The sequence below is a fragment of the Corynebacterium sp. USCH3 genome (genome assembly GCF_037619475.1).
GTDB lineage: Bacteria > Actinomycetota > Actinomycetes > Mycobacteriales > Mycobacteriaceae > Corynebacterium.
On the sequence record NZ_JAQPZT010000003.1, the window covers coordinates 341,532 to 456,874 of the forward strand.

At 66.5% G+C, this 115,343-nt stretch carries 104 protein-coding genes and 1 tRNA gene (2 of these 105 cut by a window edge); 59 read left to right on the top strand and 46 right to left on the bottom strand.

Features of this window, described 5'->3' with window-relative positions; genetic code table 11:
* From PQI66_RS07785 to secA, 7 genes are all read left to right on the top strand, one after another.
* A protein-coding gene (locus PQI66_RS07785) for a dTMP kinase (protein WP_339997257.1) crosses the window boundary here: on the top strand, nt 1-264 show its end. The gene continues 411 nt to the left of window position 1, outside the view; the window shows 264 of its 675 coding nt (coding positions 412-675); the start codon falls outside the window, past its left edge; it ends in the stop codon at nt 262-264.
* Between the two features lie 59 nt (nt 265-323).
* Entirely contained in the window at nt 324-998 is a 675-nt protein-coding gene (mtrA, locus tag PQI66_RS07790) for an MtrAB system response regulator MtrA (protein WP_339997259.1), read from the top strand.
* Nucleotides 999-1,014: 16 nt separating this feature from the next.
* Nucleotides 1,015-3,318: an MtrAB system histidine kinase MtrB gene (mtrB, locus tag PQI66_RS07795; protein WP_339997261.1), complete on the top strand. Its 2,304-nt coding sequence runs from the start codon at nt 1,015-1,017 to the stop codon at nt 3,316-3,318.
* Complete coding sequence (lpqB, locus tag PQI66_RS07800) at nt 3,305-5,062, top strand: MtrAB system accessory lipoprotein LpqB (RefSeq protein WP_339997263.1); 1,758 nt, start codon at nt 3,305-3,307, stop codon at nt 5,060-5,062. The genes mtrB and lpqB overlap by 14 nt, the downstream gene beginning before the upstream one ends.
* 52 nt (nt 5,063-5,114) lie before the next feature.
* Nucleotides 5,115-5,822 carry a ComF family protein gene (locus PQI66_RS07805; RefSeq protein WP_339997264.1) on the top strand — a complete coding sequence of 236 codons (708 nt, stop codon included), beginning with the start codon at nt 5,115-5,117 and terminating at the stop codon, nt 5,820-5,822.
* A 207-nt stretch (nt 5,823-6,029) separates the two neighbouring features.
* Nucleotides 6,030-6,701: a ribosome hibernation-promoting factor, HPF/YfiA family gene (hpf, locus tag PQI66_RS07810; RefSeq protein WP_339997266.1), complete on the top strand. Its 672-nt coding sequence runs from the start codon at nt 6,030-6,032 to the stop codon at nt 6,699-6,701.
* A gap of 231 nt (nt 6,702-6,932) precedes the next feature.
* Nucleotides 6,933-9,569: a preprotein translocase subunit SecA gene (gene secA, locus PQI66_RS07815; protein ID WP_339997267.1), complete on the top strand. Its 2,637-nt coding sequence runs from the start codon at nt 6,933-6,935 to the stop codon at nt 9,567-9,569.
* Nucleotide 9,570: 1 nt separating this feature from the next.
* Here the strand turns inward: secA and PQI66_RS07820 are convergent, their stop codons facing one another.
* Entirely contained in the window at nt 9,571-10,095 is a 525-nt protein-coding gene (locus PQI66_RS07820) for an Rv3235 family protein (protein WP_339997268.1), read from the bottom strand.
* 40 nt (nt 10,096-10,135) lie between these two features.
* On the opposite strand from PQI66_RS07820, the gene PQI66_RS07825 reads away from it, so the two are divergent.
* Both PQI66_RS07825 and PQI66_RS07830 read left to right on the top strand, forming a co-directional pair.
* Nucleotides 10,136-10,546, top strand: a complete 411-nt coding sequence (locus PQI66_RS07825; RefSeq protein WP_339997270.1) for an HAD family hydrolase — start codon at nt 10,136-10,138, stop codon at nt 10,544-10,546.
* Between the two features lies 1 nt (nt 10,547).
* A complete protein-coding gene (locus PQI66_RS07830; protein ID WP_339997271.1) occupies nt 10,548-11,054 on the top strand; it encodes a DUF6912 family protein in 507 nt (168 codons plus the stop codon).
* A 60-nt stretch (nt 11,055-11,114) separates the two neighbouring features.
* Here the strand turns inward: PQI66_RS07830 and katG are convergent, their stop codons facing one another.
* The 4 genes from katG to aroA form a co-directional block, all read right to left on the bottom strand.
* Nucleotides 11,115-13,394 carry a catalase/peroxidase HPI gene (gene katG / locus PQI66_RS07835; RefSeq protein ID WP_339997272.1) on the bottom strand — a complete coding sequence of 760 codons (2,280 nt, stop codon included), beginning with the start codon at nt 13,392-13,394 and terminating at the stop codon, nt 11,115-11,117.
* Nucleotides 13,387-13,875, bottom strand: coding sequence for a Fur family transcriptional regulator (locus tag PQI66_RS07840; RefSeq protein WP_339997273.1), 489 nt, complete (start codon nt 13,873-13,875; stop codon nt 13,387-13,389). The genes katG and PQI66_RS07840 overlap by 8 nt, the downstream gene beginning before the upstream one ends.
* Before the next feature lie 120 nt (nt 13,876-13,995).
* Entirely contained in the window at nt 13,996-15,018 is a 1,023-nt protein-coding gene (gene rsgA / locus PQI66_RS07845; RefSeq protein ID WP_339997275.1) for a ribosome small subunit-dependent GTPase A, read from the bottom strand.
* An 8-nt stretch (nt 15,019-15,026) separates the two neighbouring features.
* The gene (aroA, locus tag PQI66_RS07850; protein ID WP_339997276.1) at nt 15,027-16,310 is read right to left on the bottom strand and encodes a 3-phosphoshikimate 1-carboxyvinyltransferase; all 1,284 of its coding nucleotides are present in this window, start codon (nt 16,308-16,310) and stop codon (nt 15,027-15,029) included.
* A 59-nt stretch (nt 16,311-16,369) separates the two neighbouring features.
* On the opposite strand from aroA, the gene PQI66_RS07855 reads away from it, so the two are divergent.
* The 3 genes from PQI66_RS07855 to rsrA all read left to right on the top strand — a co-directional run bounded on the left by PQI66_RS07855 (nt 16,370) and on the right by rsrA (nt 18,131).
* Nucleotides 16,370-17,107: an SOS response-associated peptidase gene (locus tag PQI66_RS07855; protein WP_339997278.1), complete on the top strand. Its 738-nt coding sequence runs from the start codon at nt 16,370-16,372 to the stop codon at nt 17,105-17,107.
* 64 nt (nt 17,108-17,171) lie between these two features.
* Nucleotides 17,172-17,786 carry a sigma-70 family RNA polymerase sigma factor gene (locus PQI66_RS07860; RefSeq protein ID WP_339997280.1) on the top strand — a complete coding sequence of 205 codons (615 nt, stop codon included), beginning with the start codon at nt 17,172-17,174 and terminating at the stop codon, nt 17,784-17,786.
* A 15-nt stretch (nt 17,787-17,801) separates the two neighbouring features.
* The gene (gene rsrA, locus PQI66_RS07865; protein ID WP_339997281.1) at nt 17,802-18,131 is read left to right on the top strand and encodes a mycothiol system anti-sigma-R factor; all 330 of its coding nucleotides are present in this window, start codon (nt 17,802-17,804) and stop codon (nt 18,129-18,131) included.
* Between the two features lie 101 nt (nt 18,132-18,232).
* On the opposite strand, the gene PQI66_RS15430 is transcribed toward rsrA, so the two are convergent.
* Both PQI66_RS15430 and PQI66_RS07870 read right to left on the bottom strand, forming a co-directional pair.
* Nucleotides 18,233-18,307, bottom strand: coding sequence for a 50S ribosomal protein bL37 (locus tag PQI66_RS15430; protein ID WP_369803638.1), 75 nt, complete (start codon nt 18,305-18,307; stop codon nt 18,233-18,235).
* A 126-nt stretch (nt 18,308-18,433) separates the two neighbouring features.
* Nucleotides 18,434-18,697, bottom strand: a complete 264-nt coding sequence (locus tag PQI66_RS07870) for a WhiB family transcriptional regulator (protein WP_038546744.1) — start codon at nt 18,695-18,697, stop codon at nt 18,434-18,436.
* 440 nt (nt 18,698-19,137) lie between these two features.
* Between PQI66_RS07870 and PQI66_RS07875 the strand changes: the two genes are divergently transcribed.
* Nucleotides 19,138-19,587, top strand: a complete 450-nt coding sequence (locus PQI66_RS07875) for a hypothetical protein (protein ID WP_339997284.1) — start codon at nt 19,138-19,140, stop codon at nt 19,585-19,587.
* Here the strand turns inward: PQI66_RS07875 and PQI66_RS07880 are convergent.
* Both PQI66_RS07880 and PQI66_RS07885 read right to left on the bottom strand, forming a co-directional pair.
* Nucleotides 19,575-20,897, bottom strand: coding sequence for an Rv3212 family protein (locus PQI66_RS07880; RefSeq protein ID WP_339997286.1), 1,323 nt, complete (start codon nt 20,895-20,897; stop codon nt 19,575-19,577). The genes PQI66_RS07875 and PQI66_RS07880 overlap by 13 nt on opposite strands.
* Nucleotides 20,894-22,186: a DEAD/DEAH box helicase gene (locus PQI66_RS07885; protein ID WP_445228017.1), complete on the bottom strand. Its 1,293-nt coding sequence runs from the start codon at nt 22,184-22,186 to the stop codon at nt 20,894-20,896. The genes PQI66_RS07880 and PQI66_RS07885 overlap by 4 nt, the downstream gene beginning before the upstream one ends.
* Nucleotides 22,187-22,278: 92 nt before the next feature.
* Between PQI66_RS07885 and PQI66_RS07890 the strand changes: the two genes are divergently transcribed.
* The 7 genes from PQI66_RS07890 (at nt 22,279) to PQI66_RS07920 (ending at nt 34,993) form a co-directional block, all read left to right on the top strand.
* The gene (locus PQI66_RS07890; protein WP_339997287.1) at nt 22,279-22,512 is read left to right on the top strand and encodes a DUF3107 domain-containing protein; all 234 of its coding nucleotides are present in this window, start codon (nt 22,279-22,281) and stop codon (nt 22,510-22,512) included.
* Between the two features lie 88 nt (nt 22,513-22,600).
* The gene (locus PQI66_RS07895; protein WP_339997288.1) at nt 22,601-23,668 is read left to right on the top strand and encodes a DUF3152 domain-containing protein; all 1,068 of its coding nucleotides are present in this window, start codon (nt 22,601-22,603) and stop codon (nt 23,666-23,668) included.
* 73 nt (nt 23,669-23,741) lie between these two features.
* Nucleotides 23,742-24,752 (top strand): TIGR02569 family protein, encoded by a 1,011-nt coding sequence (locus PQI66_RS07900; RefSeq protein ID WP_339997289.1) that lies wholly within the window; start codon nt 23,742-23,744, stop codon nt 24,750-24,752.
* Nucleotides 24,749-28,090 carry an ATP-dependent helicase gene (locus PQI66_RS07905; RefSeq protein WP_339997290.1) on the top strand — a complete coding sequence of 1,114 codons (3,342 nt, stop codon included), beginning with the start codon at nt 24,749-24,751 and terminating at the stop codon, nt 28,088-28,090. Before PQI66_RS07900 ends, PQI66_RS07905 begins: the two co-directional genes overlap by 4 nt.
* Nucleotides 28,091-31,696, top strand: coding sequence for a UvrD-helicase domain-containing protein (locus PQI66_RS07910; RefSeq protein WP_339997292.1), 3,606 nt, complete (start codon nt 28,091-28,093; stop codon nt 31,694-31,696).
* A gap of 2 nt (nt 31,697-31,698) precedes the next feature.
* Nucleotides 31,699-32,772: a potassium channel family protein gene (locus PQI66_RS07915; protein ID WP_339997293.1), complete on the top strand. Its 1,074-nt coding sequence runs from the start codon at nt 31,699-31,701 to the stop codon at nt 32,770-32,772.
* Nucleotides 32,773-32,824: 52 nt separating this feature from the next.
* Complete coding sequence (locus PQI66_RS07920) at nt 32,825-34,993, top strand: ATP-dependent DNA helicase UvrD2 (protein WP_339997294.1); 2,169 nt, start codon at nt 32,825-32,827, stop codon at nt 34,991-34,993.
* A 31-nt stretch (nt 34,994-35,024) separates the two neighbouring features.
* On the opposite strand, the gene PQI66_RS07925 is transcribed toward PQI66_RS07920, so the two are convergent.
* A complete protein-coding gene (locus PQI66_RS07925; protein ID WP_339997296.1) occupies nt 35,025-35,903 on the bottom strand; it encodes a TOMM precursor leader peptide-binding protein in 879 nt (292 codons plus the stop codon).
* Between the two features lie 101 nt (nt 35,904-36,004).
* Here PQI66_RS07925 and PQI66_RS07930 point away from each other — a divergent pair, with 101 nt between their 5' ends.
* Nucleotides 36,005-36,589 carry a M48 metallopeptidase family protein gene (locus PQI66_RS07930; protein ID WP_339997297.1) on the top strand — a complete coding sequence of 195 codons (585 nt, stop codon included), beginning with the start codon at nt 36,005-36,007 and terminating at the stop codon, nt 36,587-36,589.
* Here the strand turns inward: PQI66_RS07930 and PQI66_RS07935 are convergent, their stop codons facing one another.
* Nucleotides 36,590-38,071 carry a zinc-dependent metalloprotease gene (locus PQI66_RS07935; RefSeq protein WP_339997298.1) on the bottom strand — a complete coding sequence of 494 codons (1,482 nt, stop codon included), beginning with the start codon at nt 38,069-38,071 and terminating at the stop codon, nt 36,590-36,592.
* Nucleotides 38,072-38,289: 218 nt separating this feature from the next.
* Here PQI66_RS07935 and PQI66_RS07940 point away from each other — a divergent pair, with 218 nt between their 5' ends.
* On the top strand, nt 38,290-39,366 hold the full coding sequence (locus tag PQI66_RS07940; protein WP_339997685.1) for a YlbL family protein: 1,077 nt from the start codon (nt 38,290-38,292) through the stop codon (nt 39,364-39,366).
* A 13-nt stretch (nt 39,367-39,379) separates the two neighbouring features.
* Here the strand turns inward: PQI66_RS07940 and PQI66_RS07945 are convergent, their stop codons facing one another.
* Nucleotides 39,380-39,922: a PPA1309 family protein gene (locus PQI66_RS07945; protein WP_339997299.1), complete on the bottom strand. Its 543-nt coding sequence runs from the start codon at nt 39,920-39,922 to the stop codon at nt 39,380-39,382.
* Nucleotides 39,923-40,083: 161 nt separating this feature from the next.
* Here PQI66_RS07945 and PQI66_RS07950 point away from each other — a divergent pair, with 161 nt between their 5' ends.
* From PQI66_RS07950 to PQI66_RS07980, 7 genes are all read left to right on the top strand, one after another.
* Nucleotides 40,084-43,161 carry a UPF0182 family protein gene (locus PQI66_RS07950; RefSeq protein WP_339997301.1) on the top strand — a complete coding sequence of 1,026 codons (3,078 nt, stop codon included), beginning with the start codon at nt 40,084-40,086 and terminating at the stop codon, nt 43,159-43,161.
* Between the two features lie 167 nt (nt 43,162-43,328).
* Nucleotides 43,329-43,402, top strand: a tRNA-Met gene (locus PQI66_RS07955).
* 570 nt (nt 43,403-43,972) lie between these two features.
* Nucleotides 43,973-45,706, top strand: coding sequence for a type I restriction-modification system subunit M (locus PQI66_RS07960; protein ID WP_339997302.1), 1,734 nt, complete (start codon nt 43,973-43,975; stop codon nt 45,704-45,706).
* Complete coding sequence (locus tag PQI66_RS07965; RefSeq protein ID WP_339997303.1) at nt 45,703-46,896, top strand: restriction endonuclease subunit S; 1,194 nt, start codon at nt 45,703-45,705, stop codon at nt 46,894-46,896. The genes PQI66_RS07960 and PQI66_RS07965 overlap by 4 nt, the downstream gene beginning before the upstream one ends.
* Nucleotides 46,893-50,054, top strand: coding sequence for a type I restriction endonuclease subunit R (locus tag PQI66_RS07970; protein WP_339997304.1), 3,162 nt, complete (start codon nt 46,893-46,895; stop codon nt 50,052-50,054). The genes PQI66_RS07965 and PQI66_RS07970 overlap by 4 nt, the downstream gene beginning before the upstream one ends.
* A 293-nt stretch (nt 50,055-50,347) precedes the next feature.
* A complete protein-coding gene (locus tag PQI66_RS07975) occupies nt 50,348-51,211 on the top strand; it encodes a YwqG family protein (protein ID WP_339997306.1) in 864 nt (287 codons plus the stop codon).
* 143 nt (nt 51,212-51,354) lie between these two features.
* Nucleotides 51,355-52,038: a DUF6308 family protein gene (locus tag PQI66_RS07980; protein WP_339997308.1), complete on the top strand. Its 684-nt coding sequence runs from the start codon at nt 51,355-51,357 to the stop codon at nt 52,036-52,038.
* A 94-nt stretch (nt 52,039-52,132) separates the two neighbouring features.
* Here PQI66_RS07980 and PQI66_RS07985 read toward each other — a convergent pair whose 3' ends face one another.
* The 5 genes from PQI66_RS07985 to PQI66_RS08005 form a co-directional block, all read right to left on the bottom strand.
* Nucleotides 52,133-53,842 (bottom strand): hypothetical protein, encoded by a 1,710-nt coding sequence (locus tag PQI66_RS07985; RefSeq protein ID WP_339997309.1) that lies wholly within the window; start codon nt 53,840-53,842, stop codon nt 52,133-52,135.
* Between the two features lie 150 nt (nt 53,843-53,992).
* Nucleotides 53,993-55,402, bottom strand: coding sequence for an alpha/beta hydrolase (locus PQI66_RS07990; protein ID WP_339997311.1), 1,410 nt, complete (start codon nt 55,400-55,402; stop codon nt 53,993-53,995).
* A gap of 223 nt (nt 55,403-55,625) precedes the next feature.
* Nucleotides 55,626-56,081 carry a hypothetical protein gene (locus PQI66_RS07995; protein ID WP_339997312.1) on the bottom strand — a complete coding sequence of 152 codons (456 nt, stop codon included), beginning with the start codon at nt 56,079-56,081 and terminating at the stop codon, nt 55,626-55,628.
* Nucleotides 56,082-56,146: 65 nt separating this feature from the next.
* The gene (locus PQI66_RS08000; RefSeq protein ID WP_339997313.1) at nt 56,147-57,055 is read right to left on the bottom strand and encodes a hypothetical protein; all 909 of its coding nucleotides are present in this window, start codon (nt 57,053-57,055) and stop codon (nt 56,147-56,149) included.
* Between the two features lie 90 nt (nt 57,056-57,145).
* On the bottom strand, nt 57,146-57,766 hold the full coding sequence (locus PQI66_RS08005) for an SOS response-associated peptidase family protein (protein WP_339997314.1): 621 nt from the start codon (nt 57,764-57,766) through the stop codon (nt 57,146-57,148).
* Nucleotides 57,767-58,002: 236 nt separating this feature from the next.
* Here PQI66_RS08005 and PQI66_RS08010 point away from each other — a divergent pair, with 236 nt between their 5' ends.
* The gene (locus PQI66_RS08010; RefSeq protein WP_339997315.1) at nt 58,003-58,557 is read left to right on the top strand and encodes an antirestriction protein ArdA; all 555 of its coding nucleotides are present in this window, start codon (nt 58,003-58,005) and stop codon (nt 58,555-58,557) included.
* Between the two features lie 246 nt (nt 58,558-58,803).
* Here the strand turns inward: PQI66_RS08010 and PQI66_RS08015 are convergent, their stop codons facing one another.
* A complete protein-coding gene (locus PQI66_RS08015; RefSeq protein WP_339997317.1) occupies nt 58,804-59,055 on the bottom strand; it encodes a helix-turn-helix transcriptional regulator in 252 nt (83 codons plus the stop codon).
* A gap of 225 nt (nt 59,056-59,280) precedes the next feature.
* Between PQI66_RS08015 and PQI66_RS08020 the strand changes: the two genes are divergently transcribed.
* Genes PQI66_RS08020 through PQI66_RS08030 form a run of 3 tightly spaced genes read left to right on the top strand, consistent with a single transcriptional unit; the run spans nt 59,281 to nt 62,675 of the window.
* A complete protein-coding gene (locus PQI66_RS08020; RefSeq protein ID WP_339997319.1) occupies nt 59,281-60,465 on the top strand; it encodes a hypothetical protein in 1,185 nt (394 codons plus the stop codon).
* 57 nt (nt 60,466-60,522) lie between these two features.
* On the top strand, nt 60,523-61,629 hold the full coding sequence (locus PQI66_RS08025) for a hypothetical protein (protein ID WP_339997320.1): 1,107 nt from the start codon (nt 60,523-60,525) through the stop codon (nt 61,627-61,629).
* Between the two features lie 41 nt (nt 61,630-61,670).
* Nucleotides 61,671-62,675 (top strand): hypothetical protein, encoded by a 1,005-nt coding sequence (locus tag PQI66_RS08030; protein ID WP_339997322.1) that lies wholly within the window; start codon nt 61,671-61,673, stop codon nt 62,673-62,675.
* Between the two features lie 64 nt (nt 62,676-62,739).
* Here the strand turns inward: PQI66_RS08030 and PQI66_RS08035 are convergent, their stop codons facing one another.
* From PQI66_RS08035 to PQI66_RS08070, 8 genes are all read right to left on the bottom strand, one after another.
* Nucleotides 62,740-64,401: a relaxase/mobilization nuclease domain-containing protein gene (locus PQI66_RS08035; protein WP_339997324.1), complete on the bottom strand. Its 1,662-nt coding sequence runs from the start codon at nt 64,399-64,401 to the stop codon at nt 62,740-62,742.
* Nucleotides 64,398-65,129 carry a hypothetical protein gene (locus PQI66_RS08040; RefSeq protein ID WP_339997325.1) on the bottom strand — a complete coding sequence of 244 codons (732 nt, stop codon included), beginning with the start codon at nt 65,127-65,129 and terminating at the stop codon, nt 64,398-64,400. The genes PQI66_RS08035 and PQI66_RS08040 overlap by 4 nt, the downstream gene beginning before the upstream one ends.
* Nucleotides 65,130-65,410: 281 nt before the next feature.
* Nucleotides 65,411-65,782 (bottom strand): hypothetical protein, encoded by a 372-nt coding sequence (locus PQI66_RS08045; RefSeq protein WP_339997327.1) that lies wholly within the window; start codon nt 65,780-65,782, stop codon nt 65,411-65,413.
* 2 nt (nt 65,783-65,784) lie between these two features.
* Nucleotides 65,785-66,054 carry a hypothetical protein gene (locus PQI66_RS08050; protein WP_339997329.1) on the bottom strand — a complete coding sequence of 90 codons (270 nt, stop codon included), beginning with the start codon at nt 66,052-66,054 and terminating at the stop codon, nt 65,785-65,787.
* A gap of 55 nt (nt 66,055-66,109) precedes the next feature.
* Nucleotides 66,110-66,376, bottom strand: coding sequence for a hypothetical protein (locus PQI66_RS08055; RefSeq protein ID WP_339997330.1), 267 nt, complete (start codon nt 66,374-66,376; stop codon nt 66,110-66,112).
* Between the two features lie 162 nt (nt 66,377-66,538).
* Nucleotides 66,539-67,063 (bottom strand): hypothetical protein, encoded by a 525-nt coding sequence (locus PQI66_RS08060; RefSeq protein WP_339997332.1) that lies wholly within the window; start codon nt 67,061-67,063, stop codon nt 66,539-66,541.
* Complete coding sequence (locus tag PQI66_RS08065; protein WP_339997334.1) at nt 67,050-67,805, bottom strand: hypothetical protein; 756 nt, start codon at nt 67,803-67,805, stop codon at nt 67,050-67,052. Before PQI66_RS08065 ends, PQI66_RS08060 begins: the two co-directional genes overlap by 14 nt.
* Nucleotides 67,798-68,106: a hypothetical protein gene (locus PQI66_RS08070; RefSeq protein WP_339997336.1), complete on the bottom strand. Its 309-nt coding sequence runs from the start codon at nt 68,104-68,106 to the stop codon at nt 67,798-67,800. Before PQI66_RS08070 ends, PQI66_RS08065 begins: the two co-directional genes overlap by 8 nt.
* A gap of 165 nt (nt 68,107-68,271) precedes the next feature.
* Between PQI66_RS08070 and PQI66_RS08075 the strand changes: the two genes are divergently transcribed.
* Together PQI66_RS08075 and PQI66_RS08080 are read left to right on the top strand one after the other, a co-directional pair.
* A complete protein-coding gene (locus PQI66_RS08075; protein WP_339997337.1) occupies nt 68,272-68,529 on the top strand; it encodes a hypothetical protein in 258 nt (85 codons plus the stop codon).
* Entirely contained in the window at nt 68,526-69,839 is a 1,314-nt protein-coding gene (locus PQI66_RS08080; RefSeq protein ID WP_339997339.1) for a type IV secretory system conjugative DNA transfer family protein, read from the top strand. The genes PQI66_RS08075 and PQI66_RS08080 overlap by 4 nt, the downstream gene beginning before the upstream one ends.
* Before the next feature lie 56 nt (nt 69,840-69,895).
* Here the strand turns inward: PQI66_RS08080 and PQI66_RS08085 are convergent, their stop codons facing one another.
* From PQI66_RS08085 to PQI66_RS08095, 3 genes are all read right to left on the bottom strand, one after another.
* Nucleotides 69,896-70,222, bottom strand: a complete 327-nt coding sequence (locus tag PQI66_RS08085) for a hypothetical protein (RefSeq protein ID WP_339997341.1) — start codon at nt 70,220-70,222, stop codon at nt 69,896-69,898.
* Nucleotides 70,223-71,023: 801 nt separating this feature from the next.
* Nucleotides 71,024-73,138, bottom strand: a complete 2,115-nt coding sequence (locus PQI66_RS08090; RefSeq protein ID WP_339997343.1) for a VapE domain-containing protein — start codon at nt 73,136-73,138, stop codon at nt 71,024-71,026.
* Between the two features lie 11 nt (nt 73,139-73,149).
* Nucleotides 73,150-73,383, bottom strand: coding sequence for a helix-turn-helix transcriptional regulator (locus PQI66_RS08095; protein ID WP_339997344.1), 234 nt, complete (start codon nt 73,381-73,383; stop codon nt 73,150-73,152).
* Nucleotides 73,384-73,652: 269 nt separating this feature from the next.
* On the opposite strand from PQI66_RS08095, the gene PQI66_RS08100 reads away from it, so the two are divergent.
* Nucleotides 73,653-74,936 (top strand): tyrosine-type recombinase/integrase, encoded by a 1,284-nt coding sequence (locus tag PQI66_RS08100; RefSeq protein ID WP_339997347.1) that lies wholly within the window; start codon nt 73,653-73,655, stop codon nt 74,934-74,936.
* A gap of 248 nt (nt 74,937-75,184) precedes the next feature.
* On the opposite strand, the gene PQI66_RS08105 is transcribed toward PQI66_RS08100, so the two are convergent.
* Nucleotides 75,185-75,964 (bottom strand): TSUP family transporter, encoded by a 780-nt coding sequence (locus PQI66_RS08105; protein WP_339997348.1) that lies wholly within the window; start codon nt 75,962-75,964, stop codon nt 75,185-75,187.
* A gap of 232 nt (nt 75,965-76,196) precedes the next feature.
* On the opposite strand from PQI66_RS08105, the gene PQI66_RS08110 reads away from it, so the two are divergent.
* A complete protein-coding gene (locus PQI66_RS08110) occupies nt 76,197-77,450 on the top strand; it encodes an acid phosphatase (protein ID WP_445228018.1) in 1,254 nt (417 codons plus the stop codon).
* A 95-nt stretch (nt 77,451-77,545) separates the two neighbouring features.
* On the opposite strand, the gene PQI66_RS08115 is transcribed toward PQI66_RS08110, so the two are convergent.
* From PQI66_RS08115 to PQI66_RS08125, 3 genes are read right to left on the bottom strand one after another with little or no spacing between them, the layout of a single operon-like run.
* Entirely contained in the window at nt 77,546-79,720 is a 2,175-nt protein-coding gene (locus PQI66_RS08115; protein ID WP_339997350.1) for a PTS fructose transporter subunit IIABC, read from the bottom strand.
* 2 nt (nt 79,721-79,722) lie between these two features.
* A complete protein-coding gene (locus tag PQI66_RS08120; RefSeq protein ID WP_339997351.1) occupies nt 79,723-80,712 on the bottom strand; it encodes a 1-phosphofructokinase family hexose kinase in 990 nt (329 codons plus the stop codon).
* Nucleotides 80,709-81,488 carry a DeoR/GlpR family DNA-binding transcription regulator gene (locus PQI66_RS08125; RefSeq protein ID WP_339997352.1) on the bottom strand — a complete coding sequence of 260 codons (780 nt, stop codon included), beginning with the start codon at nt 81,486-81,488 and terminating at the stop codon, nt 80,709-80,711. The genes PQI66_RS08120 and PQI66_RS08125 overlap by 4 nt, the downstream gene beginning before the upstream one ends.
* Nucleotides 81,489-81,787: 299 nt before the next feature.
* On the opposite strand from PQI66_RS08125, the gene PQI66_RS08130 reads away from it, so the two are divergent.
* Nucleotides 81,788-82,594: a S1 family peptidase gene (locus PQI66_RS08130; RefSeq protein WP_339997353.1), complete on the top strand. Its 807-nt coding sequence runs from the start codon at nt 81,788-81,790 to the stop codon at nt 82,592-82,594.
* A gap of 28 nt (nt 82,595-82,622) precedes the next feature.
* Here the strand turns inward: PQI66_RS08130 and PQI66_RS08135 are convergent, their stop codons facing one another.
* A complete protein-coding gene (locus PQI66_RS08135) occupies nt 82,623-82,916 on the bottom strand; it encodes a chorismate mutase (RefSeq protein ID WP_339997355.1) in 294 nt (97 codons plus the stop codon).
* A 68-nt stretch (nt 82,917-82,984) separates the two neighbouring features.
* Between PQI66_RS08135 and PQI66_RS08140 the strand changes: the two genes are divergently transcribed.
* Nucleotides 82,985-85,729, top strand: coding sequence for a UvrD-helicase domain-containing protein (locus PQI66_RS08140; protein ID WP_445228013.1), 2,745 nt, complete (start codon nt 82,985-82,987; stop codon nt 85,727-85,729).
* 103 nt (nt 85,730-85,832) lie between these two features.
* Here PQI66_RS08140 and PQI66_RS08145 read toward each other — a convergent pair whose 3' ends face one another.
* Nucleotides 85,833-86,585 carry a M23 family metallopeptidase gene (locus PQI66_RS08145; protein WP_339997357.1) on the bottom strand — a complete coding sequence of 251 codons (753 nt, stop codon included), beginning with the start codon at nt 86,583-86,585 and terminating at the stop codon, nt 85,833-85,835.
* A gap of 440 nt (nt 86,586-87,025) precedes the next feature.
* Between PQI66_RS08145 and PQI66_RS08150 the strand changes: the two genes are divergently transcribed.
* The 5 genes from PQI66_RS08150 to PQI66_RS08170 all read left to right on the top strand — a co-directional run bounded on the left by PQI66_RS08150 (nt 87,026) and on the right by PQI66_RS08170 (nt 92,610).
* Nucleotides 87,026-88,633 (top strand): cell division protein PerM, encoded by a 1,608-nt coding sequence (locus tag PQI66_RS08150; protein ID WP_339997358.1) that lies wholly within the window; start codon nt 87,026-87,028, stop codon nt 88,631-88,633.
* 65 nt (nt 88,634-88,698) lie between these two features.
* A complete protein-coding gene (gene purN, locus PQI66_RS08155) occupies nt 88,699-89,352 on the top strand; it encodes a phosphoribosylglycinamide formyltransferase (RefSeq protein ID WP_339997688.1) in 654 nt (217 codons plus the stop codon).
* Nucleotides 89,345-90,931 (top strand): bifunctional phosphoribosylaminoimidazolecarboxamide formyltransferase/IMP cyclohydrolase, encoded by a 1,587-nt coding sequence (gene purH, locus PQI66_RS08160; RefSeq protein ID WP_339997359.1) that lies wholly within the window; start codon nt 89,345-89,347, stop codon nt 90,929-90,931. Before purN ends, purH begins: the two co-directional genes overlap by 8 nt.
* A 42-nt stretch (nt 90,932-90,973) precedes the next feature.
* The gene (locus PQI66_RS08165; protein WP_339997360.1) at nt 90,974-91,960 is read left to right on the top strand and encodes a sigma-70 family RNA polymerase sigma factor; all 987 of its coding nucleotides are present in this window, start codon (nt 90,974-90,976) and stop codon (nt 91,958-91,960) included.
* 74 nt (nt 91,961-92,034) lie between these two features.
* Entirely contained in the window at nt 92,035-92,610 is a 576-nt protein-coding gene (locus PQI66_RS08170; RefSeq protein ID WP_339997361.1) for a dihydrofolate reductase family protein, read from the top strand.
* A gap of 121 nt (nt 92,611-92,731) precedes the next feature.
* On the opposite strand, the gene PQI66_RS08175 is transcribed toward PQI66_RS08170, so the two are convergent.
* On the bottom strand, nt 92,732-94,210 hold the full coding sequence (locus PQI66_RS08175) for a phytoene desaturase family protein (RefSeq protein WP_339997362.1): 1,479 nt from the start codon (nt 94,208-94,210) through the stop codon (nt 92,732-92,734).
* A 148-nt stretch (nt 94,211-94,358) separates the two neighbouring features.
* Between PQI66_RS08175 and PQI66_RS08180 the strand changes: the two genes are divergently transcribed.
* Nucleotides 94,359-95,570: an acetyl-CoA C-acetyltransferase gene (locus PQI66_RS08180; RefSeq protein WP_339997363.1), complete on the top strand. Its 1,212-nt coding sequence runs from the start codon at nt 94,359-94,361 to the stop codon at nt 95,568-95,570.
* A 31-nt stretch (nt 95,571-95,601) separates the two neighbouring features.
* Here PQI66_RS08180 and PQI66_RS08185 read toward each other — a convergent pair whose 3' ends face one another.
* Nucleotides 95,602-96,210 (bottom strand): TetR/AcrR family transcriptional regulator, encoded by a 609-nt coding sequence (locus tag PQI66_RS08185; RefSeq protein ID WP_339997364.1) that lies wholly within the window; start codon nt 96,208-96,210, stop codon nt 95,602-95,604.
* Nucleotides 96,211-96,471: 261 nt separating this feature from the next.
* Between PQI66_RS08185 and PQI66_RS08190 the strand changes: the two genes are divergently transcribed.
* From PQI66_RS08190 to PQI66_RS08215, 6 genes are read left to right on the top strand one after another with little or no spacing between them, the layout of a single operon-like run.
* On the top strand, nt 96,472-98,085 hold the full coding sequence (locus PQI66_RS08190) for a carboxyl transferase domain-containing protein (RefSeq protein WP_339997689.1): 1,614 nt from the start codon (nt 96,472-96,474) through the stop codon (nt 98,083-98,085).
* A 13-nt stretch (nt 98,086-98,098) separates the two neighbouring features.
* Nucleotides 98,099-100,183 (top strand): acetyl/propionyl/methylcrotonyl-CoA carboxylase subunit alpha, encoded by a 2,085-nt coding sequence (locus PQI66_RS08195; protein ID WP_339997366.1) that lies wholly within the window; start codon nt 98,099-98,101, stop codon nt 100,181-100,183.
* A 13-nt stretch (nt 100,184-100,196) separates the two neighbouring features.
* Nucleotides 100,197-101,387, top strand: a complete 1,191-nt coding sequence (locus PQI66_RS08200) for an acyl-CoA dehydrogenase family protein (protein WP_339997367.1) — start codon at nt 100,197-100,199, stop codon at nt 101,385-101,387.
* A 2-nt stretch (nt 101,388-101,389) separates the two neighbouring features.
* A complete protein-coding gene (locus PQI66_RS08205) occupies nt 101,390-101,905 on the top strand; it encodes a MaoC family dehydratase (protein WP_339997369.1) in 516 nt (171 codons plus the stop codon).
* The gene (locus PQI66_RS08210; RefSeq protein WP_339997370.1) at nt 101,902-102,858 is read left to right on the top strand and encodes an HpcH/HpaI aldolase/citrate lyase family protein; all 957 of its coding nucleotides are present in this window, start codon (nt 101,902-101,904) and stop codon (nt 102,856-102,858) included. The genes PQI66_RS08205 and PQI66_RS08210 overlap by 4 nt, the downstream gene beginning before the upstream one ends.
* 6 nt (nt 102,859-102,864) lie before the next feature.
* A complete protein-coding gene (locus tag PQI66_RS08215; protein WP_339997372.1) occupies nt 102,865-104,589 on the top strand; it encodes an AMP-binding protein in 1,725 nt (574 codons plus the stop codon).
* 188 nt (nt 104,590-104,777) lie between these two features.
* On the opposite strand, the gene PQI66_RS08220 is transcribed toward PQI66_RS08215, so the two are convergent.
* From PQI66_RS08220 to rpmB, 7 genes are all read right to left on the bottom strand, one after another.
* Nucleotides 104,778-105,623, bottom strand: coding sequence for a TIGR03084 family metal-binding protein (locus PQI66_RS08220; RefSeq protein WP_339997373.1), 846 nt, complete (start codon nt 105,621-105,623; stop codon nt 104,778-104,780).
* Nucleotides 105,624-105,657: 34 nt separating this feature from the next.
* Complete coding sequence (locus PQI66_RS08225) at nt 105,658-106,626, bottom strand: AEC family transporter (RefSeq protein WP_339997375.1); 969 nt, start codon at nt 106,624-106,626, stop codon at nt 105,658-105,660.
* 82 nt (nt 106,627-106,708) lie between these two features.
* A complete protein-coding gene (locus PQI66_RS08230) occupies nt 106,709-107,383 on the bottom strand; it encodes an RDD family protein (protein WP_339997376.1) in 675 nt (224 codons plus the stop codon).
* Nucleotides 107,384-107,527: 144 nt separating this feature from the next.
* Entirely contained in the window at nt 107,528-107,776 is a 249-nt protein-coding gene (rpsR, locus tag PQI66_RS08235; protein WP_038546820.1) for a 30S ribosomal protein S18, read from the bottom strand.
* Between the two features lie 14 nt (nt 107,777-107,790).
* Nucleotides 107,791-108,096, bottom strand: coding sequence for a 30S ribosomal protein S14 (gene rpsN / locus PQI66_RS08240; protein WP_339997378.1), 306 nt, complete (start codon nt 108,094-108,096; stop codon nt 107,791-107,793).
* 3 nt (nt 108,097-108,099) lie between these two features.
* Complete coding sequence (gene rpmG, locus PQI66_RS08245; protein WP_010187624.1) at nt 108,100-108,264, bottom strand: 50S ribosomal protein L33; 165 nt, start codon at nt 108,262-108,264, stop codon at nt 108,100-108,102.
* Nucleotides 108,264-108,500 (bottom strand): 50S ribosomal protein L28, encoded by a 237-nt coding sequence (gene rpmB / locus PQI66_RS08250; RefSeq protein WP_244803793.1) that lies wholly within the window; start codon nt 108,498-108,500, stop codon nt 108,264-108,266. The genes rpmG and rpmB overlap by 1 nt, the downstream gene beginning before the upstream one ends.
* A 437-nt stretch (nt 108,501-108,937) precedes the next feature.
* Between rpmB and PQI66_RS08255 the strand changes: the two genes are divergently transcribed.
* From PQI66_RS08255 to PQI66_RS08280, 6 genes are all read left to right on the top strand, one after another.
* Entirely contained in the window at nt 108,938-109,213 is a 276-nt protein-coding gene (locus PQI66_RS08255; protein ID WP_038546832.1) for a type B 50S ribosomal protein L31, read from the top strand.
* Nucleotides 109,214-109,218: 5 nt separating this feature from the next.
* Nucleotides 109,219-109,386, top strand: a complete 168-nt coding sequence (rpmF, locus tag PQI66_RS08260) for a 50S ribosomal protein L32 (protein WP_339997383.1) — start codon at nt 109,219-109,221, stop codon at nt 109,384-109,386.
* A 168-nt stretch (nt 109,387-109,554) separates the two neighbouring features.
* Entirely contained in the window at nt 109,555-110,250 is a 696-nt protein-coding gene (locus tag PQI66_RS08265; RefSeq protein ID WP_339997384.1) for a response regulator transcription factor, read from the top strand.
* Between the two features lie 177 nt (nt 110,251-110,427).
* On the top strand, nt 110,428-111,777 hold the full coding sequence (locus PQI66_RS08270) for a S1C family serine protease (RefSeq protein ID WP_339997385.1): 1,350 nt from the start codon (nt 110,428-110,430) through the stop codon (nt 111,775-111,777).
* 154 nt (nt 111,778-111,931) lie between these two features.
* A complete protein-coding gene (locus tag PQI66_RS08275; RefSeq protein ID WP_339997387.1) occupies nt 111,932-112,603 on the top strand; it encodes a MogA/MoaB family molybdenum cofactor biosynthesis protein in 672 nt (223 codons plus the stop codon).
* Between the two features lie 46 nt (nt 112,604-112,649).
* The gene (locus tag PQI66_RS08280; RefSeq protein ID WP_339997389.1) at nt 112,650-112,799 is read left to right on the top strand and encodes a hypothetical protein; all 150 of its coding nucleotides are present in this window, start codon (nt 112,650-112,652) and stop codon (nt 112,797-112,799) included.
* 11 nt (nt 112,800-112,810) lie between these two features.
* Here PQI66_RS08280 and mscL read toward each other — a convergent pair whose 3' ends face one another.
* A complete protein-coding gene (mscL, locus tag PQI66_RS08285) occupies nt 112,811-113,287 on the bottom strand; it encodes a large conductance mechanosensitive channel protein MscL (protein WP_339997391.1) in 477 nt (158 codons plus the stop codon).
* Between the two features lie 46 nt (nt 113,288-113,333).
* Entirely contained in the window at nt 113,334-114,002 is a 669-nt protein-coding gene (locus tag PQI66_RS08290; RefSeq protein WP_339997393.1) for a 5-formyltetrahydrofolate cyclo-ligase, read from the bottom strand.
* A 124-nt stretch (nt 114,003-114,126) separates the two neighbouring features.
* On the opposite strand from PQI66_RS08290, the gene PQI66_RS08295 reads away from it, so the two are divergent.
* Nucleotides 114,127-115,086: a UTP--glucose-1-phosphate uridylyltransferase gene (locus PQI66_RS08295; protein WP_445228019.1), complete on the top strand. Its 960-nt coding sequence runs from the start codon at nt 114,127-114,129 to the stop codon at nt 115,084-115,086.
* A 118-nt stretch (nt 115,087-115,204) separates the two neighbouring features.
* Nucleotides 115,205-115,343: the 5' end (the start) of a molybdotransferase-like divisome protein Glp gene (gene glp, locus PQI66_RS08300; protein ID WP_339997396.1), read on the top strand. It continues 1,112 nt past the right edge of the window; 139 of the gene's 1,251 nt are visible here — the first part of the coding sequence; its start codon is at nt 115,205-115,207; the stop codon falls past the right edge of the window.

A 115,343-nucleotide genomic window follows, 5' to 3' on the forward strand; every position in this document is an offset into this window, starting at 1 on the left:
GACATCCAGATCCTCGTCGACGTCCCGGACGACGTCGCCTCCGGGCGGGTCGCGGACCGGGCGGGGCAGGACGTCTCCCGCACCGCCGACGCCTACGAGCGTGACGGCGGGCTGCAGGCCCGGACGCTGGAGGCCTACCGCTCACTGGCGTCGGCACAGTGGCGGTCGCCCTGGTGGACCCTGGACAACTCCGGGGACCCGACCGGGCTGCAGGACGCGGTCAGTGATCTGGTGGACGCGGTGATCACGGAGAACCACGGTTAGCCGCCCTTCCCGGGGTGGCCTCACCACGTGCCGGAATGGTTTGTGACAGACTGATCTGCATGGCAGAGAAAGTTCTCGTCGTCGACGACGACCCCGCAATCTCGGAGATGCTGACCATCGTCCTGCAGGGCGAAGGTTTCGACACGGTCGTCGTGGGGGACGGGCCGCAGGCCGTGGAGGCCGCCGAGCGCGAGCACCCCGACCTGATCCTGCTGGACCTCATGCTCCCGGGGATGAGCGGTATCGACGTGTGCCGGGCGGTACGGGAGTTCTCCACCGTCCCGATCGTGATGCTCACCGCGAAGACCGACACGGTGGACGTCGTGCTGGGCCTGGAGACCGGGGCGGACGACTACGTCCCCAAGCCGTTCAAGCCCAAGGAACTGGTGGCCCGGGTGCGCGCCCGGCTGCGCCGGACGCCGGAGGACGTTCCGGACTCGGTGACGGTCGCCGACCTCACCATCGACTTCGGTGGACACCAGGTCACCCGTAAGGGCACGCCGATTTCTCTGACCCCCATCGAATTCGAGCTGTTGACCACCCTCGCCTCCCGCCCCCGTCAGGTGTTCTCCCGCGAGGAACTGCTCGAGCGGGTGTGGGGCTACCGCAAGTCCGGCGACACCCGTCTGGTCAACGTGCACATCCAGCGGCTGCGTTCGAAGGTCGAGAAGGACCCGGACAACCCCACGATCATCCAGACCGTCCGCGGGGTCGGTTACAAGACCGGGGAGTAGGACGGGAAAGCGACCCATGGCATCGACGTCAGGGGAGGAACACCACGACGACCTTCGCGGCGAGTCGGGCTCCGGCACCGGCAAGCGCCACGCCGGTCGTCTCGGTCGACCGGTGCTGCCGGTGGTCAGGGACTTCCGTGACGGCAGGGACGGCAGGGACGGTGACGGCCGACGGGGGCGCAACCGTGGCAGTCGCCCGACCGACGGGCGGAGTACGGCGGAGGTGGCACCGGCCCAGGGGCCGGAGGCGTCCCCGGACGAGGGGGCGCGTACCGACCCCCGCCGGGCACCGCGCGGGGACCTCGGGGACCTGGGTTTCCTCGACGCCCTGAAGATCTTCCTGCGTCGGCCCGTGCGGTTCGTGCGGAAGTTCTCCGAGAAGCTCGCCCAGCGGTGGCGGACCTCGATCCAGCTCCGGGTGATCGGCAGTGTCTTCGCGTCGTCACTGCTGGTGATCATGGCGTTGGGTTTCGTGCTGACCAGCTTCGTCGGCCAGCAGCTGCTCGACGCCAAGTACAACGCCGCCACCGACGAGATCGACCGTGCCCGCGGCATCGTCGAGGAGCAGATCCGCAACACCGATTCCGCGACCTCGCCGCAGATGCGGATCAACAACGCCCGTGCGGCGTTGAGTGACCGGACCGCCGAATCCGAACAGGGGTCGACGGGAACGGTGTACGAGCCGGTGATCATCGCCTCCGACCTCACCGGCGGCGACATCTCGAGTCCCGGGAACCAACCCGTCCCGGACTCGTTGCGTGACTTCGTGCGGCAGGGACAGGTGTCGGTGCAGTACACCACCGTTGATTCCCCCGGTGGCGCCTACAAGGCGTTGATCATCGGGTCGCCGGTGGAATCAGACATCCAGGGACTTGAGCTCTACCTGGTCATGCCGCTGGACAACGAGGAGTCCACCATGGCCCTCATGCGTGGTCTGCTGCTGGCCGGCGCCGTGGTGCTGATGGTGCTGCTCGTCGTCATCGCCTGGGTGTTCTCCCAGCAGCTGACGGTGCCGGTGCGTACCGCCTCGCGCATCGCCGAGCGTTTCGCCGCGGGGCACATGCGGGAGCGTATGGCGGTGGACGGGCAGGACGAGGTCGCACGTCTGGCGATCAGCTTCAACGAGATGGCGGAGAACCTCTCCTACCAGATCCGGCAGCTGGAGGAGTTCGGGTCACTGCAGCAGCAGTTCACCTCCGACGTCTCCCATGAGCTGCGGACCCCGCTGACGACGGTGCGTATGGCGGCGGACCTCATCCACGCCCATTCCGAGGACCTTGACCCGGTCACCCGTCGCGCCTCGGAACTGATGAACGCCGAACTCGACCGGTTCGAGATGCTGCTGGGAGATCTCCTCGAGATCTCCCGGCACGACGCCGGTGTGGCAAACCTGTCCCGTGAGCTGATCGACGTGCGTGGCGTCGTGAAGTCGACGATGGGACAGCTGCGGGCGCTGGCCGAGGAGGTCGGCTGCGAGATCCAGCTGGATCTGCCGGATGAGCCGGTGATGGAGGAGGTCGACTCGCGACGGGTGGAGCGCATCCTGCGGAACCTGCTGGCCAACGCCATCGACCACAGTGAGAGCCGACCGGTGCGGGTCACCATGCGACGTGGTGCGGAGTCGCTGGCGGTCACTGTGGTGGATCACGGCATGGGCCTGAAACCGGGGGAGGCCGACCTGGTGTTCAACCGGTTCTGGCGGTCGGACCCCTCGCGTGAGCGCAGGACCGGCGGTACCGGTCTCGGCCTGGCGATCGCGAAGGAGGACGCGCAGCTGCACGGCGGGCGTCTGGAGGCGACCGGTGAGCCAGGGTACGGGGCATGCTTCCGGCTCACCTTGCCGAGGAAGCCCGGTCAGGAGGTCCGGACGTCGCCGCTGCCACTCGAGGTGGACCGGGCGCCGGCGGAATCCGTTGCGGAGCTCGCCCCCGGACCTGCCCGGGACGGAGCGGCTGACGGGGCGACGGACGAGATCCCGGACAGCGCGCCGGACAGTGTGCCAGACAGCGCGTCGGAGTCGGACGGGTTGTCGGTCGCCGGTTCATCGGCGACGGCAGCCGCCGACACCGTCTACGGCTCGGAGAGCGTCGACGGCGGCGAGGCCGGGGATTCCGCCGACAGCGTTGTCGACCGTTTCGACTCCGTCGATGTGTCGGCGGGGTCGGTGGGGTCGTTCGGGGTCGACCTCAGCGCCTTCGAGGGGTTGACTGAGGAGGAACTGCGGACCGCACTGCAGGAGGCGGAGGACATGGATTCAGCCGGTGACATGGAAGACGCCGACGGTACCGACGGCGAGGAGGGTGACGATGCCAGGAGTTGACGGAGTGCGGCAGGTCGCGGCCCTGTTCACGGCGGCGGTGATGGTCGGTGGGTTGGCCGCCTGCACCACGTTGCCGGGGGAGTCGACCCCCGAGGCGGTCTCGTCCTATGTTTCGGCGCCGGACGCCGGTAATCTGCCGACCCCTTCGGAAGGTCAGCCGCCGGATCTGCTCCTCCGCGACTTCTACCTGGCGTCGACGCACCAGGCGAACAACCGTCAGGCCGCCAAGGAGTTTCTCACGGCCACGGCGGCCGACGAGTGGCAGGACAGTGTGTCGACGTTGATTCTCGACCGCCTCGACCTGAACGCCACCGGGGGCGCCTCCGGCGACGAGGTGACCTACGTCGTTCGTGGCACCGTCGTCGGACGGCTCGGTACCGGCGGCGTCTACCAGCCGGAGAGCAGCCCCTACGAGGAGGAGGTCACCCTCGAGAGGGGAGAGAACGGCTGGAGGATCACCGACCTGCCTGACGGGGTGATCCTGGACCGCAGCGACTTCGTGGGCGCCTACCAGGCGCACGACCTGTATTTCCTCGACCCGACGAAGCGCTTCCTCGTGCCGGACCGCCGGTGGATCTACAACCGCCAGGACAACATCGGTTTCTCCCTGGTGTCGCTGCTGGCCGGTGGGCCGCGCAACCAGCTCCGGGACGCCGTGGACACCGAGTTCCCGTCCGGTAACGGTATTCAGGCCGCCGTGGAGGAGGACGGGACGTTCACCGTGGACGTCACCGGCATCGCCGATCTTCCGGTCGACGACCGTGAGGTGCTGGCGGCGCAGCTCGTGTGGACACTCGCGGCGTCCGACGTCCGGGGCCCGTACCGGATCCTGGCCGACGGTACCTCGGTCACCGACGACGGGCGGGAGGACTGGACGTTGGCGGACGTCTCGGACTTCGACCCGCAGCAGACGTCGTCGGCGCCGCTGCGGGCCCTGCGTGACGGCGCCCTGGTCGAGGTCGACGGTGACTCCGGCGTGACGTTGCCGGGGTGGACGGCGTCCGGACAGCTCGAGTCCGCGGCGTCGGCCGGCGACTCCGGGGCGGAAGAGGGGAGGGTCGCCGCGGTTTCCGGACGTGGGGACGGGGAACGGTCGTTGCTCGTCGGCGACATCGGGGGCGACCCCGCGACCGTGCTCAGTGCGCGGTCGCTGTCCCGGCCCTCGTGGAGCGGCGACGCGCAGAACCTGTACGTTGTCGCGGACGGTCGTCGGATCCACCGTCTGCGGCCCACGGGGGCGGGGATCCAGATGGACGAGTCGACCGTGGACGCCTCCGCGTTGGACAGCCTCGACATCAACGACCCCAGGATCAGTGTGTTCACCGTGTCGAGGGACGGTGCGCGGGCGGCGATGCTGATCAACGGCCGACTGTTCGTCAGCGTGCTGCAGCGCGGCGGCGACGCTTCAGGCGCCATGACGCTCGGCACACCCATGGAGGTCGGCCAGCGCGTCGGTGACACCGCCCTGTCCGTCGACTGGCGCGAGGACGGCACACTGCTGGTGGGCACGAGGGCCAACGATGCCCCGGTATGGGCCGTGACCGTCGACGGTTCGGAGGCGACGCAGTTGTCCAGCCGCAATATCACCGCGCCGGTCGTGGCGGTCGGCTCGTCCGGATCGCTGCAGTACATCCTGGATTCGAGGGCGATGCTGCAGCTGGACGAGGAGGACACCGAGGCGCGGTTCTGGCGTGAAGTCCCGGCGCTGCAGGGGGCCCGGGCCGTGCCGATCCTGTCGAAGTGACTGGACCGGCGGACGGGGCGGACGGGGCGGACGAGGGGGAGGGGACAGGAGCGTGGGCGGTGTACAGGTGGGGGAGCTCGCGGGGCTGGTGTGGCGTGACGACTGTGTGGCGTGCGCGCGGGTCGAGGTGGCCCGGGCCGTCGACGGGCTCGCGTTGTGCCGGCAGTGCGCCCGGGACCTGCGGCAGGTGCCGTCCCGGGTGGCGGGCACGGCGGCTCCGCCGGTGTTCGCGGCGGGGGCGTACGGGGGTGCCCACCGCGGGGTCGTCCTGGCGGCGAAGGACCAGCGGCGTCCCGATGCCGTCAGGGTCGCCGGCGCTGTGGTGGCGGGGACGGTGCGTCATCTGGTGGGCGTTGGTCTGTTGACCGACCCGAGGTTGGCGCCGCTGGTCCTGCTGCCTGCGCCGACGACCGGGCGGGCGGCGAAGAACCGGGGTGGGTGCATCGTGCGCCGTACCGCCGGTGTCGCCGGACGGCAGCTCGGGGCAGGGGCTCACGTGGTGGCGGCGGCGACGTTGGCACCGGGGACCCGTGACTCGGTCGGGCTGGGACGGAGGGAACGGGCGTCCAACATCGCCGCGAACCTGCGTGTCGATGCCGCGGAACTGCGGACCGCCGTCCGGATCCTGCGGACACCGGGAGCGACCGCCTGCATCGTCGACGATGTCAGCACCACGGGGGCGACGCTGAACGGGTTCGCGGCGGCCCTGGCGGCTCGCGGGGTGGCGGTCCGTGCCGGGGTGGTGATTGCGCGGGCCTGATCACGTGCGAACCTGTCTGTGCCACTCTGACCAGCTCGGACGGTGAGGCCGCGTCGGTTGGGGGTAGGTGGCAGGGGCAGGCGCCGGTGGCCCCGCCCCGTGCCGGGGCAACGTCGGTACTATCGGGAGGGAAGATGTCGCCAGTAGGTAGTCGGTGGACAATCCCGTTCACCGGTGACAGGCGGCGCGGAGACCGGGAGGATGAGTATGACCGTCCAGAACCAGCAGGACATCACGGCAGAGGGTGCTGCTCCGGAGGCACAGGTGGAGATCACCGGCCGTAACGTGGAGATTCCCGAGCATTTCGCCGAGCGGGTGAACGCGAAACTCGCCAAGGTCGAACGGCTCGATCCGACGCTCACCTACTTCCACGTGGAACTCCAGCACGAGCGCAACCCGCGTCGTGCGGACGAGTCCGACCGCATCCAGATCACCGCCACCGGCAAGGGCCACATCGCCCGGGCCGAAGCGAAGGAGGACTCCTTCTACGCGGCCCTGGAGGCGGCCATCGCCAAGATGGAACGGTCCCTGCGCAAGGTCAAGGCACGCCGTAAGATCTCCCGCTCGGGCCACCGTGCGCCGGTCTCCGTGGGCGAGGCCACGGCCGATCTGGTCCAGGAGGCGGAGGAACAGGCGGCGTCGGAACCCGGTCCGTTCGATGTGGACCCCTACGCCGAGCAGTTCCAGCCCGGTCGGGTCGTCCGTGAAAAGGAGCACCCGGCCACCCCGATCAGTGTGGATGACGCGCTGAGTGAAATGGAGCTGGTGGGGCATGACTTCTACCTCTTCGTCAACGAGGCGACCGGGCGGCCGTCGGTGGTGTACCGCCGTCGTGCCTACGACTACGGTCTGATCGCCCTCACCGGTGAGGCGGAGTAGGCGGGCCGTCACCTGAACCGACCGACGCCCCGGGGACCTCGCGTCCCCGGGGCGTCGGCTGTGCCGGGGTGGTCACAGGTACCGTGGGATTCTGCTGCTGTGCAAGCCACCGTGGCGGAGGTAGACTGAATGACTGATCTCGTTCGGTTGCCGTCGCAGCCGGTGAGAGCGTGAGCAAGAACGTCAGCAAGAACCCCACAGGTGCAACACAAGGTAAGGGACGAGCAGCACGTGCTAGGACTTTCGAAGATTCTCCGACTCGGCGAAGGCCGCGCCGTCAAGCGACTGTCCGCGGTGGCCGACCAGGTCATCGCCAAGGAGGACGAGTACGCCGCCCTCTCGGACGAGGAACTGCAGGGCAAGACCGCTGAATTCCGGGCGAGGCTGGAGAAGGGCGACGAACTCGACGACATCCTCCTCGACGCCTTCGCCACCGCTCGCGAGGCGTCGTGGCGTGTCCTGGGACAGAAGCACTACAAGGTGCAGATCATGGGCGGGGCGGCTCTGCACTGGGGGTACGTCGCCGAGATGAAGACCGGTGAGGGCAAGACCCTGACCTGTGTGCTCCCCGCCTACCTCAACGGACTCTCCGGCAAGGGCGTGCACGTCGTCACGGTCAACGACTACCTCGCGCGTCGTGACTCGGAGTGGATGGGTCGTGTCCACCGCTTCCTCGGGCTGGAGACCGACGTGATCTTGGCCGGCAAGCGCCCGGCGGAGCGCCGCAAGGCCTACGCCGCCGACGTCACCTACGGCACGAACAACGAGTTCGGTTTCGACTACCTGCGCGACAACATGGCGCATTCCCTCGACGACCTCGTACAGCGTCGGGACACCAGCCACAACTACGCCATCGTCGACGAGGTCGACTCGATCCTCATCGACGAGGCCCGGACCCCGCTGATCATCTCCGGTCCGGTGTCCGGGTCGTCCCAGTGGTTCACGGCCTTCGCACGCATCGTGCCGAAGATGACCCTGGACATCCACTACGAGGTCGACCCCAAGAAGAAGACCGTGGGGGTCAAGGAGGAGGGCGTCGAGTTCGTCGAGGATCAGCTCGGCATCGACAACCTCTACTCCCCGGAGCATTCCCAGCTGGTCAGCTACCTGAACAACGCCATCAAGGCCAAGGAGCTGTTCACCAAGGACAAGGACTACATCGTCCGTAAGGGCGAGGTCGTCATCGTCGACGAGTTCACCGGCCGCATCCTCGACGGACGCCGGTACAACGAGGGCATGCACCAGGCCATCGAGGCGAAGGAGGGTGTGGAGATCAAGAACGAGAACCAGACCCTCGCCACGGTGACACTGCAGAACTACTTCCGCCTGTACGACAAGCTCGCCGGTATGACCGGTACGGCCGAGACGGAGGCCGCGGAGCTGAAGTCGATCTACAAGCTCGACGTCGCAGCGATCCCCACAAACAAGCCCAACCAACGCCACGACAACATCGACCTGGTGTACAAGACCCAGGAGGCGAAGTTCGAGGCCGTCGCCGACGACATCGCCGAGCGGGTGGAGAAGGGCCAGCCCGTGCTGGTGGGCACCACCTCGGTGGAGCGTTCCGAGTACCTGTCGAAGCTGCTGCAGGCCCGTCACATCCGGCACAACGTCCTCAACGCCAAGCAGCACGAGAAGGAGGCCGAGTTCGTCGCCCAGGCGGGCCGGCTCAAGGCCGTCACCGTGGCGACGAACATGGCGGGTCGCGGTACCGACATCGTGCTCGGTGGCAACCCGGACATCATCTGTGACCTCACGCTGCGTGAACGTGGCCTCGACCCGGTCGAGGACCCGGAGGCGTACCAGGAGGCCTGGGACGAGGAGATCGTCAAGGCCCGTGAGAAGTCGAAGCAGGAGGCGGAGAAGGTCTGCGAGGTCGGCGGGCTCTACGTCCTGGCCACCGAGCGTCACGAGTCCCGTCGTATCGACAACCAGTTGCGCGGCCGTTCCGCCCGTCAGGGTGACCCGGGCGAGACGCGGTTCTACCTGTCGATGAGGGACGACCTGATGACCCGGTTCGTCGGACAGACGATGGAGAACCTCATGACCCGGCTCAACGTGCCGGACGACATGCCCATCGACTCGAAGATGGTCACCAACGCCATCAAGGGTGCGCAGTCCCAGGTGGAGAACTCCAACTTCGAGATGCGCAAGAACGTCCTGAAGTACGACGAGGTCCTCAACGAGCAGCGCAAGGTCATCTACCGCGAACGCCGTCAGATCCTCGAGGGCGAGGACATCGCCGCCAACGTGCGCACCATGATGGACGACACCATCGCCGCCTACGTCGACGGGGCGACCGCCGAGGGCTACGTGGAGGACTGGGACCTCGGCGAGCTGTGGTCCGCACTGGACGCGCTCTACGGGCCGTCGGTGACCTCCACCGAGCTGATCGACGGCACCGACTACGGTTCCGCCGGGGAGCTGACCGCCTCGCAGCTGCTGCGGGCACTGCAGGAGGACGCCCACAGGCTCTACGACGAGCTGGAGGAGTCCGTCACCTCCGTCGGTGGTGAGGAGCAGATGCGCGGCATGGAACGCGGCGTGGTGCTCAACGTCGTCGACCAGAAGTGGCGCGAGCACCTCTACGAGATGGACTACCTCAAGGAAGGCATCGGCCTGCGTGCGATGGCGCAGCGCGATCCGCTGGTCGAGTACCAGCGTGAGGGCGGCGACATGTTCGGCCGGATGAACGACGGCATCAAGGAGGAGACGATCCGTCAGCTCTTCCTCGTGCGCAAGCAGCTCAAGGCGAAGGAGCCGGAGCAGGCGGAGGGCCCGTTGACCGTGGACGACCCGGCGGACACCCGCACCTCGCAGGAGCAGGAGCAGCAGAAGTCGGTGCCGAAGACCATCATCGGCGGCTAGGTCAGATCAGGTTCATGGTCTCCACCCGCCAACGTCCGTCGTAGCGGGAGAGGTGACCGGCCACGGCACGGACCCTGGTGCCGTGCGCGACACTGGCGGTGAAGGTGAGCCGCTCCGGGTGGGTGGGCGGCAGGTGGACGCTCAACACACGTGACACCGTGCGCGTCGACGGGGTACCGGGGAGGGGACGGGTGTCACGGAGCCTGCCGCGAAGGTCCTCCGACACCCGGGGTGAGAACGGTCCTTTGCGTAGGACGGACACCGGTCGTCGACCGTCGAGGACCTCCAGCCAGACGCCGACGAGCATGGCGACCCGGGAGCGGACGGCCGCCGCGTCGGGCACACCGTCGGGCGTATGCCCCGGTTCGGCTGGTGACGCCGTCGCCGGCGCGCCGGTACCCGACCTGACCGGTCTCTCCACCGGCCCCGGACGGCGGAGATAGACCAGTCCCGGCACGGCGTGGTAGCGCGTCCGCGCAGGTGCGGCGTTTGTCTTGTCGTCGGTGTTCCCCGGTACAGCCCCCATGCTCGACGATGATAGTGCCCAGCGTGGCACAATGTGGGGTATGCGAGCATTGATTGTGGACTACTGTGGCGTCCTCGACGGAGCGGAGGAGGACCGTCGCCGTTGGCGCAAGGTCCTCACCGCGGCGAAGGACGCGGGCTATGGAACGGCGATCCTCTCCAATGACCCGGGCGGCCCCGGCGCGGACCCGATCCGCACCTGGCAGGAGGCCGGGTACGTCGACACGGTGGTGCTGTCCGGTGAGGTCGGGGTGGACAAGCCGGACCCGGAGATCTTCATGATCACCGCTGACCGGCTCGAGGTCGACGTCAGCGACTGCATCCTGGTGGATGACTCGATCCTCAACGTCAAGGGCGCTGTCGAGTCCGGTCTGATCGGTGTGTACTACCAGCAGTTCGACCGCGCGATCGTGGAGATCTCGGGGCTGCTCGGGCTGGAAGGGACGTACTAGGATGCGTGTCTTCGTGCCCGCGACCTTCGACATGCTCGGCACCCTCGCGAGGGACGGGCAGATGCCGGTGCGTTCCGGGATCGGTTTCGCCCTGACACCCGCGCTGCGGGAGTATTACACGGCCGGGGACGACGAGGAGATGTCCTACGCGGCCTTCCTGGAGGCTGCCCGGGCGTCGCTGCGCCTGCTGGGCGTCGGGGACGAGGAACGGTTCCCGCACCGTCGTGTCGTCGTGTCCGTCGACGTGGAGGACAGTGCCGTCACCCCGGAGCCGGAGAAGGGCGAGTCCGTCGTACGGCTGGCCCCGCCGGTCGTCACGGCCGAGGATCTGGCGGCGATCCACGTGGACGACGAAGGCAACGAGCCGGCGACCGCGGCGGCGATCGAGGCGGTCGACGCCGCCGATCTCGGCGACGACGACGCCGAGATCACCCTCGGCGACTGCGAGGACAATTTGATGAGCTGGTACGACTCCCGCGAACTCGGGGTGCTCGTCGACCTGCTGTAGGGAACAGGCCCGCCCCCGCCGGAACCACCGGCGGGGGCGGGCCTGAGGTGTCCCCGTGGGTCAGCGGTGCAGGTCGAAGCGGTCCGCCTCGGTGACCTTCGTCCAGGCGGCGATGAAGTCGGCGATGAACTTCTCTTCCGCGTCGTCGCTGGCGTAGACCTCGGCCTGGGCGCGCAGCTCGGAGTTCGAGGCGAAGACGAGGTCGGCCCGGGTGCCCGTCCACTTCTGCTCCCCGGTCTCCGCGTCGGTGCAGCGGAAGACGGTGGCGTCCGCGTCAGTGGCGACCCAGTCGTTGCCGAGCTCCAGCAGGTTGACGAAGAAGTCGGTGGTCAGCACACCGGGGCGCTCGGTGAGCACACCGTGCTCGGATCCGCCGTAGGTGGCGCCGAGGGCACGCAGCCCGCCGACCAGTACCGTCATCTGGGGTGAGGTCAGTCCCAGCAGGTCGGCCTTGTCGATGAGCAGGTGCTCGGCGGGCACGGACAGGTCGGCGCTCTGGTAGTTGCGGAACCCGTCGGCCTGCGGCTCGAGGTACCCGAAGTTCTCCACGTCGGTCTGCTCCTGCGTGGCGTCGACGCGGCCCGGGGTGAAGGGCACTGAGGCGGCGGTACCGGCGTCGGCGGCGGCCTTCTCGACCGCGGCATTGCCGGCCAGGACGATCAGGTCGGAGAGAGACAGGTGCCGGGGGGCGTTGTTCTCGTTGAAGTCGCTGCGGATGGACTCGAGGGCGGTGAGCACCTCGGCGAGCTGGGCGGGCTCGTTGGCTTCCCAGCTGCGCTGCGGTTCGAGTCGGATCCGGGCGCCGTTGACGCCACCGCGGAAGTCGGTGCCCCGGTAGGTGGACGCCGCCGCCCAGGTGGTCTTCACCAGCTGGGAGACGCTGAGCCCGGAGTCCAGGACGGACTTCTTGAGGGCGTCGACGTCCGCGGCGGTGACGGTCTCCCCCTCGGCCTCGGGCAGGGGGTCCTGCCAGATGAGGTCCTCGGAGGGGACCTCCGGGCCGAGGTAGCGGGACTTCGGCCCCATGTCGCGGTGGGTCAGCTTGAACCAGGCGCGGGCGAAGGCGTCGTTGAGGGCGTTCTGGTCGTCCTTGAAACGACGCGAGATCTTCTCGTAGGCGGGGTCGACACGCAGTGAGATGTCGGTGGTCAGCATGCGCGGCTCACGACGTCCCGAGGAGTGAGCCATCGGGACCATGTCCTCGCCGCCTCCGTCGGTCGGGCGCCAGTGGAAGTGCCCGCCCTCTCCCTTGGTGAGCTCCCACTCGTAGGCGAAGAGGATGTGGAAGAACTCGTTGTCCCACCGGGTCGGGTGGTAGGTCCAGGTGACCTCGAGACCGGACGTGATCTGGTCGTCTCCCTTGCCGGTGCCGTGGTTGTTCTTCCAGCCGAGTCCCTGCCGCTCCAGCGGAGCCTCCTCGGGGTCGGCTCCGACGTTGTCCTCGTTGTCCGGTGCCGCGCCGTGGGTCTTGCCGAAGGTGTGGCCACCGGCGATGAGGGCGACGGTCTCCTCGTCGTCCATCCCCATGCGCCCGAAGGTCTCACGGATGTCGTGGGCCGCGGCGGCCGGGTCGGGGTTGCCCTCCGGGCCCTCCGGGTTGACGTAGATCAGGCCCATGGTCGTGGCGCCGAAGGGCTTCTGCAGGTCACGGGAGGTGTCGTTGGTCCCGCTGTACCGTGCGTCGGTGCCGAGCCAGTCGGTCTCAGAACCCCAGTAGACGTCCTCCGGCTCCCAGACGTCCTCACGGCCACCGCTGTAGCCGAAGGTCTCGAAGCCCATGGACTCCAGGGCGACGTTGCCGGCGAGGATCATCAGGTCGCCCCAGGAGAGGTTCTGACCGTACTTCTTCTTCACCGGCCAGAGGACCCGTCGCGCCTTGTCGAGGCCGACGTTGTCCGGCCAGCTGTTCAAGGGTGCGAAGCGCTGCTGGCCTGCGCCGCCGCCACCGCGGCCGTCGTGCGAGCGGTAGGTGCCCGCGGAGTGCCAGGCCATCCGGATGATGAGGGGACCGTAGTGCCCGAAGTCTGCCGGCCACCAGGACTGTGAGGTGGTGAGGACGTCCTCGATGTCCTTCTTGACCTGGGGGAGGTCAAGCTCGTTGAACGCCGCAGCGTAGTCGAAGCCGGCGGCGGTGGGCCGGATCTCCTGGGGGTTGTGTGCCAGCAGGCGGACGTTCAGGCGCTTCGGCCACCAGCGCTGATTGGCGCTGCCCTCGGTCGGGAGAGGGAGGCGTGAGCCTTGGGCCTCGTTGCGCTCGGCCTGGGCTTCCTGGGGTGCGTGGCCGCCTTGCGGGGTGGTGCCTCCGTGGGCGACGGGGCAGCCGGACATGGGGTCAGTCATCGTTCTTCTCCTGAGTGTGGATCGGGGAATCTGGGTTCGCTGCAGGGGTGTCAGCCGCACAGTCCTGGCAGACAGCGCGGAACATGACCTCGGCGGACAGGACGGTGTGCATGCCGTGCCCGTCGGCCGGGGTCAGGCAGGGTGCGTGTCCGACGACGCATTCGACGTCCTCGAGTCGGCCACACACCACGCACTGTATGTGGTGGTGGTTGTCCTCCCTGTTGGTCTCGAAGCGGGCGGCGCCGGATCCCGGGAGGTCGATGCGGCGAAGAAGGCCGCGCGCGCTCAGATCGTTGACGACGTTGTGGACGGACTGCATGGAGACCGTGGGAAGCTCCGCGGCGATACCGGCGTGGACCTGTGCCGCCGTACTGTGCGGATGGTCGTGCAGGTACTGCAGGGACGCGACCCTGCCGGGGGTCGCGCGGAGGCCCAGCTGTCTCACCTGCTCGGGCCACGGTGTCGTCGGTTCTGTGCGCATGACGTCACCGTACCGCCATTTTTTAACCTTCACAACTTTGAATTAATATAAATAGACTGGTATTCGTTCCGTTGCTGGACGCGGTCCGCCGAGGACCGGTCATGACCGCACCGACGTCGGCTACATCTCCCACTCGTTGTTGCTGCGCAGTGCCGCCAGGAGGGTGCGCACCGCGGTCACGCGGCGGGCACTCGCCCCGGTCAGGGTGTCGAGTGCACACTCGGGGTCGGCAGGGGGGCCGGCGTGGGTGCAGCCCCGGGGACAGTCCTCGATGACGCTCCCCAGATCCTCGAAGACACCGATCACCGTGTCGGGGTCGACGTGCGCCAGGCCGAAGCTGCGGATGCCCGGGGTGTCCACGATCCAGCCGGCGTCGGCGTCCCCCGGCAGTCGCAGCGCCACCGACTGGGTCGAGGTGTGACGCCCCTTGCCGACACCCGACACCACCCCGGTCTCCCGGCCCGCGCCGGGCACGAGTCTGTTGACCAGGGTGGACTTCCCGACACCGGAGTGACCGATCAGCGCGGTGAGGTGACCGTCGACGACGTCGGTCACCGGGGTGAGCGGATCGTCCACGCCGCCGAAGATCACCTCGACGTCGAGCGCCTCGAACTCCGCGGCGAAGGCGGTCGGGTCAGCCAGGTCCGACTTGGTCAGGCACAGCACCGGACGCAGACCGCCGACGAAGGCGGCGATGAGTGCGCGCTCGACGAACCCTGACCGGGGAGGCGGGTCGGCCACGGCGGTGACGATGAGCAGCTGGTCCGCGTTGGCGACGACGATACGTTCATAGGGGTCGGTGTCGTCGGCGGTACGCCGCAGTACGGTGGACCGGTCCTCCAGCCGGACGATGCGTGCCAGGGTGCCGTCTAGCCCTGAGATGTCGCCGACGACGGCGACCCGGTCACCGACGACGACCGGTGTGCGGCCCAACTCGCGGGCCCGCATGCAGATCGCGGGAGGGGCGTCGGGAGCGGAGTCGTCGATGACGACACCCCACCGTCCCCGGTCCCTGGTGACGACCATGCCCGTCAAGGCTTCCTTGTGGTCCGGGCGGTCCTTGGTCCGTGGTCGGGTGCCCTTGCCGGGACGGACCCGGATGTCGGACTCGTCGTAGTGCCGCCTGCCGCTGGAACGTGCCATCGGTGTGCTCAGTCCTCGACCATCTGGGACCAGCGACGGTCGAAGTCCGGCAGGGTCTTCGACGTCGTGGCGATGTCCTCGACCAGGACGTCCGGGGTGACCAGGCCGAGGACGGCACCGGCGGTGGCCATACGGTGGTCGGCGTACGTGTGCCAGACACCCCCGTGCAACGGCTGTGGGTCGATGATCAGGCCGTCCTCCGTCTGCGTCACCCCACACCCCAGTGCGGTGAGTTCCCGTTGCAGCGCGGCGAGGCGGTCGGTCTCGTGCCCGCGCAGGTGGGCGACACCGTAGAGGTGGCTGCGACCCTCGGCGAGGGCGCACAGGGCGGCGACGGTGGGGGTGAGTTCGCCGATGTCGTGCAGGTCCCAGCTGATGCCGCGCAGCGGTTGCCCGGCGGTGCCGCGGACCTCGAGGACGCCACTGTGGGTGTGGTACTCCACGTCGACCCCCATGTCCTGCAGGATCACCCGGAACTGGTCACCGGGCTGGGACGTCGTCACCGGCCAGTCGGGCACCCGGACGGTCCCGCCGGTCACCGCGGCGGCGGCGAGGAACGGGGTCGCGTTCGACAGGTCCGGCTCGACCGCCCAGTGATGCCCCTTGACCGTACCGGGGTGCACCGTCCACCGGTTGAACTCGGCGTCGACGCGGACGCCGGCGGCACGCAGCATCTCCACCGACATCTCCACGTGCGGCAGGCTCGGGATCGCGGTCCCGGTGTGCACCACGGTGACCCCCTCATCGAACCGCGACCCGGCGAGCAGCAGCCCGGAGACGAACTGGGACGACGCGGAGGCGTCGATGTGGACCTCACCACCGCGCAGGCCCCCCGTACCGGTCACCCGGAAGGGGAGGGGGCGTCCGGCGTCGCCGGAGCGGGTGACCTGCGCCCCCAGCGCGTCGAGGGAATCCAGCGTGGCACCCATCGGCCGCTTCTGCGCGGCCTCGTCGGCGGTGAAGATGACCTCGCCCTCGGCCAGGGCGGCGACTGGGGGCAGGAACCGCAGGACGGTGCCGGCCAGGCCACACGCGAGCTCGGCGCCGTGCAGGTCACCGGGCACGACGGTGAAGGTGTCGCCGTCGACGGTGACCGATGTGCCCATCGCACGCAGGGCGTCCGCCATGAGGTCGGTGTCCCTGCTGCGCAGCGCACCGTCGATCACGCTCGGGCCGTCCGCCAGCGCGGAGAGCACCAGGGCGCGGTTGGTGATGGACTTCGACCCGGGGACGGAGACGGTCGCGGACACGGGGGATGAGGCCACGGGGGCAGGCCACAGTTCGGCGGTCATGGGCGCCATTATCCCACGCGGTGGGTCGCAGGTGGTCGAATGGAGGTAGTTTCGGTGCCATGTGCGGACGCTACGTGATGTTCAGTACCACCGAGACGGTGCTCGCGGCGACGTCCCGCCTCATCGGTGAGCAGGTCGGGGCGGTCGGCGGAGGTGCAGCAGGCCGGAAGGTCGCGCCGAGCTGGAACATCGCCCCGACGCACACCGTCGGGGTGCTGCGGCGGTTCAACGGCGTGGTGACGCTCGGGCCGGCGGTCTGGGGCTATCCGGCACCCTGGGACGGAGGGCGGACCCTGTTCAACGCCCGCGGGGAGACGGTCTTCGACAAGTCCAGTTTCCGGGGGTCGGCCCCCTGCCTGTTCGTCATGGACGGGTGGTACGAGTGGAAGGACCCGCAGCCGTACTACGTCAGCGTCCGTGACGGGCGGGGACCTCTGCTGGCCGCGGGGCTCTGCCGGGCGGGTGCCGGGGCCACCGGGGGTGTGCTGGAGGCGACCATGGTGACCACCGCGTCCGTGGCGCCGGTCGACTGGTTGCATGACCGGATGCCGCGGGTGCTCGGCGGCCCGCGGGAGGCACTGACCTGGTTGGACGGCTCTGACGGTGATCGTCGGGCGGTGGCGGCCGCGCGGCCGCCGGAGGAGGTGCTGACCTCGCTGACGACGGTGGAGGCCGACCGTCGTGTCGGTCACGTCTCCGCCAACGGGCCCGAGCTGATCGACGGGGCGGGTCCGCTGTGGCAGCCGGGGCGGCCGGGAGCAGCGGGAGTAGGCGGCGGAGGCGGGTGGGGGGACTAGGATGAGTGGGAACAAGACACACGCTTCCGGCGTTGTGTCCCACAGGGTGAACGGGAAGGAGCCCATGAACAACCCAGTGAAGCGCACCGGTGACAGCGACGAGCAACTGCTCGCCCGCTTCGAGGAGGATGCGCTGCCGCTGCTGGACCAGCTCTACGGTGCGGCGTTGCGGATGACCCGCAACCCCGCGGATGCCCAGGACCTGGTGCAGGACGCCTACATGAAGGCGTTCCAGGCGTTCGGCTCCTACCGGCCCGGTACCAACCTGAAGGCGTGGATGTACCGCATCCTCACCAACACCTACATCAACCAGTACCGCAAGGCGCAGCGGCGTCCCCGGGAGACGTCGGATGAGGAGGTCACCGACTGGCAGCTGGCGGATTCGGCGTCGCATGACTCGACCGGCCTGCAGTCGGCGGAGATCGAGGCACTCCGGCGTATCCCCGACAAGCGCATCCAGGACGCGCTGATGAGCCTGTCGGACGACTACCGCATGGTCGTCTACTACGCGGACGTCGAACAGCTGCCGTACAAGGAGATCGCCGAGATCATGGACACCCCGATCGGCACGGTGATGAGTCGGCTGCACCGGGGACGGCGGCAGCTGCGCGCGAAACTCAAGGACGTCGCCGTCGAGCACGGCATCGGTGCGGCGAAACGTCCGGCAGGCAAGATCTGAGGAGTGTGACAAGGAATGTCTGACAAGCCAGCGAATATGGGCGACAACCCGTGCAGTGCACCGGGGCGGAGTGAGTGCGATGAGCTCGTCGAGGTGCTCTACGAGTACATCGACGTCAAGACCGGTGACTGCGAAGGCGAGCAGTACCGTCAGGTCCGCGCACGGCTCGAACGGCACGTGGACGAGTGTCCCTCGTGTCTGGAGGCACTCGGCATCGAGCAGCAGGTCCGCGACCTGCTGCGGTCACGCTGCTGCGGGCAGGCTCCGCAGGAGCTGCGTGGCCGGATCGTGACGTCGTTGCAGTCGACCGTGACGACGTCTGTCAGGTTCCGCTACACCGAGTAAAACGCCCGGGGGCCGTCCCGGGGGGCGGTGCGACGGGAGAGGCCCGGCCCGGGAGACGCAGTGTCTCCCCGGGCCGGGCCTCGTCGTTGCTGTACGGACGCTCAGGCGTTCGGACGGCTACGGTGGTTCGCCTTCTTCTTGCGACGGTCCTTGCGCTTGCGGCCACGCTTGCTCATGACGGCTCCTCATCGACGGTACGGGTTATGCGGATAACCGCTTCAGGATACCGGGGAGTACTTCAGGTGAGAAATCCGGCCCCGATGTGGCGGGGCCGGAGTGTGTGACCGGTGACGGCCGGGATGTCAGGCGGTGGCGACGCGGGTGCGGGCGCGGCCACGGTTGTTGCGACGCTTCAGGGCGCGACGCTCGTCCTCGCTCATGCCACCCCAGACGCCGGCGTCCTGGCCGGACTCGATGGCCCAGGCGAGGCAGGCGTTGGTGACGGGGCACTTGTTGCAGACCAGCTTCGCCTTGGCGATCTGGGCGAGTGCGGGGCCGGAGTTGCCCACCGGGAAGAACAGCTCGGGGTCTTCGGAACGGCAGATAGCTTCGTGGCGCCAGTCCATGATGATCTTCTCCTTCAACAGTGTTGTTGCAGTGCGGCAGACCGTTCCCCGCCAGGGGGCGGGCGGTCGTGCCCGTCGCCGTGCGGGACGGTTCGGTTTCGTCAGTGGGATTCGGTGACACGTGCCGGGCCACGGTAGAGTGAGGCCACGGTGACGGTGTCGGGCGGAGAAGTTAGGGCCGGGTCCGGTTCGTAACCTGTCCGTAACCCCGTGTCCCTCTCTCCGTTACATGTGCAATAGTGGCACGTCACGGTGGAGTCCGCTAGGGGGTCGGGCATTTTTGTGGTTAAGCTCACAGGGGTGCGATTTGCTGTTTTAGGTAAGGGTGGGTTAACGGACAGCTTGGTCCGGTTTTGTTCCGGTGGCCCGATGCGACGGGACCGGTGACGCGGCTGTCCCGGTTGCCGGATCACCGTAGATCCCCAGTACAATCTGCCCGTATGAGCTCCACAAGCGCAGACGACGGCAAAGCACTGGTCCTTCCCCCGAGCGTGCGGTGGGCGGGGTGGATCGGGCTCGCCGAGGGGCTCGCCGGACTCGCCTTCGCGGTGTACCTCGCTGTCGGGGCGGTACGCGGGGACGAGGACACCACCGCACAGTTCGCCGGCGCCGGCGCTGAGTCGATCGGTTACGGGTGGGGGACCGCCGCATGGTTCGGCTTCTTCGGCGGCGTCGTCGCGGTCGCCGGCTGGTGCCTGTCGACCGGACGCCGGTGGGGCCGGGGGCCCGTCGCGATGCTCCAGCTCTTCCTCGTGCTGATCTCGGTCTACATGTTCTCCTCGGGGCGTCCGGAACTCGGCGTACCGACCGCGGCCCTCGGCATCGTCGGACTGGTGCTGATGTTCAACCCGACGGCCGTCGAGTGGGCGGCCAGGCGTTACGGCCGCTGACGCAACGCAACCATCTCGTCGCCGCGCTGCTCGACCACCACGTCGCCCTGCACGCGCAGGCTGACCGGGCCGTCGTAGTCCCCCCGGTCCACCGGTACGGTGCGTTCGACGGACCCGGTGTCCCAGTCGACGACGGCGACACCGTCGCTCACCGGCACCAGCAGTGCCCCGCCCATGGCGGCGCCCGTGCCGAGGGCGGGCACGGAGAACCTCGGGTCCAGGTTCGTTGGTCCGAAGCCGATCAGCCGGTCGCCGTTGAACCACGTCATGTGGTGGGGGAGGTCGGCCGTCGCGGCGACGAACGGGTCGTCACCCTTGCCCTCGGCGAGGCCGGCCAGCGTGGGCGACGGGTCCGCCGGGTGCTGCTCGAAGGAACCGTCGGAGTGCAGCACCTGGAACCGGCTGCCGGCGTAGTCGTCGGCGTCGGTCGCGCGACGCCCGGTGCCGTGGACGTAGATCACCGCGGCCTCCTGGGCGACGCCGACCAGTTCGGCGTCGGGTGGGACGGTGAACTCGTGGGTCGTCTCCGGCTCGCCGGACTCCTCGGGGTCGGCGACCTGCAGGCTGACGGTGCCCTTGCCGTCCTCCCGGTCGCAGTCGGTGAGGACGGCCAACAGGTCCTTGCGGGTCTGCGCGGAGGTGAACCGGCATCCCGCCAACGGCTGTGAGTCCACGGTGACCGGTGTCTCGACCTCGCCGACCTCCACCGTGCGGACCAGGTCGGAGCGCCACAGCTCCACCCGCCGGTCACTGATCAGCCCGAGGTGGTCGAGGGACCGGAAGAGGTGGACGTCCTGGCTGCCGAGGGAGGACCGGGTGTCCTGGTAGCGGCCGGTGGAGGCGGCGAGAGACGTCGCATCGGTGCAGCCCTTCGGCCCGCGGTAGACCGCCACGACCCGTCCCCAGTTTCCGGCGACACCGCACAGTTCCCGGTCGCGTGCGTAACTCCACGCTTCGTGACCGTCCTCGACGGAGCGGCCGCTGACCCGGTTGCCGTCGCGCACGACGGCTGCCCCGTCCACCAGGAGAGGGGCACCGGTGCCGGAGCCGTCCGGGTGGTCGGTGGCCTCTGAGCGGGCCCGCCAGATCTCGTCGAGGTTCTCCGGTGGTGCGTCGGCGGCCGACGGCGGGGCGACGGCCTCTCCTGCACCCGCTTCGTGGTGGGAGGTGCCCCTGGCGTCCGAGTAGAACCATGTTGCGGCGACCACGAGCAGGACGACGACCGTGATCAGGGCGGTGGCGGTCAGGTCGGTGCGTGACTGCTGCTCACTGGGGGCTGCGGAACCCTTCCGGAGAGCGGGGAGTCTCACGGTCGCGGTCTCCGCTTCGCCGGTGCGGTGGCCGATGCCGACCCCTGGACCTTGCGGGGCGGACCGACCCGGTCACGGATGTCGTCGGACAGGTCGAACTCGGACAGGAACTCCGGCGACCCGGAGAACCACTGCGGTGGATCGTTCCTGCCGAGATCCAGGGTCTCGTCGATCGCCCGCCACCGGGTGACCTCGTCCCAGCCCACGAGGGTGACGGCCACGCCCGAGCGTCCGGCGCGCCCCGTCCGGCCGATACGGTGGACGTAGGTCTTGTCGTCCTCGGGGACCTGGTAGTTGATGACGTGGGTGACGTCGTCGACGTCGATGCCGCGGGCGGCGACGTCGGTGGCCACCATCACCGACACCCGTCCCTCCCGGAACGCGGTCAACGAGTTCTCACGGTCCTTCTGACGCATGTCACCGTGGACGGCACCGACGTCGAACCCGAGTTCGGCGAGGTCACCGGCGATGATGGCGGCCTGGCGCTTGGTCTTCGCGAAGACGATGGTGCGCCCCCGCCCCGGAGCCTGCAGGATGCGGGCCAGCACGCTCATCCGGTCGAGCTTGTGCGACTGGAAGACGGTCTGCCGGGTGGTGACATGGGTGGCGCGGGCGTCCTCCAGGTCCGCGCGGATCAGCACCGGCCGGTTCATGAACTCCCGGGTCAGCGCGACGACCGGACCCGGCATCGTCGCGGAGAACAGCATCGTCTGCCGGTCTACGGCGGTCTGGGCCATGATCTTCTTCACGTCGTCGAGGAAACCCTGGTCGAGCATCTCGTCGGCCTCGTCCAGCACGAGGACCTGGACGTGGGAGAGGTCGAGGTGTCCCTGACGCGACAGGTCCAGCAGGCGGCCGGGGGTGCCGACCACCAGATCCGTGCCCGCGTCCAAGGCGGCGATCTGCTTCTCGAAGGGGACGCCGCCGTAGATGGTGGTCACCGTGAACGGCCGTCCGTCCGCGGTGAGATACCGCGAGGCGGAGGAGAGGTCACCGGCGACCTGGATTCCCAGTTCCCGGGTGGGGACGACGACCAGCCCGCGTACCGTGCCGTCGAGTTCGGCGATCCCGGCGTCGTCGAAGAGCCGGTCGAGCAGGGGGATGCCGAAACCCAGCGTCTTGCCCATCCCGGTGCGTGCCTGCCCGATGAGGTCCTTGCCCACCAGAGCGAGCGGCAGGGTGCGCTCCTGGATCGCGAACGCCTCCGCGATCCCGTCCTCCTCGAGAGCATCGACGATCTCGGCGGCCACACCGAGATCCCGGAATGTCGGTCGCACCACGGGCGTCATCCCCTCCATCGTCTTCACGTCGTTCGTCGCTATGATGGTCCACGTTACAGTCATCGCAGTGCGAGAGAGAAAGAAAGGCCTGAAGGCACCCTATGGACATCAAGGTCGGATTCGTCGACAACCCCCGCGATCTCGTTATCACCAGTGGAGATGAGCAGGACGCGGTCCTGGCTCAGGTGGAGACGTTCCTCGCCGCAGAGGACGCCGGTTCGGCGCACACGCTGACCCTCAAGGACAACAAGGGCTCGGTCTTCGTCATCGTCCGCGACCAGGTGGCCTACGTGGAGGTCGGTTCCTCGGCCCAGCGCCCCGTCGGCTTCATCTGATCCACCCATGCCTTCCGACCGGTCCCCGGGCGACGCACACCCCCGGCGTCCCGGAAGTGACCGGCAGATCCCCCGGGAGCGTCTCAGCATGCCACGGTCCACGCAGCCTGACGGGACGGTCCCGTCCGGCCGGTCCCGTGCGTCCCGACCGTCACAGAGTTCGGCGGCGGAGCGTTTCCGGCAACGGCAACTGCGTCGACGCCGGTGGCTCGGTGCCGGTGGGGCGATGGTGTTCCTGCTCACCGTGGCGGTCGTCGCCGAACTGGTGGTCGTCGGTGGTGCTGGGCGGGACGACACCACGGACAGTGCGGGCAGTGCGGGCAGCACAGGCAGCACGGACACGGTGGTCTCCCGGGACACGACCCGGGACGCCGGCCGCGACGGGGACGAGGGTCCGGTTCCCGGTGAGCCGGGGGACCCCCGTGGTGTCGGGGAGCTGCCGTCCGGCGGCACCGTCACCGAGCGGGGGGAGGGAGAGTTCCACGGGGTCGGCTCGGCCGGGATGACCGCCGGGGACCCCGACCGCCGTGACGCCGACACCTACAGTTTCGTCGTCGAGGTGGAGAACGGTCTCGACACCTCGTCGTTCGGCGGTGGTGACGCCTTCGCGGCGTCGGTCGACGCGACGTTGTCGGACCCGCGGTCGTGGACCTCGGGCGGCACGTTCGCGTTCCGCCACATCAGCGTGACCGCGCGGAGTACACCGGACCTGCGGATCCGGTTGACCTCCCCGGAGACGACCCGGGACATCTGCGGAGCCCAGATCGAGCTTGAGACCAGCTGTTTCATCCGCGGTCCGGACGTCGAGGGCGAGCGGCACGGAGCGGCGACAGCGGGCCGGGTGATCGTCAACGCCGCACGGTGGGTCCGCGGGGCCACCACCTTCGAGGGGGACCTCGGTTCCTACCGGCAGTACCTGGTGAACCACGAGGTCGGCCACGGCCTGGGGTTCGCCCGCCACCAGGTGTGCCCCGACGACGGGGTCCTGGCGCCGGTGATGATGCAGCAGACCCTGAGCCTCAACAACGGAGAACTCGAGGACCTCGAAGCGGGCGCGGAGTACGGCGACTCCGAGCCCGACGCGACGTGCCGTCCGAACTCCTGGCCGTACCCGCACGGGCGTAGCGAGGGCGACCCGGTGGACGTCCGGGAGTGACGGTCAGCGACACGACCTGCATGTTCGAACGGCCACAGGGAACTGTCCGGAACGGAGGTTAGAGTGTGTAGCCATGATCGAGAACTCTGCATCGAATGCGCCTGTGCCTGCCGCCGCCCCGCCGGCCGCGATCAGGGCAGGATTCCAGGTCGCGCAGGCCACCCCGGTGGAACTCGGTGGTGCGTGGGGGGACGGCTGGCGGTGTGACCGCGCCGTACTGGTGCCGTCCGAGGACCGGGCACGGGCGACATGGACGGCCCGGATGATGGACCGCGTCCGTCCCGCGGGGGTCTCGGTGGCCCGTCCCCTGCGCTCCACCGACGGACGGTACGCGGTGGGCGGATGGACGGCCCGGGCGTTCCTCTCCGGACACCGGGCCCCCCGTTTCGACGAGACCGCGGCCAGTGCCCTGCGGTTCAACGAGGCACTCGACGAGGCGATGCAGGGGGCGGGGCGACCGGCGTTCCTGGACATGGCGGCCCGGCTGGCCGCCCCCGGCACAGCGACCGGTGAGCTCAGTGAGACGGAGCTCTTCGCGGTCGCCGAGGCAGCGGCATGGGCCGACGACCCGACCGACCTGCTCATGCCGGTCATGGATCTGACCGTGGTCCCCCGCGACGATGTCGCCGCGGCGATGGAGAAGGCCACCGGCCTGATGCTGCTGCGTGACGAGGTCTCCTCGACCGACCAGCTGGTGCACGGCGACGCACTGGGCTGCACGGTGTACGACGGTTACGCGGACCCGGCGATCGTCGACTTCGTGCCGGCCTGGCGTCCGGCCGCGTGGTCGGTCGCTCTGCTGGTCGTGGACGCCGTCGCCTGGGCGAACGCCGAGGACGGGCTGCTCGACCGGTGGGCGCACCTGCCGGAGTTCGACCAGCTCCTGCTGCGCGCGGTGATGTTCCGGCTCTTCGCCCACGCCGCGGTGCCGGGGACCCTGGCGCAGTCGTGGCCCGGCCTGTCGCGTGTCAGCGACGTCATCGCGGCCCGCGTCGGGGGAGTCCGCCGCGCCGTGCCGTCGACGGACGGGGCCGACGGGCACGCCACGGGCGCGGCGCACGAGACCGGGCAGACCGTTCAGTGACGGAGCGGACGAGGCGGGAGGCCAGGCAGGACGACGAACTGCGGCGTCGGATCGGCTCGGCCGGGACGGTCGAGGTGCGGCTGGACACCACCGCCACCGCCGGCAGTGGCGCCCCCTCGACACGGCAGTGGGACGGCCTGGCGGCGGCGCTGGTGGCCGGTGACAGGAGGGTGGACGCCCGGCTGCCGTTCTCCGTGTTGGGCGGTCCCGGCACCGGGAAGACCTCGCTGTTGGTCGACGCGGCCGTGTCGTTCCTCGACAACGGGGGTACCGCGGAGGAGGTCATGGTGGTCGCCCCGTCGAAGGAGGCGGCCGCTGACCTGCGGGACCAGATCACCGAGGCAGTGCGGTCCCGGGAGAACTACGCCACCACCGGCACGATGGTGCGGTCGGTGCACTCCTGGGCGTTCGCCTTCCTGCGCGCCGTGGCACAGGAGGACCAGGCAGGGCGTGCACCGCAGCCCCGGCTGATGACCGGTGCGGAACACGACCTCCAGATCAGGACCCTGCTCCGTGGCCACGCCGAGGACGGCACCGGGCGGTGGCCGGAGGACATCCGCCCGGCACTTCCCCTCGTCGGGTTCGCCCGTCAGCTCCGTGACCTGCTGCTGCGTGCCGCCGAACGCGGCGTCGACGCTGCGGGTCTGCGTGAACTCGGGGCACGGTACGACGAACCCATGTGGACCGCCGCCGCCGACTTCCAGCATGAGTACGACCAGATCCAGGCACTCTCGGCCACCAACAACCTCAACGCCTCCGAACTGCTGCACACCACCCTCGCCGCCCTGGACGCGCATCCCGGGGTGCTCGCCCGACACCGTGCACGGATCCGGCTGGTCCTCGTCGACGACGCCCACAACCTCGACCCGGCATCCGGTCGGTTCCTCTCCCGGTTCATGGTCCCCGGCGTCCGCAGTCTCGTCGCCGGAGATCCCGACCAGTGCGTCTTCCACTTCCGCGGGGCCGATGAAACCTTCCTCACCGGTATCGCCGCCCATGAGGACCGCCGCGTCGTGCTCTCCCGCTCCCACCGTCTGCCCCGTGACCTGGTCGCCGCGGTCAACCTGCTGGAGGGCCGTCTTCCCGCCCATCCCACCCGGGTGACGCTGCGCGACGGCGATGGCACCGGAGACACCGGTGACGGTGGCGGGCTGGCGGTGCGGCGGTCGCCGTCGCGGACCGCCGACACCCTCGTGGTCACCGACGAGATCAGGCGGGCCCACGTCGTCGACGGGGTCGCGTGGGACGACATCGCCGTCGTCGTGCGCTCGTCGGCGGACATCCCGGTCCTCCGCAGGGCACTGCTGTCGCACGGTGTCCCCGTCAAGGTCGATCCGACAAGCGTCGTCCTGGCGGAACAGCCACTGGTCAGGGTGATCCTGCTGGCACTCGACGCCCTCGTACGCCCGGTGAGCGGCGTGGAGATGCAGCAGCTCATCGAGAGCCCCATCGGCGGTGCCGACCCGGTGATGCTGCGCCGGGTGGAACGTGCGGTCGCCCCACTCCTGGCGGGGACGGGACTCCGCGCGATGGACGCGGTCACCGCGATCGTCACCGGACGCGCCTCGGCCGAGGAGCGGGAGCGCTGGACGGGCAGGTTCGGCCCGCGTGAACACCAGGTCGTCGAGCGCATCAGCCGGGTCATCGCGGCGGGGCGGGACGCACTGGAGCAGCAGTCGACGACCTCACCGGTCGAATCGGTGCTCTGGGCGGTGTGGCAGGCGGCGGACCTCTCGAACTCCCTCCAGGTGCAGGCTCTGCGCGGCGGCACCCTGGGTTCACAGGCGGACCGTGACCTGGATGCGGTGATGAGCCTGTTCGACCTCGCCGGAGACGTGGTCGAACGCACGCCCACCGTCACTCTCGCGACCTTCCTGGAGGACGTGCGGTCGCAGGAACTGCCCACCGGGGGACGCGACCGCCGGGGGGTGCGGCCCGACGCCGTGGAGATCCTCCCGGCCCACGCGGCCGCCGGTCGCCAGTGGGACGTGGTCGTCGTCGCCGGGGTGCAGGAGGACAGCTGGCCGGCCGGGCCCACCGTGGGCGGCCTGTTCGGGCAGCAGGAGCTCGTCGACCTCGTCGACCGCGGAATCTCACCGGACATCCCGGTCTCCCGGGCGGCGGCGGCCTTGTCCGAGGAACGTCGGCTGTTCCTGCTGGCCGTGTCCCGGGCGCGCCTGCGCACCCTGGTGACCGCTGTCGACCCGCTCGGCGACGACACCAGTGCGCCGTCGCGGTTCCTCGACGAGATCGCCGCCGCGGTTCCGGAATCAGACACGGAAACAGGTGCGGCGACAGATACGGGAACCGATCCGGTCACCGGCACCGGGGCAGGGGCAGGGGCCCGGACAGATACGGCGGTGGCCCTCCCGAGGGTGCTGGCACTGGAGCCGTTGGTCGCCGAGCTGCGTGACGTCGTCTGCGACGGCCGGCGCGCGGGCCATGAGCGCGCCGCTGCGGCGGACAACCTCGCCCGGCTCGCCGAGGCCGGTGTCCACGGGGCCGACCCCGACCAGTGGTGGGGTGTGGCGCCGCCGTCCACCACCGGCCCGGCGGTCGCGCCGCCGCGCGGGGACACTGCGCCGTCGGTCCGGATCAGCCCGACCACCCTGGAGTCGCTCGACGACGGATGCGACACCGTCGCCTTCCTGCGGGGACTCACCGGCGGCGCGTCGACCGAACAGATGAAGGTCGGCGTGCTCATCCACGCCGTCGCCGAGGGATTCGCCACCGGGCTCAGCCACGCGGACGCCCGCGACATCGTCGCCGACGCCGTCCCCCATCTCGTCGACGGCCCGGCATGGACGGCCGTCCCGCTCACCGAGAGCTGCCTCACCGCGGTGGACCGGCTCCACACCTGGATCCTCGAACGTGACGGGCTGGGCCGGGCCGTGGAGGTCGAGCGCACGCTGGAACGGACCATCGGCACCACCGGCGACGGGCTGCCGATCGTGCTCGCCGGGCGGACGGACCGGCTGGAGACCGACTCCGAGGGACGGACGACCGTCGTCGACTTCAAGACCGGACGCACCGCGAAGACCAAGAAGGAGGCCGCTGACAGTCGGCAGTTGGCCGCCTACCAGCTCCTCATCGACGGAGAGCCCGGCCGCACACCCGACGGGGCGATGCTGGTGTACCCACGACGGGACACCGCCGCGGTCACCGTCCTGCAGCAGGCCGCGATGGGTCCGGAGGAACTGGAGGAGTTCCGGGCGTTGGCGGTCGACGCCGCCACCCGTGCGGCCGGACCGGTGTACCAGGCCAGTGCCGACGGCTGCGACGGCACCGACCACGCATGTCTGTGCCCGGCCTGCCGGGCAGGGGAGCAGGTGATCTAGATGGGGACCATCGACCCGCACGAGCTGTCGGAGATGCTGGGCCAGCAGTTCGGACCCACCCGACAGCAGGCCGCCGTCATCGGCGCGGACCCCGGCCCGACCCTCGTCGTCGCCGGCGCCGGTGCCGGCAAGACCGAGACCATGGCGGCACGCGTCGTCTGGCTCGTCGCCAACGGACTGGTGGCCCCCGAGCAGGTGCTCGGACTGACCTTCACGAGAAAGGCGGCGCGGGAACTGGGCCAGCGTATCCGGCGCCGACTGCAGACCCTCGCCGACTCCGGGTTCCTCGACACCCTTCCTGCGGCCGATCCCCGCCACGAGGCGCTGCACAACATCATCCCCACCGTGTCCACCTACGACGCCTACGCCGGATCGGTCGTGCGCGAGTACGGTCTGCTGCTGCCGATGGAACCGGCCGGTCGCATCATCTCCGACACCGAACGCTGGATGATCGCCCGTGACGTCGTCAGCGACTGGCCGACCGGGTTCACGACCTCCCGCTCGCTGCCCTCGATCATCGACGACATGCTCGACCTCTCCGACGAGATGGACAACCACCTCGTCGACGCCGAGCGTGTCGACGAGGAGTGCCGGATCACCGCCGCCGAGATCGACGGCCTGCCGGACCGGGACGGCAAGGCGCTCAAGGGGGTCGACGGTGCACTGGACGCCGTCAACGACGCCCTGACCTACCGTCGGGAACTGCTGGAGGTGGTCGCCGCCTACCGGGAGACCCTCAGCGGGCGCAACCTGATGACCTTCGGACAGCAGATGTCCAAGGCCGCCCAGCTCGTCCAGTCGCACGGGCGCGTCGGAGAGGCACAGCGCCGCCGGTTCCGGGTCGTGATGCTCGACGAGTACCAGGACACCGGGCACGCCCAGCGGGTGCTGCTGCAGAACCTCTTCGGCAACGGCGCAGACCCGGAACTCACCGTCACCGCCGTGGGGGACCCGATGCAGTCGATCTACGGTTTCCGCGGCGCCACCGCGGCCAACCTCGCCCACTTCCGCACCGATTTCCCGACGGCCACCGGCCCCGCGCCGACACTCGAGCTCACCACCTCCTGGCGCAACCCCGCCCGTGTCCTCGACCTGGCGAACACGGTGTCACGGTGGTCCATGGACACCGACACCCCCATGGTGTCACCGCTGTCGGCACGCCCCGGGGCAGGGACCGGGGAGGTGTCGCTCGGCTGGTTCGACACCCGTGAGGAGGAACTCGACTGGCTCGCCGACGACCTGGCGGCCCGTTACCGGGAGCACCAGGCGCACCGGCAGGACGGAGGGGCGCCGTTCTCGGCCGCGGTGCTGCTCCGCAAGAACGCCGATGCCCGGCCCATCCACGACCTGCTGCGCGCCCGGGGGGTACCGGTCGACATGACCGCAGGTCCCGGCCTGCTGGACGTTCCCGAGGTCGCCGACGTGTTCGCCACCCTGCGTGTCCTCGTCGACCCCGGGGACGACATCGCCCTGCTCCGGTTGGTCACCGGGGTGCGTTGGAATATCGGGGCCGCCGACCTGCTGGCGCTGGCCCGACGTGTCGACCAGCTGTCGCGCCGGGACGCCCGTCCGGCAGGGGACGGGCCCCCGGACGCTCCGGGGGCCTCCGACGAGACCGGCGACGGGGCCTCCGACGCCGCGGGGTTGACCGCCCTGGTTACAGGCCGGGACACCGACACCCCGGCGCTGGCGACGCTGCGACGGCGGCTCGCCGAGATCGACCGTGACAGCAACCGCGTGTCGGTCGGTCTGGCGGAGGCACTCGCCGACCTGCGCGGCATGGAGAACTTCGGGATGTCCGCCGAGGGCGTCCGGCGACTCACCGAACTCGGCCGGGAGCTGCGGTTCCTGCGCCGGTACTCCCTGGCCAAACCACTGACGGACCTGGTCGCCGACATCGAGAACATGACCGGGGTCCGCACCGAGGTCCTCACCCGCTACCACCGTGACACCGACCGGTCGATCGGCACGAGCCACCTCGACAAGTTCGCCGACGTCGTCCGGTCCTTCTCGGATCTCAGCGCGTCGAGCCCCGGCGCCCTGGTCGACTACCTGCGGTCGGCCTCGGCCAGGGAGAAGGGGCTCGACCCCGGCGAGGTCGAGGTCCGTACCGACTGCGTCCAACTGCTCACCGTGCACAAGGCCAAGGGACTCGAGTGGGAGATCGTGGCCGTACCCCACGCGACCCGAAAAACCTACGCCGACGCGGTCAAACGGCCCACCGTGACCTCCTGGACCACCAACGCCCGGATCCTGCCGTCGGGCCTGCGTGGAGACGCCACCACCGGACCGGACGACGCCACCGGCGCACCGGTGCTCGACCTCAGCGACGTCGAGGACCGCAAGGGGGTGGTCGAGGCGCAGGACAGGTTCAAGGTCGAGCTCGGCGTGCACGCTGCCCGGGAGGACGACCGCCTGTTCTACGTCGCCGTCACCCGCAGCGAACAGACCCTGCTGGTCAGCGGGGCAGCCTTCAACAACGCCGACCGGAAGCCGGTCGACCCCTCGGTGGCACTCACCCTGCTGCGGGACCGTGCCCGGGCCAACCACCCGGAGTCGATCGTCACCTGGTCGGACCTGGGCATGGAGTATTCCAAGGCGGAGCTACGCCGCCTGGAGAAGGGGCCGCACCACCGGGAGGACCGGGTGATGGTGCCGGAGAACCCGGCCGCGCGCAACGAGCTTATCGCCGACGTCGACCGCGTCCCTCCTGCCGCCCCGACGGCGGTGTGGCCGCGCCCCACCCTCACCGATCCGGCGCGGGACGGCGCGGCGGCCGTGGCGGACGGCATCGACCGGGTCCGCGCGGCCCGACGTCACCTCGACGACGGCGGGGTGGACCGCCGCACCCCGGACCCCGGGACACTCGCCGACCAGTGGGACCAGGAGACCCGGGTGCTCATCGACGAGTACCGCGCCGCCGCCGTCCCCGAGGTCGTCGTCCCTCTGGGGGCACGCCTCACCGCCACCGAGGCGGTCTCCCTGTCCCGTGACCGCGCCGAGTTCGCCCGCCGCCGACGCCGACCGGTGCCGATGGAGCCGCGGCCGTACACCAAACGCGGCACAGCCTTCCACAACTGGGTCGAGAAGCACTACGGCGTCGCCAGCCTGCTCGACGAGGACGAACTGCCCGGTGCCGCCGACGCGACACTGACCGATCCTGCCCTGGAGCATCTCAAGCAGCGCTTCCTCGACAGCCGGTGGGCGCAGCGCACCCCCGAGAGCGTCGAGGGGTCCTACTCGGTCACTCTCGCCGGCCACGTCTTCGAGGGGCGGATCGACGCGGTCTTCCGGGACGGCGACGGGTGGGTCGTCGTGGACTGGAAGACCGGACGCCGCCCGAGCGGCGCCGAACTCGCCGCCGCCGAGCTCCAGCTCGCCGTGTACCGGCTCGCCTGGGCGAAAGTGCAGAGCATCCGGCTGGGGCGGACCGTCAGCCCGGACTCGGTGCGCGCGGCGTTCCACTACGTCCTCTCCAATGACACCTACGAACCGGGTACACTGCCGTCATCGGCGCAACTGGCCGCACTGATCGGGCACGGCAGCGACAACGGCGACAACGGCGACAATGGCGACAACAACACAGACGGCAGGGAGGGGGAGTGACGGTGAACGACAGACTCCGGGACCGGTTCCGGTCCGACTCGGACATCGACGCCCTCCCACCCCGGGCCCTGCTCAGGATCATCACCATCCCGGCCAGTGCGCCGGTCAGCCCGTGGTGGTTGATCAGCCGACGGATGCTCTACGCCCTGGCCCTGATCTTCGTCTCCTCGGCGGTGGTCTTCATCGACCGCGACGGGTACACCGGTGTCGTCACCTTCCTCGACGCGGTCTACTATTCCGCCGTGTCCCTGTCCACGACCGGGTACGGAGACATCACCCCGGTCACCCAGTCCGCCCGACTGGTCAACATCCTCGTCATCACACCGATGCGGGTCATCTTCCTGATCCTCCTGGTCGGCACGACACTGTCGGTGCTGACCGAGGAATCCCGCAAGACCCTGCAGATCCGCCGCTGGAGAAGGCACATGCGCAACCACACCGTCGTCATCGGCTACGGAACGAAAGGACGGGCCGCGACGACCGCACTGCTCGCCGACGGCGTGCCGTCCTCGCAGATCGTCGTCGTCGACTCCGACCCGGAAGCGTTGACCCATGCGTCCTCGCGGGGACTGGTCACCGTCCAGGGCCAGGCGACCCGGTCCGACGTCCTGAAACTCGCCGGTGTGACCCGGGCCCGGGCGGTGGTCGTGGCACCCAACCAGGACGACACCGCCGTGTTGATCACCCTCTCGGTGCGTGAGATCGCCGCCTCGGCGACGATCGTGGCCTCGGTCAGGGAGTCCGAGAACTCCCACCTGCTGCGGCAGTCCGGCGCGGACTCCGTGGTGGTCTCCTCCGAGACCGCAGGACGGATGCTGGGGCTGGCCACGGTCAGCCCGTCGGTGACCGGCATGATGGAGGACCTGCTCAGCCCGGACGAGGGATTCTCCGTCGCCGAGCGGGTGGTGGGGGAGGACGAGGTGGGCGGTAACCCCCGCAACCTCGAGGACATCGTCCTGGGCGTGGTGCGCTCAGGGGTGCTCTACCGGGTCGACTCCTCCGAGGCGGAGACGGTGGAACCCGGCGACCGGCTGCTCTACATCCGGCGCATCACCGGCGGCACCGACAGCAACTGACCTGAACCACATCCCCCGGCCACATCCCCCGACGGAGGCGAGAACACACACCGTGTCAGGACGACTCGACCAGCTCAACCTGGACGCACTGGATCCCGAACAGCTCCGGGCGGCGACCGCGCCCCGCGGCCCGGTGAGCATCATCGCCGGAGCCGGAACCGGCAAGACCCGGACGATCACCCACCGCATCGCCCACCTGGTGTCCGGCGGGTTCGTCAACCCCGACCATGTCCTGGCGGTGACGTTCACCAACCGGGCGGCGGCGGAACTGCGGGAACGGCTCACCATGATGGGCGTGGCGCGGGTGCAGGCGAAGACCTTCCACGCTGCGGCGATGCACCAGCTGCGCTACTTCTGGCCCAAGGTCATGGGGGACACCCCGTGGGAACTCCTGGACTCCAAGTTCCCGCTGGTCGCCAGGGTCACCCGGGCCACCGGTCTGGAACCGGACCGCACGCTGCTGGCGGACCTGCTCGGCGAGATCGAGTGGGCCAAGGCCTCGCTGATCGCGCCGACCTCGTACCCGGCGCACATCGGACCGGACCGCCGGGACTGTCCGGTGGAGCCGGAGAAGTTCGTGCGGATCTTCGAGGGGTACGAACAGGCCAAGGCCACACCGGAGCGGGTGCTGCTCGACTTCGACGACCTGCTGCAGTCCATGGCCGGCCTGCTCGAGTCCGAGGTCGGAATCGCCGACGAGTTCCGGGAGCGCTACCGCACCTTCGTCGTCGATGAGTACCAGGACGTGACCCCCCTGCAGCAGCGGCTGCTGGACGCCTGGCTCGGTGACCGTGACGACCTCACCGTCGTCGGTGACGCCAACCAGACCATCTACTCCTTCAACGGTGCGACCCCGGACCACCTGCTGCGGTTCTCCACGCGGTTCCCGGATTCCACCACGGTGCGGCTGCATCGCGACTACCGGTCCACACCCCAGGTCGTCGACCTGGCGAACCGGGTGATCGGCCAGGCCACCGGTCGCGCCGCAGGGACCCGGTTGACTCTGGAGGGACAACGTCCCCCAGGGCCTGACCCCGAGTTCTCCGAGTACCCGGACGAGACCGTCGAGGCCGATGACGTCGCGCGTCGTATCGCCGACCTCATCAAGCGTGGTGTCCCGGCCGCCGAGATCGCGGTGCTCTACCGCATCAACGCCCAGTCTGCGGCCTTCGAGTACGCCCTTGAGCAGGCGGGGATCGCCTACCAGGTCAAGGGCGGCGACGGGTTCTTCCAGCGTGCGGAGATCCGCCAGGCGGTGCAGGCGCTCGGCCAGGCGGCACGGAAGGTGCAGGCACGCGCCCAGAGGCAGGCCCAGGATCAGGCCCAGGACCGGGCCGAGGACGAGGCCGACGGCCCCACCGGCAGTCTCGTCGACCAGGTCCGGGCCGTCCTGCAGCCGGTCGGCCTGACCCCCACCGAGCCCGACGGTGCCCAGGAACGCCAGCGGTGGCAGTCGCTGAGCGCACTGGTCGACCTGGCTGCCGAACTCTCGGCCACCTCCCCGGGACTCGATCTGCCGGGGCTGATGGGGCTGCTCAAGGAACGTGCCCAGGCGAAGAACCCGCCCAGGATGCAGGGGGTCACCCTGGCCAGCATCCACGCCGCCAAGGGGCTCGAGTGGGACGCGGTCTTCCTCGTCGGGCTCGTCGACGGAACCCTGCCGATCCGGCATGCGCTCAAGGGGGCGCATGCGCAGGAGGCGGTGGAGGAGGAACGTCGGCTCCTCTACGTCGGTGTCACGCGCGCCCGCGAGCACCTCCACCTGTCCTGGTCGCAGGCGCGACAGCCCGGGGGGAAGGCGACACGTCGCAGGACACGGTTCCTCGACGGCATGGTGCCCTGGGAGGCCGAACGTGCCGCAGCACAGAAAGCACAGCAGAGTCAGCAGGCGCGGCAGAACCAGAAGTCGAAGCCCCGGGACTCCTGCGACACCTGCGGGGCCCGGCTCACCACCCCGGAACAACGGATCCTCGGGTTGTGTGACGCGCATGCCGGCGACATCGACCAGGTGCTCGTCACCGAGCTCCGCAGCTGGCGCAGCGCGACGGCCAAGACGAGGGACGTGCCGGCCTATGTGGTGATGAGCGACGCGACACTGCGCGCGGTGTGCCACCGGGCCCCGACCACGCCGCAGGAGCTGGTCCAGGTCCCCGGTATCGGACCGATGAAGGTGGAACAGTTCGGCGAGGACATCCTCGGCATCATCCGTAACTTCCGCTGACCGGCTCGCTGACCGGCTGTCTGAGCAGGCTTCACCGTGCCGGGGATGCCCGACACGACGGGCACCCCGGCAGACGCGCCACCGGCGTGTCCGTGCAGGTCAGCCGGACCGGGTCGAGGAACCGTCGGACGTCCAGGCCGTCCGGCGTCCACTCGGACAGCGGACGGCCGCTGCCCAGGGCGTCCCGGACGATTCCGGCGATCACCGCGGAAGCGACGCCGGTCATCCCGGACCCTGTCGGCCCACTGCCGCCGGGGGACTGCGCGCGGATGAGCCGCCAGTCCGGGTCCTCACCCAGGAGCATGGTGTCGAGGCACGTCAGGCAGGCGGTGTCCCCGGGGCGGACGAGGGGGCCGACGACGACCTGACCGTCAACCACGCCGCAGGGTAGGTGCGGTACGCCCTGTCTCATGAGCCGGTGGGTGACGTCCTGCGGGGGAAACAGCTGACCGGCGAGGACGACCAGGGATGACGGGGTCAGCCGTCCGAAGGCGGGCGCGCCGGGCGTGACGGTGGCGGCGGTGACGCCACGCCGCAGCAGGTCCTGCAGGACCGTCCCCGTCGTGGCGGAGGGACCCGTGACATACACCGGGGAGTCGGACGCGGGGACCGTGCGTAGCAGGCCCGCCGTCATCAGGTCGGCCACGACCCCGGCCGCGTGCTCGTGGGTGAAACCGCAGTGCCCGAGCCGTTCGGCGAGCTCACCGGAACCCACCGGGCGCATCGACTCCCGCACGACGAGCATCACCTGGTTCGCGGAGACCCCGGCGGGCATCTCCAGCACGAGTGAACGCCCCGGGAGCGTCCCGAACTGGAGGTGGTGTGGTGAACGCAGGATCAGTGAGGTCGCCTCCCGCAGCATCACCATCCTGTCCGCCCCGACGTCACCCCCGACGACAGTCGACGTCATGTAAAATCCCCCTGACTGGCACACAAGCTCTCGACATGCACAGTGTAGCCCGCGTTCCGTCACTGTGCAGCAGGTCGACGAGAGACCGCGGAAGGTGACTCATGGCAGGACGGCGGCGTACCCCCACCAGGGCGCAACTGGAGGTTGTCGACGACTTCGCCCCCGACGTCGAGATCCGTCTGTCGGCCCGTCGTGAGCGCACCTTCGCCGGACGGATGGAGCGGGGCAGGGTGATCGTGCTGGCGCCGATGTCGATGGGGGCGACGGATCTCCGGCGCAGCACCTCGGACCTGGTCGACCGCGTCCGGCGGCGGAACAGTGCGGCCGCCGGCCAGGCGTCGGACGATGACCTGCTGCTGCGCGCGGCCGAACTCAACGACAAGTACCTGGAGGGACGTGCGGAGTTCCGGAGTGTGCGCTGGGTGGGGAACATGACGCGCCGCTGGGCGAGCTGTTCGGTGGACTCGGGCCGGATCAGGGTCTCTGACCGGCTCAAGGACGTCCCGGGGTATGTGCTGGACTCGGTGATCATCCATGAACTCGTGCACACGTGGATCCCGGACCACGGCCCGGACTTCCACGTGTGGGCGGCGAAAGCCCCGCAGGCGGAACGCGCTGCGGGGTACCTGGAGGCGTACGGACGGTGGGGCGTCGGCCGGGGTGACGAGTCCGGCGACGTGGACTGACTACCTGTCGTCGTCCGTCGTGCCGCCGCTGCCGGCGTCGCCGTCATCCTCGGCGTCGGGCGCGTCGAAACCCTTGTTGATCTCGCGTTCGAGACGTTCGATCTCGCCGATCGGGTCGAATCCGTCGACGTCCTCCTGGGAGGCGAGGATGGAGTCGATGAACCCGGCCGGGGAGTCGAGGTCACTGTCGACGGGGAGGAAGTCCGGGTGGTTCCACACGTCGTCGCGGCGCTCCGTCCCCACGGCGACGGTCAGGCGGCGCCAGAGTTCCGCGGCTTCCGAGGCCTTCGGTGCAGAGAGACTGATGCCCACGGTCTTCACCAGGGACTCCATACCGGGCTGGTCGTTGTCCCGGTAGACCGACCAGGCGGCACCGATGCTCGAGGCGACCGGGAGTCGCTCGCCGAGCGCCTCACCGACGACGACGTCGACCCACCCCTCGATGAGTGACAGGCTGGTCTCGAGCCGGACGCGGGCATGGTCGGTGGAGGAGACGATGGTGGGGGACAGGTCGGAGTTCTGCAGTTGCGACATCATCTCCTGGAGTTTCTCCGGGTCACCGAGCATCTCGGGGTTGAACTCCTGGCTGGCCTCCTCCAACGCCGAGTTGTCGAGACTGAGTCCCGTGGCGAACTCCTCGACATCGAGGATCACCCGCTCGACCAGCCACGGCACGTGCTGGAAGAGTCGCAGGTGGGCGGCCTCCCGGGCGGCGAGGTAGATCAGCGTCTCACGGCGCTCGGCGCCGAGCTTCTTCGACAGCTCGTCGAGGCGGTCGGTGGCGATGGCGGCGACGGAGCCGTCGGCGAGCGGGATGCCCCACTGGGTCGACATGGCGACACTGCCGGCGAGCTCACCGAGGGCGCGACCGAGCTGCATACCGAAGTTCATGCCGTTGACCTGGCTGAAAATACCCGTCATCGGGCCCATCTGGGACCGGATCTCCTCGGGCATGCCCTGCATGGTCGCGTCACCGAGCTTCTCGGCGAGCGGGTTGATGACACGCTTCCACCGGGGGAGCGTCTCGTCCAGCCACTGGGATCCGGTGAAGGCGACCGAGCCGGTGGCACCGGCGGGCAGGGAGGTCGCCTCGTCCAGCCAGAGTTCCACGAGCCGGACGGATTCGGCGACCGCCTGGCTGTCCTTCGATGCCGGTCGGCTCTTCGCCGCGCTGCCGGACAGCTGCTGACGGGCGATCCGCTCCGCCAGGGCGTAGTTGACCGGACCCTGTGCGTCCGGCGAGTTCATGTCCTTGCCGAATCCGCTCAGCATGGAGCCGAACTGGCCGAGGATGTCCCCGAGCCCCGGTCCCTGCTGTCCGCCCTGGGACCCGTTCCCGCCCTGGGGTCCGAAGAACATGCCGAACGGGTTGGCTCCGAAACCGAACGGGTCGTTGCCGGAGTTGCCGTTCTCGTTCTTCCGCCGACGCTCGTCGTCGGACTCATCGTCGGGACCGTTGACACCGAATCCGAAATTGCTCATGCCTCGAGCGTACCCGCGTGTCTCGGCGGCCCCCACTGTCGTCCGTGCGCTGACAGCGAACACCGTCGATGTCCAGCCGGGGCTGTAGAGTGACCCGGGTGAGTTCCCCTATCCCACCCCACAGAGACACCACCGGCACCACCGGCACCACCGTCCCGTCCGCGGCGACGTCCGGTGGACGACGTCGGTTCCGGACGGTCGTCGTCGGACTTCTCCCGGTGGTCGCCCTCGTCGCCCTGCTCGCGGTGCCGACGATCCCCGGGACCGACGTGAACCTGACCGTCCCGTTCGCGGCGGAGGGGGAGGGGCCGACGTACGACACCCTCGGCGAGGTCAACGGCACACCGGTGGTCGACATCAGCGGCACCGACGCCGAACTGGACGAGTCGCTGGCGGAGTCGGACGGCCACCTGAACATGACCACCGTGGCGGTACGGACGAAACTGAGCCTCGCCGAGACCATGAAGCGGTGGCTGGGCAGCGACGACACCATCGTCCCCGTCGAGCAGGTCATCCCGTCCAACTCCACCCCGGAGGAGGTGGCGCGCCGGAACGCGGCGGCGTTCGCGGCCTCGGAGTCGAATGCGACGGTTGCGGCGATGGGCTACCTCGACCGTCCGTTGGAGACCACCGTCTACGAGATCGCCGACGACGCGCCCGCCGCCGGGGTGCTGCGCGAGAACGACGTCATCACCGCGGTGGACGACACGGAGGTGACGCTGCCGGCCGAGGTCGCGGACGCCGTCGCCGAGCATTCCCCGGGGGACGACGTCGAGCTGACGCTGCGCCGGGGGCAGGAGGAGGTCACCGAGTCCGTCACCCTCGGTGAGGTGCCGGAGGAACTCCGGTCGGACGCGGCCTCGGGGGCGGCGGAGGACGCCGGCGAATCCGACCGTGCCTACCTCGGGGTCACGATGGTCGCCCAGCCTGCCGGGGACCTCAAGGTCCGCTACAACCTCAAGGACATCGGCGGACCGAGTGCCGGGCTGATGTTCTCCCTCGCCGTCGTCGACAAGCTGTCACCGGGTGAGATCAGCGGCGGCAAGTTCGTCGCCGGCACCGGCACGATCTCCGCGGACGGGTCCGTGGGGCCGATCGGCGGGATCACCCACAAGATCGCTGCCGCCCAGCACGCCGGCGCCGAGGTGTTCCTCGTCCCGTCCGGGAACTGCAGCGAGGCGACGGGACGCTCCTACGACGGCGACATCGACCTGCTCTCCGTCGACTCGCTCGACGGTGCGGTGGATGCGCTGGACGCCTACAACAACGGCGGGGACGCGCCCACCTGTGGTTGATCGGTAACTGACCTCAGTCCTCGAAGGTGAACCGCAGCATCGAGGTGACCCCCGGGGCGATCTCCGCGCCCTCCAGGCCGCCGAGCAGCTCGACCTTGTCCTCGGCGAACGGGTCGGCGGCGAGATCCTCCTCGTCCGGGCGCAGCTGGAGCAGCGTGCGGTCGGGGCCGCCGTCGATCACGCCGGTGAAGATCCGCGCCTGCCGGGGGACGGCCTCCGGGTCGGCGGAGTTGCGGAACATGATCTCCTGGGCGAGGACCGCGCCCACGACGACCTCGGGCCACCGGACCGTGGCGATGTACTCGCCGAGTTCGTCGGATCCGGGCCGGATGTGGTCGGGGAGGTCGTCCTGCACCACCAGGGACAGTGGAGGGGTCTCGGTGCCGTCGGTGCCGTCGGTCTCTCCGGCCGCGATGACGTCCTGGACGAGTTCGGTCGGTACCAGGGCAAACAGGGTGGCGGGACGGTCCCAGCCTTCCGCGTGCACGAAGTCGACGGCTTCGCGGAGGGCGGCGTTGAGCGGACGGATGTCGCTCGTCTGGTTACTGGCGTTCATCTTGGGAGGACCTCACGGTGACGGCGGACAGGTGCGGACAGTAGTCTAGACGCAGACAGTTTTGTCGTCGGAATCCGACAACCCGTGCCTCTGGTGCCATTCCCGCCGGACTCAGGGGTCGGTCCGACTCTCATGACCGACAGCAGGAGAGAACTGAACCCTTGAGCATCCCGGAGATCCCCAAACCAGGACGCAGATCCAAGATCCTCGGCGCCGTCGCCGTCGTGATCGCTCTGCTCTTTTTCCTTGTCCCGGTCCTGGTCTCGAACTACACGGAACTGCAGTGGTTCCGGTCGATCGACTTCCAGGCCATTTTCCTCAGCGTTCTCGTGACCCGGGTGATCTTGTTCATCGTGTTCGGGCTCGTGGCCGCCGTCATCGTCTGGGGTGCGTGCTTCGCCGCGTTCCGGGCCGCACCCAAAGAATCCGACTTCCCCGACGTCTCGCAGATCGGGCTCGGCGGTGACGATTCACCGCTCGTGGTGAACCGGGCGGACATCCGGAAGGCGATCCGTCCCTTCCTCGTCATCGTCCCGCTGATCGCCGGCGTCATCACCGGAATGATCGCCCAGGGAAACTGGCGGACCGTCCGGCTGTTCCTCTCCGGAGGTGACTTCGGCATCCAGGACCCGCAGTTCCAGATGGACCTGGGGTTCTACGCCTTCACGCTGCCGTTGCTGACGTTCGTTCTGGGCACGGTCTCGGTCCTGGTGATCGTCGCGTTCCTGGTGAACCTGCTGGCACACTACCTGCTGGGCACGATCAGCACCGGAAACCCCCGCGTGGGCGAGAAGGCGCGGATCGGTGCCCCGGCACGTCGTCAGCTGGTGATCATCGCCGGTATCTGGATGCTGCTCAAGGCCGTCGACTACTGGTTCCAGCGTTATGCGCTGCTGAACAACCAGCACGAGACGTTCACCGGTGGTTCCTACACCGACATCAACGCGATCCTGCCGGCGAAGATCCTTCTGCTCGTCGTCTCCCTGTTCGTCGCCGCGATGTTCTTCAGCTCGATCCTGCTGAAGGACCTGCGCATCCCGGCACTGGCCGTGGCACTCATGGTCGTGGCGAACCTCGCCATCGGTGTGGGGTGGCCGGCGGTGATGGAGCAGTTCTCCGTCAACCCGAACCGTGCGGAGAAGGAGCGGGAGTACATCGCCCGCAACATCGAGTCCACACGTCAGGCCTACGGCATCGAGACCCGGTCCGACAGTGCCCGCGAGGACTACGAGAACCCCGAGGGGCAGGTCACCTACGAGCGGAACTGGGGCGGTCAGACCTCCGGTGACGCCAGTGAGCGCCGTTCGATCGCCGACGACGACGCCACCTTGTCCAACATCCGCCTGCTGGACCCGGACGTGCTGTCGCCGACCTTCACCCAGCAGCAGCAGCTGCGCAACTTCTACGGCTTCCCCGACGAACTCTCCGTCGACCGCTACGAGGTCGACGGCGAGATGCGGGACTTCGTCGTCGCCGCGCGCGAGATCGACCCCAACGCCCTGTCGGGCAACCAGACGGACTGGATCAACCAGCACACCGTGTACACCCACGGCAACGGTTTCATCGCCGCGCCGGCCAACACGGTGGACGAGGTCGCCCAGGACGCGGCCTCGGCGCGTGGTGGTTACCCGATCTACACCGTCGCCGACCTGCAGAACATGGAGTCTGACACGCAGACCGGTGAGCTCGACGTGGAGATGGAGCAGCCGCGCATCTACTTCGGCCCGGTGATCGCCGGGGCAGACGCGGCGAACGCCGACTACGCCATCGTCGGTGACGACGGCTCGGGCACCCCCCGGGAGTACGACACGGACAACTCCGAGTACACCTACACCGGCGACGGTGGTGTCGACGTCTCCAACATCTTCTCCCGGGCCATGTACGCGGCGAAGTTCCAGGAGATGAACATCCTGCTGTCGGACGTCATCGGCGACGACTCGAAGATCCTCTACGACCGTGACCCGCGTGAGCGTGTCCACAAGGTCGCCCCCTGGCTGACGACGGACTCGAAGACCTACCCCGTGGTCATCGACGGCCGGATCAAGTGGGTCGTCGACGGGTACACCACCCTGGAGAATCTGCCGTACTCGGAGCGCACGCAGCTCGACTCCGCCACGGAGGACGCACTCACCGAGGATCCGGCGTCGCAGCAGCGGGCCGTCACCAACGACGTCAGCTACATCCGCAACTCCGTCAAGGCCGTGGTCGACGGCTACGACGGGACCGTCGACCTCTTCGAGTTCGACGAGGAGGACCCGGTCCTCAAGGCGTGGGAGGGTGTCTTCCCCGATGTCGTGAAGCCGAAGGAGGAGATCAGCGACGAGCTGATGGAGCACCTGCGGTACCCGGAGGACCTGTTCAAGGTGCAGCGTGAGCTGATCGCGAAGTACCACGTGGACGATCCGGGAACGTTCTTCACCAACGACGCCTTCTGGTCGGTCCCGGGCGACCCGACCGCCCCGGAGGGCGGTCAGGAGCTCAACCAGCCGCCGTACCACGTGGTGGCCACGGACCCGGAAACCAACCGTCCGAGTTTCCAGCTGATCACCCCGTTCCGTGGTCTGCGCCGTGAGTTCCTCGCCGCACACATGACGGTGAGCTCCGATCCGGAGACCTACGGCCGGATCTTCGTCCGCCAGTTGCCGACGAACACGCAGACCCAGGGGCCGAAGCAGGCGCAGGACACGATGATGTCCTCCGACGAGATCGCGCGTGAGCGCACTCTGCTGGAGGGCACCAACACCCTGACGAACGGCAACCTGCTGACCCTGCCGGTCGGCGACGGACAGATCCTCTACGTCGAGCCGGTGTACTCGCAGCGTGCCGACCAGGAGTCCGCGTTCCCGAAGCTGCTGCGCGTGCTGGTGAGCTACAACGGTTCGGTCGGCTACGCGCCGACCGTCGGTGAAGCCCTCGAGCAGGTCGGTATCGACCCGGACGCGGTGACGGAGATCGCCGAGTCCGGTGGCGAGGCCGCCGACGAGAATGCCGCCGCGGCAGGCGGGGACGACTCGGACGACGACTCCACGTCGACGTCCACCCCGTCCTCGTCGCCCTCGTCGTCGGCAGCGGAGACACCGGACAGTGGTTCCGCCGGTGGCAGCGAGCCGACGGAAGGCCAGTTGTCCGCCATCCGCGAGGCCATGGACCGGGTCAACGACGCCCGGGAGAACGGCACCTTCGAGGAGTTCGGTCGGGCACTGGACGACCTGGACGCCGCCGTGCAGGACGCCCAGTAGGCCGGTAGGGACGACACCGCACCACAGTTCGGCGCACCGGGAGCGAAAAGCCCCGGCGCGCTGCTCTTTTACCGGAACGTCGCCGCCGATTTCACATTTGTCGGTGACTGGGTTACGCTATGGGAGTCGCTGACACGGAGAACAAGTTCTCCGGGACAGTTACCCGTCGCGGGGTGGAGCAGCTCGGTAGCTCGCTGGGCTCATAACCCAGAGGTCGTAGGTTCGAATCCTGCCCCCGCTACTAGGAAAGACCCTCTCACCAGGCCTAACGGCCACGGTGGGAGGGTCTTTTTTCATCCGTATCCCGACCGATACTCTCGTACGTACTCTCCGAGAGGATCTGATACGGAAGTTTGTTTGTCACGTTCCCGTCGGGTTCCGCTCTGGTGTCTGACGACACCGACCGGCCTTGGCTCACTGTTATTTCTAGGTGCTAAGCAAAATGGCGACTCTCTAGTGAGTAGGGCGGGGTAGTGGTTGACGGTCACCCCTCCGACGCTCAACTACTTCCCCGACTCTCCGGCACCGAGAGTCGGGGAGGGCTTGTCATGTCGTGGTGAGGGAGACGCGATTGCGTTATGCCCCCTCCCAGGCGGTTCTGTCTCGGTCGACGGCCGAGAGTGGGCGGCCGGAATGTGGTCATGGAGCGGTGGCTTGCTGTTTCGCCAGCATCGCCTCCTTGAGAACCTGCTGAACGTACATGTCCGAAGCTACGACCACACGTGACACGGCCAGACCACCTGCCCACCGGTCGCTCGTAGGGCAAGTACGATCACCTATGTCGTACCGCTCAACTGAGGCAGGAATGTGAATGAGTAATCTCGGACCCTTCGTCTGGTCGATCGCTGACCAACTCCGTGGTGTGTACAAGCCGCATCAATACGGCAGCATCGTCCTGCCGTTCACCATCCTGCGCCGCCTCGACGCGCTCATGGCATCCAGGCGAGACCTGATGCGGTCAACGGCGGCCCTTCACACTGGTGGGGTCCTCGACGCGCAGATGCGTCGGGCGACGGGCCTGTCGTTCTACAACACAAGCCAGTACGACTTCAACCGGCTGCTCGACGACCCGGACCAGCTTCGAGAGAATCTCATCGAGTACGTCACGAGCTTCTCGTCCAACATTGACGTCTTCGAACAGTTCGGCTTCGAGCAGGTCATCAACACCCTCGATGACAACAACCGCCTCTACCTCGTCGTCGAGAAGTTCGCCGGTGTCAACCTGCACCCCAATGCGATCTCCAATGCTGAGATGGGCGAGCTGTACGAGCACCTCATTTACAAGTTCGCTGAGGCATCCAACGAGGAGGCCGGGGAGCACTACACACCTCGTGACGCGATACGCCTGATGGTCGACCTGCTCTTCGCCGAGGAGCAGGAGTCGCTGACCGGTGAGGGCGTCGTTCGCACCGTCTACGACCCCACAGCCGGCACCGGTGGCATGCTCTCAGTTGCGGAGGAGCGACTGCATGAGCGCAATCCCAGCGCTCGACTGACTCTCTACGGTCAGGAGATCAATGGCCAGTCCTACGCGATCTGCAAGTCGGACATGATCTCCAAGGGCCAGGACATCGGAAATATCCGCAAGGGCGACACTCTCATCAGGGATGAGTTCTCCCGCCGCACCTTTGACTTCTGCCTTTCCAACCCGCCCTACGGAGTCGACTGGAAGGCCGCTGCGGAGTCGGTGAAGCAGGAGCACCGGGAAGGTCGGCTTGGTCGGTTCAATGCTGGTCTACCGCCTGTCAGCGACGGGCAGATGCTGTTCCTGCAACACCTGGTGTCAAAGATGCGTCCTGCGCACGAGGGCGGTGGCCGAGCTGGCATTGTCCTCAATGGCTCACCTCTGTTCACCGGTGCTGCCGAGTCGGGTCCCAGCAAGATCCGCCAGTGGCTGCTCGAGGAAGACCTCGTGGATGCCATCATTGCGCTGCCGACCGACATGTTCTTCAACACCGGCATCGCCACCTACGTGTGGATCCTTGACAACGACAAGCAGCCCGAACGACGCGGCAATGTGCAACTCATCGATGCCAGTGGCAAGTGGACGAAGATGCGCAAGGGCATGGGCTCCAAGCGTCGCGAGATCCCTGTCGCCCAGCGCGATGAGATCGTGGGCATCTACGATGCCCACGAGGATGGCGAGCATTCGAAGATCCTGCCCACCAGTGAGTTCGGCTATTGGACGATCACCGTCGAACGGCCGTTGCTGGATGACGACGGCGAGGTCGTGCGAGACCGTAAGGGCAACCCCAAGCCGGATACCAAGAAGCGTGATACCGAGAACGTGCCGTTCACCTACGGCGGTAACACCGAGGGCGCAGACGGCAAGGACGCGACGATCGCGGCGTACTTCGACGCTGAGGTGGCACCGCATGTGCCCGATGCCTGGATCGATCATAAGAAGACCAAGGTTGGCTACGAGATCCCGTTCACTCGGATCTTCTACACGTACGTACCGCCACGTCCACTCGAAGAGATCGACAAGGACCTCAAGGCGAAGGTCGCCAAGATCATGACGCTGCTAAAGGCGGTGGAGGCATGACGTCTTCTGGCCGAACGGCAACTCGATGGCCTGAGCTGGCTCTTCGTAGGATCGGAAAAATCGTGAACGGAGGAACCCCGCGTGCCGAAGGAGAGTTCTGGGACGGGGGTATTCCCTTTATTACTCCTCCCGATCTTCGACCAGTGCTTGGTGCGACTGTATTTGATACCGAGCGGACACTGTCGGCTGCAGGAGTCCGTGCCGGCTCAAGTGTAGTGCCGGCCGGTAGTGTTATTTTGTCTATTCGTGCTCCTATCGGATACGTGGCGCGTACATCAAGCGATTCCGCCTTCAATCAGGGCTGTCGAGCAATTGTTCCGACAGTCGACCATGACTCACGATTCCTGACTTACGCTCTAATGGGGTCTAGTGACTTCCTAAACTCAATTGGCAGGGGGACCACATTCATGGAGGTATCGTCGGCGCAGCTTTCGGAGGTGCGTCTCCCCGCTCCGCCCCTCGATGATCAGCGGGCTATTGCTGACTATCTAGACCGTGAGACGCAGAAGATCGACAAGCTGATCACCGAGCAGCGTGATCTCATTGAAACGCTGAGGGAACGACGGAAATCCGTGATAGACCAGGGTGCCGAAGAGTCTGTTGCCGAAAGAATCCGGCTGCGTTATCTGTTTTTTCCAGCGGAAGTTCGAAATCAGCATGGCGAGCAGGTGCTATCTGTCTATCGGGACTATGGTGTAATCCCGAAGGGTTCGCGTGAAGATAATTACAATGTTACTCCTGAGGACGTCTCACGGTACCTCCTTGTTCGTCCAGGTGACCTCGTTGTCAACCGCATGAAGGCTTGGCAGGGCTCACTCGGAATATCCCAGCATCGAGGAATTGTCAGCGGCGATTATGAGGTTCTACGGCCGACAACGGAGCGGTTGCACCCTATGTTCGCGCACCTATATTTGAGAAGTGCTCGAATGGTTGGACAATATGTTGTCCGTTCGACAGGAATTCGCCCGTCGCAATGGCGTATGTACTGGAAACAGATGGGCGATATAGCGATACCAGTCCCGCCCATTCGAAAGCAGCAGGAAATCGTATCGTTCGTAAGCGAGCAGATCTCCCGCATTGATGAGCTGATCTCCGAGTCCGAGGAGCTCATTGATCTGTCTCAAGAGCGCCGTGCGGCGCTTATCACGGCAGCGGTGACCGGACAGATTGACGTAAGGGAGGAAGCATGAGTGGTCAGCACAAGGAGATCGAGTTCGAGCGCGAGCTCGCCGAGTACCTCGAAGCACACGGGTGGCTGTACTCGAAAAACGACGACCTCTACGACGTCGAGCGCGCACTTGTGCCTGAGGACGTCTTCTCGTGGCTCCAGGAAACACAGCCCCAGGCATTCGAGAAGTTCGTCAAGCCAGGCTCTCCGGACGAGGCGAAGCGTCGACGCATGCTGCTCGACCGCCTCGTCACAAGCCTGGACAAGCCGATGACCGATCGCGAGGGCGCTCTGCGCACCTTGCGCAAGGGCTTCAACGTCGCAGGACTCGGTGCCGGGTCGGCGAAGTTCGACATGATGCAGGCCAGGCCCGAGACTTCCCTGAATCCGACAACGCAGGCAAAGTACGAGGCGAACCGTCTGCGCGTGATGCGGCAGGTCCACTACGGTGACGGGAACAAGTCCATTGACCTGGTGTTCTTCCTCAACGGAGTCCCCGTTGCAACAGCAGAGGTCAAGACCGAGAACACCCAGACCGTCGAGAACGCCAAGCAGCAGTACCGTGAGCGCATCATCCAGCCCAAGGGCAAGAAGCCCTTCGCGCTGCTCGGCAACGGCACTAGGGCCCTGGTGCACTTCGCCGTGTCCGAGGACCAGGTCTGGATGACCACGAAGCTCGACGGGGCCAAGACACGCTTCCTGCCATTCAACCGTGGCACAGAAGACGGTGGGGAAGGCAACCCGCTGAACCCGAACGGGCAGAGGACCGCCTATTTCTGGGAGCAGGTACTTCAGCGTGATGCGTGGCTGGCGATCCTTTCCCGCTTCATCTGGATCTCTGAGTCCCGGACCCGCGATAACACCGGTCGGCAGAAGCGCTCGTACACGCTGATCTTTCCTCGTTTTCACCAGTGGGACGTCGTCGAGAAGCTCGAACGAGCAGTTACCGCCCCTGAGTCCGACAAGCGCTTCCTCATCCAACACTCGGCCGGGTCGGGCAAGACCAACTCGATTGCCTGGCTGGCCCACCGCCTGGCACGCCTGCAGGTCAACAACGAGAAGATCTTCGATACGGTCATCGTCGTCACCGACCGCAACGTGCTGGATGCGCAGCTGCAGGAGGCGATCAAGCAGATCGATGCGGACAACCAGTCGATCGTCGCCACCATCGACGACAAGGCGATCCGAGAGTACGCCAACCTTAGCGAAGGGAACACGGCGTCGAAGTCCGGAGCGCTCGGTCACGCCATTGAGTCGGGCAAGCTCATTGTGGTCGTCACCATCCAGACGTTCCCGTTCATCCTCGACAAGATTCAGAACGCCTCCGAGCTCAAGGCGAAGAAGTTCGCCATCATTGCCGATGAGGCGCACTCCTCACAGTCGGGTAATACCGCAGCACAGCTCAAGAGTGTGCTCACAGCAGAACAGCAAGAAGAGCTCGACGAAACCGGTGAAGTCGAGGTTGATGCCGAGCAGATGATGATCAACAGGATGCTCAGCCACGAAATGGCGGCCAGGGCCTCTCACGAGGGTATCTCGTTCTTCGCATTCACTGCGACGCCGAAAAAGAAGACTCTTGAATTGTTCGGGCACCGTGACAGCGACGAGGGCGAACCCCGGCCGTTCCACTTGTACTCGATGAAGCAGGCGATCGAGGAGGGGTTCATCCTCGACGTGCTGCGTGGCTACCGCACCTACAAGATGTACTTCGATCTGGGGGAGAAGGTCGAAGGTTCATTGAACGTCGAGGTCGATGAGACCAAGGCGAAGAAGGAGGTGATGCAGTGGGTGAAGGTCAATCCGACAACGATCGCGCAGAAGGCAGCGATCATCGTCGAGCACTTCCGCGAGAACGTCGCGCACCTGCTCGATGGCTCGGCTAAAGCCATGGTCGTCTCTCCCAACCGCCTTGGTGCCGTGCGCTACAAGCGCGAGATGGACCGGTACATCAAGTCGAGGGGACTCGGCTATGGAACCCTCGTCGCCTTCTCCGGGACTGTCGAGGACGCGGACACCAGTGCTGAGCTCGGGCTGGAGAGCCTGACTGAAGCGACGATGAACCCTGGTACCCGTGATCTGCGTCAGGAGTTCAAGAGTGATCAGTACCGTGTGATGATCGTGGCCAACAAGTTCCAGACCGGCTTCGATCAGCCGCTGCTGTGCGCGATGTATGTCGACAAGAAGCTCTCCGGCATCACCGCCGTGCAGACCCTCTCCCGACTGAATCGGACGCACACGACAGCGAAGGGGACGAAGAAGACCGCAGCGATGACGCAGGTCGTTGACTTCGTCAACGAGCCTGCGGAGATCCAGGAATCGTTCGAGCCCTACTTCAATGACGCGCACGTTGATGAGGTAACGGACCCGAATCTCATCTGGGACATCGTGTCGAAGCTCGACGGTGCTGATATCTACGAAGCCGACGAGGTCGAGGGCGTCGCAACAGTGTTCGTGACAGAGGGAACCGGGACGGGATCCAAAGTCAACGGCAAGATCGCCAAAGGCCTGGGGCCGGCGAAGAAGAGGTTCCGGGATCGGTGGAAGCATGCGCAGTTGACCGAGGATCGCATCGAGCTCAATGAGCTCGAGCTCTTTCGCAAGAACACCACCTCGTTCCTGAACTTCTACGATTTCATGACCCAGGTCGTCGACTACGGGCACACCGACCTGGCGAAGAAGGCAATCTACCTGCGCCTACTCGCGCCGCATCTAAGAGATACGGAGATCTCCGAGACCATCGACCTCACCGATGTCGAGCTCACCCGCCTTCAACTCGTTGGGGAGCAGCCTGTCGACATCGACATTTCCGCCGGGGGAGTCGTCACGGGGACAACCGCCGTGGCAAGTGGTGAGCCACGTGATCCGAAGATGGTTGCGCTTCTTGAGGTCGTCCGTGAGCTCTCGACGATGCTGGGCGAGTCCGAGGAGACCACGCACGGTGCGGTGGCTACGATCCTCTCCAAGCTCAGCGAGGACGAGACCCTGGTGCAGCAGGCGAAGTCGAACAGTGAATCACAGTTCGAGGAGAGCCCGGACCTCCAGGCGAGTACCGACGAGGCTGTTCTCGGTGCTGGCGACGTCCTGAGTCGGGTCAGCGAGGTCATCTTCGCGGGCAATGCGGATGCGGAACGTGCGAGGCAGCTCATCGCACGTGCTTTCTATCGGTCGCAGGCCGCGTGAACTCGATTCCAGACGAACCAACGTAACTTCTGTACGGCCCTACGTGTAGGTTCACCCGTCGTCGTGATCCGTCCCCGAGCTTACGGGGACAGGATTAGGGTGACGGGCTGCTCAACTCGGCCGCGGGGGATCCGGTTGTAGTCCCTAGAGCACGGTCAGGCCTCACTCTGCCGGCGTTTCGCTGACTACCGGGCGTCATCATCACCGGTAGTGTTGCGGAATCATCGGCGGTGCTGCACACCCACTCGGCTACGGCGGTCTGTGACCGCCCCATCACCTGTACCCTGAAGCGCATGTTTGACTCACTGGAGCAGGCCCGAGAGGCTGCCACGGAATTCATCGCTGACGAACACCTCGACGAGGCCATGAAGGTTCTCCGCCCCGGGATCGGATTGCGCCCGACGGCCCCGGATAGTCCGTCGGTGGTTGGAGGCAGCCGACTGGGTGGGGAGCCCGACCTGCCTGGGGGAATCGACTGGCCACGGCCAGAACTAGGCTCACTGCCCTACGCGTTCATCTGCCAGATCGACTGCACAGAGGCACACGCCCTGGGCGAGTTGGCCGCTGATCTCCCCGATCACGGACGTATCCTTGTCTTCTACGACGTGCAGCTCGGTGAGGACGGCGATGCGGCCCGTGCGGCACACGTGCTGTGGGACGATACTGCCGCTGACCAGTTGCATACAGCGACGATGCCGGACGATCTGGCGGAGGCCGCGGCACACGGCACCGGCGGAGGCGATGGATACCCGCCAGACTGCTACCATTCCGAGGCTCGCCCGCTGACGCTGTTCCGTGGTGTCACTCCACCCGGTAATGATGATCCAGTGCTGGACGCTTTCATGGAGAGCCCTGTCAGTGACGGATGGGAGGACGAGTTCGGTATGTTCGCGATGGAGTGCGGCGTGTTCATCACCCCTGACTGGCGCCACCACCAACTCCTCGGCGCACCCCAACAGGAACAGTACAATCCCCGCGAGGACATGGAGCTGCAACCCGATGACACGGTTTGCGACTGGCGACTGCTCCTCCAGCTCAGCCTCCCAGACTGGCAAGCCGAGGACTTCGGCGAAGGGTCCGTGTACTTCCTCATCCGGACCGATGATCTCGCGCATCGCAGGTTCGACCGGGTGCAGGCGGTCTACCAGCAGACGTAGCTCGTGGCGGTCTGACGAATCATCGTTGGGCGTATTCCAGCGCGAGACGGTGGGGATGAGGTGGGTCGGGCAGGCGACCGAGTTCTCGGTATAGTGAGCGAAACTTCGTCCGGCACCACGAAAACCGAGAGCCACGCTGAAAAATGAACATCCCAGAACCGTTGGCATCCGGCGACCTCACAGCCGCCATCAGCCTCGTTGGCGCGTACTACGCCGCCCGCTTCGATGATTTTCCTAGCCGGGCCGATAACCCGCCGTACTTCAGTGGAGCCTTCTTCGACGACTGCTCACCGGCCCCGGCGCACAATAATGAGTTCACCGAGGCCGATGTTCTGGCACTGTCCATGTTGAGCATCCGCATAGACCGTTTCCACACCGCGGAGGTGCTGTACTACCGTCGCGAACAGTTGTCTGAACTGCTGGCAGAGATCGGTCCGGACCGGAAGTTGGCGAAGGAACCTGGTCCATTGCCGGACGACTGGCCGGTCCGAAAGCTGGAGCAGGCGCTGCGGGACATCAAGGGCGTCGGCAAAGTGACCGCCACCAAGCTCATCGCCCGCAAGCGTCCCAAGCTGTTCCCGATCTTCGACAGTGTGGTGAAGGCGAGTCTCGCGCCGGAGGCGGTTTTTCTCGACACCGTCCATGCCGAGATGTCGACCAACAAGGGCCTCCGGGACAAGCTCGGTGATATACGGTCAGCGGTCGTCCTCCCTAGCACCATCAGTGACCTTCGCATCCTCGACGTCGTCGCGTGGATGAATGTCAAGCGTCCGAAGTGGACGAGCTACCAGGCACCGTCCGGGAAGCGGGGCTTCATCGTCCAGTAGTCACCAGAGGGCAGAAAGGGCAAGAGCAGAGCTTCTTCCCCAGCTCGACATCACGATACTCAGCCCTGTCAGCTCCGAACTTGACACGCCAGCATTAGTCCTCCGCGATCGTATACCTGATTCTGTTGCTAGGAACACGGATTGAATGTAACTTCCGATCACCCTGCACGACCGGCTCAGCGACATACTCGGGATCCTCGATATGAACGTCCGTATATCCCAGTTGAACGAGCGTTTCGCCTACCCACGTCGCGAGGGGAATCCGGATTGAGAAGGATACTTCGGGTACGGCAGTCTCCTCATCGACGACAACGACGAGGACCTTATCGTCGGCGATCGTACCGACCAGCGACTCACCATCGAGCAACCCTATCGACTGTTCCCATGACCGAAGCTGCTCGTCTATTACCTCAGCAGAAGGAAAAACTAGCCGATCAGAAGTATAATTCTGGAGTTCAACAAGAAGTCGCGCCACATGGAGTTGCAGCTCAATGCTGCTCGTACGCTCTTCATCGTCAGCGATCGGCAGATGAATGCAAGCACCTAGATTTGCAGGAGTGTGCTTGCGGCTCGTACGAAGGGAGTATGGACTCCGGAAGTTCGCTACGAACTCAAGACCATCACGAACGGCCGCTACGGGCTTGCCGAAAAACTTCTTCGTCGTAAGTGTGATACTAGTACTTTGCTCAGCTTGATTGAATAGTATGGCCAGGGACAAGACACCATTACTTTCGTTAAATACTGCCCGACTTCCGAGAGCCCCCTGACTTCGTCCTATCCGTTCGGCATCCACCGCACCTATCACCTGTTCATTTGAATCAAGTATCTCCAGGTGGAGGTCCCGATTGTCACCCAGGTCATGGGAGGGCGACGGAAGTATACTGATCGACGCCGAATCAAAATTTCCTCCGAGCCCGCCAGGGGCATCAAGCGTGCCTTCGAACGACGCTGGCGGGCTGGAAAATGGCGTCCCGAAATCGAGAAATTCTCTAACGTCGCTATCGAGTTTACTTCCGGTCTTCGCAGTAATTCTTCCATTAATTGTGATCGGGCACTGATTGACCGATTCTGCGCAACGAGCAATTACTTCGATAGCTTGCCAGCTATCGCTCTCCCTGTCTGACTGACCTACACTTAATACCAAGTTCGGCCGCTTAGGAAATTCGGGAAGGTCGCCGTGCCCGAAATGAAAATCGTATAGATAGTGAGGATCATGCTCTAGAACCGATAGGGACCTCTGCACTCGTTCAGAAATCTCTTGCGGTGACAGCTTATCAGTCGGTATATTGTCAAGCCATGTGCAGTTATATACTGCAACCATTGCCTGCTGTATCTTTGTTGCCCCCTGCCTAAGGTAGTAATCCACCACGTCGTCGTACTTTGCCGCCAACTGCTCAACAACGGTCAGGCCATCCCATACTGCGTCTACATTATAATTAGCCAACAACGTCTCGCGAAACCAAGTATATTCTTCAGGTGTAGGGTCCAGGGGAAGAACGAGCCTCCACCGAGTTACATTAAGTCCCGCCCAACGATCATCTCGCTTGTCTGGGTGCATAATCTTCTCCAAGGAAGACTTTATTTTAGATTTCTGACCGCTATCAAGAGGGCTTGTATAGTTTTTAACTTGATATACTACATCGCCGCCGTTAGGACCCACCCCCCTATCCAGAATATCGATGCCACCATCCCCCTGCGAGGGTCGTATTCTAATTGATTCTGTATGCTCGCGATTAATCATCATAGCGATCACCGCTTCAAGGTCATCGCCATTGTATCGGTCCCAGCTAATGCGTCCGTTCATACAATTATCTCCTCCCATACAGACCGGAGCAGAGCTTAAGCTCAGCCATGCGCCCTGCTCTTACCTACAAATCCTGATAGATAGAAGATATCAGACTGTGCAAATGCCATGAGTGGGGCGTTGCTGAACAAATCCCCACCAGCCTGTTGCCTACCTACCCCTAACCACTGTGTCGTCCTGATCGGCAAGTTCCTGCTCCACAGCGTCGAAGACCGGCAGCAGTGACGACACAGGCGTCGACCCCTCGGCTCCTGCTCCCGGGTTGCCTTCCAGGTAGTCCGCCTTCGCCGCCTCCGTCTGGGCGCGGGCCTTGCTCTCGTTGAACCCGAGTCCCTTCGCGATGACCGGCCAGGACTCGAACATGTCGTCCTGCCAGTAGGCCCACTGATGCGTGCCGGTATTGCGCATGTTGTAGACCAGGTTGTTCGACGCCTCGCTGATGCCCAGGTCATCGGTCGTTGACTTCAGCAGGTGCGTGCACACGTTGCTCCCTGCCTCGATGGCCAGCCCGTCGGTCATCGGGGTGATCATGCCGAATACGTTGCCGTTCAACACGTCGCCGGAGGATACGTCATGGTCACCGAGCAGTCCGGCGGCAGAGGAGACGTAGATGTTGTGCTGGTCGGCCAGCTTGTCGGCGTTGACCAGGGCATCATTCTCACGCGCCACGGCCCCGTCGGGATCGCCCCACATCTGGTTGAAGGTCGCCGGCCCCCGGTCCAGGATCAGCTGGGTCGCCTGCGAGAATTCACCGGAGGTCGCAGCACAGCCAGAGTACGATCCGACCGCGTCGTAGAAGCCGGGGTACTTCTCGGCGTAGACCAGGGAAGTGGAACCGGTCATGGACATGCCGATGATCGCCCGTGTGCCACTGGCAGTGTCGAGGTGATCTTCCATAGGCCCGGGCAGTTCCTGGGTCAGGAAGGTCTCCCACATCTGCTTGGTGCCGACACCGTGGTTGTCGGTGTCCAGGGCTGCGTTCTCCTGCTGCCAGTCGGTGTAGTACGAGATCCGTCCGGCCATCGGGATGACCACGTTCACGTCCTGGGTACGGGTACCGTAGAAGTCGATCGCGGTGGTCTGTTTGAGCCAGTTGGCGCTACCTTCGCCGCCGTCGGCGCCGTTGAGCAGGTAGATCGTCGGAGCGTCGGGGTTCTTCGCCCGGATCGTGACCACCGGGATCTCCCGGCCACCCATCGCCTGAGAGGTGACCTTCAGCTCCTCCATGCGGGTGTAGCGGTCCCCAGCGGACCAGGAGGTGCCTTCGTCCTCGTTCGCACCGTCCTCGGCCTGGTAGACCGAGTCACGCCACCCTGCGTTGTTCTCATCGATGTAGCCGTCGGCTTCGGCCTCAGCGCGAGTATCGAATGGTCCGTGGATCGCCGCAGTCCCGCTGTACTGTGATCCCGGCACCGCAGACTTCTCCCCGGAATTCGGTGCGGCCACCGGCTGTGCTTCACCGCCGAACGCGGGTCCAGCGCCGATCACGCTGATGACGGACAGGGGCAGGGCAGCGGCCATGGCGGCGGCAGCCACACGCGGGTGGGCGCGACGGGTCATGGGAATCCTCGAATAACGTCAGTGATGCCGTGGCGGCGGCACGGAGCTCCGCCACCGACGAGTCTGTTTCCCCAGGATACTAACAGAAGAAGTATAGTTAGTGTCACTGCCGTTTGCGATCGTTTCTCGGTGACTGGCTACCCGGCCGTTCCAGTGGCTTTTGAGTGCCTACGGTAGTCGTCGATAAAGGGGCGAGGGCCTATCCGACCTCGGCGGGAACACTTTAGTCGCGGGTCTCCCGCGACGACCTGCTGCGCAGCGGCGGCGCTTCGGCCTGAGTCACGAGATCACTCTTGTCGATGATGAATAGGCTGAGTCGAAGCCACCACACACTTCTCCCGAACCGGAGGACGAGGAGCACGAGGGCGTAGGTGACCATACTGAATGCTAAGTGTGGCTGGTGTTCGTCCAGAGCCATCGCGAGTACCGGCAGCACCGCGCAAGCCAAGCTCGACAGTATGATCGACGTCCAGTTTCTCTTGAGTTCGTCGTGGTACGTCTCCCGCATGGTGGTCAGTAGAGAGTTGGAGCTCTGGTAGGTCATGGTGCATGCGAAAGTTGATGCGGCCAGTGCCAATCCCGCGAGCGTCCCCACACCCCCGTAGATCTCCAGCCGTGTTCCTCCAGCATCCGGGACGAGGTCACCTCCCCAAAAGAACCACAGGATGACTGCGGCCACAGGGGCGAGTTGATCAAAGATAGGGTGGTTGACGAGGGCGTCCCGCAATCGTCTTCGCATGCTGCTCACCCCTGTTCGATAGCTTTCACCTTGGCGTTTAGCTCAGAGGATACCGAAGCCAGCCCCCTAAGCAGGTCAGTGAAGACCCGTCGCTCAGCATCTTCCAGGTGCAGATCGAACTTCGCCGCCATCTTATGGGCCACGAGCCAGAGTTCCTCAGTGAGCTCGTCATCAATGATCGCTTCGGCTGTAGCGTTGGAACCTTCCGGTACGGTCCTGGACAAGTCGTTGCGGACCAGGCCGAGCAGCTTCGCAGCTGCTCGACTTCCCCTGGACTGCTTCGGCAGCTTGATACTGATCTCGACCTCGACATCCTGCCCGACAGCGTCTGCGATCCTGTCCGCGAAGGCGGCAGGTCCCGTGCCTCCATCTACGGGCGTGAACAAGTCACGCTGAGTTGAGAACTTGGTGGCGAACTTGACCAGGCCTTTCGCCTCTTTCAGTCGCTCAGTCTGGCCCTTGTCGAAATAGGGTTCCACCTTCCATCGTTCGTCGTCACGCCCCGGAAAGTACTCGCTGAGGAAGGGGAGAACTGCGCTGGCTGGCGGAGCATTCCTGCCACCAGACGCAAAGAAAAAGACATGGTGTGTGTCGGAGAAGAGTACGGCGCTAGAGTCAGCGAGCTTGCGCGCAGAGGCATCATTCGACATGACGTCGGTGATGGACGACGCATCCTCGTTGATCTCAGTCCTGAACGACCCGTCTACGGGTCTATGCATCCCGAGCAGGTAATGACCATCCTGTTCCACGGGGTCGTAGTAGATCTCACCGATTTTTCGTTCTGCCAGGCTGTTGTCCTCCGCAATGTCACGGAGTTCCTTGTCCCACCTGCGGGCGCTAAGGCGCTGATATGAGCCGTCCGATTGGAGCTTTGCCTCGAACACCTTAGCGACCTTTGTCTCGCTCCTGGCCACGGGTCCTCCTTCTTCAGGCGACTAGTATCACCTACGATACAACGGCTTACTTCGCCATCAGTAGGACGGGGTCTTCGGTAATGCGACTGATTACCGTCCGTCGACGAACTCCATCGACCGGCTCAGCTCCTCCGATGCCGACAGTGCCTCAGCTAGCAGTTCCCCGTCACCGACGTTGCTCGGGTCCAGCCAGTCGTCGTGAAGTTCCCGTGGCAGCACCAGTGGCATCCTCGGGTGCACCGTCGCCGCCTGCTCCACGGCATCACGGGTGACCAGGGCGTAGGTCAGCATTGGCTCGTCGTCCCGGTGCGCCAGCGTCATGATCGACGCGATGCCGAATGCCTCCCCGCCCGGCAGTGCGAACTTCCGCCCCTTCTCCACGTACCAGGTGGCCGGTGCCAGCGCCCGATGTTCACGGAACGGTGTCTTCCACACACGTGAGCTGAGCAACTTGTCGTCCCTCGCGTTGAACGCGGAGAATTGTGCTGGTTCGTTGCCGACGTGAATCCACCACCAGGCTAGGTTCAGCTCGCGGTGGCCGTCCTCGTCGGAGGTGATCAGCGGGTTCAAGTTCAGCGCCTTCTTCCCGGTGATCTTCGCGTTGCCGCCCCGTTCCTTCTGCCACCGTTCGAGGGCATTCCTCGTCTCACGTTCGTCGAGAGGTTCCAGGCCATAGGTGGACAATGGATCGAGACCGTAGGAGGCGCACATAAGACCAGCGTAGCCCGTGGGAGACCGTCTTGATGGAGGTCGGCCCCGCGAGGAGCAGGGGGGATGCTCGACTCAAACGGGACCTAGCCGCTGGGGGGATGCGGCTGTCGCCAGTATCGCACAGGTCATCCACGCGGCGGGGTGGAACCGTGTTCCGTAAGTCGACAGAACCGGCAGGGGCCGGTTCCGGGGGATGTAGCGCCAGTCAAATACCCAGTAGACCAGGAGGTCTAATGATGTCTATTCGAAGCACGCACCGAGACACTACGCCGAAAGCGTGGATTGGCTGCCTGACCTGCTATAACGAAGGTGTCCTCAACGGTCACTGGTATGACGCTGTCGATGCCGGCGACGTCACACCCAAGGACCTGCACCACGGTCGAGAGACCAGTCATGAAGAGCTGTGGGTCTTCGACCACGAGAACATCCCCGTCCGCGACGAGATGGACCAGGTCACCGCCGCCGGGTGGGGCAACGTCCTGTCCCAGGTCGACGACGACCTGGAGCGCGAGGCCCTGTGTGCCTGGGTTGAGTCCGGCGACTACATCGTCGACGGGGAGACCGACTACCCGTCGTTGCTGTTCTTCCGGGACGCCTACCAGGGCCATTGGGTCGACTTTGACGAGTTCGCCCGGAGCCTCGCAGCCGACATGGGCCTGCTCGACGATGTCCCGGAGCACATCGCCAGGTACTTCGGCTGGGAGTCCTGGATCAGCGATCTACGGTTCGACTACCGCGAGGAGACGACCCCGGTCGACAGATACGGGGTGTTCGTCTTCCGGGCGGTGTGATTCTCGACCCCGTTTGTGCATGATATTCGCACCGATATTCCGGTGCGTTTTCACCCCCGCGAACGACGCCTTTTGTTCGATGTCTATTGCTACCAGATGGACCACCCCCGTGTCAATTCCGGGAGCGCAAACGCACCCTGACCAGCTAGTGTCCTCGGTGTTGCCACGTCCTGCGAACTGAGGAGCATACCGATGAAACACATCAGCATTGTCCCGAGATTCTCGACGCGAAAGGTGCGTCGATTCTCAGAGCCGCTTCTGCGCGTCCCCGGAGTTGGTCGTTCGTTGCTGTTCCTCGAGTTCGACGAGGCGGAACAGCTCCGAGGCGCGGACACCCAACGCGTCGGCCATCCGCAGTAAGACATCGACCGTCAGGCTCGTGCTTCCCTGTTCAACCCGGATAATGCCGCGCTTGTTGACCCGCACAGCGTCAGCGAGCTGGGCCTGCGTCAGTCCACGCTTACGCCGCAGTGCGGCGATGGTTGCTCCGAGACTCACGCGTCGGCGCTCCTGTCGCCGCAGCTGCTCCGCAGAAAGTAGCTCGGGCGACTGTGGCACGACGACCATTTTGCCTCACGGTCGCCGGTACTGAAAGACGACACGGAGCACACCCACCGTGGGGAGTTTTCCTCACAGGTTTTGCGGCAACTTTGTGGTGCAATTACTGTCACACCAAACGAACCTATCAGAATCACCCACTACGCACGAAGAGCGAGCATTCTCATGGCTTCAATTGACCTTTATCAAGACCTTGACCTCGACCGTTCCAAGTCACCGTCCGAGCTGTCCGCCGAGCTGGACGACCGGCTCCGGGGCGTCTCCTGGGAGGACAAGGCCACTCACGAGCAACTGACCGTGGCTCGGAAGATCCTCGGTGAACCCACCAAGCGCACCATGTACGACCAGCGCCTTGACGATCCCAGCGCCAGCATTGACATCGACAACCTGCGTGGTTTGGCTAACCAGGAGGTCGCAGCACCCAAGACATCGACCATGACCGCCGCAATGGCAGTCGAGAAGGTCAAGGGCTTCTACGCCACCGACCGGAAGCCGAAGCTCGCTGGCACTGCCATAGCTGCAGTCGCGGTGCTGGGCCTCCTAGGTGCTGGGGTTGCTTCGTGCGGTAGCGACGAAGAGACCAGTGCAGACGGCACGACAACAAGCTCGTCATCCGGCAAAGCCACTGACCAGGATCTCGAGGACGCCTCTGAGAAGAACTTCAGCAGTTACGACTTTATGGAACTCGGTGATGAGATGAAGATCATCACGGGGAAGAAGTACACCTACGACGACGGTCGCGAGGAGCGGGTCGACGGCGGGGAGTACGGGATGTCGGTGGACAACTTTCGCATGGTCGACGAAGTCGAGCCTGGCGATCCAGATGCCCCTTCCGACCACCCCGATTCGCAGCCAGTGAAGATCGGGACCTACGCCTGCGCCGACATCACCAGGCGCATCATCGAGCCCAACGAGAGTGTGAACGAGCAGTACACGAGGCTAGACGACGAGGAAGAGTTCAAACTCCAGATCTCGTCATTCCCAAACCTGGAAGTCATCGTCAACCCCGTGATCGAGGGAAAGAAGCATGATGGCCGACTGGGTAGACAGGGCGATAACCACCCGATCGAAGTTCCCCCAGGGTCCACGGCACAGATCGAGAACGACGGCCGGAGAACCGCCGAAACCACTGACACCGGCGAAACGTCACAACTCGACTACGGCCAGAAGACCGAGACCACCGGTTACTGCTGGGCTGTGACCGGGCCCCGTGCGAACAAGGCGAACAACGGCGAGGTCGATGAGCCCTCTGACATCACCGGGTACACCATCTTCGGTGTGCCGACCGGAAAAGACGTGGACACGGAGCCAGCGCCAGAGGACAAGCGCGGCTGGCTGCTACCGCACTGACGCCCCCGACTGCCTCACGCCCACCGACCTACTTCAACAGCAACAGAAGGCACCACCATGCGCAGAATCATCACCAGCCGCACGCTCACGGCCTTGTCCGCCGTGACCCTGGCCGCGTCACTCGCGGCCTGCGGTTCCGACAACACCGGCACCGACTCTGACACAACCCCAACCGCCAGTGCGACGACCGGGGACAACGTGGCCTCAACCGAAGACCAAAACGCCGAGGTCTTCGAGCTGTACAACGAAGCGCTAGACAACCTCGACACAGACCGCTTCACCAGCGACGATGTCACGCTGTACGACGGGACCGGAGAGTTCGAGTACACCGTGACCGACATCAACGGCGATGATCTTCCGGAGATGCTCGTTTCCGCTGTCGGGGAGACCTTCAGCAACGCCAAGGTCTTCACCGTCGACGCCGCGGGGCTGGTGGAGACCGATCAACTTTTCGCTGATGGGGCTGCTACCGGCGGTGGGGGTCGCGCAGAGTTCCATACCAGTGCTGAGCACGACGGAGTGTTCAAAACCTTGGGCCGTAGCGGCAACGGGCAGTACGCCACGACGCGCTGGACGCTGGAGGGCGACGAGATGGTCGAGGGTGACGACAAATGGGACTACAGGATCGACCGGAAGCCCGCTGACCTGGAAGAAGAGCAGATTGAGGTCGAGTGGACCCCGGTGGAAGACCGCTCCCTCCTCGGTGGTGACGTCGCCTCGGACACAGAGGACCAGGGCAACGGCCCGAACCCGGAGCCGCCGTCGCCGGCCAACGACGATGCCGACCAAGCTCCGGCCGACGCAGGCAGTAGCCTGCCGCAGGATGATTTCGCCTTGCCGGAGCAGACCGGAACGACCTGCGGCACAGTCGACGGCGTGCGGGTGGTCGCAGGTAGCGCCACGAGCTGCGGGTTCGCGATGAACGTCGCCCAGCAAGCACTGCAGCCGGGCAGTTGGGGGCCGGGTATCGCTCCTGACGCGACGGTCACCGCCCCGTGGGGGAGTACGACAGTCACAGCATCCAGCCCCACCACCGGGGAGAGCTACACGCTGGACTGCACCTCGGGAACAGACCATGCCCGTGCGAGCTGCACCGGCGGGAACAACGCTCAGGTCACGTTCGAGAAGTCAGCCGAGGGCGGGCTGATGTACTTGCTCGGCTAGCAGAGCTACACCATTACACACGTACTGAAAGGACAGCACCCATGCTGAACACCACCTCCCGCCGTCTTATCGCCGCTGCTGTCGCTGCAGTCACGGCAACTTCTCTCGCTGCCTGCAGCGACGACGAGGACGACGCACAGCCAGCTTCAACTCCCGCCGAGGACTCGTCCCAGACCACCGAGACCGAGACCGAGGACGCCCAGGAGGGCGTCGCCGAGCACACGTTCACCGTCACCGACGAGATCAGCGTTGCTGACGCCGGCAAGGTCCGAGGTCTGGAGATGGCCGCCGACGGCAGCCTCACCGCCATGGTCAGCTCGATCGAGCAGGGCACCCCAGCCCGTGTCGTCTCCATCGACACCGGCAACGGTGAGACCCGCGATGTTGCCGAGGTGTCACCTGAGCAGTGGAACTACGTCGATGCCGGTGTGCGTTCTGATCCCGAGACGACCAGCCTGGTGGCACCGCTCACCCATCTGCTGGACGACGAGGGCAACCGCACCGACGAGGTGCTGACCGCGAGCCTGGACGGTAACCCGGTGCAGGTCAACCTGGACACCGGCGAGGTCACCGTTGGGTCGAACGGACCCGGCGGGAGTCCACACCTGGGTTTCGCGGACATGGGTGACTACCTGCTGACCTCGATGAACGGCGGGGGTCTGCTGAGCTTGGGTAACGACGGTCCTGATGGTCTGAGCGGCTATGCCGCCGAGATGGGACCCTCCGGTACCGACTCCGAGGTCATGGTCCGGGTGGAACGCCAGAGGGTCTACACCACCGAGATCGACGCTGTCGACGACAGCACAGCCATCGCCGTCATCGCCCAGGACTCGGTCGAGGACGCCGGCGGCGCACAGCTGGTGACTGTGGACCTCACCGCCGAACCCCGCAGCGACGAGGGCAACGTCACCGACACTTACAGCGTGGAGGGGCTGCCCGGGGGTGCACAGATCACCGGTGTAGCCCTGGACCCCGAGGACGAGAACGTCGCCTGGATCAGTGTGAACGGTGAGGATACGTTGTACAAGGTTGAGCTTGAGAGCTAGCGGAGTCAGACCAGAACCCCGGCACCTACGCGGTGCCGGGGTTCTTTTTTGCCCGACCCCTCGCTCACTCGCCCAGGCCGCGACGCTTCGTGCGGCGGGCCTCGCGGCCCTTCTCGCTGGCCTTCATCTGCGCCTGCAACCGCGAGGTCTTGTCACTGCCAGGGCCGTCGTAGCGTTTCGCACGGTATCGCTGCTTCGACATCTGACCAGGACGGGTACCCCACGCGCCGTAGACGTCGCCCCAGACGCGGTGGACCTTCTTCTCCACCGCTGCCTCGACCTTTGGACCGAGGCCCTTGACCTCGGCCTCGTACGCCGTGCTCAGATTCTCCGGCAGCGTGCCCGCTGCGGCTCGCTGTCGCAGACGACCGCGTACAGCGTCGTCCACGGTCCCGCCCTTCACCGGCAGGCTCACCGCCGCTCTCACATAGGCGTCCGACGACTGACCCAGCACCTCGGCCACCTCGGTGTCCACGTCGACCTCCGTGTGCTCCTTCTTCACCGACTGCAACCGCTCCGAGTGCTGTTTAACAGGGTCCGGTGCGGCAGCGTCACGACGTGCCTGTCGCTGCCGCGCCAGCTGCTCACGCACCGACGCGGCCCGATGCTTGGCCTCTTCCGACTCGACCTGCTCAGCCTCCTCGCGATGCTGCACCTCAGCCATCGCGCCGTTGGCGGGAAGCTCCTCAACGGGCTCAGGGGTTGCGGTGCGCACCGGCTCCATTGACTCCGGTGCGAGCACCGGGTCGCCATCATCATCGACAGGGGAGTGGTGCATCGACGGCATGGGCTCGTCGTCCTCCTCCACCACGACAGGGGTGTCCTCAGAGGCGTCCCTACCATCATGGTCGGCGTAGACGGTGGCGTCGAGCTGCTTCTCGTCGAGCGTGACTGACACAGCGGAGTGTGTGAATTCGTCGCTCAGCACCGAAGCCTTCCGACGACGAGTACGCGGCTTGTCACCCGTCTCGTCGAGCATCTTGTACTTCCAGCCGATGCTCTCATGCTCCGGGCTCTTGCCGTCCTTCGATGCCTTGATGGTGTGCTTCGTCTCGATGAGCTCGACGCCGCGTGCCTTCAGCCCGGCCCGGTAGTTGTCGAGGTCGACGACCTCCGGGTCGTCGAGCACCTCCTGGATGGTATCGCCCATCTGCCGCTCGAACTCGGAGATGCCAGAACCGTCGCGTTCCAACTCCCAGTACTTCGCTCGGTCCTTCGAGGCGTCCGGCGTAACCACCGACAACCCATTGGCCAGCATCAACTCGTCGTTATGTCGCGCCACCTGCCAATGCAGCGTATTTGACTTGATCGCGAGCCCGGTTTCATTGTCATGATTGATGACCAGAATGTGATTATGAGCGTGACCACCGTGTCCGTCGGTGTGCGTGACGACGTGACAGTCGGAGTTTGGGTAGAGCTTTTTCGCCAGGGCATAACCCATGTCGTTGACACGCTGAACGGCGTCCGGGTCGTCCGGGTCCATTTCGGTCAGCTCGAACGACTGGATAATGGACAACACCTCGACCTTGCGGCCATGGGTCTCGGCCAGCGCCTGTGCTCGGTCTATGAATGCATCAGTGTTCTCGGCATCCATCGACAGTGCTGCCACACGGTCGGTGCCGTGCTTCTTGTTGTTGCGGTACGTGTCGGTGTACTTCGACCCGTACAGCTGATAGTCGACAGCCGCGAAGCTGTTTGCCACCTTCTTGATGTGCGTGGTGCTCACCGTCGGGCCTCCTGCAACTGCTTTCGCAGCATCCGGTTCTCGGCAGTGACCCGGTTCAGCTCGGACAAGATGCGCTGAAGTTTCAGGCCGTCCGGTGTCGCCACGCGAGCACCGAGACGGCCCTGTACATCCCCCAGTACGTCCCGCACCTCCGACAGCACCGCCGCCACTGTGGCGGCGGCGTCCAGGCCGTCGATGTAGTGGACTTCGCCAACGTCGACCTTGTAACCGAGTTGCCCGATGTTGTTCGCCACGCGGTTGACTGCTGTCGTCAGCGGGCGCAGACCGCCCGCCGTCGCCTCGTGAGCGACGACCCACTCCCGTACAAGCCCGAGCGCGTCCCGGACCTCGACCAGGACGTCCTCGACACCCATCAGGCCCTCCGCATCCGGCACGACTGCTGTTTCTCCTGAGTGTGCCGCGTGAACAAGAACGTTCAGCGGCTTCCCGACTGCGTCGGTCGCCGCTGTCAGCTCGGCAAGCTCGCTGCGCCGGGTCTCCGCCCCGGCGACCGACGCATCCGCGTCGGTGTCGACCGCTGCCGCGATCGACGTCGGCACCCTGTCGGCCTCGACTACGTCGAGCACGGCCGCCAGGACGAGTGCCGAGACCTTGACGCCTCTCTCGTCCGCGAACTCCTTGAGACGCTGCTTCTCGGCTTCGCCGATCCGCACGTCCAGTCGTCGCGCCCGATTCGGGCGCCGCCGATCATCATTCGCGTTCGCCACGTCGCCCTCCTTCGTCGGCCTCGTGACCAACGCTACCCGCTGAGAACACCCCACGGCAAGCAGTCACCCTGTCCGGACAATTCGCTTCGCTCATGTCCGGCCACCCCGTCGGTCGCTGGCGCTCCCTTGGGGTTCGGGTGATGCTTGCGAGGGGCGTTCCGCCCCTTCGAACCCCCGTCGGGCATCGCTTCGCTCGCCCTCACGAGCACCCCGCCACCGGGGCACAGAGAAGCACCCCACGCGGGTACCCGGGTGGGGTGCTTCATCGACGATGGTGGCTGTCAGTTCTGCCAGCTGTCACCACCGTCGCCCTCGGCTCCCGCACCGCTGACCACGGTGGGGGAGTCCTCGACAGCATCGGCACCAGAGGTGCCGACCGTGCCCTTCGCCGCCTGGGACCGCGCCGCCGACTTCGCTTCCAGCTCGGCACGCGCCATGTCAGTCGCCTGCTCCCAGACATCCGGGTGGTTCTCCCGGATGATCTCGACGGCGGCAGCATCGACCTTCGCCTGTTCCTTCTTCGCCCGGGCCTCGGCGCGGGCGACCATTGCCTCGGCATCTTCACGGGCGACGGCCAGCTCCGCCTCGACACGCGACAGACCGTCGTCGACCTTCTGCTCGATGCGTTGGGTCTTGGTCAGCTTCTTGGTCATGACTACTGCTCCGTTCCTGCGACGGGAAGACCGTCGCGACTGGTGTTCTGGTTATGCCGCTCAGCGGCAAGCTCGCGGCTGTTCGCCGCCAGCAGCTCCTCGAAAACCGGCAGGCCCTGTCGTGCCTGCTGGGCACTTTCCGGCGACTGGTCGTCGCGTTTGTGCTCCGCGATAACGGCGGTCAGGAAGCGCTCGCGTGACTCCAGGTACTCGCGGTACGTTGCCTCGCCGCGCTGGACGTCGCTAACGCTGATTTCCTCGATGATCTTCATCGTCGTTCTTTCCAATCAGGCAGCGCGGTCGCTGCCGGTCGTGGTGTTGGTTTTTCTACATTCCCTGGATCTCGTCGGCACCGATCCCGTGTGTTGCGGCCATTGCGTAGCAGCATTCTTCACTGCAGGTCGTGAACAGCTCGCGCCCGTGACCCCCACGAGTCCATTCGTAGAGGGAGAGTGCACTGCCCATCTGGTAGTAACGGGAGCAGACAGGGCAGTCCTCGACCTCTCCGTAGTTGTCCCAGTAGCTCTCCCGGTCGTTGAACCAGTCACCGGCGTTGGCCACGTCAATGCCGTACTTCACGTTGTTCTCGTTCATGGTCTCTCTCCCATCAGGCAGCGGATTCGCTGCCGGTAGTGGTGGTGTCGTTCTCGTCGTCCAGCGGTGTCTATGACTCGTCCATGTGGACCACCCGCCCGTGGTCGCGCCATTCACGGACACAACCGTCGCGGGGACACCCGAACGTCCTGTAGAGGGGCATCAGTTCTTCACCTCCTCGGTGTCCTTGGTCTGCATCTTGCTGATCAGGTCACCGATCTGGTTCGGAGCGATGATGAGCGCACCGAGCAGGGCGGCGGCAGCGAAAGCGATCCATTGATTCGAGAAGATGGTCAGCCCGATGGACAGCAACCAGCGGCAGATCATGAAGCAGATCGTGTAGCCGATAGCCAAGGCCGCGAGCCGCCAGAGCGGCGACCGTGCCTGCCATGCCCGGTACTCGGCAGCGAACGTCTGGATGAAGCCACGGGTACCGGTGAAGTCGTCCTTCTGGAACCGTGACGATGCCTCCGACAGGTCGATCAGACCGTTGGCGATCATCATCCTGGTCAGCTGGAAAAGGAACATCGTCACCGCCGTCGCAGCAATCTCAACCCAGCCACGCTGTGCCAGCGCGTAACCCACCAGGCCGACCGCCCCGCAGAGCAACAAGGTGCCGATCACGTTGATCAGCCTGTTAAGACCGTCCGGCATGTTGATGGTGATGTTTTCCCTACTCGTTGCCATTGCTGGCCTCCTCGTTCTCGTCAGCGTTGATCAACTCGTCCAGCTCAAGGTCGGACAGGTCGGGCTCGTCCTCGTCGTCGTCCATCAGGTCGTCGAACGTAGGACCGTTGGCCTCGCTGATCACCTCGGTGTCCTCGGATGCCGGGGGAGTGGCCTCGTCCTTGCCCTCGGTGACAGCGGAGTCGAGCAGTCCGGTCATCCCGCTACCCGAGCTGTTGCGGGGGACACCCGGCCAGCCGTAAGCCCTCGTGAGCCAGGCAGTGAATGTCAGGCCGAGCGCGGGCTGGATCGCCCACCATTGCGCCTGCAAGCGCACACCGGGAGTCGGGTGGTTGGTGTTGGACCACCAGAACCAAGCAGCGACGAACAGCACGGCGGCGAGCACGGCCGGAGCCCACGGGGACGGACGGACCTTGCTGTGCAGCAGCACCCACGCGCCGTAGACGGCCCAGCCGAGCAGCAGTGCCGGCCAGGTGAACGCGAGCATCACGGTCAGTCCGAGCAGGCCGAGCACACCCTGCAGCGTGCCGCCGCCCGCCTCACCACCACGGTGCGTGACGCGGTAGAGAACGCTCGGTGTCACCACCTCGGTGACCCCGGCAGCACCGACTCCAGCGCGGTCACGACGGTCGCGCCGAGCTGCGAGCATCAGACGCTCTCCACGGCGACGAGCACCGGGACGACGGCCAGCGTGGCTGAGAACCCAGGAGCCGCGCTCCTTGGCGTGCGGATGGCTAGTCATAGAACTTCTCTCCCGACTCTTCCGCCTTCTCGTAGTCCCACTCGTCTTCGGTGTCGGCCAGGCACGCCTCGATGAAACTGACGACCCGGAGGGCGGAGTTCTGGTCGTCCATGCAGGCTTCCAGCTTCTGAACGACCAGCGACCGGTCATCCTCCGAAACCTGGTCAGCGATGCTGCCGGAGTACTCCGACGACTTACCCGTCCAGCCCAGTCCCGCAGAGAAACCGACCGAGAAAGCCACGACGACGATGACGGCGAACCCGACGAACCAGATCCAGATGTTTGCCGACTTACCCTTCATGACCTACTCCTTCCTTTGTTGTATTGCAGGTGTGCAAGTGCTATGCTTTGGACTGTACAGTAGTAGTCGCACAGGTGCAACAGAACTATAGATACAGGAGGATAGATGAGCAGCAACTACAATCCCTCTACGGCCCCACCCGTAGACTCAGGAGACTTCGACATCATGCCCGACACCCAGCGCCTTTCCTTGACCGTCGACAAAGAGCAGGTCAAGCAGCTCAAGCACCTTGCCGTCGAGATGGACACCCAGGTCAGCATCGTCGTGCGTGGTCTGCTGACCCACGGTCTCCAGCGGATCGTGGACGGCGACGAAGCACTGATCGCAGCGGTTGCGCAGGCGGTCACGGACGAGAAGATGCGTCGCGCCGAGGTCGGAAAGAAGGGTATGGAATCACGGTGGGGGAGCGGTGAGTCGTCATGACGCGCACCTACACACCCCCGCCCACGCCGTACGGCGGCGTTTACAGGGGACGGCCTGCCCAAACCGGCCCTCACCTGCTTGTTTCCGGTCCCTCAGGCGTCGGTAAGTCACGTCGCGTCCTCGGTCCCGGCATCATCATCTGGGGCGGGCCGGTGGTCGCCGTGTCCTCGAAACCCGACCTGATCGACCTGTGCATGGAGAAGCGTTTGTCCAGGCCAGGTGCACACGGACGCACCTTCGTCCTCGACCTGTCCGGTGAGGTTACCGACGCCATGATCCCGGACGGTGCCGAGCGCGTCGTCGTCGACCCGGTCGCCCTGATCGACGATGACGATGCCGCCATCCAAATGGCCAGCGTCCTGATGAAGACCGGTAGCGCTGGTGCAGGTGACGGTGGTAAAGGCGGCGACGCGTTCTGGGAGACGACGTCCACCGCGCCGCTGGCGGCGATCCTGCGTGCTGCCGACGACGTCAGCTGGGCTCTCCGGGCCATGTCCCGTGTCGAGGCACCCGAGGACGGCGACGCGGACGCTCCGTGCTGGATCAATGCGGTTGGACGACTCGACGCGTCGCCAATCCTGGCCGACGAGTTGGCGTCTGTCGCCACCTGGGACGGTAAAATGCGCGACTCCGTCACCGCCACCATGAGGAGCGCCGTTGCCCCGTGGCTGCAGATGAAGGTCAGGGGGCGCGGTACCGAGCGCATCTTCACCCCTGACTTGCTCGGACACCGTCGCGCCACGTTGTTCATGGTCGCCCCGGCAGACGGTGTGGCCGCTGGCGCGGCCACCGCCGTGGTCGACTTCGTGACTAGCAGGTGGAGGAAGTCACAGACCGAGCCCGAGGAGACCCGCCTGCCACGACTGCTGCTCTGTGTCGATGAGCTCTGTAATACGCTGCCCTGGCCGAAGCTGCCGACCGTCGTGACGGAGTCCCGGGCAATGGGCATCAACCTCCTTGTCGCAGTTCAGGCCACCAGTCAGTTCGCCAAGCGCTACGGGCGCGACGGCATGGAAGAACTGCGCGAAGTGTTCCCGTCGGTCCTGGTCCTGACCGGCGCACCGGAGAAAGAAATGCTCGAACACGCGACGTGGTGGGCCGGTGCCTCCGAGCGCCAGTCGGCGTCGATGGACGCACGCGGTCAGCTCAGTCAACAGGGGCAGCAACAGACGACGTTCGAGTCGAGCCAGTTGATGCCGACCAGCATCGACACCGGCAGGCTGCTCCGTGGGCGACCTGTAGGGGACTCCGGACCGATGGTCAGTCCGGAAGGGCTGCTCGTCGACCTGGCGGACATCTCGCAGATGTAACCCCACAGACGAGAACCCCCGGTGGCAACTGCCACCGGGGGTTCAGTCATTGTTGGTCAGCGCGTACGAGCCGTGTCCTTCGAGCGTTCCCGCTGTCGCTGCACCTCGGACCGCATACGGTCCTGACGGGCAGTGGCCTCCGACTTGTTACTCTGCTGCTTCCGGGCGGCATCCTGCCGATCACGCGCCTGGGCGGCAGCTTCCAGGCGAGCCTGCTCGGCACGACGGCGCACCATTTCACGCTGACGCTGCGCTGTCTGAAACTCCTGAGAATTGGTCGCACCAGCACCGTAACGCCTGGTCACAGCATCATCACCGCCCTGCTGCATCAACCGCCGCATTTCGGCGACCTTGGTCTCGTCGACCTCATTGTCTTTCGACATTAGAATCTCCTATTTCCGCTATCCCGATAAATCCTTTTGTAATTCAACGGCAGAATATGAGCCTCACGCAGCAGTGGCTTGACGAAACCAAGGCACTTCTCGCACAGCGTTCCCTGGTGCCACTGATATTCGATCACCACTTCACTAGGGGAGTGGCACATCGTGCATCTGTCCCGGTGAGGCATGGTGTCAGCTCCTACTAGTATTCCATCATTGCACTATCCAGTGTACCACTGAATGGTAAAAGTCGCACTGATTAGCGAGCGACGATGAATGAAATTCACCTCACCGACTGTGCGGGCCTTCGGCCCGAGACAGACGGGCCCTGGCGGGCCCGCTCGGTGGACATGGGTGGGCCCTGACGGGCCCACCGACACGGCCGACCAGGGGCCTTCGGCCCCCGCTGACGAGTGATCAGGGTCAGCCAGGAAGCGGGAGGGAGTGTTGATGTATCCCTGCAGTGGGGGGCGTGTATCCCTGAGTCGTCTGGTACGGGGATACACGACATAATCCAGTATGCGCAGGTCAGGATGCACGATGAGGCATGTTGTATCCCCTGTATCCCTGATATCCCGTTTCCTCCCAACCTTCCCTTCTAGTGCTGTCGTGCACCCACATAGCAACTAGCAACTCTTTTCAGAGCAGTTAGGGATAACAGGGATACAACGGGTTAGAAACCTCTCCTGAACTGCAAAGACACTGTATCCCTAAGTGTATCCCTGACGGTGAAGGTTAGGGATACAAGGGATACAGCGGCATGGCCCCCTTCCGACTGCGTTCGCGGCAGCCGGTCGGGGTTGTTCAGTCGTCGGTGTCACTGTCCCGATCGACCTTGGCCTGGCGCACCGCGCTGAGGTACGCGGACGTCAGACTGTTCCAGGGTTCGTCGAGTTCCTCGGCACCCCACCGCCCCATCGCGTCACCGAACTTCTTAGCGGCCCGGTACAGGGCGTCGACGTACGCTCGTGCGGCTACGTCCTCCGCCATTGCCGCGACCAGTGTGTCGTACATGCTGGATGCGCTGTCGACCATCGCCTCATATGCCCTCTGTTGCTCGGAATACGCCATGTTGCGCAGATCGAGACGTTCCACCCAGACCGAGACCTCGTCAGCCATACCGTCGTAGGGTGATGCCTGTGTCTGAGTGGTGCTCGGTGGGGCCTGCACGGGTCCTTCCTCATTCTGCGGCTGTCCGTCGGGTGTCGCCGTGACCTCGCCGGTGGCACCGACGTCGAGCCCTTGATCACCAGCGTCGATCTTGACCCAAACACGCTTCGCGTTGACGTCCGGCCTATACCCGTACACACCACGAGCCGAGGACTTGAATTCGTAGTCGCTTCGCTTGTCCATGTAACTGGTGATCCGTCCGTTCAAGTCGCGATCACTCATGTTGAACGCCTTCGGAGTCAACCCGGGGACATGCTTGCGCAGCAAGACTGCGTTGACCCGATCAACGTTGATCTCCTTACCGAGGAGGTTGCCGTCGCTGCCGTGGTTGGGCAACTTGTCCACCGCAGAGCGAGAGGGGCCATCGAGCCAATCCCCAAGCAGTTCCCCAACCGGGTCGTAAACCATACCGCTGCGAGCAGCGTCGGCCATTTCCTCGAAGTCGTCGCTATAGTCCACCCTTTCACCTGCACGGTAGCGGTCGCGAGCTTCGCTCAAGAGAAGATCCAGGTAGTCCCGTTGGAACTCCTCTTCGGGGATGCGACTGACGACCTTGACAGCCCAGTACCGCCGGTGACCGGTGTTGTCAGTCAAGAACTGAGGATCGTTCGTCGTACCGGCGAAGATGAACCGGCGTGGGCGGACCTCACCGATCCTGCCGTAGGGGACGCGGACGAGGTCTTCACGGATGCTGATCGTCGCCTTCATCGCCTTCTGGTCGGTCTTGCTGCTGATCTGGTCCATCTCGTCGAAGTTGCAGATCACAGACATGTGCGCAGCGAGCATCGCGTCCTTGTTCGTTTCACTATCCGGCACGACCGAGGTCTCGTGCGTGCCGTGGTCGAGGTCTGGAATGTTCTCAGTGATCGCTCGGAAGAAACGCGACTTACCGTCCTTCTGATCACCGGTGAAAACGAGGAGACTGTCCATCTGGCATCCGGGGTCGAAAGCGCGACTCATCAAGGACAGGCCGAAGTTCACGAAGACCCTCCGCGTGTACTCGGACTCGTCGACGGCGCTGATCATAGTTTCGAGCCGGTGCACACCATCCCAGGCCGGCAGGCGCTCGATGTGCCGCAGCCACGGATTGAACATCCGTGTGGGATCCTGGGCGTACAACGTGATGATGTCCAGGATCCGGTCGCGGCCGAACGTGAAGCCACTACCGTAGTACCTGTTGACCTGCCTGGTGATAAAGACCAGGTCGTTGTCGCTGAGCGCATTGGTCTGGGAGAGGGTGCCCCGCCACGACGGAAGGTCTTCCGCCCAGGTGAGACGCCCTGTCTGTGCGTCGAAAGCCAGTCCCCGCAGGTCGGGGTCATTCGCCATGATCGTCAGCAAGTTCGCATACGACTTGATTGGCTTCGGGTGGTCGCCCTCGGTCATCTTCAAGGCTCGGTTGATCATCCGACGACTATCCGTCGCTGGCGTCAACCGAGCCGGATGCGGTTGAACCGACACGGCTGCGACGCGACGCTCCTGCTCAGTCATGGTTTTCGGCTTCGATGTGGCGTTGACCGCATCGTCCTGGTCGGCCAACTCGGGGGTGGCCTGACGCATCGCCTTCCTGTCGGCATCTTCGTAGTCGGCCCGCTCCTTGGCCTCGATCGCAGCCTCGATGTCCTCCTCGCTCATCTCGATCTCAGGGGTACAAACGTCGCTTGTATCCACAGGTGAGACCGTGCTATTCTTGATCTCAGACGTCTTCTCTTCCTGGGCCCCCGGCTGCACACCGGGGGTCTTCTGCATGTCCGTCATAGTTACGCAGCACCTCCGACACGCACTTGGGCGTCGAGCCAGGCATTCAGGTCTTCGACCCGGTACAGCACAAGATTGCGGCTGACCCGGATGTACGCCGGACCTGTCCCCTCCAAGCGCCACCGACGCATTGTCCCCGACGACACCCCGAGCGTCTCCGCTGCGGGGTCGGTGCCGAGCGCCAGCTGGTTCTTCACATCCACGGCCGTGGCCGTGGAGACGGTTGTCTTGCTCATGACAGAGTTCTCCTTCAACAGGATCGAACTCTGCTTGGCACCGTACTTTTCGCAGCTCAGGTGCTGATTTTCAGCCCTGGACGTTTATCCCCGAGATTGGTGTTCGCATCCTTCCGGACGCTCCACCCGGACAATTGTCCGGGAACGGGGGCCATTCTGATTTCAGACTACAGATGCTCATGCTTACCCGCAAGCGTATACCCGAAAACAAACCACCGTATCTGGTACTCTGTACATATCACCACCAGCACGGACACGAGAGGATCACCATGCCGCGAGAGACCCATGAACCCGGCTACAATTCCATCGACGACTCCAACCCCGTCCGTCAGTCTGACGGCAGCTGGGTTATCCGCTGGCGCTTCTGGCCCTACGACGGCGGCAAGTCCAAGCCCTATCGCCACCAGGGAGCCACCAAGGGGGAGGCCCTGGCCAAGGCCCGTGCCAAAGCCGCTGAGCTGACCATCGGACGCGATCACGCCACCTGGACCCCGTCCTCCAAGGTCACCGAGTTCATCGACAAGGTCAGTACTCCCTCCATCGAGAACGACGCTCGATTGCGCGACAGCTCACGGGCCCGTTACCTCGCCGTCATCCAGTACGCGGTGGGGGAGTGCACCCGTCACGACCACCCGGCCTCCCTGGCCGGCCGTACGCTGCACGACATCACACACCACCAGGACGCCTTCATTCGGCTGGAAGCCTGCGTCCTCGAAGTGGCCCGCCTCCACGGCTCGGAGACCGCACGTCAGATGCGCAACGTCCTCGAAAAGCACCTGATGAAGCAGCTGATCCGCCACGGACTCATCCGCAAGCACGAGAACCCCTTGGCGGGCATGACCATCGACTACGGGGTCGTCAAGACGACCAAGAAACCCTCCGGAGGTCACGCCCTGTCCGAAGCCGACTACGACCGAGTCCTGGCTCACCTGCTGGCCATCGACCCCGCCGAGGGGGCCGTCAAGCCCAAGCGCGGCCCCTACACGCTGGCTGACCGCATCGCCATGCGGCGCAACACCATCGACGCTACGCTGCTGCAGGCCACCACCGGACTAAGGATCACCGAGGCCTGCACCATCGAACCCCGCGAGGTCAAGGACAACGCGCAGGGTGGGGTCAACGTCTACATTCCCGAGGACAAGTCCAAGACGGGTGAGGGGCGTACCGTGACGATCCTCGACGAGCGTGTCGCCGCACGCATCCGCGACCGCCGCGACAATGCGGCCAAGGACCATTACGTCATCGGTGCACCGTCCGACCCGTCGAAGGTGTGGGACAAGTCCAACCGGGACAAGCAGGTGCGTGCACTCTACAAGGAGCTGGCGGAGAAGCTGTCGATTCCGATCATGGAGACCGAGTTCAGGTCTCACGGCTGGCGGACAACCTTGAACATGATCTACAACCACCTGCCCGCGCACATCCGCGCCGCGTGGTTCGGTCACGGCGAGGACGTCAATCACTCCAACTACTCGGATCGCTCCGTTGATCTTTCCTCCATGGTGACCGCAGCCACCGACAGGACGTCGCGCCACCTCAGGGCCGTCGGAGAGTAGGAGAGTAGCTACTCTCTTACCTACTCTCCTAACCCCCACAACCACGAGTAACCATGGGTATCTATGGGTAGCGAGAACTAGGGATATAGTAGCTATGAGCAGCACGTTTATATGGCTCTACCTGCAATGCCTTCAAATCGAAGATTAAATCCCAGAGGTCGTTGGTTCGAATCCAGCCCCCGCTACTAGGAAAGAAAGTGCAGGTCACCGGAGGGATCCGGTGGCCTGCTTTTCTGTGTGCCGCCGAGTCACCCGAGGAACTGGTCGTAGCCGAGCTTCGCGGACATCGCCACGACCACCACGAGGATGACCACGCGCACGAACCCGGTGCCACGTCCGATCACCATCCGTGCGCCGATCTGGGCCCCGATGACGTTGGTCACCGCCAGCGCCAGGCCGAGGAGCCACAGCACCTCGCCGTGGATCGTGAAGACCACGAGGGCGCCGAGGTTGGTGAACACGTTGATGACTTTCGCCCAGGCGGCGTTGGTGATGAAGTCGCCGCCCAGCAGAGTGGTGAAACTGAGGATGAGGAAGAGCCCGGTGCCGGGGCCGAAAGCGCCGTCGTAGACACCGATCCCGCCCACGACCGCGGTGAGGGCGAGGAACGTCCGGGCACGGGGTGCCGGTGATCCCCGCCCGGCGGCACCACCGTCCTGTCCGAAGGACGGGCGGAGGAGGATGAAGACGCCCACGGCGACGAGCAGGACGATGATCACCGGACGCATGACCTGTTTGTCCACCGAGGACGCGATCAGCGCACCACCGGCGGATCCGAGCAGCGCCAGTGGAGCGTAGCGCAGGGCCCGGCACGCCGAGGGGACCCTGCGCGTCAGCACCGCCGCCGAACTCGCGGTGCCGAACACGGCGGCGACCTTGTTGATGCCCAGCGCCTGGGCGTTGGACATGCCGGGATTGAGGATCATCACCAGGGGGATGAGGATCAGTCCGCCTCCGCCGACCACCGCGTCCACCCACCCCGCGGCCAGTGACCCCAGCAGAAGGAGAGATATCACCGTGGTCGACAAGAATGGCCGTCCTTTCGTCTGGGTGGTGCCGTGACGAGTTTATGCCGGAGGGTGACGCAACTGAGGTACTTTTGCCCTGAGTCCACCCAGCGTTCACGTGACGGACACCACAAGGCCCTATTCTCCCCGTGTCCACAGATGGACGTGGCCGCGACGTCGGCGCGAAGGACGTCCGTGACGATACCGAGGAGAATCAGTGACTTCATCCGCCACCAGGAAGACCATCCACCACATGACGGTGACGACCCTCGCGGCGGTGGTCGCTGCGGGAGGCATGGTGGCACCGGCGCAGGCCGAGGCTGTCGGTACGGCAGGCGCCGTGGGGGAGTACCTGCCTGCGACCCTGCCGCCGGTGCAGCACGCCGGGGCACCGGTCCCTGAACCACTCGCCCCGGCCGACTACGGCTGGTACGTCTCCGACATCAGCTCCTACGGCGGCGGAATCTACTACGACGTCGTTAGCAGTTTCGATGACCTGCGCAGCAACCACCCCGAGGTCATGCAGGACAGCCTCGACACCGTGGTGAAGGTCAACAACGGCGCGGGTCCGGAGACCGTCCGCCGCGCCCAGGTGGACGCGGCCGCCGACGACGGTGACCTGCTCTCCGCGCTGTCCGACGCGTTCGGGGAGGACCTCGGACAGGCCCTGCGTACCTCATTGCAGGAGAACAGGCTGCCGAAGACCCGGGCACTGATGGACTCCGGCTACCTCTCCCGTGCGGGCGGGCTCGCGAGTTCCACGCTGATCGAGAAGGAGATCTTCAACTACGACCGGCCGTTCGTCGTCGCCCCCGACAGGATCGTCAGGCACACCGGTGGGGGAAATGAGGACCTCTACGACCTCGGGGGGTCTGCGGCGTTCCCCTCGGGGCACACGAACCAGGCGAGCTGGACGACCACGCTGCTGGCCGTCCTGCTGCCGGAGTTGGCCCCGCAACTGCTGGCCCGCGGTGCGGAGGCGGGGTACAACCGCATGGTGATGGGCGTGCACTACCCCCTCGACGTCATCGGGGGCCGGATGACGGGTCAGGCCGCGGCCGCCGACCGTTGGAATGACCCGCGGATGCGTGAGGTGCTCGTACAGGCAGGGCGGGAGCTGCGGGCGGAACTGGAGTGGCGGACGGGAATGTCGCTGGCCGACGCTGTCGCCGGTGACACCCCGTACCGCAGCACGGATGCGGCGGTCGCGGAATTCACCGACCGGATGTCCCACGGTCTCGGTCGCGTCGGGTCGTCGGATGCAGCCCTCACCGTCCCCCGGGGAGCCCCCGAACTCCTCGTGAACGCCTTCCCCGGGTTGAGCTGGGGCCAGCGTGCCCGTGTCCTGGCGGCGACGGCGCTGCCGGCAGGGTTTCCGCTCGACGACCAGTCGGCGACGGGCCGTGAGGTGGGGAGTTGGCAGCGGATCAATTTCGCCGCAGCCTTCGCCGCCGACGTCCGGGTAGGCCGGGACGGCACGATGACGGTCGACGGACATCCGGCCTGAGGCCCCTGAACGTCCGAGACCCCCGTCCCTGGGTGGTCTGGAGGGTCCACAACCACCCTGTGACGGGGGTGTCAGAGAGCGCGGGGCTCGAGGCGTCAGACGGAGGCGGGCGCTGAGTCCTTGGGCTCGGAGTCTGCCGACCCGGAAGCAGGATCCCCCGGCTTCTTCGTGGTGACCTGCTTGACCACGATCACGGTGACGGCGGAGATCACCATGCCGGCGACGACCGCGATGATGAAGCCCCACCAGTTCTCCATCAGGGGCATGACCCAGATACCACCGTGCGGAGCCCGGCTCCCGACCTCGAAGGCCATGGAGAGGGCACCGGTGACCGCGCCACCGACCATCATCGAGGGGATGACGCGGAGCGGATCGGCGGCGGCGAACGGGATCGCGCCTTCGGAGATGAAGGACGCACCGAGCAGCCAGGAGGACTTGCCGTTCTCCCTCTCGTCGGTGGTCCACATCTTCGGGCGGACCGTCGTCGCCAGTGCCAGTGCCAGCGGCGGCACCATACCGGCGGCGATGACGGCGGCCATCACCTGGAAAGCGGCGGTGTCACCGGTGGAAAGGCCGGCGGTGGCGAACAGGTAGGCGGACTTGTTCACGGGGCCACCGAGGTCGAAGCACATCATCAGGCCGATGATCAGGCCGAGGATGACCGCCGAGGAGCCGGACATGTCGCCCAACCAGTTCTGCAGCGCCTCCATCAGGGCGGCGAGCGGCCGTCCGAGCACGAGGAACATCGAGGCGGCGGTGACCAGGGTGGCCAGCAGCGGGATGATCACCACCGGCATCATCGAACCGAGCCAGCGGGGGACCTTCCAGGACTGGATCCACATCGCGACCAGCCCGGCGATGATACCGGTGACCAGACCTCCGATGAAGCCCGCACCGACGAGCACGGACACGGCACCGCCGACGAAACCGGGCACGATTCCGGGCCGTCCCGCCAGGGCGTAGGCGGTGTACCCGGACAGCGCGGCGACGAGGAAGCTCATGGCGGTGGTACCGCCGCCGAAGAAGACGGCGCCGAGGTACAGCAGCATGCCGGAGCGGTCGGTGAACTCGATCTCGGAGCCGTCCAGGGTGTACGGCAGGTGCGCCGGGAGGTTCCACAGCGAGTAGTCCTGGACCACGACGTCCCACACGTTGGCGACGTTGTAGCCGCCGATGACGAAGCCGAGGGCCATGAGCAGACCACCGGCGGCCACGAACGGGACCATGTAGGAGACACCGGTCATGATGGACTGCTGGATACGCCGACCCCAGCTGACGTCGGCGTCATCCTCGTCGTCGCCGCCCGAGCCGCCGCCGGTGGCGGAGACCCGTCGCGGGTTCTCGGCCGTGGAAGCGTCGATCGCGCGGTCGATGAGTTCGTCGGGCTCGGAGATGCCCTTCTTGACCGGGACGTCGACGACGGGTTTACCGGCGAAACGTTCGATGTCGCGAATCCCCACCCCGTGGGCGAAGATGACGGCGTCGGCCTCGTCGATCTGGGCGCGGGTCAGCTTGTCGCCGCCGGAGGATCCCTGGGTCTCGATGACGAGTTCGACATCCTCGCGGGCGTCGGCGGCCTGGGTGAGTGCGTCGGCGGCCATGTAGGTGTGGGCGATGCCGGTGGGGCAGGACGTGACCCCGACGAGTTTGACGACACGGGCTGCCGGTTCACTCGGAGCTGCGGTGACGTGCCCGCCGGCCGTGGGCGTCTCTGCGGGCGCGGCGGTGGCAGGCTTCTTCGTCTTCTTCCTGTTCAGCACCTCGGTGACGAGGGAGACGATCTCCTCCTCGGACTGCGCCGCACGCAGAGACGCCACGAAGTCCTTCTTCACCAGGGCACGGGCCAGCGTGCTCAGCACCTTCATGTGCGCACTGCCGGCGCCCTCCGGGGCGAGGATCATGAACACCAGGTCGGTGCCCAGCGGCTTCCCCTGGTCGTCGGTCTCGTCCGAACCGAAGTCCGTGGGGGTCTTCAGCCGGGCGAATCCGAGGGACGGTTCCTCCACGGCGGTGGTGCGGCAGTGGGGGATGGCGATGCCGCCGGGCAGACCGGTGGCTGCCTTCTCCTCCCGGGCGTGGATGTCGGCGAGCAGCCGGGTGGTCTCCGACGCCCGACCTGCCTTGACCTGGAGTTCGGCGAGCTCGGTGAGCACCGCCTCCTTCTCAGCCGGGATGTCGGCGTCGAGGGAGACGAGCTCGGGGATGATCACCGGACGATCTTCCGGGGTGCCTTCTGGGCCGCCCGGTGTGGTGGGGGGTGGCGTGGTCATGGTCATACACTCCTTGCTTCGGGAAGGGTGGTGGGAAGATCTTCGGGTCGGGGCAGGGTGGTCCCTGGCAGGGTGACGGCGGTGGATCCGTGAGCGACGGCGAGTGCGAGGCGTCCCGCCGCGTCCTCACCCCGGACGGCACCGATCACGTACCCGGCGAGTGTGGAGTCGCCGGCACCGACGGTGGACACCGCGGAGACGCGCGGGCTCGGGCAGAACAGGGCGTCGGTGTCCCCACCACGGGTGACGAGCAGGGCACCGGCGGCCCCGAGGGACACGAGGGTGGCGCCGAAGCCACGGTCGAGCAGGGCGGTGGCCGCGTCGACGATGGCGGAGAGATCGCCCTCGCCGGCCGCCTGTTCCATGGCGTCCCCGTCACCGCCGACGATCTGCGCCAGTTCGTGGGAGTTGGGCTTGATCAGGTCGGGGGCCGCGGCCGGATTCCGGTCCGACAGGTCGACGAGTGCCGCCAGTGCGGCGTCCGAGGTGTCGACCGCGACGCGGAAACCCTGTTCGTGGGCGGTGGCGGTCATCCTCGCGTACCAGTCGTCGGGGAACCCCGGCGGCAGGGAGCCGGCGAGCACGAGCCAGTGCGGTCCGGGGACACCGCGGCCGGTCACCTCGGAGAGCAGCTGGTCGACGGCATCGGCCAACCCACGTCCGTCGGTGGACGAGTCGCCGGGGGAGTTGATCTTGGTGGTGACACCGTCGGCGTCGCTGAGGGTGAGGTTCACCCGGACCGCCCCGCCGCCGACGAACCTTACGGGGACGCCGCCGTCACGGAGCAGCTCGGCGAAGTCGCCGGTGGAGTCGGACGGGACGACGGCGATGACGTCCTCTCCGGCGTGGTGGGCGACGGTGGCGACGTTGACACCCTTGCCGCCGGCCTGGTCGGTGCCGGAGACGACCCGGTTGACCCCGCCGACGTCCAGCGGCGCGGGCAACCGCTGGGTGCGGTCGATGCTGGGGTTGGGTGTGACGGTGATGATCACGTGTGAATCACGTCCATTCCTTGTTGTCGTAGGCTCAGGATGACGGGGTCGTCCGGTGGGGCATCGGTGATGAGCAGGTCGATGTCGGCGGTGGTGGCGAAGGAGCAGAGCAGTTCCTCGCCGAGTTTCGCCTGGTCGACCAGTGCGATGCGTCTTCGGGCTGCCTCGGTCATGGCGTGTTTGGTCTGGGCCTCGGCCTGGTCGGGTGTCGAGAAACCGAAGTCCGCGGTGATCCCGTTGGCACCGAGGAAAGCCACGTCCGCACGTAGTCCGCGCAGTGAGGTGACGGATTCGGGGCCGACGACGGACTGCGTGATGCCCCGGACCCGACCGCCGACCAGGTGGAGCCGGTGGGGCACGGCTGCAGGGACCTGCAGGGACAGCTGGTATGCCAGGAGCACGGAGTTTGTGACGACGGTGAGGTCGGGGCGTTCGGCGAGGTGGGGACTGAGCAGCGAGGTCGTGGTTCCGGAGTCGACGATGACCGATCCTCCGGACGGAGGGAAGTACGCGGCTGCGGCAGCGGCGATGGCCGACTTGGCGTCCTGGGAGGACGACGCGCGCAGGGCGACGGTGTTCTCGTTGCCGCTGTGGACGCGGAAGGGGACGGCGCCACCGTGGACACGGGTCACCCGTTGCTGGCGTTCCAGTGCGTCGAGATCACGCCGGATCGTCTCGGCGGAGACCCCGTACCGTTCGGCGAGTTCGGACACCGAGATTCCACCGTGGTCCTGGATCTCCCCGGCGATCACGTCCTGCCGTTGTGGCGCGTACATGTCCCCAGTATCTGTGGGAATATGTGGGAAGTCAACGGTTATATGGTCATGTGAATGTGATTACCCACTCCAGCGGGCATAAACAGTCACCCTCCGGGTTCTCGTCCGGTGGTCCCACCGTCCGGGAGGCTGCACCGGGGGTGGCCGCGGGGCAGGTGACGGCGGGTTCAGCCCCGTCGAGTGGGTTCCGGAGGATAAGCTTGCGGAAGAAACTGACGTGGCGTTTCCTCCCCGCGGGGACCGGGGGCGCAAGCAGGAGAAGAACCCTCCGAGAAGAGTCACGGGAAGAAGTGGTCGAGATGCTCATCCGGTCCCTGCACAGACTGGCCGTCGTCGCGGTTGCGACCGTGGCCACCGCTCTCGCCGGAGCCGCCGTGGCGCCGGCCGCCCAGGCCCTGCCCACGGTCGACCGGGTCGTCGACGACGTGCTCACCGCCACCGGCGAGCCCGGTCCCCACCGTCTCGAGGGGCAGTACTTCACCTCGCCCGGTGTCCCCGCTGCGGCCGTGGACGCCCGTCCGTCGATCCTGGTGGGGCCTTCGACACCGTTGATCGTCGGCCCGTCGGTGTGTACCACCACGGCCGCCGGGTACGACGATGCCGGCAATGCGGTCGCGGTCACCGCCGGACACTGCGGGACCGCCGGCGACGAGGTCCGCTCCGCCGACGACCCCGAGGGTACGGTGATCGGGACGTTCCAGCGCAGCGGGGCGGTGGACAACGGCGTCATCCTGCTCAACGACCGTGCGCAGGTCACCAGTTCCTACAACACCGTGCTCGGCAGCGCGGGCGGGCCGCTGCCGGCGGCGGGCGCGCAGGTCTGCAAGACCGGCATCGCCACCGGCACCTCCTGCGGCCCCGCCGTCGCCACCTCGGAGTCAGGGTTCGGTGTGCACCTGTGCGCCTCCCACGGCGACTCGGGGGCACCGGTGTACGCGGGCGGTCGTCTCGTGGGACTGCTCAGCGGAGGGTTCGCCGGTCTGCCGTCGTGCCGTACCCCGCTGCAGGGGCCGGTGCACTCGCCGGTGCTGGCGGTGACGTGGGACGCGGTCGCCGCGGAGATGAACGCCGCCGGCGGGGTCGGCGCCGGCTTCCGGTTGGCCTGACGCCTCGGGGGTGCGGATGGTCGGCGGCTCAGGCTCCGAGACGGCCGCGGCCGAGCTGCAGGAGTGAGTTCGCGATGGCGATGCCCTCGGGGCCCAGTTCATGACGGAACTGGTTGAGGATCGCGGTCTCCCGGGAGTACACGAGTTTCGTTCCGCCGGAGGCCGTCCTCGTCCGTCCGATCAGCTTCGAGATCTCCGAACGGCGCTTGACCGCCTCGATGATCGTCCGGTCCAGTTCGTTGATCTCCTTACGGTAATCCTGGATCTGGGCGTCGGACAACGGATCATCGGTCCCGCTGGAGAACTCCATGTCGTTGGTCATGGGCATGATTCTACGTCCGTACGGGGTTGTAGGGTGAACATGACCCCTACCGACAGGAGAACGCGACAGTGAATCCGGGCCAATCCGACCTTTTCGACCAGATCCCGCTCCCCGAGGAACCGTCCCCGGAGCCGGGGGACGGTCAGGTCGGCCTGTGGGAACCGCCGCCCGACGAGGACGACCAACCCCCGGAGGACGCGGCGGCGGTGCTGGCCGAGATGGCGAGAACCGCGTCACACCTGGCCCCCTTGCCGACGGTCGGGGATCGACCGCAGGACGGACACAGTCGGTCGGTCACCTCCGGCGGTGGCTCCGCGCCGGGCAGGGTGATGAGCACCCAGACCCGTGACCAGCTGCTCGAGGGGTTGAATCCCGCCCAGCGTGAGGCGGTCACACACTCGGGTTCACCGCTGTTGATCGTCGCCGGCGCGGGCTCCGGGAAGACCAGCGTGCTCACCCGCCGCATCGCCTGGCTGCTGGCAGGTGGCGTCGCGCCCTGGCAGGTCCTGGCGATCACGTTCACGAACAAGGCTGCCGCGGAGATGCGTGAGCGTATCGGCGGCCTGGTGGGGCCGGCAGCCGAGCGGATGTGGGTCTCCACCTTCCACTCGGTGTGCGTGCGGATCCTGCGGGCCAATGCGCAGCTCGTCGACGGGCTGAACTCGAATTTCACGATCTACGACTCCGACGACATGAAGCGTCTGGTCACCATGATCCTCCGGGACCGGAGCCTGGACGCCAAGGAGTTCGCCCCGCGGGCCGTGCTCACCGTGATCTCGAACTGGAAGAATGAGCTGCAGGGGCCGGAGGACGCGCTGCGGGAGGCACAGGAGGACGGCAACCGGCACCGGGAGGCGATCGCACAGGTCTACCGTGACTACCAGGTCCGCCTGCGCCAGGCCAACGCGGTGGATTTCGATGATCTCATCGGCGAGGTCGTCGGTCTGCTGCGGAACAACCGGGGTGTCGCCGACCATTACCGGCGTCGGTTCCGCCACATCCTCGTCGACGAGTACCAGGACACCAACCACGCGCAGTATGTCCTGGTGTCCACGCTGGTCGGTACTGACGATCCCGGGGAACTCTGCGTCGTCGGTGACGCCGATCAGTCGATCTACGCCTTCCGGGGGGCGACCGTGCGCAACATCGAGGAGTTCGAACGCGACTACCCGCATGCCCGCACGATCCTCCTGGAGCAGAACTACCGGTCGACCCAGAACATCCTGTCCGCCGCGAATGCGGTGATCGCCAGGAACCAGGGGCGCCGGGACAAGAACCTGTGGACCGACTCCGGGGACGGGGCGTTGATCGGCGGCTACGTCGCTGACAACGAGCACGACGAGGCACGGTTCATCGCCCAGACCATCGATGAGCTCGTCGACCGTGGCGACGCGTCCTACGGGGACATCGCGGTAATGTACCGGACGAACAACTCCTCCCGCGTGGTCGAGGACGTCCTGGTCCGTTCCGGGCTGCCGTACCGTGTCGTCGGCGGTACACGCTTCTACGAGCGCAAGGAGATCCGCGACATTGTCGCCTACCTCAAGGTGCTGGACAACCCGGACGACACGATGGGGCTGCGGCGGATCATCAACACCCCGCGGCGCGGGATCGGCGACCGGGCGCTGTCACAGGTCCGGGTGCACGCGGAGAACATCGGTGTGAGTTTCGCCGGCGGGCTGGCGGCGGCCGGACGTGGTGAGGTCCCCGGGCTCAGTGCACGGGGGCGCAACGCCATCGGCGGCTTCCTGGAGATGATGGACGCTCTGCGGGCGGAGACGGAGTCGGCGCTGATGCGCACCTCGGACGGGGAGTCACTGGGGATCCCGGACGTGGGGGCCATCGTACGTGCGGTGCTGGAGGCCACGTCGTACGCCTCGGAGCTCGAGTCGTCCAATGACCCGCAGGACGGCACCCGCCTGGACAACCTCAATGAGCTGGTGTCGGTGGGGCACGAGTTCTCGCAGGAGGCGGCGAACCTCGCTGCCTACGAGGCGATGCCCTCACGTTCCTCGTCGGCGCAGGACGCCGGCGAGAACGCCGACGGCGTCGACGGCGCCGATGACGCTGACGCGGTCCTGGCTGAAGGGGAGCCGGAGCCGGGGAGCCTGCAGGCGTTCCTGGAGCGCGTCAGTCTTGTCGCCGACGCCGACCAGATTCCCGCCGAGGACCAGGACATGGTCACCCTCATGACACTGCACACCGCAAAGGGGCTGGAGTTCCCGGTGGTCTTCCTGACCGGCTGGGAGGACGGGCAGTTCCCGCACATGAGGGCGCTCGGGGACCCGACCGAGCTGTCCGAGGAACGCCGACTGGCCTACGTGGGGATCACGCGTGCCCGGCAGCGGCTCTACCTCACGCGCGCCATGACACGGTCCAGCTGGGGGACCCCGCAGAACAACCCGCCGTCCCGCTTCCTCAGCGAAGTACCCGGCGAGCTCGTTGACTGGATCCGGGAGGAGCCGGCGCCGGCCTGGTCGGACGGCTGGGGATCGTCAGGCGGTTACGCCGACGGTACGAGCTTCGGTGCAGGCCGGTCGTCGGGGGCTTCCCACCGGAGCACCTCAGCAGGTTCCCCGTCCCGGCCGTCGTCCCGCTCGTCGGCCCCGTCCCGCTCGTCCGGGGCGCTCCGTTCGTCCGGCAAGCAGCTCGAGCTCGAGGTCGGCGACCGGGTGAACCACGACAAGTACGGGCTGGGCACGGTCAAGAGCGTCGACGGCCAAGGTGTGCGTGCCACCGTGATGATCGACTTCGGCTCCAACGGGACTGTCCGTCTGATGCTCATCGGCGGTGTGCCGATGGAGAAACTGTAGGCAGGGGGAGCGGGAGAACCCGCCGGACACGGAGAAACCCGCTGTCCGGCCGGGGAACGGTCAGACAGCGGGTTGCGACCCGGTGTTGATGACGGGGGAGGAACTAGATCTCGACGCCCCGCTCGCGCAGCCACGGCACGGGGTCCACGGCGTTGCCCTCGGTGGGGTAGACCTCGAAGTGGACGTGCGGGCCGGTGGAGAAGCCCTCGTTGCCGATGCCGGCGATCTTCTGGCCGGCCTGGACGTCCTGGCCGACGGTGACGTCGATGGTGGACATGTGTCCGTAGACGGTGATGGTGCCGTCATCATGCTTGATGCGGACCCAGTTGCCGAATCCGGAGGCGGGGCCCGCGTCGATCACGGTGCCGGCCATGGCGGCGACGATGGGGGTGCCCATCGCGTTGGCGATGTCGATGCCCTTGTGCATGGTGCCCCAGCGCATGGCGAAGGGGGAGGTGTAGCTGCCCTCGGCGGGCTTGACGACCTCGGGGGCGCGGGAGAGGAGGTCGGCGGCGGCGCGCTCCGCGTCGAACTCCAGGGCGCTGGACAGCTGCCCGGACAGGTTCTCGATCTGGGTGGACTGCGGCAGTGCGAGGATCTGTGCGGCAGCGGTCTCGACGTCGGCGCCGGCGGCGCTTCCCTCGGCACCCTGGGCGAGGACCTCGGTGTTGGAGGCCAGGGAGATGTCCCCGTTGTTCTGACCGTTGTCCTCGGACGCCTGGTGCACGGTGGCGGCGCCGGCTCCGGTGGCTCCTGCCGCGGCAACGCCGGTGGCGGCGATTGCGACGAACGCCATGCGGCGCTTTGCAGCGGTGTCCAGCTTGCGGTGGGACCCGCCTCGCCGTGCAACAGTCATTCTCTGTGAACCTCTCCGTAGTCTTGCGGTCGTGCCGTCATCTGATCGGTCTCAAATTGTGACCGGATCGTTATCAACGAGTGGCAACTCTATCGGCACGCACCGCCTCTGGCAAGCCACTTCGCGAAAAAGGTCACGAATCTATATCGGCGATCGTGGACGTTGAGGGGGACGCTAACGGTCTCGTTTTCATAACGTCGAGGTCACGGGCGGTCTGTGACGGGTGTGACGGGGGTAGGTGTGATGTAACGCTCCCGGGCGGGCGTGCCTACCCGGTGAGTCGTGAGGTCTTGTGCACAATGGGACAGGTGAGTAACGAATCCCAGCGACCGACTTCGAGACGACAACGGCCACGACGGGAAACCCGCCGGGGCCCGGACGCTCGCCGCCGGGACTCCGGCCGTGGTACGGCCGGTTCGGCCACCGGTGGAGAGCGGTTCGTGGCGGGGGAGAACGGGAGGGTCCCGTCCCGGGGGACCGATGCCGCGGCCCGTGCCGCCACCGGTGCCCCGGCCGAGACGGCGGCTGTCACCGGCGGAGGCCACGGGATCCGGGGGCGTCTGTCCTCCTGGTGGGCACTCTGGGGGCCGCACATCCGACGCTTCGCTCCGACAGTGCTGGTGAGTCACGCCGTCACCGTGGCGGTCGCCGTCGCATTGGCCGTCATCATCGGTATCGGTGAGACATTCACCGCGGTGCCGGCGATGGTGGGGTCCTTCTGGATGGTCGCCAACCTGGCGCCGGTCGGCTTCGCTGGCGCGGAACTCGGCATCGTCCCCCTGCTTCCGGCCGCGCTGATCGTGGTCGTCCATTCGCGACGGATCCGCGCGGCGTGTGGGTCGCAGATCACGGTCAGGAATATCCGGGTCTTCGCCGTCCTGGCCGTGACGGTGCCGATGGTGTTGACGGTGCTCGCGTGGCTGGCCCTCTGGGACGCGTCCCATGTCTTTGCGGTGTCCCCGCCGAATCTTGCGGTGGCATTACTGTCGACAGCCCTTCTCAACGGCGTCGTCTTCGTGTTGGGGCTGGGACCGAAGATCTGGCGGGCACTGCTTCTGCGACGCGGACTGCCGACGTGGCCGGTCGAGTCTGCCAGGCTGGCCGGCAGTTTCGTACGGTGGATGCTTGTCGTCGGCCTCGTGGCAGTACTGCTCCAGCTCGTGCTCAACGTGTCCGTGGCGGCGGACGCCTACTCGATCGCCCCGGATGCCTGGGGTCGGATCGGCTTGACCGTGCTTTCTGTGCTGTACCTTCCGAACCTCGCGGTGGGCGCGGTTGGGGTCCTGATGGGCAGCGAGATGCATCTCGGGGATGCCTCGGCTTCCCTGTTCGCGGTCACCAACGCCAACCTGCCCCCGTTGCCCGTCCTGGCGGCGATGCCGCATTCGGGTCTCCCCTTCGGTGAGTTCCTTCTGACCGTGCCTGCCGCTGTCGCCCTGGTCATCGTCTACCGCTTCTTCACGGTGCGGTCATTCGTGGAGTCACCGGTGTTCACTGCACTCGGCGCAGGGGTTGCGGCGGGAATCCTGGGGCTGCTGGTGAGCCTTGCGGCGGGCGGGACGCTGGGGGTCTACGGTTCAGCGGGCCCGCTGCTGTGGTTGACACCGTTGGTGTTCGCCTGCTGGATCGTGGTGCCGGCCGTCGTCGTCTTCGCCTGGGTCTCCCGCCAGGGGGCGAAGGTCACGGAGGCTGCGGGCTATGAGCTGGACGAGCCGGACGAGCCGGAAGGTATGGAGGAGTTCGAAGCGACCGCGGAACCGGAGGCCAGCGACGAGCCAGCCGAAGACACCGACACCGAAGGCACCGACGACAGCGAGGCCAGCGACGGCACAGCGGACGACAGCGAGGCCAGCGACGGCACGGCGGACGGCGTCGCGGCAGATGAGGCAGATGAGGTCGAAGAGACCGAAGAGACTGAAGAGACCGAAGAAGCCGAAGCGGAGGATGCGGCGGACCCGGCGGACCCGGCGGACCCGGCGGACCCGGCGGACACAGGGGACCCTGACCCGGAGGAGACCGACGTCGAGGATGACGGGTCGACACAGTAAGCTGACTCACCGTGAGTGAGCCCGTAACCCCCGCACCGTCCGGTGACTCAGCCGGAGAGGATGCTGTGCGTCCCTCCGCACCGTCGCGTTGTTCCGTCCGCCGTACCGGTGATGCCCTCCGGATCGTCGTGCTCGCCTCTGGCAGCGGAACGCTGCTGCAGGCCATGATCGATGACCTGCCCGCAACCGTCGAGATCGTCGCGGTGGGCTCGGACCGGGCGTGTGCGGCACTGGAGCGGGCGGACCGCGGGGGGCTTCCGGTGTTCCGGGTGGACTACAACCCGGACCGGGTAGGCGGGTACGACCGGGAGGGGTGGAACGTCCGTCTCGCCGACGAGATCGCCACCTATTCCCCCGACGTTGTCGTCAGTGCCGGGTTCATGCGCATTCTCGGCGCGGGATTCGTCGACCGGTTCCGTGGCAGGATCATCAACACCCATCCCGCGCTGCTGCCCTCGTTCCCCGGCGCCCATGCCGTGGCGGACGCCCTGGCGTACGGGGTGACACTCACCGGATCCACCGTCCACATCGTCGATGACGGGGTGGACACCGGACCGATCATCGCCCAGCGTGCCGTGCCGGTCACGCCGGCGGACACGGAGGAGACGCTCCACGAGCGGATCAAGACCGTCGAACGTGCCTTGATCGTCGAGGTACTCCACCAGACCGCGGAGAGCGGTTACTCCATCGAAGGACGAAAGGCCTGGATCAATGACTGAAACCACCCGCCCCATCCGCCGCGCTCTGATCAGCGTCTACGACAAGACCGGGCTGGAGGACCTCGCCACCGGCCTGCACAAGGCCGGTGTGGAGATCGTCTCGACGGGGTCGACGGCCGCGACCATCGCCGCCGCCGGTGTTCCGGTCGTCCGTGTCGAGGAGCTCACCGGGTTTCCCGAGTGTCTCGAGGGCCGGGTGAAGACCCTCCACCCGCGGGTGCACGCCGGTATCCTCGCCGACACGCGCAAGGACGACCACCTCGCCCAGCTCAAGGAACTCGGTGTGGAGCCGTTCGACCTGGTCGTGGTGAACCTCTACCCGTTCACCGACACCGTGGCGTCCGGCGCCGACTTCGACGCCTGTGTCGAGCAGATCGACATCGGAGGACCGTCCATGGTCCGCGCCGCGGCGAAGAACCACCCGTCCGTCGCCGTCGTCGTCGACCCGGCGGCCTACGACGACGTGCTGGCAGCTGTCGCGGCCGGCGGTTTCGACCGGGCTGCACGTACCCGTCTGGCCACCGAGGCGTTCCGGCACACCGCGTCCTACGACGTGGCCGTGGCGTCGTGGATGACCGCACAGATCGAGGACGGTGAGAGTGAGGACGCCCGCTTCCCCGAGTGGATCGGTCAGGTCAACGAGCGCGTCCACTCCCTGCGCTACGGCGAGAACCCGCACCAGGCCGCCGCGGTCTACACCGCACCCGGACAGGAGGGTGGCCTCGCGAACGCCGAGCAGTTCCACGGCAAGGCCATGAGCTACAACAACTACACTGACGCGGACGCCGCCTGGCGGTCCGCCTGGGACCACGAGCGTCCCTGTGTGGCGATCATCAAGCACGCGAACCCCTGCGGTATCGCTGTCGCCGGGGATGTCGCCTCCGCGCACCGTTCCGCCCACGCCTGCGACCCAGTGTCCGCCTACGGCGGTGTGATCGCGGTGAACCGTCCGGTCTCCGTCGAGATGGCAGAGCAGGTCGCCGGAATCTTCACCGAGGTCATCGTCGCTCCGGGCTACGAGGACGGTGCCGTGGAGGTGCTGAGCCGCAAGAAGAACATCCGCATCCTGCAGACCACCCCGCCGGTGAAGGCGGGTGCTGTGGAGCACCGCGAGATCTCCGGCGGCGTGCTGGTGCAGGAACGCGACCTGGTCGACGCCCCCGGCGACGACCCGGCGAACTGGACGCTGGCCGCCGGTGATGCCGCCGACGCTTCCACTCTCGCCGAGCTGGAGTTCGCCTGGCGGGCCGTGCGCGCGGTGAAGTCCAACGCCATCCTGCTGGCGAAGGACGGTGCCACGGTGGGAGTGGGTATGGGGCAGGTCAACCGTGTCGACTCGGTGAAGATCGCCGTCGAGCGGGCCAACACCCTGGCCGGTGACGACAGGCGGTCCGACGGCTCGGTCGCCGCGTCCGACGCCTTCTTCCCCTTCGCCGACGGGTTCGAGACCCTCGCCGAGGCCGGCGTCCGTGCCGTGGTCCAGCCCGGCGGTTCCGTGCGTGACCAGGAGGTCATCGACGCGGCTGTCGCGGCCGGTGTGACGATGTACCTCACCGGAGAGCGTCACTTCGCGCACTGAGTGTGCCTGCCCGCCAACCTTCGCCGCGGCTATCATGCGGACATGACCCGGTCCAACGCTCTGGGGACGACGGCGGAGACCTACCGCGCCGAACTCGTCGTCTACTGTTACCGTTTCTTCGGCTGCCACGCGGAGGCCGAGGATGCGGTCCAGGAGACGCTCATCAGGGCGTGGCGCAGTAGGGAGGGGTTCGAGGGCCGGTCGTCGCTCCGGCGCTGGTTGTACGCCATCGCCACGAACGTGTGCCTCGACATGAGCAGATCGAGGCAACGACGAAGTCTGCCCGTCGACCTCTCCGACCCGGGGGTGGTGCCGACGGATCCGGGTTCCTTGGCGACCGCGGCGGAGATGACCTGGGTCGGACCCATCGCGACCACGAACCTCGCGGACGACCCGGCCGATGCGGCGGTACGCCGGGAGACGGTTCGGCTGGCGTTCATCGCGGCACTGCAGTACCTGCCGCCCCGCCAGCGCGTGGTGCTGATCCTCCGCGACGTCCTGGCCTGGCGCGCCTCCGAGTGTGCGGAGTTGCTCGAGGTCTCGGTCGCCTCGGTGAACTCGGCCCTGGCCCGGGCCCGGGCCACACTCAGGACCCGCGTCCCTGCGGAGCCGGAGTCCGGTACCCCGTTCGACGAGGACCTCTTGCGTAGGTACGTGAGCGCCTTCGAGGCCTTCGACGTCGATGCGCTGGTGGGCCTGCTGGCGGAGGACGCGTCCTTCACGATGCCCCCGTTCACCCTGTGGCTGCGGGGGCGCCGGAGTATCGAGCAGTGGTGGAGCGGTCCGGGTCAGGTGTGCCGCAACTCCCGCACCATCCGGACATCCGTCAACGGCCAGCCGGCCGTCGCGGTGTACCACTCCACGGGCGGGGAGCTGTGGGCCCCTTTCGCCGTCCACGTCCTGGACGTCCGGGACGGACGAATCACCGGACTGACGCACTTCATGGGGTCAGGAGTGTTCGCGGAGCTCGGTCTCCCGGAGAATGTCCCGGAGAATGTTCCGGAGAGTTTTCCCGTCCCGGACCGATGAGTTTCGGGTCGCTGCCCCGTCTTATGAATGACGGACCTCCCACCCGGGGAGGCCCACGGTGAAAGGACCGTGCCATGAGCCGCAAGACGATCGCCCATCTCTTCCACTCCCTCGACGGTGTCGTCGAGGACCCTCACCTCTGGCAGTTCGACGCCTTCGGGGAGGAGGACGGCGTCGCGATGGACACCCACATCACGCCGGTGACCGACGCCGTCATCGGCCGGCAACTCTGGACGGAATGGTCGCAGTACTGGCCGAATGCCGGACAGAGCGAGGACACCGACGACTTCGCCGCCTGGGTCAACCCGGTCCGCAAGCACGTCGTCTCTTCGACGTTGGGCGACGGGCACCCCGACGGACTCCCGTGGAACAGTACGTTGATCACCGGAGACCCGGTCGACTACGTCCGGAACCTGCGTGAGACGGACGGGGGCGACATCGCTGTGCTCGGCGGGATCACCACCGTGAGGACGATGTTCCTCGCCGGGGTCATCGACGAGCTGACGCTGACGATCCACCCGGTCATCGCCGGAACGGGACGCCATCTCTTCGACGACACGGTGCCCACCACCCGTCTGAGACTGCTGAACGAGTCGAGCACGTCCACCGGCAACGCGGTGCTGACCTACGGGCTGCGCCCGACCGACTGAGCCGGTTGGCTGCAACTGACCGCATCACAGGGGGAGAAGTCTGTTCCCGTGCACTGCCACGCGCATGTAGCGTGCACGGGAACAGACTTTTGCCCGGGCACGTGCGCAGAAGGGCGGTCTGCTACAGATCGCCCAGGTCCCGCAGTGCCCGCTGTGCCGCCCGGACCCCGCACATGAAATGCACTCCGCCGCCGGGCGCCGCCGACGACGAGCACAGGTACACCCCGGGCACGCCGGTGGAGTAGGGGTCCGGACTCAGGCGCGGCCGTGCGACCAGCTGGAGCAGGTCGTTGGCTCCACCGGAGATGTCGCCGTCGACGTAGTTGGCGTTGTGCTCCTCCACCGCCGACGGGGGAGAGGCGACCCAGTCGACGACGCAGTCGCGGAAACCCGGGGCCGCACGTTCGATCTGGGCGGTGACGAGTTCGAAGGTGTCCCGGGTGCCACCGTCCCACCCGGCGGGGACGTGGGAGTAGGCCCACAGCGGATTGAGTGTGCGTCCGCCCGTCGTCCTGCTCCGTGACGGGTCGGCGAGGTACTGCTGCCCGACGAGCGTGAAAGGCCGGTCCGGCAACGTCCCCGCCCAGCACTGCTTCTCCGCGGCAGCGACCTCCTCGGCCCGGCCGCCCAGGTGTACGGTGCCGGCACACTGGGCGTCCGGTGCTGTCCAGGGGACGTCTCCGTCGAGGACGTAGTCGATCTTCGCGACGGCCGGGCCGTGGCGGAACCGTGACCAGGCGCGTGCGGTCCGACCGGGCAACCGGCCACCGAGAATCCCGGCGGCAGTGTCGACCGAGGTGTCGAGAAGGACGATGTCGGTGTCACCGACCTGGGACAGGTCCGTGACGCGGGAGCCGGTGACCGTCGTGCCGCCGCGGTGCTGGAGCTCCTCCACCATGGTGTCGGCGATGCGGCGGGATCCGCCGACGACGACGGGCCAGCCGTGACGGTGCCCGGCGACCGTCAGCAGGGTACCGGCGGCCGATGACGCGGGAAGGTGCAGCGGGGTGAACGCGTGGGCGGCGATGCCGGCGAACAGTGCCCGGGCTTCCTCGGAGCGCCACCGACGCCACGACCAGGACGCCGGAAGAGCGGCGCCTGCCCCGAACCCGGCGAGGAGCAGGGGATGGCGGGGGAGGTGGAGCACTGGGCCGAGAAACTCATCGGCGATCAGGTCGGCCCGGGCGGACAGGGCGCCGAAGGACGCCTCCCATACCCGGCCGTCCCGCCCGGGCAGCTGCTCACCGGTTACCGCCGGTGACGTGTGCAGGGCGGCGGAACGGACACCCGCGCGGTCGTCGGACACGATGTGGACCATGTCCAGCGGCGCCGGGGCGAACCGCAGCCCCCGGTGACGGAGTGCGGGGCCGAACCTCGGGTCGCGGAGGAAGGGGCTTACCTGGGCTAACGGATGTGCGGCCGAGCACAGGTCATGGATCACGCCGCTGTGCATCAGCTCAGCACTGCGCACGCCTCCGCCGGGGGAGTCCTCCGCCTCGACGACGGTCACGGAGACACCCGCCTCGGCGAGGACAAGTGCGGCGGCCAGTCCATTCGGACCGGAGCCGACCACTGTGGCGGTGCGACCGGATGCAGACATGCCCACGACCCTAACCACGTCGGACGTCGGGGTGGCCCGGCGGGTGGCTCCAGGGGGGCGAAAAGTGCGGGAACCCCACCCCTGTGGTGTCCTCTGACACATAATGGAGGATTGAGACCCGTTCCCGGTGAAAGGTGCAGCAACCATCATGTCCACTCAGTCCAACCATGCCCCGTCCCCGTCCCCTGATGACATCGTCATTGTCGGTGCCGCCCGTACCGCGCAGGGCAGGATGCTCGGTGCGTTGGCGTCGAAGTCTGCGGTGGAGCTCGGTGCCGTGGCGCTGACCGGCGCCCTGGAGAAGGCCGGTGTGTCGCCGGAGACCGTCGACTACGTCTACATGGGCCAGGTCGTGCAGGCGGCGGCGGGACAGAACCCGGCGAAGCAGACGGCCGTCACCGCCGGCCTGCCGATGTCGACGCCGGCGGTGACCGTGAACAAGGTCTGCCTGTCGGGCCTGGACGCCGTCATCAACGGGGCCAGGATGATCCGGGTGGGCGACGCGCAGGTCGTCGTGGCCGGAGGCCAGGAGTCGATGACCAACGCCCCGCACCTGGCTGCCGGCGTGCGCGCCGGGGCCAAGTTCGGTTCCCTGGCACTGCAGGACTCGCTGGAGCGTGACGGGCTGACCGACCCGGTGCACGGCACGGCCATGGGCGTGGAGACCGAGGAGGGCAACACGGACCGCGGGATCACCCGTGAACAGCAGGACGAGGTGGCCGCCCTGTCGAACCAGCGTGCCGAGGCGGCGATCAGTGACGGCACGTTCGCCGAGGAGATCGTCCCGGTCGAGGTGACGAAGCGTCGCGAGACGGTTGTCGTGGACACCGACGAGGGGGTGCGCCCCGGAACCACGCAGGAGGGGCTGGCGGGGCTGCGTCCGGCGTTCGCGAAGGACGGGACGATCACCGCCGCGTCGGCGTCGCAGATTTCCGACGGTGCCTCGGCGGTCGTGCTGACCACGCGTGCCTACGCGGAGGAGAACGGACTGACCGTCCTGGCGGCACTCGGTGCCTCCGGGGAGACGGCGGGCCCGGACACCTACCTGCACTCCCAGCCCGCCCAGGCGGTGTCGGCGGCACTGACCAAGCAGGGGTGGGCCGCCGACGACCTGGACTTCCTGGAGGTCAACGAGGCCTTCGCCGCCGTGGTGGTGCAGTCGGTCAAGGACCTGGACTACCCGTTGGAGAAGACGAACATCCACGGCGGCGGCATCTCCCTGGGCCACCCGATCGGTGCCTCCGGGGCGCGTCTCGTCGTCACCGCGGCCCACGAGCTGAATCGGCGGGGCGGGGGACGTGCCGCGGTGTCGCTGTGCGGTGGCGGCGGCCAGGGCGACGCCCTGCTGCTCTGGCGCTGAGCAGGGGGTTCTGGGGGGGGCGGGCAGGGGGTCAGTTGTTCCGGCGTAGCTCCCGGTCCAGCATGGTGGCCCACCGGTCGATGACCGTACGACGGTGGCCGACGTTGTCCACGAGAACCGCGCCCAGGCCGAGGCCCCGGGCGAGGTCCACGGTCATGCGCAGCAGTTCGCGGTTCGAGTCGTCCAGCAGGTCGGCGTCGAGGGCGAGTGCCATGAGTTGCAGGACCTCCCGGGCATAGCGAGCGTCAGCGGACACGATGAGGTCCCGCAGGCCACTCTCCGCCCCTGCTGCGGCGGACCAGACGTGCAGGGCAGCCCGGAAGGAGTCACTGCTGAACGAGTCGACGACGATCCCGAGGACCTGTGTCGTCGACGACCCGCCGGGGGTGGTGCCGAGGTCGGTCACGGACTGCCGGAGCTGCCGGGTGAGTCTGGCGTAGAACTCGCTCACTGTTTCCTCGATAAGTACCTCTCGAGTGAGGAAATGCCGTTGGCCGGCACCCCGGGAGACACCTGCCCTGGTGGCGACGGCGCTGACCGTGGTGGCGGAGACGCCGTGCTCCGTCAGGGTGGCGATGGCCGCGTCGAGCAGTCGCCTGCGCGTCTCGCGGCTCCGGTCCTGCTGGGGGGTATGCGGCATGGGGTCGAGGATAGCAGTGGCATGGCGTTGAAAATTGGATCATTGTTGATTCAAAATCCGTGTCGACTCCCGGGGATTGCGTGAAATACGCCAGGTTCATCGGAGTCTTACCAGGTGTAGTGCTGCTGTCTCCAGCTCCGGGAAATGAATCCGCGATGGTCTCTTTACAGTGTGATCTGCATCATATAAGCTCGCCCGGGAATGCATGTCATGAGCATTTGGAACATGAACAACAATGGTTCGGCGGAGAAGGGGCACGTGATGACGGCACCCACGGAACAGACGACGGGGACCCCTGACTTCCGGGACCTCGTCGAGGAACTCGGCGACAGGCTGGTCCGTGCCCGTCGTGGTGGAGGGGAGGAGGCCAGGGCCCGCCACGTCGCCCGTGGCAAGATGCTTCCCCGGGACCGGGTCGACGCCCTGCTTGACCTGGGCAGTCCGTTCCTGGAGATCGCCCCACTGGCCGCGGAGGAGATGTACGGCGGACGTGTCCCCGGCGCGGGGATCGTCGCCGGGGTGGGTCTTGTCGAGGGGCGGCTGTGTCTCATCGCCGCCAACGATGCGACCGTCTCCGGTGGTACCTACTATCCGGTGAGCGTGAAGAAGCACCTGCGCGCCCAGGAGATTGCTGAACAGAACCGGCTTCCCTGCATCTACCTGGTCGATTCCGGGGGAGCGATGCTCCTCGAGCAGGACCAGGTGTTTCCGGACCGGGACCACTTCGGACGCATCTTCTACAACCAGGCCCGGATGTCCGCGTCCGGGGTCCCGCAGCTGTCGGCGGTGATGGGGTCGTGCACAGCCGGTGGCGCCTATGTCCCGGCGATCTCGGACGAGACCGTCATCGTCGACGGGCAGGGCACCATCTTCCTCGCCGGCCCGCCGCTTGTGAAGGCCGCTACCGGGGAGGACGTCACCGCTGCGGAACTCGGCGGGGGCGCCATGCACTCCCGGGTGTCGGGGGTCACTGACCACCTCGCCGCCGACGACGCCGACGCCATCCAGCGCATCCGTGACATCGTCGCCACCCTGCCACCGGACACACTGTCCGCCGAGGCGGTGTCGACCGCCGGCGCGGCACGACCGGCCCCACGTCCGCAGACGGACCTTTACGACGTGGTCCCCACCGACCTCAGGACACCCTACGACGCACGGGAGGTCATCGGCATCCTCACCGACGCGGGCTCCGTCCACGAGTTCAAGGCCGAGTACGACAACTCCGTGGTCACCTCCTTCGCCCGCATCGAGGGGCACCGTGTCGGCATCGTCGCCAACAACGGCGTGATCTTCGGCGACGGGGCGGTGAAAGCGGCCCACTTCATCGAGCTGTGCGAACAGCGGGGGACACCGTTGCTGTTCCTGCAGAACACGACCGGGTTCATGGTCGGCAAGGAGTACGAGCAGGGCGGGATCGCCAAGAACGGTGCCAAGATGGTCACCGCCGTGGCCACGGCGAGGGTGCCGAAACTCACCGTGATCACCGGCGGCGGCTTCGGTGCCGGCAACTACGCCATGTGCGGCCGCGCCTACTCGCCACGGTTCCTGTGGACCTGGCCGAACGCGAAGGTCGCCGTCATGGGCGGGCCGCAGGCGGCGATGACGCTGTCCACGGTGCGTGGGGCGAAGATCGAGCGGGAGGGCGGTGACTGGGACGAGGCGCAGCGTGAGGAGTTCGAGAAGCCGATCCGGGACCTCTTCGAGGAGAAGTCCAGCTGCTGGTACGGCACCGCGCGGCTCTGGGACGACGGGGTCATCGACCCCGCGGACACCCGTCGGATCCTGGCCATGGCGCTGGGCGTCTGCGCCCGGGTCCCCCGTGAGAACCGTGGGGACGCCCGGGCCGGCGACGGCTTCGGCGTCTTTCGGATGTGAGAGAGGAACAACCATGACCACCTTCGACACCGTCCTCGTCGCCAACCGCGGCGAGATCGCCTGCCGAGTGATCCGCTCGGTGCAGCAGGCCGGGTTGCGCGCCGTCGCCGTCTACTCGGACGCGGACACCGGGGCGCCGCACGTGACCGCCGCCGACACCGCCGTGCATCTCGGCCCCGCGGCCGCGACCAAGTCCTACCTCGACATCGAGCGGGTGATCGCCGCCGCGGTCGCCTCCGGGGCCGGGGCGGTCCACCCCGGGTACGGATTTCTCTCGGAGAACGCGGTCTTCGCCCGTGCCTGCGAGGACGCCGGCATCGTCTTCATCGGCCCCCCGGCCGACGCGATCGCGCAGATGGGGGACAAGATCACCGCGCGGGCCACCGTGGAGTCCCGTGGTGTCCCCACCGTGCCCGGCATCTCCCGACCCGGCCTCGGCGACGCCGACCTCGTCGCCGGGGTCACCGGAGCCGACGGTGGCGGGGGTGTCGACTTTCCCGTGCTGGTCAAACCCGCCGCGGGTGGGGGAGGAAAGGGGATGCACGTCGTCGAGGACCCGGACGACCTGGCTGACGTGCTCGCCACCGCACGGCGCGAGGCGGCGTCCACCTTCGGTGACGACACGCTGTTCATCGAGCACTTCGTGGACACGCCCCGGCACATCGAGGTGCAGGTCGTCGCGGACGCCCACGGCACCGTCATCCACCTCGGGGAGCGGGAGTGCTCCCTGCAACGCAGGCACCAGAAGGTCATCGAGGAGGCGCCGTCGGTGCTGCTCGACCCGGCGACCCGGGCGAGGATCGGTGAGGCCGCCTGCGACGCCGCGCGGTCCTGCGGGTACCGGGGGGCCGGGACGGTGGAGTTCATCGTCTCGGCGACGAAGCCCGACACCTTCTTCTTCATGGAGATGAACACCCGCCTGCAGGTCGAGCATCCCGTCACCGAGATGGTGACCGGGCTGGACCTGGTGGACCTCCAGATCCGCGTGGCCCAGGGGGAGCCGTTGCCCCTCACCCAGGAGGAGGTGACCCTGACCGGACATGCCGTCGAGGCTCGCGTCTACGCGGAGGACCCGGCCAACGGTTTCCTGCCCACCGGCGGGCGGATCACCGCCCTGCGCTGGCCGTACGGACCGGGGGTGCGGGTGGACTCCGGGGTCGTCGAGGGCCAGGAGGTCACCTCGGACTACGACCCGATGCTGGCCAAGGTCATCGCCCACGGGGACGACCGTGACCAGGCACTGGACCGTCTCGACTCGGCACTGGCCCGCACACTGGTCGCCGGGATCGGCACGAACACCGACTTCAACCGCTACCTGCTCCGCGATGACGGTGTACGCTCCGGCGTGCTAGACACCGGCCTGCTCGACCGCATCGCCGACAACTTCACCCCGTCCCCGGCGCCGGCAGAGGCCATGCTGGCCGCCACGCTGGTCCTACGGGACGCGGCGGCGAAGTCGGCGCGCGACGCCGGTCACCATGGCGTGTGGGCGGCCGCCGACGGGTGGCGTGCCGGTGCGGCGCCCGCACCCTTCCGGGGCCGACTGGCGGTGCCGGGCGCTGATCCGGGTGCCGGGGCGGACCACGGGCCGGTGGACGTCTCGGTGTCCGGCGGTTCCGGTACCGTGACCGTCACACAGGTCCCCGTCGACCCGGGCCTTCCGGTTCCGGAGCCGTTCACCACCACCCTGACCGCCACCGTCCCCACCACCGACGGCACCGCGTGGACCTTCACCCCCGAGGGAGAGTTCGCCGCCTCCCGACGGTGGGTGGGCAGGGCGGTCGCCACCCCCGATGGTCCCGGTGTCGCCGTCTCCGGCGACGCGGGCACCTGGGTGGTCCGCCAGCTGTCCCTGGCCAGGGACGCGGCGGAGGCCGCCTCGGGCGAGGACGACGTCCTCAGTCCGATGCCGGGCACGGTCGTCGCGGTCCGCGTCAACGACGGTGACGCCGTCACCACCGGTCAACCACTGATCGTGGTGGAGGCGATGAAGATGGAGCATTCCCTGACGGCGTCCCACGACGGGACCGTCGGGATCGGGTGCGCCGTCGGCGACAAGGTCGGGGCCGGCAGTGTGCTGGCCACCGTCACCAACTGATGAGAGGAACACCATGACCACCACCGACACCACCCGTCCGCGCTCCGTGGCGGACGACGGACTCACCACCGAACTCGCCGAACTCCGACGCACCGTCGAGGAGTTCGCCAACGAGGTCGTGGATCCGAAGGCCGCGGAGAACTACCGCAACCACACCTTCGACTACGACATCGTCTCCAGGATGGGGGAACTCGGGTTGTTCGGACTGCCGTTCCCCGAGGAGTACGGGGGCATGGGAGGTGACTACTTCGCCCTCGGTGTCGCCCTCGAGGAACTCGCCCGCGTCGACCAGTCCGTGGCGATCACCCTCGAGGGGGGATGCTCACTCGGGGCCATGCCGATCTACCGCTTCGGAACCGGGGAACAGAAGCAGCGGTGGCTGCCCGACCTGCTCGCTGGTCGTGCCATCGCCGGATTCGGACTCACCGAGCCGGAGGCGGGGTCGGACGCCGGTGGGACGAAAACCACCGCGCGACTTGAGGACGGCCACTGGGTGATCAACGGGTCCAAGCAGTTCATCACCAACTCCGGCACAGACATCACCTCGCTGGTCACGACCACCGCGGTGACGGGCACCAGGGAGGACGGGCGCAAGGAGATTTCGGCGATCATCGTGCCCACGGACACCCCCGGCTTCACCGCGGAGCCCGCCTACGACAAGGTCGGGTGGAACAGCTCGGATACCCACCCGCTGAGCTACGACGACGCCCGCGTGCCCGAGGAGAACCTGCTGGGCATGCGGGGGAGAGGGTTCGCGCAGTTTCTCTCCATCCTCGCCGAGGGCAGGGTCGCTCTGGCGGCGCTTGCCACCGGAGCAGCACAGGGATGTGTCGACGAGGCGGCAGCCTATGCCCGGCAACGGACGTCTTTCGGGCGGACGATCTCCGAGTACCAGGGCGTCTCCTTCAAGATCGCGCGGATGGAGGCCCGTGCCTGGTCGGCGCGTCAGGCGTGGCGGGCGGCAGCGACGAAGATGCTCACCGGCGCGGACTTCAGCAGGGAGGCGTCGGTGGCCAAGCTGGTCGCCTCGGAGGCGGCGATGGACAACGCCCGCGACGCCACCCAGGTCTTCGGAGGCGCGGGCTTCATGAACGAGACCCGGGTTGCACGCCACTACCGTGACTCCAAGATCCTGGAGATCGGCGAGGGCACCACCGAGGTCCAGCTCATGCTCATCGCACGCTCCCTCGGGCTGGAGGGGTAACCGTGGCTGCACCGACGTCACCGGCGCCACGCACCGTGGAGCAACGCGGGCTCTTCCTCGAGGAGTTCGCCGAGGGGACGACCTACCTGCACCGTCCCGGACGAACCGTGACGGAGGCGGACAACACCCTGTTCACCACGCAGACCATGAACACCCAGCCGCTGCACCTCGACGCGGCCTGGGCGGCCACTCAGGAGGGTTTTCGTGGGGAACGTCTGGTCAACTCGATGTTCACCCTGTCGACTGTGGTGGGTCTCTCGGTCAGCCAGCTGACCCTCGGCACCATCGTCGCCAACCTCGGATTCACGGAGGTCACCTTCCCCGCACCGATGTTCCACGGCGACACCCTGTACGCAGAGACGACGTGTCTGTCGACGCGGGTCTCACGGTCCCGTCCGAACCAGGGGGTCGTGGAGCTCCGTCACGTGGGCCGTAACCAGCACGGTGAGGTCGTCTGCACCGCGGTGCGGTCCACGCTGGTGCAGTGCCGGCCTGCGGGACCGGGTGGTACGTCATGATCCCGGGCTCCCCGCGGTGGCTCCCACCGGGACCCGCCCTGCTCTTCGCCCCGGCAGACCGGCCCGACCGTTTCACCAAGGCCGCTAGGCGGTCCGACGCGGTCATCCTCGACCTGGAGGACGGATGTCGCGCGGAGAACCGTGCCACAGCCAGGGAGAACATCCTTGTCGCGGGACGGGACGGAACCCTCGACCCCTGCCGGACGATCGTGAGGGTGAACCCGCCCGGTAGCGACGACTTCCTGCATGACGTCAGAGCCGTCGCAGAAAGTCCCTTCACCACCGTGATGCTGCCGAAGGTCGAGGACGCCTCCTCTGTCCAGGCGTTGTCCGGGGCCGTGCCCCGGGCCCGGAACTGGCGGGTCATCGCGCTGGTGGAGACACCCCGTGGCGTCCTCTCCCTCCCGGCGGTCGCGGGCCACCCTCAGGTGGACGCCCTGTTCTGGGGCGCGGAGGACCTGACTGCCGCTCTCGGGGGCACGGCTTCGCGGTACGGGGCGGACGAACGCCCCACCGCCGGAGGCGGACTCTCCGGACACCCCGGCGGGTACCGTGAGGTACCTCGGCTCGTTCGGTCGATGGTGCTGCTGCACGCCGCAGCGTACGGCATCGTCGCCCTCGACTCCATCCACGCTGACACCACCGACACCGGCGGTGCGTCCGCCGAGGCCGTCGACGCCGCCGCCAGCGGTTTCGCAGCTACCGTCTCCATTCACCCGGGTCTGGTGACCGTCATCCGGGACGCCTACCTCCCCAGCGCTGAACAGCAGGAGTGGGCACGGCGGGTCGCTGAGGGGGCCGCCGCCAACTCCGGGGCCTTCGCCATCGACGGCCAGATGATCGACGCGCCGCTACGCCTCCAGGCCGAGGTGATCCTGCGTCGGACACCCGGGGCACCACCACGGCCCGACACCGCACGATCCACCACTACGTCCCAGCCACCCAGGAGCTGACGCACCATGACCACGCCCTCCGACTCCCCGAAAACCTCGCGACAACGCACCAGCCTAACGGACCCCACGCATCTCGATCCCGGGATGTCGCACCTCGTCGGCCCAACCGAGACCCCGTTGCTTGAGGAGACGATCGGGCAGACCCTCGCCAGAACCGTCGCCGCCTTCCCCGACAACGACGCCCTCATCGACTTCTACGGTGACATCCACCTCAGTTACCAGGAACTGCACCGTAAGGTCCTGCGTCTGGCATCCGGCCTCCACAACGCCGGCTACCGACGAGGCGACAGGATCGGGGTATGGTCACCCAACCGGTGGGAATGGACGGTCCTCCAGTTCGCCACCGCTGAGATCGGTGCCATCCTCGTCTGCATCAATCCCACCTACCGCACCCGCGAACTCACCTACGTGATGAACCAGGCGGGGGTGAAGGCGTTGTTCTCCGCCGGTCGGTTCAAGGACTCGAACTACCGGGCGATGATCGGCACAGTGGAGCACACCTTTGACCGGCCGTACCGGGAGACGGTGTTCTTCGGGTCGGAACGCTGGGAGGATCTGGCGTCCCATGCGATCCTCGACCTGACCCCGGTCAGGGAGAACCTCCATCCTCACGACCCGATCAACATCCAGTACACCTCGGGAACCACCGGTATGGCCAAGGGTGCCACCCTGACCCACCACAACATCCTCAACAATGGCTACCTGCTGGGGGAGAGGTTGAATTACAGCAGTGCCGACCGTGTTGTCATTCCGGTGCCGTTCTTCCACTGTTTCGGCATGGTCATCGGCGTGCTCGGTGCGGTCACCCGCGGTGCTGCGATGATCATCCCCGGGCCGGTCTTCACCCCGGAGAGCACCCTTGAGGCGGTTCACCACGGGCAGGCGACGAGTCTGCTCGGGGTACCGACGATGTTCATGGCCGAGCTCCAACTGCTCGAACGGTTCCGGGCGCAGGGAAAGAACCTGGACCTGTCCCGTCTGCGTACGGGCCTCATGGCCGGAACATCCTGTCCGACGAAGACCATGCGCGAGGTCATCGACGTCCTCGGCGTCACCGAGGTGGGCATCGCGTACGGCATGACGGAGACCTCACCTGTCAACCACCAGACCCTTCCGGACGACCCGGTGGTCAAGCGTGTCGAGACGGTGGGCAAGATCGGCCCGCACCTCGAAGTCAAGGTCGTGGACCTCGACGGGATCACCGTGCCCCGTGAGACCCAGGGGGAGCTTCTGGTGCGGGGGTACGCGGTGATGCAGGGGTACTGGGACATGCCGGAGAAGACCGCCGAGGCCATCGACGACGACGGGTGGATGCACTCAGGGGATCTGGGGGTGATGGATTCCGACGGGTACGTCCAGGTCACCGGACGGATCAAGGACATGGTCATCCGCGGTGGAGAGAACATCTACCCGAGGGAGGTCGAGGAGTTCCTCTACGAGCACCCGGACATCGCCGACGTCCAGGTGATCGGGGTGCCGGATGACAGGTACGGAGAGGAACTGATGGCCTGGGTCATCATGAACGAGGGCGCGGACGACCTTACGGCCGCCGACGTCGCCGCATTCTGTGACGGCAGCCTCGCCAGATTCAAGGTCCCCAGGTACGTGCACGTCACCGACTCCTTCCCGATGACGCTGTCAGGCAAGGTGCGCAAGGTGGAGATGCGTGAGAAGGCCATCGGTCTCCTGGGGATCTACCAGGACCGCACGGGAGACAGGAGCAGGTCATGACACGTATGAAGGTGGATGAGGCAGTCGCCGAGATCCCCGAGAAAAGCGACGCTCCCGCTGGGAGGAGCCGTGGAGGGAAGATCGACCGGGCGACCCGCGGTGCATGGGGGTCAACGATCGTGGGGTTGGCTCCCGGGGGTGCACGTCAGGAGGTCAGGGCGGCTACCGGAGTACGCGTGGGAGCCTCCTCACACGTCCCTCGGCGACACGGCACCGGATGACCGTCCCCGCATGACTGACTTGGGTGGGCCGGCGAAGACCTGGGCGAAGGTCGACCAACGGCGGGCTTCCTCCCCCGAAAATACCAGCGCGAGGTCGTCGGGCTCCCGGCGCTGGGTGACGAACAGGCAGAAGTCGAGTGCCGGTCCGCGAACGGAGCCGACGGCACTGCCGTCATTGGGACCCCAGGTCCAGTGCTCGCCGTCACCTGACTCCAGTTCAACGAGAAACGGGCCCTCAGGGGGAGTGAGTCCGTTGAGTCGGTAGGAGAAGTCACGTGTGATAACACCGAGGTGGCTGATGCTTCTGAGCCCCCGCGACGGTGGCAGGGTGATGTCGAGCGTGTCGGCCACGTCGTAGCCGTGTGCCCAGGTCTCCATGAGGCGTGCGGTGATCATCGACTGAAGACCCATGGCCGGGCCGAACCAGGGGAAGCGACGGGACGGACCTCCTGCCGCAGCCCGGAAGTCCGTCTCAAGAGTTGTTCGGGACGCACGCCAGCGCGACAGCAGATCGGTTGGCGGGAGTTGTGCCAGTCTCGCCGCGGTCCTGTCGACGAAGTGCTCAGCTGACTTACGCTGTTCTTCAAGAAAGCTGCCGAAACGGTCGTCAGTGTCGGTGGAGGTCAGCGATGCGGAGGTCGCTGCATCGGTCCAGGCGAGGTGCGCGATCTGATGCGCGATCGTCCAACCAGCTGCCGGCGTGGGGAGCGTCCACTCTCCGTCGGCGAGGTCGGTGACGAGGCTGTCGAGGCGTTCGCCCTCCTCAGAGAGTGCCTCAAGAGTGGACAGCAGAGTGACAGGTGGTGGGGTCATGTGGCCTCAGCTCGGAAGTGTGGTGGGACACATTCTACCCCAGCAACAGCGTGATGACCGCGATGGACGGTACCGAGAGCATCGTGCTGACCACCGCGGTGTCCCGTGCCAGGACGGTGTTCACCCCGAAACGCTGTGAGTAGGTGAACACGTTCTGGGCCGTCGGCAGCGCGGCGACGACCACGAAGGCGAGCAACGCAGGACCGGAGGCGTCGAAGATCAGCCGTGCGGCCGCGAAGGCGATCAGGGGGTGGCCGACGGTCTTCATCAGTGAGGCCAGCCAGACACTGCGTCGTGGACTGGTGTCGCGGTCCAGGACGGTCACCTCGGCCATGGAGAGACCGAAGGCCACCAGCGCCGCGGGAACGGTGCCGGCGGCGAGCAGGGACACCGACTCGGCGAGCATCTGCGGCAGGTCCCAACCGGCACTGGTGTGCAGCAGCGAGAGCACGATCCCGACCAGGGCGGCGATGATGAGGGGGTTGCGCAGAATGCCGAGGACGAGTTCGCGGACCAGCGGGCCGAGGGAGCCGCCGGAGGACGAACTTTCCCGGGCCCGTCGGGTGGTGACGTCGAGCAGCAGGACGGTGGCCGGACCGTAGAGGGCTACCTGGAAGATGATCACGGGCAGCGAGGCTGTCGGATCGTCGAGCACGTGGGTGGCTATGGGAACACCCAGATTCGACCCGTTGCAGTAGGAGCAGGCCAGCATCGTGACCAGGCTGTCGGACGTCGGCCTGCAGGCGAGGAGGCGGTACCCGAGAAAGCCGACGGTGCCGGCGACGAGGGTGCTGACGACGACGACCGCAAGATTTTCACCGAAGACGGTGGCGAGGTCGGCGTCGCGGAGGAAGTTGATGAGCAACGCCGGTGTGGCGAGGTAGAACACGAACATGTTCAGTGCGTAGACGGCATTGGGTCCCAGCAGGCCGCGGCGCCCGACGGCGTAGCCCAGCGCGATGATGATGACGACCACCATGAACCCGCTGAGAACATTAAGCATGTGCTCTATTAGATCAGGCCGGTCACCGACCCGCTGACGCGGGGGAGGTGACCGGCCCGGTGCCTGACCGGAGCAGCGGTGATCAGCGGGCGTTGACCACGTAGGACTTCGCCCATTTGTCGCAGATGTGCTGACGATGGGGATCTCGGGCGATGAGGACCCCGAGCGCGGCGTAGACGGCGATGCCGGCGATGCCGCCGATGACCGGGATCCATCCCAGGACGATGACGGCGAGATACCAGCTGTTCCGGATGAAGGAGTCTTTCGCCGACAGGAGGTTGCCGTCGGCGTTCACGACCTTCACACCGACGGCCATTTTGCCGAGGGTCTTCCCAGTGGTGATCTCCATGACTATGCGGTAAGCGAACCAGAGGACGAGTGAGAGTGCGGCGACGATATAGAGTCCGCTGAGGGATAGCTCCGGTTCAGGTCCGGTCTGCCCGGCATCGAGCCACGTGGTGTACTCGTCCATGTAGTCGGTGAAGTCCCCTGCGAAGAAGAACGCGGAGAGGATCATGATCACGATGAAGAACAGCACGCTGTCGATGAGGAACGCCCCCAGCCGTCGGCCGGGGCCGGGGTACGAGTCCGCCGGCGAGAGAGAGGCCGGGTCGTAGCTCGGCTGTCCGTAGCCGAAGTTCGCACCGTAGCCCTCGCCGCCGTTTCCGCCGCCGACGTAATCACCGTAGGAGGGAACACCTCCTCCGGTGTTGTCGCGGTTATTGGACGGGTTGCCCGGATCGTAGGGGTTCGTCATGGTGGCCTTTCAGGGGTCGTCGTGAGATTGCCAGGCTATCAGTACCGCCTGTGGTACGACTGAACCCCGCCGCCGGTGTCCGGTGACGGGGTTCAGAAGGTCTTAGTTAAACGCGCGCTGCTGCAACGTGGAGTGTGTGCAGGATCAGCGGCTGTGGAACGGCAGGAGAGCCATTTCACGGGCGTTCTTGATCGCGGTGGCGACCTCACGCTGCTGGCGCGGGGTCAGACCGGTGACACGGCGGCCACGGATCTTGCCGCGGTCCGAGATGAACTTACGCAGCAGGGCGTAGTCCTTGTAGTCGACGGTCTCGATGCCCTCGGCCTTGAGCGGGTTCTTCTTCGGGCGGCGGGACTGCTCGAGCCGCGCCTTCTTGTGGTTGGTGCGCTTCATGCGTGTGCTCCCTCTTACCAGCTGGACTTGCGAACGCCGGGCAGCTCACCGCGGTGAGCCATCTCGCGGACGCGGACACGGGACAGGCCGAACTTGCGGAGGTAACCGCGGGGGCGGCCGTCGGCGGCATCGCGGTTGCGGACGCGCACGGGGGCGGCGTCGCGCGGCTGACGGTTCAGCTCGAACTGAGCCTCAGAGCGCTCTTCGTCGGTGGAGTTCGGGTTCTTGATGATCGCCTTGAGCTCGGCACGGCGCTCAGCGAAACGGGCGACGATTTCCTTGCGCTGCTCGTTCTTCGCGATCTTGGACTTCTTGGCCATAGATTAACGCTCCTCGCGGAACTCGACGTGCTTCCGGACGATCGGATCAAACTTCTTCAGGGTGATCCGGTCCGGGTTGTTCCGCTTGTTCTTGCGGGTCACGTAGGTGTAACCGGTGCCCGCGGTGGACTTCAGCTTGATGATGGGGCGGATATCGTTACGTGCCACTAGATCTTCTCCCCACGTGCGCGGATCTTGGCGACGACGGACTCGATGCCGTCTCGGTCGATGGTCTTCAGACCCTTGGTGGAGACGTTCAGCGTGATGGAACGACCCTCGGAGGGCAGGTAGAACGAACGGCGCTGGATGTTCGGGTTCCAGCGACGGTTCGTGCGGCGGTGCGAGTGCGAGACGGTTTTGCCGAAGCTCGGCTTCCGACCCGTGACCTGGCAATGTGCCGACATGGGTATCTTTCTCCTTCCGCCCGCGTGTCCGGTCCCTCGTGCCGCGCAGGCAGTGGGAGACACCACTGCGAAAACCCACATCTAGACGGGATGTGGGGCCGGGGCACTGTGTGGGGCCGATCGCGCGTGCGATGACGTTTACTAAGACAACAGCGTTGCACGACACTACCTCATGTCGGTCAGGGTGCCTAATTGAACGGTATGGTCGGCGTCGTACTCGGGCGCGGTGGTGCCGGGGCGGGTGGTGATTTCCCCGGCACCGCTGGAGGGTATAGACTGGCCGATCGTGTTGCGCCCTGCCGTCCGCGCGAGTCGTGGAGGGACCGGGGCGTGCCCGCACTCCAAACCCGACCCAGGCACGACCCGCCGTCACTGTTACCGACCACGGTACCGGGGATGAGGGGACCGACCTGGCGCGCAACCCTGAGGGATTGAGAATGAAGAACGATATCCACCCCGACTACCACCCGGTGGTCTTCAAGGACGCCAGCACTGGCCACCAGTTCCTGACGCGTTCCACCGCAACCTCCGACCGCTCCGTGGAGTGGGAGGACGGCAACGAGTACCCGCTGATCGTCGTTGACGTCACCAGCGAGTCCCACCCCTTCTGGACGGGCGCACAGCGTGTCATGGACACCGCCGGCCGTGTCGAGAAGTTCCAGCGCCGCTACGGCAACCGTGTTCGCCGTACCAAGAAGAACGAGGAGGGCTAAGAACCATGGCAGTTCCGAAGCGCCGACTTTCCCGCGCCAACACCCACCACCGTCGTTCCAACTGGAAGTCCGACAACGTCGCGCTCCAGAACGTCAAGGTTGACGGCCGCGAGGTTCAGATCCCCCGTCGTCTGGTCAAGGCCGCGAAGCTGGGCCTGGTCGATCTCGACTAGCTCAACTGGTCTGTACCTGCGAAGACAGCCCCCGTCGATGTGGTCGACGGGGGTTTTCTTTCGTCCGTGTTGCCCCGGCGTGCACGCAGGGTGGTGATTCCCTGTCAGTTGACTGTGGGTACCGTTTTCGGGTGTCGCCCCGGCTCTGAACTGATGCAGAATAGCAGGATGAAGATTCTTGTTGTCGACGACGAACAGACGGTAAGGGACTCTCTCCGGCGCTCTCTCACGTTCAACGGCTACGACGTGGCCGCTTCGGGTGATGGCGATGAAGCCCTCCGCCTGGTCCGTCAGGAATCACCGGACCTGGTGATCCTCGATGCCGAGCTTCCGGATGTTGACGGCCTCACAGTGTGCCGCGACCTCCGGAGCGCCGGAAATGATGTCCTTATCCTCATGCTGTCGGACAGTTCCGAGGTTCCCGACCGGGTCGCCGGCCTCGACGCGGGGGCCGATGACTTCATGTCGAAGCCCTACGCTCTCGAGGAGGTCCTGGCCCGGGTGCGCTCCCTGCACCGTCGGTCGATGCGCACGGCGGTCGCCAAGAACGTCGAGGTCAAACCGTTGGCCTTCGAGGATCTGTCGCTGAACCCCGAGACCCGTGAGGTCAGCCGTGGTGGCCGTAAGATCAGCTTGACCAGGACGGAGTTCGCCCTGCTCCAGTTGCTGATGCGCAGCCAGCGCAAGGTTCTCAGCCGGACGAAGATCCTCGAGGAGGTCTGGGGCTACGACTTCCCGACGTCCGGGAACGCCCTGGAGGTCTACATCGGCTACCTCCGGCGTAAGACGGAGGAGGGCGGGGAATCGCGGCTGATCCACACGGTGCGCGGAGTGGGCTACGTCCTGCGGGACGACGCACCCTAGACCTCGCTTCCTGGAAGGAAGCTGAGTGTCGACTTCGTGGTTGTCGAGTGTGACGCTCCTGCGTTCAGGGCACACTGTCAGGGTATGCGGACCAGTTACCAACCCTCATGGACCACCATGGAGTCTGTCGAACACAGTTGAGTTAGCCGGTGGAGCATGCCGGCGAAGGAGAGTCAGATGACCGGGGAAGATCGGGACGATCGCGACGATCGGCACGGCAGCAGCAACGGCGGACCCGATGCCTGGGGGCGGGGTGCACAGGACCCGGGGGCCACGTCCCCCGGTTTCTCCGACCCCGGCGCCCAGCAGCGGCACTGGGAGGCGCTCTCCAGTCAGTACCCGAGCAACGGTGGTGGACCGGAGCAGGCGACGGGGTTCCCCGGCAACCCGGGCACCGCGCCGACCGCGACGAAGGAGCCTGCACGGCGTTTCTCGACTCCGGCTGTCGCCGCACTCGTCCTCGCCGTCGGCGTCGCCGCATCTGCGGTGACGGCGGTGATCGTCCAGAACGGGGACGACGGCTCCTCGGTGACCAGTTCCCTGAACCAGGTGAACACCGGTGACCGTGAGAACACCTCGGTCTCCGACCCCGACCCGGGAACCGTCGAGGCGGTCGCCCAGAACGTGCTTCCCAGCGTGGTGTCGATCCAGGTCGCCACGCAGCAGGGTGGCGCAGAGGGGTCCGGTTCGATCATCAGCAATGACGGCATGATCCTGACCAACAACCATGTCGTCTCCGGTGCGGAGGACGGCCGCGCGGCGATCACCGTGACGACGAACGACGGGCGCCAGCTCGACGCCGAGGTCGTCGCGACCGATCCACAGACCGACCTGGCCGTGGTGAAGGCGACGGGTGCGGATGATCTGCAGCCGATCGCCATCGGTGACTCCGACGGGCTCCAGGTCGGTGAGACCGTCGTTGCCGTCGGTTCGCCGCTGGGCCTGTCGTCCACGGTGACCACCGGTATCGTCTCGGCCATGAACCGTCCGGTTCAGGCAGGTGGCGAGGACGGAGGAGAAGCGTCCCTCATCGACGCCATCCAGACCGATGCCGCGATCAACCCCGGGAACTCCGGTGGCGCGCTGGTCAATCTCCAGGGCGAGCTCGTCGGTATCCCCTCCGTGATCGCGACGCTCGGTGCTCAGGCCGGTGGTGAGTCCGGGTCCATCGGGCTCGGCTTCGCCATTCCGTCGAACCAGGCGGAGAACACCGCCCGCCAGCTCATCGACAACGGCCGGGCGACGCACCCGGTCATCGGCGCCCGGGTGAACACCGGTACCGAAGCATCGGCGAATGGTGCCGAGATCGTGGACGTCGTCGAGGGCGGTCCTGCCGCCGACGCCGGTGTGCGCGACGGGGACGTGGTGACCAAGGTCGGTGACCGCATCGTCGACAGTGGGGTCAGCCTCATCGCGGCGATCCGGTCGCACACCGTCGGTGACGAGGTCACGTTGACCGTCACCGACGGAAACGGAGGCAACGAGCGCGAGGTGATCGTGACTCTCTCGGAATCCGACGCCGCCTGACCGACGTCGACCGGGCGCCGTCTGCGGGTGCCGGAGGCTCCACCGCCCGGTGCCGAACGCACCCCCAACCTGTACAGCGGGCGGGTCCGCCGGATACCGTTGACGTGATCCCGCGCACCGTCGCCGCACCGCACCACCCGAGGAGTCCACCACCATGTCACACGACCAGAACACCGACCCCGCCTCCGGGGACATCCGCGATTCCGCCGGGGTGATCACCGTGCCGGGGATCGACGACTTCGCCCGTGTGGAGAAGGAGTCCATCGAGCGCCTCGACGCGGAGATCACCGAGCCCGGTGACGAGGTCTTCCGGTCCCTGGATCTCCAGGAGACCGAGCGGGAGACCGGGAACCCCCGGCATTCCCTGCTCCATGCCCTGGTCGTCATCGTCACCGACCACCCGGACCGGGCGGACCAGTCTGGGGAACTCGTGGCGGAACTCCTTGCGGAGGAGGACTACATGGTGGACGCGGTGCTGACCGTCGACTCGGGGAAGTCGGCGGTCCGGCAGGCGCTGGAGACGGCGGTGATCGGCGGGGCGGACCTGGTGATCACCGTGGGCGGGACCGGGGTGAGCCCGCGGGACAAGGCACCGGAGGCCACCAAGTCGGTCCTCGACAAGCGGATCCCCGGTCTCTCCCAGGCACTGCGGTCGTCGGCGCTCGCCTGTAACGCGGTCGACGGCGGGCTGTCCCGGGGGGTCGCCGGAGTGTCCGGGTCGACGGTCGTCATCAACCTGGCGTCGTCCCGGGCCGCGATCCGGGACGGCATGGCGACCCTGTGCCCGTTGGTGAGGCACGTGATCGCCGACATCAGCAGGGCCTGAGTCACAGGCGATGGAAAGACGTCCGCGGCGGCGCAAGACGGGGGTCGTGGGAAAGGCACACGCACCGGACCGGGACCTGGATGTCACCCAGGGCGTGTCCGACACCGCCGAGCCGTTCCGCACGACCGGGACGACAGGGGACACCGGGGGATTCGGGGACGAGTTCTGGCAGGGGCAGCGGCCTCCCCACTGGTGACCCGGACGCGGTCAGCGTGCGGAGTGGCGTCCGCCGGTGTCGGTGGCGGAGTTGTCGATCTCCCCGGCGATGCCGTTGTCCGCGCCGGTGATGCCGCTCTGGTTGGCCAGCAGGTCCCGGATCTCGACGAGCAGGTCGACCTCCGAGGCGACGGTCTCCTCCGGGTCGATGCCCTTCCGTCGAGCGTTGAGCTCGTTGAGCTTGTTCATCGGGGCGACGAGGATGAAGTAGACGACGCCGGCGATGATGAGGAAGTTGATGACCGCGGTGATGATCGCGCCCAGGTCGATCTGGGTGCTCTCCATGCCGCTACGCAACTCGAACTTGAGTCCGTCGACCTCTGCTCCGCCGAAGCAGTTGATGAGCGGCTGGATCAGTGAGTCGGAGATCGCCGTGACGATCGCGGTGAACGCCGCACCGATGATGACGGCGATGGCCAGTTCCATCACGTTGCCGCGGGTGATGAAGTCTTTGAAGCCCTTGAGCATGATGCACTCCTTGTGCTGGGGGACGGAGAGGATGGTGGGGTTGCGGTTACCGGGGTTCCCGGCGGCTGGCTGACGTCGGGAACGTCCCGGTCTCGGTCACGACGACCTGAACTGTCTCGTCGTGGGGTGCCCGGGGGACGTCGACCCCGAACTCGGCGTGGTCGACGACTGCCACAAGTCTGCCAGGTTCGGCGCGGCCGGTCAGGACACCGAGCGTCCGGTCGTAGTATCCGCCGCCCTGGCCGAGCCGAGTACCGTCCTGGCCGACGGCCAGAGCGGGAAGGACCAGTGTCGTGACGTGGGCCGCCAGGGCCACGGTGGATATCGGCGACGGGTGCCCGGGCGTTTCGGTCGGCTCAGGAATTCCGTACGGTCCGGGGCGGGTGGTTCCCGGGCCCCGGTAGGGCAGCCAGGTCAGCGGACGGTCGGCGGCAGCGATCACCGGCAGCCACACGGCGACCCCGGCGGCCCGGAGCACCTCCGGCAGTGCGGGGCCGCCGGGTTCCCCGGGGAGCCCGGCGTAGGCGGCGACCGACGGGGAGGCATCGGCGGGACGTTCACCGGTGAGCAGTGTGACGAGGTGTCCGGCGATGGCGTCGTCCCGCCGGCGCCGCTCGTCCGGGGACACGGCTCGTCGGTCTGCGCGGATGCGGCGCCGCAGGGTGTGTTTGGCACCGGTGACGTCGGGGTGGTCCTCGTGGTCCATGTGGTCCATATCCGCCGATCATAGGGGCCGCGGGGGTGGACCGGGGAGGGACGGGCCTGACCCGCTCTGTCCGGATTCCGGGTGTCGGGGTGTTTTCGCCGGGCCGTCCGGGGGTAATCCCTGTAGGATTCAGATCATGGCAACTACCAACTCAACTACTCCCTCCGGCTCTCCAGACGGTGTCGCCGACGCCGTTTCCACCGGTGGGATCCGAACTGTCGTGGTTCCTGCCGCCGGTCTGGGCACCCGTTTCCTGCCGGCGACCAAGACAGTCCCCAAAGAGCTCCTGCCCGTGGTGGACACCCCCGGCATCGAGCTCATCGCGAAAGAGGCCTCCCAGGCCGGCGCGTCCCGGCTTGCGGTGGTCACCTCACCCCGCAAACAGGGCATCATGGCGTTCTTCGACCGTGACGAGCTCCTCGAGGAGACCCTCGAGTCGCGGGGGAAGACAGAACAGCTGGACAAGGTCCGCGCCGTCAACGAGATGATCACGGCGGTGTCGGTGAACCAGGACCGTCCCCTGGGCCTGGGGCACGCCATCGGCTGTGCCGAGGACGCCCTGGACGACGACGAGGACGCGTTCGCCGTCCTGCTTCCGGACGACCTGGTCCTGCCCTTCGGCGTGATGAACGAGATGATCGAGGTGCGCAAGCGTTACGGCGGGACGGTTCTGTGCGGCTTCGAGGTGCCGGAGGAGGAGGTCTCGAACTACGGCGTCTTCGAGATCGCCGAGGCCGACGGTGCCGATGACGCTGACGGCCAGGTCCGTCGGGTGACCGGCATGGTCGAGAAGCCCGACGTCGCGGACGCACCCTCGAACATCGTCGCGACCGGACGCTACCTCCTCGACCGGTCGATCTTCGACGCGCTGCGCGACACCGCCCCCGGGAAGGGAGGGGAGATCCAGGTCACGGACGCCATCGCCAGGCTGATCGAGGACGGACACCCGGTGCACGTGTACGTGCACCGCGGCAACCGCCATGACCTGGGTAACCCGGGGGGCTTCATCCGCGCGTGCGTGGACTTCGCCCTCGACGACCCGTCCTACGGGCCGTCTCTGGAACGCTGGCTGTCCCGGCGGCTGGAGAAGTAACTGGTGGTGTGACAGGTCCGCACCGTCTGCTGTTCCGGGATACCGGGGCGGTAGAGTCTGCACCTGAACTACCTGCACGCCACCCCGAACCATCCCGAGAACCTGTGAGGACGTCCACGTGAGAACTGTTGAGGAGCAGCTGGCCACGGTCAGCGCCGCGGCAGTAACACCGGAACCGGTGCGCACCGCGATATCGGAGGCGCTCGGTCTGCGGTGCGCCGAACAGGTGGAGGCCGAGACATCGGTCCCCGGGTTCG

What these genes read in the sequence shown, in the direction of transcription:
- PQI66_RS08145 (WP_339997357.1), bottom strand. Translation starts at nt 86,585, where the DNA reads ATGACTGTTGCACGGCGAGGCGGGTCCCACCGCAAGCTGGACACCGCT.
- PQI66_RS08115 (WP_339997350.1), bottom strand. Translation starts at nt 79,720, where the DNA reads ATGACCACGCCACCCCCCACCACACCGGGCGGCCCAGAAGGCACCCCG.
- PQI66_RS08055 (WP_339997330.1), bottom strand. Translation starts at nt 66,376, where the DNA reads ATGAACGAGAACAACGTGAAGTACGGCATTGACGTGGCCAACGCCGGT.
- PQI66_RS08010 (WP_339997315.1), top strand. Translation starts at nt 58,003, where the DNA reads ATGTCTATTCGAAGCACGCACCGAGACACTACGCCGAAAGCGTGGATT.
- lpqB (WP_339997263.1), top strand. Translation starts at nt 3,305, where the DNA reads ATGCCAGGAGTTGACGGAGTGCGGCAGGTCGCGGCCCTGTTCACGGCG.
- PQI66_RS07930 (WP_339997297.1), top strand. Translation starts at nt 36,005, where the DNA reads ATGGCAGGACGGCGGCGTACCCCCACCAGGGCGCAACTGGAGGTTGTC.
- PQI66_RS08110 (WP_445228018.1), top strand. Translation starts at nt 76,197, where the DNA reads ATGACGGTGACGACCCTCGCGGCGGTGGTCGCTGCGGGAGGCATGGTG.
- PQI66_RS08165 (WP_339997360.1), top strand. Translation starts at nt 90,974, where the DNA reads ATGACCCGGTCCAACGCTCTGGGGACGACGGCGGAGACCTACCGCGCC.
- PQI66_RS08025 (WP_339997320.1), top strand. Translation starts at nt 60,523, where the DNA reads ATGCGCAGAATCATCACCAGCCGCACGCTCACGGCCTTGTCCGCCGTG.
- PQI66_RS07820 (WP_339997268.1), bottom strand. Translation starts at nt 10,095, where the DNA reads ATGGGGGCTGTACCGGGGAACACCGACGACAAGACAAACGCCGCACCT.
- PQI66_RS08275 (WP_339997387.1), top strand. Translation starts at nt 111,932, where the DNA reads ATGTCACACGACCAGAACACCGACCCCGCCTCCGGGGACATCCGCGAT.
- PQI66_RS08180 (WP_339997363.1), top strand. Translation starts at nt 94,359, where the DNA reads ATGTCCACTCAGTCCAACCATGCCCCGTCCCCGTCCCCTGATGACATC.
- PQI66_RS07985 (WP_339997309.1), bottom strand. Translation starts at nt 53,842, where the DNA reads ATGAACGGACGCATTAGCTGGGACCGATACAATGGCGATGACCTTGAA.
- rpmB (WP_244803793.1), bottom strand. Translation starts at nt 108,500, where the DNA reads ATGTCGGCACATTGCCAGGTCACGGGTCGGAAGCCGAGCTTCGGCAAA.
- PQI66_RS07890 (WP_339997287.1), top strand. Translation starts at nt 22,279, where the DNA reads ATGGACATCAAGGTCGGATTCGTCGACAACCCCCGCGATCTCGTTATC.
- PQI66_RS07975 (WP_339997306.1), top strand. Translation starts at nt 50,348, where the DNA reads ATGTTTGACTCACTGGAGCAGGCCCGAGAGGCTGCCACGGAATTCATC.
- PQI66_RS07970 (WP_339997304.1), top strand. Translation starts at nt 46,893, where the DNA reads ATGAGTGGTCAGCACAAGGAGATCGAGTTCGAGCGCGAGCTCGCCGAG.
- PQI66_RS07885 (WP_445228017.1), bottom strand. Translation starts at nt 22,186, where the DNA reads ATGACGCCCGTGGTGCGACCGACATTCCGGGATCTCGGTGTGGCCGCC.
- aroA (WP_339997276.1), bottom strand. Translation starts at nt 16,310, where the DNA reads ATGACCGCCGAACTGTGGCCTGCCCCCGTGGCCTCATCCCCCGTGTCC.
- PQI66_RS08270 (WP_339997385.1), top strand. Translation starts at nt 110,428, where the DNA reads ATGACCGGGGAAGATCGGGACGATCGCGACGATCGGCACGGCAGCAGC.
- PQI66_RS08265 (WP_339997384.1), top strand. Translation starts at nt 109,555, where the DNA reads ATGAAGATTCTTGTTGTCGACGACGAACAGACGGTAAGGGACTCTCTC.
- PQI66_RS08130 (WP_339997353.1), top strand. Translation starts at nt 81,788, where the DNA reads ATGCTCATCCGGTCCCTGCACAGACTGGCCGTCGTCGCGGTTGCGACC.
- PQI66_RS07860 (WP_339997280.1), top strand. Translation starts at nt 17,172, where the DNA reads ATGAACAACCCAGTGAAGCGCACCGGTGACAGCGACGAGCAACTGCTC.
- PQI66_RS08135 (WP_339997355.1), bottom strand. Translation starts at nt 82,916, where the DNA reads ATGACCAACGACATGGAGTTCTCCAGCGGGACCGATGATCCGTTGTCC.
- PQI66_RS07855 (WP_339997278.1), top strand. Translation starts at nt 16,370, where the DNA reads ATGTGCGGACGCTACGTGATGTTCAGTACCACCGAGACGGTGCTCGCG.
- PQI66_RS08210 (WP_339997370.1), top strand. Translation starts at nt 101,902, where the DNA reads ATGATCCCGGGCTCCCCGCGGTGGCTCCCACCGGGACCCGCCCTGCTC.
- PQI66_RS07965 (WP_339997303.1), top strand. Translation starts at nt 45,703, where the DNA reads ATGACGTCTTCTGGCCGAACGGCAACTCGATGGCCTGAGCTGGCTCTT.
- PQI66_RS07910 (WP_339997292.1), top strand. Translation starts at nt 28,091, where the DNA reads ATGGGGACCATCGACCCGCACGAGCTGTCGGAGATGCTGGGCCAGCAG.
- mscL (WP_339997391.1), bottom strand. Translation starts at nt 113,287, where the DNA reads ATGCTCAAGGGCTTCAAAGACTTCATCACCCGCGGCAACGTGATGGAA.
- PQI66_RS08225 (WP_339997375.1), bottom strand. Translation starts at nt 106,626, where the DNA reads ATGCTTAATGTTCTCAGCGGGTTCATGGTGGTCGTCATCATCATCGCG.
- PQI66_RS08060 (WP_339997332.1), bottom strand. Translation starts at nt 67,063, where the DNA reads ATGGCAACGAGTAGGGAAAACATCACCATCAACATGCCGGACGGTCTT.
- mtrA (WP_339997259.1), top strand. Translation starts at nt 324, where the DNA reads ATGGCAGAGAAAGTTCTCGTCGTCGACGACGACCCCGCAATCTCGGAG.
- PQI66_RS08185 (WP_339997364.1), bottom strand. Translation starts at nt 96,210, where the DNA reads ATGCCGCATACCCCCCAGCAGGACCGGAGCCGCGAGACGCGCAGGCGA.
- PQI66_RS08095 (WP_339997344.1), bottom strand. Translation starts at nt 73,383, where the DNA reads ATGAGCAAGACAACCGTCTCCACGGCCACGGCCGTGGATGTGAAGAAC.
- PQI66_RS08065 (WP_339997334.1), bottom strand. Translation starts at nt 67,805, where the DNA reads ATGACTAGCCATCCGCACGCCAAGGAGCGCGGCTCCTGGGTTCTCAGC.
- katG (WP_339997272.1), bottom strand. Translation starts at nt 13,394, where the DNA reads ATGACTGACCCCATGTCCGGCTGCCCCGTCGCCCACGGAGGCACCACC.
- rsrA (WP_339997281.1), top strand. Translation starts at nt 17,802, where the DNA reads ATGTCTGACAAGCCAGCGAATATGGGCGACAACCCGTGCAGTGCACCG.
- PQI66_RS07900 (WP_339997289.1), top strand. Translation starts at nt 23,742, where the DNA reads ATGATCGAGAACTCTGCATCGAATGCGCCTGTGCCTGCCGCCGCCCCG.
- purH (WP_339997359.1), top strand. Translation starts at nt 89,345, where the DNA reads ATGACTGAAACCACCCGCCCCATCCGCCGCGCTCTGATCAGCGTCTAC.
- PQI66_RS08230 (WP_339997376.1), bottom strand. Translation starts at nt 107,383, where the DNA reads ATGACGAACCCCTACGATCCGGGCAACCCGTCCAATAACCGCGACAAC.
- PQI66_RS08290 (WP_339997393.1), bottom strand. Translation starts at nt 114,002, where the DNA reads ATGGACCACATGGACCACGAGGACCACCCCGACGTCACCGGTGCCAAA.
- PQI66_RS08100 (WP_339997347.1), top strand. Translation starts at nt 73,653, where the DNA reads ATGCCGCGAGAGACCCATGAACCCGGCTACAATTCCATCGACGACTCC.
- PQI66_RS08090 (WP_339997343.1), bottom strand. Translation starts at nt 73,138, where the DNA reads ATGCAGAAGACCCCCGGTGTGCAGCCGGGGGCCCAGGAAGAGAAGACG.
- PQI66_RS07980 (WP_339997308.1), top strand. Translation starts at nt 51,355, where the DNA reads ATGAACATCCCAGAACCGTTGGCATCCGGCGACCTCACAGCCGCCATC.
- mtrB (WP_339997261.1), top strand. Translation starts at nt 1,015, where the DNA reads ATGGCATCGACGTCAGGGGAGGAACACCACGACGACCTTCGCGGCGAG.
- PQI66_RS08170 (WP_339997361.1), top strand. Translation starts at nt 92,035, where the DNA reads ATGAGCCGCAAGACGATCGCCCATCTCTTCCACTCCCTCGACGGTGTC.
- rpsR (WP_038546820.1), bottom strand. Translation starts at nt 107,776, where the DNA reads ATGAAGCGCACCAACCACAAGAAGGCGCGGCTCGAGCAGTCCCGCCGC.
- PQI66_RS08215 (WP_339997372.1), top strand. Translation starts at nt 102,865, where the DNA reads ATGACCACGCCCTCCGACTCCCCGAAAACCTCGCGACAACGCACCAGC.
- rpmF (WP_339997383.1), top strand. Translation starts at nt 109,219, where the DNA reads ATGGCAGTTCCGAAGCGCCGACTTTCCCGCGCCAACACCCACCACCGT.
- PQI66_RS08005 (WP_339997314.1), bottom strand. Translation starts at nt 57,766, where the DNA reads ATGTGCGCCTCCTACGGTCTCGATCCATTGTCCACCTATGGCCTGGAA.
- rpsN (WP_339997378.1), bottom strand. Translation starts at nt 108,096, where the DNA reads ATGGCCAAGAAGTCCAAGATCGCGAAGAACGAGCAGCGCAAGGAAATC.
- PQI66_RS08085 (WP_339997341.1), bottom strand. Translation starts at nt 70,222, where the DNA reads ATGTCGAAAGACAATGAGGTCGACGAGACCAAGGTCGCCGAAATGCGG.
- PQI66_RS07840 (WP_339997273.1), bottom strand. Translation starts at nt 13,875, where the DNA reads ATGCGCACAGAACCGACGACACCGTGGCCCGAGCAGGTGAGACAGCTG.
- PQI66_RS07960 (WP_339997302.1), top strand. Translation starts at nt 43,973, where the DNA reads ATGAGTAATCTCGGACCCTTCGTCTGGTCGATCGCTGACCAACTCCGT.
- PQI66_RS08220 (WP_339997373.1), bottom strand. Translation starts at nt 105,623, where the DNA reads ATGACCCCACCACCTGTCACTCTGCTGTCCACTCTTGAGGCACTCTCT.
- PQI66_RS07830 (WP_339997271.1), top strand. Translation starts at nt 10,548, where the DNA reads ATGCGTGTCTTCGTGCCCGCGACCTTCGACATGCTCGGCACCCTCGCG.
- PQI66_RS08020 (WP_339997319.1), top strand. Translation starts at nt 59,281, where the DNA reads ATGGCTTCAATTGACCTTTATCAAGACCTTGACCTCGACCGTTCCAAG.
- PQI66_RS07935 (WP_339997298.1), bottom strand. Translation starts at nt 38,071, where the DNA reads ATGAGCAATTTCGGATTCGGTGTCAACGGTCCCGACGATGAGTCCGAC.
- PQI66_RS08195 (WP_339997366.1), top strand. Translation starts at nt 98,099, where the DNA reads ATGACCACCTTCGACACCGTCCTCGTCGCCAACCGCGGCGAGATCGCC.
- PQI66_RS08175 (WP_339997362.1), bottom strand. Translation starts at nt 94,210, where the DNA reads ATGTCTGCATCCGGTCGCACCGCCACAGTGGTCGGCTCCGGTCCGAAT.
- PQI66_RS08030 (WP_339997322.1), top strand. Translation starts at nt 61,671, where the DNA reads ATGCTGAACACCACCTCCCGCCGTCTTATCGCCGCTGCTGTCGCTGCA.
- PQI66_RS08125 (WP_339997352.1), bottom strand. Translation starts at nt 81,488, where the DNA reads ATGTACGCGCCACAACGGCAGGACGTGATCGCCGGGGAGATCCAGGAC.
- PQI66_RS08190 (WP_339997689.1), top strand. Translation starts at nt 96,472, where the DNA reads ATGACGGCACCCACGGAACAGACGACGGGGACCCCTGACTTCCGGGAC.
- PQI66_RS08070 (WP_339997336.1), bottom strand. Translation starts at nt 68,106, where the DNA reads ATGAAGGGTAAGTCGGCAAACATCTGGATCTGGTTCGTCGGGTTCGCC.
- PQI66_RS08075 (WP_339997337.1), top strand. Translation starts at nt 68,272, where the DNA reads ATGCCCGACACCCAGCGCCTTTCCTTGACCGTCGACAAAGAGCAGGTC.
- hpf (WP_339997266.1), top strand. Translation starts at nt 6,030, where the DNA reads ATGACCGTCCAGAACCAGCAGGACATCACGGCAGAGGGTGCTGCTCCG.
- PQI66_RS08050 (WP_339997329.1), bottom strand. Translation starts at nt 66,054, where the DNA reads ATGAAGATCATCGAGGAAATCAGCGTTAGCGACGTCCAGCGCGGCGAG.
- PQI66_RS07895 (WP_339997288.1), top strand. Translation starts at nt 22,601, where the DNA reads ATGCCACGGTCCACGCAGCCTGACGGGACGGTCCCGTCCGGCCGGTCC.
- PQI66_RS07990 (WP_339997311.1), bottom strand. Translation starts at nt 55,402, where the DNA reads ATGACCCGTCGCGCCCACCCGCGTGTGGCTGCCGCCGCCATGGCCGCT.
- PQI66_RS08045 (WP_339997327.1), bottom strand. Translation starts at nt 65,782, where the DNA reads ATGACCAAGAAGCTGACCAAGACCCAACGCATCGAGCAGAAGGTCGAC.
- PQI66_RS07825 (WP_339997270.1), top strand. Translation starts at nt 10,136, where the DNA reads ATGCGAGCATTGATTGTGGACTACTGTGGCGTCCTCGACGGAGCGGAG.
- PQI66_RS07945 (WP_339997299.1), bottom strand. Translation starts at nt 39,922, where the DNA reads ATGAACGCCAGTAACCAGACGAGCGACATCCGTCCGCTCAACGCCGCC.
- PQI66_RS07875 (WP_339997284.1), top strand. Translation starts at nt 19,138, where the DNA reads ATGAGCTCCACAAGCGCAGACGACGGCAAAGCACTGGTCCTTCCCCCG.
- PQI66_RS08255 (WP_038546832.1), top strand. Translation starts at nt 108,938, where the DNA reads ATGAAGAACGATATCCACCCCGACTACCACCCGGTGGTCTTCAAGGAC.
- rsgA (WP_339997275.1), bottom strand. Translation starts at nt 15,018, where the DNA reads ATGGCACGTTCCAGCGGCAGGCGGCACTACGACGAGTCCGACATCCGG.
- PQI66_RS08080 (WP_339997339.1), top strand. Translation starts at nt 68,526, where the DNA reads ATGACGCGCACCTACACACCCCCGCCCACGCCGTACGGCGGCGTTTAC.
- PQI66_RS07925 (WP_339997296.1), bottom strand. Translation starts at nt 35,903, where the DNA reads ATGACGTCGACTGTCGTCGGGGGTGACGTCGGGGCGGACAGGATGGTG.
- PQI66_RS07870 (WP_038546744.1), bottom strand. Translation starts at nt 18,697, where the DNA reads ATGGACTGGCGCCACGAAGCTATCTGCCGTTCCGAAGACCCCGAGCTG.
- PQI66_RS08200 (WP_339997367.1), top strand. Translation starts at nt 100,197, where the DNA reads ATGACCACCACCGACACCACCCGTCCGCGCTCCGTGGCGGACGACGGA.